Origin of the sequence: Streptomyces reniochalinae (assembly GCF_003323735.1) — a bacterium.
Taxonomy (GTDB): Bacteria; Actinomycetota; Actinomycetes; order Streptomycetales; family Streptomycetaceae; genus Streptomyces; species Streptomyces reniochalinae.
This window is the reverse complement of sequence record NZ_QOIM01000022.1, coordinates 55,319-170,661: the sequence shown is the minus strand read 5'-3', so window position 1 is coordinate 170,661 and position 115,343 is coordinate 55,319. Positions and strand designations below refer to the sequence as shown.

Below are 115,343 nucleotides of genomic sequence, written 5' to 3'. Positions count from 1 at the left end.
CAAGCCCGCCCCTTTCGTCTCGTCCTTCGCAGTACGCAGGTCCGGCACCTGGGCAAAAGGTCGCTGGGGATCAAAGAGATCGAAGGCGTACTCATCGAGATAGACATCGAGGCGCTCACGCTGTTCGTCAGACCACCGGCCGGCCTCGAACCAGCGCACCCACTCCCGCTCGTCGGCAGGGCGCCCCAGCGCATCAACAACCACCGGCAGCAGCGAGTGGCGTAAAACCGCTGGCCGTTGTGTGGGCGAGCTGACCACTAGCTCGCCTAGCGTGTGAGCCTCCAACAGCACGTGGCGCAGACTGTGCTCGACCGCCGGGCCACCGGATGCTGGGGGTAACGACAGCCATGGGGAGTCGGCTAACGGAAAGGCAGGAGACATCGCTTCCCTCCAAGAGGAAGTCTTTACGTCTAACTTCTTCAGGCTAGCCACAACAGTGGACGCGGCGCGGGGGTTTCTGGAAACTGGTACTCGTCTCTTTGTTGGCCTCGCGTTGCGGGCAAGCTTCGTTCCAGCCTGCGGGGATGACCCCTCTTTGCGTCTGGTCAACGCGTCGGCCCCGCGCATCGCGGGGATGGGAATCGGCGATCAGCTGCCCGCCTGCTCCTCGCACAGGCCCAACAGATCGTCGTAGCGGAGTGCCGCCGTGCCCAGCCGGGCACGGCGCGCACCGTCGAGCACCAGCGCCCGGCTGCGGCCCAACCAGGGGTGACCGTGCCAGGCCGGAAGCGGGGTGAGCGCCAAGGCATCGCCGGTGAACTTCGACGGAAGGCGTACCGTTGAGCCGAGGACCTCGTCCAACAGCTCCGGCGCCACATCCCCGTTGATGCTCAGTGAGCGGCCCCTGAGCGTACGGAAAGTCTCTCCCTCGGCGTTCCGCGCAACAAGAATGACTTCGACGGACTCCTCACCATCGCGCACCGCCGCCTGCAGCCTCTCCTCACTGCTTCCGGCCGAGGCCCCGCCATAGTGCAGACCGGCCAGAGTCGGCTTCTCGTGCTCGCCATGCCGCGTGAGGAGGAACTCGCGCGCGGACTCCGCACGCCGCTGATCCGCGTCGGCCTGCTCCTCGGCCGCATGTGCCCCGGCTGAACGCCAGCTTCCTGGCAACAGCTCGGCATGCGTCCCGTACACCTTCTCCACCAGAGTCGGCACACCTCCCGGCACTGACCACCATCTGCCACTGGCAGGCAGCACGCCCGCGGTACGCAACAGGAGGTCACGGCCGTAGATTTTCTCGCTCGCGTAGACGAACGCCGGCTCGCGGTCCTCTCGCACTTGGAAACCTGTGACGTAGAGGCGCGGCTCGCGCAGCCGCTCGGGCCGGAGAGTGTCTGCATGGCGGTGGACACGTCCCATGCGCTGAAGCAGCAGGTCCACGGGGGCCAGGTCGGTGACCAGCAGGTCGGCATCTACATCAAACGACTGCTCCGCGAGCTGCGTGGCGACCAGAACGAGCCGCCCCTTCCCAGAGCGGCTCGGACGTTTGGGACCGAGCAGTTCCAGACACTCTTCTGACAGCTCAGCACGGCGCGCGACGGTGAAACGCGCGTGCAGCAGCCGCACTTCCTCGTCGCCGAACCGGCCTCGGAGTTCTTGGTACGCACTCTGCGCGCGGGCAACGGAGTTGCGGATGACCAGCGCCGTTCCGCCGTCTGCCAGTTCCTTCTCCAGCAGATCCCCCACCGCGACGTCGGCAGCCGCCTGCGACGCATTACGCTCCCCGCTCGTTGCGCGGGGTCCCGGTACTTCCTCAGGCAGCGGCACCACAGCAACCGGAAGATCGTCACGCCAGCTCCGGGAAGCGTCCACGTAAAAGCGCGGCATGGAGCCCTCGCCAAGCCAGCCAGCGGTCACACGTGGATATCCCTCCGTCTCGGGAACCTCGACCGGGAACTCCTCCCGCGACGCGGCCCCGGCCAGATACGAGGTGACCAGCGCCCGGCGCTGCGCAGGCGGAAGCGTCGCCGACAGCAGCACCACCGGCACCCGAGCCTGCCCCAGCCAGCGCAGGGCCTCCAAGAGGAACTGGCTCATGTACACGTCGCAAGCGTGGACCTCATCCAGGACCACGACCTTGCCTGCCAAGCCCGCCATGCGGAGCATGACGTGACAAGTGCGCGTGGCCGCATACAGCAACTGGTCCACCGTCCCCACGACAAACGGCGCCAGCAGACCACGCTTGCCGCCCAGGAACCACTCAGCGGGCGCCTGCCGCTCGGCGGCGCACTCTGCGACGGTGGCTGTCGCCCCGTAGGGATCGTCGCCGAGGCCGTACTCATCGACGCCGCCGAAGAATCCGCCCGGATCTTCTCCACCATCTTCCAGGAGGCGCTTCCACTCGCTGTTGAACGCACGCTTGCCATGCAGCAGCGCAACCTGGGAAGCAAGGCGCGGATCGAGAGCGTCCAGCCAGTTGCGCGTACGAGTGAACATCGGATCGCTCGTCGCCTGGGTCGGCATGCCGACGAACACGCCGTCCGCGCCGAACCGTGCGGCCAGAACCTCAGTCGCCGCCAGAGCCGCTTCGGTCTTGCCCTCGCCCATCGGAGCCTCGACCACCAGCATCCCCGGCGCCCCCATACGCCGGGCTGCCTCGACCACCATCACCTGCGACGCACGCGGCGAACACCCGAACCGATCCTCGAATGCCTCCGGGCCGGGAACAGCCATGGCCCCCCAGCCACCCCGCAGCCCCAGAACCTCCCACGCTGCCTGCGCCCGCTTACGAGCGCCGTTCAAGGAGAGCGACCCGAGGTCATCGATGCCGGTGAAGTGACGCTCATCGCTTGCAATCCAGTCCGCCATCACCACCAACCCGCTCAACTGCATCTGCAGCGCGCGTGAGGGGACGACCTGCGGCTGCACTTCGCACAGTTCAGCGAATCCCAGCTCGCGGGTAAGGACGTCCAGCACCGCTTGCTGAACCTCCGGCCACCGTCCCGTGCCTTTCAACTGGCTCTTCGACCTAGGGGGCTCTCGAAGGTCACGCAGTGTGGGAAAGGCGCCGTGGTGGCCGGCAACCAACGGCCACACCCAGTCGACCTGCCCCGGCTCCCACCGGGCCGCACTCAGCATCTCGCGGACCAGCAGACCTCCGGCCCAATCATGACGCCACCGGCTTCGCTTGGCCCCTGCCGCCGCCAGCGGCTCCCGCCAGGCCAACCCTGCCGCCCGCACGAGATCTGCGCCCTCAGACCACAGCCGCTGATGGGCCGGAGTGGCCTTCCCACAATCGTGCACACCGCACAACCAGGCCAGCAGCGGGCGCCCCCGGCCTGCACCTCCCGCCACAATGTCCAAGGCTTCGCGCGTCGAAGGGGCAAGAAAGCGGTCCCACATCAACTCGGCCACCGCGCTCGTATCGAGAAGATGCGACATCAACAGGTTCATCCGCCCGCCGGCCCGCTCCTTCGATTTGCCCCACAACACTCCCAGCTCCGCAGGGCACTCCCATCGCTCCACAGCCACCCACTCCTCATCAACTCGTCGGAAGGGAGCGTAAATGGCAGCGCTGACAATAGGACCGGCCTCCGGCCAAAACCGCGAAAACCACCCGCCACAATCACCAGCAGGCTCCGCTTGCACCCCGGGGAATGAGCAACCCCGCGCTGTCGGCTTCACACCCGGAGCGCGGGCCCGAAGGCGCGGGATCGGACCGGCCGTCCGGCGCCTCGGGTCGACCCCAGCGCAGATCCAGTCCTCCCGTGCGAGGTCGACAACAGCGATGACGCCAAGGACAACGCCACAGGACCATCCACAGGCGTGGCGCATACACCTGCACCCCGAGTCCATTCATTTGCCGACCATCCCCCGGGGCGCGTGAGCGACTCATCACCTCGGCAGACCTCACGACCGGTGTGGAACACCTCGCGCCCGCGGGGTCGACTGGGAGCGCATGACGATGGGCGGGCTGCTGGCCGGAGCATCCCCCGCGGACGCGAGGTCGACTTCTTCGCTGGCCTCGCCCTGGCCGCACTTCTCGGAGCATCCCCGCAGGCGCGGGGTCGACGTCTCGCTCACCACCCGCCCCGAGCGGGGGTACGGAGCATCCCCGCAGGCGCGGGGTCGACTGGGCGAGGTCGGGCAGGAGGCCGCGGGCGTCGGGAGCATCCCCGCAGGCGCGGGGTCGACTCCTGCCACGCGGCCGTGATCGTGGCCTCGACCGGAGCATCCCCGCAGGCGCGGGGTCGACACGGCCGCTGAGTTCGTCGAGGCCGCGATCGGGGGAGCATCCCCGCAGGCGCGGGGTCGACGCCAGATCCGGGCCGCCCGCCCCATCGTGGCGAGGAGCATCCCCGCAGGCGCGGGGTCGACGTCACCTCCACCAGCTGGCTCTCCCCGGTCAAAGGAGCATCCCCGCAGGCGCGGGGTCGACGGCCGCCGGCATGATGGCGACCCGCTCCATCAGGGAGCATCCCCGCAGGCGCGGGGTCGACGCGGCCTGCACGGCGGTGCGGAACCATCCGAACGGAGCATCCCCGCAGGCGCGGGGTCGACCCCTTGCTGACCATAGCTTTGTGTCGGCGGGTAAGCATTTTCCTTCAGTTCGTTTACGAGCCAGGCCCTCCTGCTCCGGTTCACGAACCGGTTAACCCGGAAAGTGACTCGTACGTCGCCCTTATGCTCACGCTGAGCCAGCTTGAGCTGGCCGCCGTAGACCGAGCACGCTGCAACAAGCCGAAGCCGACCGCATACGCGGCGGTAAGAACGACGCAGTTGATGGTCACCTTGGTCACCCGGGAATAAGCGCGTGGCCGCTTCGATTCCTGCCTGGCAGTGATGGTGCTGGAGCGGGAGGAGCACATGGGCGACCTGAAGGTCTTCCGGGTCAGAGGTGGCCGGGCGACGAAGATTCCGGGTGCGTCGGTGGCGGTTGAGCGGGAGTTGCAGTCGCTGATCGAGGCCAATATGGAGGCGATGCTCGGGATCCGGTTCCTGGCCTCGGAGTACCGGACCGGTCGGCGGCACCGGGGCCGGGTCGATTCCCTCGGGCTGGATGAGAGCGGCACTCCGGTGGTCATCGAGTACAAGCGCTCGCGGGATCAGAACGTGATCAACCAGGCGCTGTCGTATCTGGTGTGGCTGCGGGACCATCACCATGAGTTCGAGCGGCTGGTCGCCGACCGGCTCGGTGCGGAGGCGGCCGGGGCGGTGGACTGGAGCAACCCGCGGGTGGTGTGCGTGGCCGGGGAGTTCACGTACCACGACACGGTGGCCGTGGAGGAAATCGGCCGTCGGATCGACCTGATCTCCTACCAGGTCTTCGACGACGTGCTCACGCTGCGGCTGATCGCCTCGGTCGCCGGAGCTGGAGGGCCTTCCTCTCGCGCCAAGGCACCGAGCTCTTCGAGCGGAACGGGGCCGGAGCCGGTGGCGGTGGTGAGCGTGCCGCAGCATCGGCTGGAGGGGGCTCCGGCGAAGGTGAAGGAGTTGTTCGGCGCGGTCGACGAGCGGCTGCTGCTGCCCGAGGGAGCGTGGATGGAGCCGCAGCAGCACTACCTGACCTACCGGCGGTTGAAGAAGTTCGCCTCTGTGCGGGTGCTGCCGCGCAAGGAGGTCGTGGCGGTGAACCTGAAGCTCGATCCGGCGACGGTGGAGCTGGAGGAGGGCTTCACCCGTGACGTGACCAAGATCGGGTGCCTCGGGATCTCGGGCGTCGAGGTGAGCTTGCGCTCGCGCGCCGACCTGGAGCGCGCCGAGGAGCTGATTCTGCGGAGCATCGCGGCTTCCTGACCAAGCCGTGCGAAGGGGCGGTCGCACACCGGTATCGGGTGTGCGACCGCCCCTTCGCGCGTTCTGCCTTCCTCCTCGGTCTCTCGCCCGGGGTCACTCTTCGGGTCCGGCGAGGTCGAAGTCGTCCTGGGTCAGTTCGTCGGCCATGCGCTGTTCGGCGATGTCGGCGTAGTGGTCGGTCAGCTCGATACCGATGAACTGACGGCCTTCGCGCAGGGCGGCGACTCCGGTGGAGCCGGATCCGGTGAAGGGGTCGAGGACGGTGCCGGCTTCGGGGCAGATCTTCACCAGTTCCTGCATGACCTCGACCGGCTTCTGCGTGATGTGGACCCGTCCCTTGCGGGGCTGGCTGGCCGTGTAGAGGCCGGGGAGGTAGACGGGGTTGCGGTTGGCGTCGACGGGTCCCTTGGTGCCCCAGACGATGTATTCGCAGGACTGCTTGAGCCGTCCCTTCTGCGGGCGGGAGACTGGCTTGTGCCAGGAGGCGATGCCCCGCCATGTCCACCCGGCGGCCTGCAACGCATCGGTGGTTGTGGGCAGCTGGCGCCAGTCGGTGAAAACGAGCGCGGTGCCTGATTCGACGGTAGTGCGGTATGCCTCGGTCAGCAGCAGCGACAACCAGTAGCCGTAGGAGCGTTGGTCGCGGTTCTCACCGGGGAAGTTGGCGAGCTGGTGCTCGGCGTCCGCGGCGGTGTACTTCGCCTACGCGGTGCGTCCGGTGCGTTCGGAGCTGGTGCGGCCGCCGGAGTTGTAGGGCGGGTCGGTGATCAGGGCATCGACGCTGGCGTCCGGGAGTTCGGACAGCACGCTCAGCGCGTCGCCTCGGTGCAAGGTATAAGGCATAACCGGGTTCTCTCTCAGGAAGCGGTGCACGCACGCCCGGCCCCGCAGGGGGGCGTGGGTGGCAGAGGAATGTTCGGCGAATTGCCCCTGGCGTTTCGGGGGCTGGGGCCGGTGCGCGCTGAAGAGTAGTGCGGGATTCCGGCCGCACCAAGCCGGAAGCGGGCCGCCACCGGCATCTGGTTCGGCTCGTTTGGCGCGGCCGGAATTCGTCCCTACAGTCTCGGCATGCTCACCGGGAAGGGCCCGGTTCCGCCCCTGTTGAGCTGTGCTGATGCGTGTTGCGCCATCCAATGGGCGGGTCGTTTCAGCACGTTGCTGTCGAACGTCTCCAGACCGGAGAAAGGGCGTCTGTGGAATGTGGCGCGTGAGATTACCAGCGCGGTTTGCTGCCGCTCTTCGCTAAAGCGGCGCGGTGGCCGGGGTGAGCAGATCCCGGCCACCGAGCTGCCACCCCGACAAGGGGATTTCGGATGCCTGAACGGCGCGGTGTCGGTGACCTTTTCGACGAGAGCGCCCGCACCGCGCCGCCTACACGCAAGGAGTTGCCGATGCGGCACCCCCTGAAATGCCCGGCGCCACGGTCGGACGGTCGGCTCGCTCCCGGTCTAGTGCCCGGTCCTCGCTCGTGAACAAGACCCTTCTGACGGCTGGTGCGGTGGTGACCGCGCCGATGCTGTTGATCGCTCCGCTGGCGATGGCGATGGCCGGTGCGCACGGCGCTGAAGCGTCCTGTAAAAGACGACGCGGGTGGCGACGTTGACGCTGCGGCGGTCTCCAAGCAGGTGCGCACGATCCTCGACGACGGCAAGGCCGGTTCGGTCCACGTGTCCGGGCTCGATGCCCCCAAGGAGCAGATCCCGAACGCGAAGAAGGTCCAGGCCACCGGCGTCGCGCTGAAGATTCCGCCCCAGGGGCAGGTGGTCGCGTTGGCCACCGCGTTGCAGGAGTCGGGTCTGCGGAACCTGTCCTACGGCGACCGGGACAGCCTCGGGCTGTTCCAGCAACGGTCGAGCCAGGGCTGGGGCACCGCACAGCAGGTCCGCGATCCCGTGCACGCGGCGACCTCGTTCTACACGCGCCTGAAGAAGGTCTCGGGTTGGCAGTCGATGACCGTCGCCCAGGCCGCCCAGGCGGTCCAGGCGAGCGGGTTCCCCGACGCGTACGCGAAGTGGGAGCCGCTGGCCACGGCGCTCCAGAAGGCCCTCGCCAAGTCCCTCAACGGTGCCGGCGGTTCCGGCAAAGACACCGACAAGAGCAACGGCGACAAGGCTGATGCCCCTGCCGGGGGTGAGTGCGGCAACGAGGACGGGTCGTCGTTCGGCCCGATCCCGAAGGGGTCCGTCCCGAAGGGCTACACGATCCCGGCGTCGGCGCCCAAGCCGGTCCGTAAGGCGATCCGGTGGGGCCTGGGGCAACTCGGGACGCCGTACCAGTGGGGCGGCTCGTGCGCGGATGCGCACGGCAAGGACCCCATGGGCCGGTGCGACTGCTCCAGTCTGATGCAGGCGTCCTACAAGGCCGGCGGCATCAAGCTCTCCCGGACCACCTACACACAGGTCAAAGAGGGCAAGGCGGTCAGCCCGAAGCGGCTGAAGCCGGGAGATCTGCTCTTCACCCGCGGCACGGCCGCCCGCCCGGAGCACGTCGGCATGTACATCGGGCACGGCCTGCTCCTCCAGGCCCCGCGCACCGGCGACGTCACCAAGATCACCCGGCTCGCCGACTGGCAGCCCTCGATCCTCGCTGCGCGTCGCGTCGCCTGACGCGCTCTCCCCTCCCCCTCCTCATTTCTCTCTCGCACAACCTCCGGGGCTTCCGCATGCCCGGATCCGAAACAGGAGTTCCCTTGAAACTCGCCCAGCATCTCCAGCACCTGGCCTACGACCCAGGCGTCTCGCCCAAGGGGGGTGGCCTGCCTGGTCTCGACGTGCTGAAGAAGGTGATCGGCTCCATCAACCTCTTCGGGATCATCGCCACCGTCGGGGCCTTGGCCCTTTCGGCGGTGATCTGGGCCTGGGGCCACCACAGCGGCGGCCACCAGGCCGAGCAGAACGGCAAGAAGGGCACCACCATCGCCGCAGGCGTCGCCCTGCTCCTCGGGGCGGCGAACGGGATCGTCGCCTTCTTCTCCGCGATGGGGACGCAGGTCCACTGATGCCGACATTGAAGAAACGCCTCAGCTCCTCGCAGGACGACTCCGTCGCGCCCTCCTCAGTACTCCGTCGCTCGGCGATGATCGGCATCATCCTGGCGGTGCTGCTGGTCATCGCCGGCCTCCTCGCCTACCTGACCCGGTCCGAGACTCCGCAACCGCGAGCGGACGCTCACCCGAAGCCCAGCGCTTCGCCGCACTCCCCCGCGCTACGTCCGGAAACGGACGAGGCCGTCGCCGCGCCGCCGCACACGGACGATCCAGTGACGTTCGCGAAGGCGGCGACCAAGGCGCTGTGGACGTATGACACACAGCGCCTCTCCCGGGCTGAGCACATGGCTGGGCTCAAGCGGTGGATGACCAGCGAGAAGAAGTACGCCGACTGGGCGTCCGTGAGCGGTGAGGTGCCCGGCAAGGCGCTGTGGTCGCGGATGCACGACAACCACCAGCACGCCACCGCCAAGGTGAGCGAGGGCCACTTCCCCGAGGCGTTCAAGACCGCCATGTCCCAGGACCCCGGCGGCATCACCGAGGCGTACGTCTACGCGGTCACCGTGACCGGCAAGCAGTCCATCGCCTGGAAGGGCTCGGGCGCCGGGGCCGAGCCCCGCTCGACCACCCTCGCCGTCCAGTGCCGGCCTCACCACGACTGCGCGCTGTCGGGCGTGCTGCCGGAGGTCGCCCCATGACCGGCGAAACCGCGATACGGAAGGAGGTGTCCCGTGGGGGCCTGTGACCTTCCCCTGATGAATCACGTGTGCGGGGCTATCGGCGGCGTGGCCGGGAAGACCGGCGAGGTCATCACGGACGGCATCGGGGCCTGGATCGCCAAGAGCATGGGCGAGGTCGCCCAGTCCGCGGCCGACCTGGCCACCCGAGCGGTGGACAAGACCACCGCCGTCGATCTGAACGCCGAGTGGTTTCGGCACAACTACGAGCTGATCCTGCCCATCGGGCTCGTGCTCACCGTGGGGACGTTCTGTCTCCAGCTGACCCGCGCCGCCTGGCGCCGGGACGAGCGCGCGCTGGCCCAGGCAGCGTTCGGGACGATGATCGGCGTCTTCTTCGCCTTCGCCGCCATCGCCTGCACCACCGTCGCGCTCACCGTCGTGGACGCGCTGAGCGCGGGGCTGTTCAAGGCGGCGAACTCCTCGGTCGACGATGCGATCCGCCGCGTGATCAAGGTGAACGAGCTGGGGGCGATGTACGGCCTGGGCTGGGGCGTGCCCGCGATCGTCGCGCTCGGATGCGCGGTCGGCGCGTTCTTGTACTGGGCCGTGATGGTCGCCCGCAAGGTCGGCATCCTCGTCCTGGTGACCTTGGCCGTCTTCGCCGGCGCGGGCGGCGGCTGGGAGGTCGCCAAGCGCTGGCGCAGGGGCTGGATCGAGGCCACCGCCACCCTCATCGTCAGCAAGCTGCTTATGACGATCGTCTTCCCCCTCGGCGTCTCCGCGATGGGCAAGTCCGACTCCGACGGCGGGATGGCGGCGCTCTCGGACGCTATATCGGGCATGGTCGTCATGGTCCTCGTCCTGCTCTGCCCGTACGCGACCTACAAGTTCGTGCACTGGGCGGCCGACGGCGGCGGGCACGATGACCTGCACCGCACCGGCGTCGCCGGAGTCGGTACGGCGGCCGGGGCGGCGAAGACCGCAGGACAGCTCGCGATGCAGGCCAAGACCGGCGGCATGGCTCCACAGGGTCCGTCGAAGATCCCGGGCCAGGGCGCCGGCGGCGTCGCCTCGGGCATCGACCCGAGCGGCGGTTCCGGCAGCGGCCAGGTCAAGCCGAAGCAGACCAATTTCCGCTTCGGCGAAGACCCAGCCGCTGCGGGCGACAAGGGCCGCGCGCTCATCCGTCGGCCTCCGACCGACGGTGACCAGGGCCAGCCGCTCATCCGCCGCACCGGTCAGGAATCCGGTGCACGCTCCAGCAGTGGTGGCCAGGGCTCCTCTGACAGGTCGGCAGGGTCGATGCGTAGGGCGCCTTCAGCGGGCGGACCACCCGCGTCGAGCGGGCCACCACCGCAGGGCGGTGCCACGCCCCAGCGGTGGGTCCACCCCGGCCCACCCGGTGATTCCGGCTCCTAGAGCCCTCACCGGACGGGGCGGGCTCAGGCCCGCCCGGCCGCCCGCCCCGTCCCCTTCTTCTCTCTTCTCCTCTGCTTTCAAGGACGGCTCTGCCATGCTCTCCGAGACCTCTTCATCCGACGGCCCGGCCACCGTGAAGTTCCCTCACCGCACCCGCCGGGGTGTGCTGATGGGGCTCTCCGTACCGCAGTTGCTGGGCGTCGCGCTCGCTGGTCTGCTGCTGCTCGCGGTTCTGCTCACCTCCGGCGTCCTGGCGCGCTGAAGCTCATACCGCTGTGGGCGCTGCTGCTGGCGGTCGTCTTCGTGCGGCACCGGGGCCGGTCACTGGCCGACTGGGCACCCATCGCACTCCGCTACGCGCTGCGTCGTGCGAAGGGCCAGTTGGTATGGCTGGCCCGGCCCGCCACCCGTCCTCGCCGGGACGGGCTGCTGCACCTTCCCGGTACCGCCGCCTCGCTCCGAGTGGTCACCGCGCCGAACGGGCACTTCGGCGCGGTCCACGATCCGCACGCGGGCACCCTGACCGCCGTGGTCCGCGTCTCGGCCCGCGCCTTCGCGCTGCTCGACCCCGCCACCCAAGCTGGCAACGTCACCGGCTGGGGCCGCACGCTGGCCGCGCTCGCCCGCACCGGACACGTCGCCCGCATCCAGGTCCTGGAGCGCACCGTCCCCGAAAGCGGGGACGCGCTCAACCGGTACTGGACCGAGCACGGCGACGCTGATACCCCGCTGGCCGGGGCCGTCTACCGGGACCTCCTGGAGGCTGCCGGACCGGCAGCCGCACCGCACGAGGCGTACGTCGCACTCGCCCTCGACATGAAGGCCGCCCGCCGGTTGATCAACCAGGGCGGGGGCGGGCTCACCGGTGCCTTCGCCGTGCTGGCCCAGCTCACCTCCACCTTCGACCAGTCCGCCCGCAACTCCGGCCTCGCCCCCAGCGGCTGGCTGTCCGCCGACGAGATCGCAGCGGTGATCCGGACCGCCTACGACCCCGCCTCCTCCGCCGCGCTCGACCAGTGGTCCCAGACCGGACGCCCGCAGGCCAACCCCGCCGCTGCAGGCCCCGTGGTCCTGGTGGAGAAGGGTGAACACGTCCAGACCGACACCGCCCACCACGCGACGTACTGGATCGAGAACTGGCCCCGCACCGAAACCAGCCCCGGCTTCCTGCACCAGCTCCTGTTCACCTCGGGAGTACGGCGCACCCTCTCGATCACCTACACCCCCAAGGGGCTGGACTCCGCACTCAAGGACGTGCAGCGCAAGAAGGCCAGCGTGATCGCGGACGCCGCCGAACGCCAGCGCAAGGGCCAGGTCGACTCCGAGGAAGACGCCGTCGAGTACGCCGACGTCAAGGAACGCGAGCGCCAGCTCATCACCGGGCACGCGGACGTCGCCGTCACCGGGCTGCTCACTGTCAGCGCAGAGAGCGCGGACGACCTCAACTCCGCCTGCGCGGCGATCGAGACCGCCGCCGTGTCGGCCATGACCGATGTGCGGCGGCTGACCTGGCAGCAGGCCGAAGCCTTCACCCGCGCCGCCCTCCCCTTGGCCCTCGCGGCATAACCGGCCCTTCGCCGACTCCCCTCCTTCCGCGCTCGACCGAAGGCCCCTCTCATGCCGACCGCTCCCCTGCCCGACCCGGCTTCGGACTTCGTTCCGTTCGCCACCGCCGCGCTCGACCTCCACCGGGCGATCAACCTGCCCGACGCCCCCATCGCCGCCTCCCGCACCGAACTGGACACGCTGCACGCGCACCTGGTCGCGCTCTACGGGCTCCTGGACGCGCACACCACCAGCACCGCCCCCGTGGCCGGCGTCGAAGGCGACCACCTGCGCGCGTGCCGCATCCGCCTGTGGCAGGCCGCCGACCACCTCCACGCGGCCTTCCACGCCGCCCCGCACCCGGACACCGGACGGTTGCCTGCCCGGGAGGCGTGCCGGGCCCGGCTTCCCGAGGGCGCGCCCGCACTCACCGTGTGCCAGCGCCACCTGGCCACCTCAGCGCGGGTGCGCCGAGACCACACCCCTGCCGATCTACGCGCCCCCTTCACCGGCCTCACCCGCCACTGACCACCATCAGGAGCACCACCGAGCATGTCCCCCTCCACACGCGCCCGCGCCACCGCCAGCCCGCTGTTCGTCCCCGCCAAGAGCGACCGCCGAGCTGCGCGCACCGCGCGGGCCCACCTCGCCACCGCCCGCGACCAAGCCCGCCACGCTAACCGCCCCGAGAGCCGCGCTACTTCTCCCGGACTCCACCCCGAGTTTCAGGCCACCTACCCGGCAGCCGGACGTCCCGGCCCGGCCTCCGCCCGCGGCGGCAGCCTGAAACTCGCCGCCCACCGGATGACGACCGCGACGGCCTCTGGCGCCTACCCCTTCCTTGCCGAAGGCGGCCTGGGCGCCCAAGGCATCTATATCGGCCGTGACGTCCACGCGGAGGCCGCGTTCTGTTTCGATCCTTTCGCTCTGTATGGGCGCCTCGACGGGTTCACCAACCCGAACATCCTGCTCGCCGGGGTCATCGGCATGGGCAAGTCCGCCGTGGCCAAGTCCCTCGCAGTCCGCGCCGTCGCCTTCGGATACAAGATCTACGTCCCCTGCGACCCCAAGGGCGAGTGGACCGTCGTGGCCCGCGAGCTGGGCGGCCAGACCATCGCGCTCGGCCCCGGCCTGCCCGGCAGGCTCAACCCCCTGGACGCCCCCGCACGGCCGAGCGGGGTCAGCGAGGAGGACTGGCGCGGCGAGGTCCGCAAGCGGCGCCTGCTCCTCCTCGGCTCGCTGGCGAAGACGGTGCTGCGGCGCGAGCTGCACCCGATGGAACACACCGCGCTCGACGTCGCCCTCGACGAGGTCGTTGGGCACGCCGGGGCCGGCGGGAGCACGCCGCTGCTGGGGCAGATCGCGCACGTCCTCGGCTCACCGGAACAGCTCGACGCCGCGCTCGGCGGACCCTCCGGCCGCCTCGGAACCGCCGCCGAAGACCTCGCCCACGCCCTCCGTCGCATGGTGCACGGAGACCTGGCCGGGATGTTCGACGCGGAGTCCACCGTCGCCTTCAACCCCAGCGCCCCGATGCTGTCCATCGACCTCTCCCGCCTGGGCGGCGCGGGCGACGACACCGCATCGTGCTGGCCATGACGTGCGCGTCCGCGTGGATGGAGTCCGCACTCGCCGACCCCGACGCCGGGCGGCGCTGGGTGATCTACGACGAAGCCTGGCGCGTCATGCGGCACGTCGCCCTGCTGGAGCGCATGCAGTCCCAATGGAAGCTCTCGCGGGGACTCGGGATCGCGAACCTCATGGTCATCCACCGGTTGAGCGACTTGCTCACCGCAGGTGACGCGGGCTCCCGTGGCCGCGCCCTGGCCGAGGGCCTGCTCACCGACTGCTCCACGCGCATCATCTACCGCCAGGAAGCAGACCAACTCGCCGCCGCGTCGACCCTGCTCGGACTCACCGGCGTCGAGGCCCAGGCCGTCTCCGCCCTCACCAAGGGACGCGGCCTGTGGAAAGTCGCAGGCCGCTCCTTCATCACTCAACATCTGCTCCACCCACGAGAGCGCGAACTGTTCGACACCGACGCCCGGATGAGCGGCTGACCAGCCAGAACACCAAGGGCGGGCAGTGCCGATCACCGGACTCGACGCCGCCCGCCCCGACCTCGCGAAGGAGCACATGATGCCTCTCGACCCGACCACCCGCGAATCCCTCCTCGCCGCGATCCCCGAGGCAGCCGAACGCGGGCGCAAGGCCCTGGAGGACTGGGACGCCGTCTCCGACAGCCTCTGCGACGACAACCACGAACCGCTGGACGAGCGGTACGACACCCGCCAGCACCAGCGGGACGCCGAAGCCTGGACCGCCTTCGAGCCCTTCCTTGACCATGGGCCCGAGCTGCTCGCCCAGGCCGAGGAGGACTTCCGCGCCCTCCACCAAGACTACGAAAATCCCGACTTCGAGATCATCCGCCGCCGCAGGTCCCAACTCACCGCCCTACACCACGCCGTCGAAGGAGGACGACGGGAACGCGACACCTGGAAGTACGCGGACGAGATGATCCTCCGCGACCACCCCCGGGGCTCGGAGTTCCGGCGCAGGGCCGAGATCCTGCGTAACGCCGAGGGCTGGCACTACGCGCTCACCTTTGCCGATAACGCCGACGTCCTGGTCGAGATCGACCAGGCAACCCGCGTGCAGGCAGGCGCCGGTCGCGGCCGGACAGCTCAGGCCGAGGCCGCCCGCGCCCGCTCCACCACCGCAGCCGCGCCCACCGTCTCACCGACCGCGCCCAGTCCTACGACGTTCGAGCCGTCCGGCGCTGAGAGGACGCACCGGCCGCGCTAGCGGAAATCTCCGGCACCGCCAAATCCCGCTCTCTCGCGGATCCTCGCCACCCGTACGTACCCGACCCACCGAGGTGCAGCTCGTGGCGGAAGCTCCACACATCACCATCGGCCACCACCCCGATGCCGGCGTCGTGGCCGCCCCCTCCCACGATCATCACGTCACCGACCACCTGCTGCGCAGGGTCGGCTTCGAACCCCTCCCCGACAGCCGCCTCTACGCGCTGACCGAGCCCGGCCGCGATCCGGTACGCCGCACCCAACTCGCGGTCCAGTCACTGCGGGCCGCGCGCCAGAACGTCCATACCGATGCCGCCTACGACCTCCATCCAGGTGAGTATCCGCCGCCGCCCGGCGGGCCGCGAAAGGAGGCGCCCCTCGCGGCGGCCTGCGCCCAGCAGCGACGGGCCAAGGCCGCGACCGCCGTCTCGCCCGCCCGCACGGGCACCACCGCCGCGCAGGTCGGCCCGCTGGTCGAGAGCACGCACCGTACCGCCCCGGCTGTGGCCCGGCAGTCCGCGCATCACCGCTAGGAGAAGCGTTCCTGTGCCTCTGGAACTTGAGCCCGATGTGGCCTTCGGCGCCACCCCCGAATTCGGTATCGCGGCTGCCGTCGCCGATGACCGGCCCTTCGTCAACGAGGTGCTGCGCAAGCACCACTTCGATTACAACACGCGGCTGGATGTGTATCTGCTGCCGGACGGCACCCCGCACCACACGGCAGTGCAGAACGTGGCCGCCGCCACGCACGAGTTCCAGGACGCGGGCCTGTCGGTCGCCGCTGACCCCCGTGCCGTGGTGCCACAGGACGGGAAGCCCTCTTCCCGTCCTGGCCAGTCGCCGGTCGTGCTGGAGGACGAGGCCCGCGAGCTGCGCGAGGCCGCTGGGATCTCGGAAGTCATCCGGGGCGCGATGGACGAAAGCATCGGCGCGGTCGAAGAGCTGGACGACCTCGTCGACACCGCCACGAAATGGTGCGACCACCTCAACTTCGACCAGGGCCGGGACATGGCCCTGCACCTGCGCAGCATGAAGCACCTGGTCACTTCCCTCAACGACCACGTCATGAGCGCCGTGATGGAGCTGGAGGACATGAGCCGGGGCATTTTCAGGAGCGCCCCCGCCCCCTCCGACATACCGCCTCGCGAAGGGCACAAGGAGCTGCCGGAGCACCACGCGGCCCGCTCCCGTGCAGCCACAGCCTCCTCGCCTCAGCGCCCCGGGCTCACCCCGCAGTCGGCACTCCCACAGCCAGCTCCTCCGGCCCAGCCGCCACCTGACAACCGCCACACCCGCTGAACACACTCCGTACGATCCGTAAGAAGCCTGCTCCATGCCCGTGAAGACCGTCTGGCCCATCGACCACGTCTGCGGCCACACCTGCGACGTCGACCTTTCCAAGCGTCCCGCCGACCGGCGTGCCGGCTACGCCCGCTGGCTCGCCTCCCGGGACTGCTCCGAGTGCTGGCGAGCCTCCAAAGACCAGGACTCCGAGTCGAAGGCCGAGTGGCTGGCGAACAAGCGCGCCGAGGAAGCGGCCGAGGCCGAGACCTGGGCCGAGCAGTACCGAATGCCACCCCTGGACGGCAGCGAGCGCGCGGTCGGCTGGGCCGCCCGCTGCCGCCACCAGCTCGTGACCGCCGCCTACACCGCACTGGTCGCCGAAGGCGAGACGGACGAGGCCGAGTGGCAGGCCATCGAGGAGGCCGTACGGCCGCTGACCCGGGCCGGGTGGTGGATCGACAATCGCGACGCCGACCCGTCGGACTTGCCCGAGCTGCTGGAGGCCGCCGGTGAGGCCGACCGCCCCAGCGAGAACCCCCATTTCTGACCCCGGGAGCTCCCGTGCCGCTCAACCCCCAGACGCGTACGCCCACCGATCCGGAGGGCAAGCGCACCTACGGCCACCAGATCCTCCATCTCACCGACCGGCTCACCGGCGCCGAAACCTACGAGCAGGCCGCCGAGGCAACCGAGCACGTCCTGGACGAAGCCGACGGCGTGCTCCCACGGCTCAGCGAGTTCTTCGAGGCCGCAGCCGAAGAAGCTCGGTCCTCCGGCGTCGAGGAGGGCTTCGAGCTGGCCTGCCGGTTCGAGGACGCCGCCGCCACGCTCACCGATCTCAGCGACGAGTTGCACGGCGCCAGCGACCAGATGCGGGCGCTCGGCCCGCCCCCGGAGCCGCGCTGGCAGGCCCAGGTCGCCCGCTACTACGCCGCGGTCCCGCAACGTCCCGGTCCCGCGCGCCGGACCTCCGCCGTACGGGTGCCGCCCGCCGCGCAGGTACGCCCCGAGCACGCCCCGCAACCCCGCCACCACCGCTAGGAACCCGCCCCCGTGACCGCCTCCAGAGCCTTCCTCCCCCTCCGCGCCTCCCTAGCCGCTCCCGCACGTTCCTGGATCTCGTTTTGTCTGATGCGCGTACCAGGACGCCCTCGACCACCACCGGTACGGACGTCCTGCTCTATCTTCTACTCGGCGTCGCCGCCCTCGGTATCGGCGGCGGCAGCCTGGCCTGGCTGTTCGGCAACCTCACCAACTCCGCCGTCGGTTCCGGCCCCTGGGCCCCGCTCAAACCCGTCCAGGCCCTCTTCCACCCCGAGACCCTGTGGCCGCACCTCGACCGGCCCGCCCCGCTCACCGGGTGCTACGCCATCCCCGCCGTATTCCTGCTCACGGCCTCTGTTGTCGGCGCGAAGCTGTGGCTGCGCTTCCGCACCAACAAGCAGGGCCTCGCCGACCACCGCGCTCTGGGTGACCTGCTGCCGAAGAAGGCCGCCACCAAGGCCACCGGCCTGCGCCCCAGCCTCGCCGGCACCAAGCCGACGGACGTCGCTCCCGACGACCGTGGGGTGCTGCTCGGCTCGCTGAAGCCCGGCTCGGCGGAGGTCCGCTCCTCCTGGGAGGACGTCCTCCTGGCCATCATGGCGCCCCGCTCCGGCAAGACCTCCGGCCTCGCGATACCCGCGATCCTCCGCGCTCCGGGCGCGGTGCTGCTGACCTCCAACAAAGCGGCCAACGACGCGTTCACCGCGACGCTCGATGAACGCGCCCGGGTGGGCACTGTGTGGACGCTGGACCCTCAGCAGATCGCGCACGCCGAGCAGACGATGTGGTGGGACATCCTCTCCGACGCCCACGACCTCACCGGCGCACGGCGGCTCGCGCAGCACTTCGTCACCGCCTCCATCGATGAGTCCAGCTCCGGGGACTTCTGGTCCACTGCCGCCGCCAACACTCTCACCGCACTCTTCCTCGCGGCGGCGCGGGGCAGGCGGCCGGTCACCGAGGTGACCGCCTGGCTCGCCTCGCCCGCCGACCGCACCCCGATCGACCTGCTCACCGATGCCGGCCTGGACGCCGTCGCCGCCCAGCTCCAGGGCACCGTCGCCGGAGCCGTCGAAACACGCGACGGCATCTTCGAGAACGCCCGGCAGTACGCGAGCTGCCTCCTCGACCCGCGCATCGCCGCCTGGGTCACCCCGCCCCAAGGCACCTCGAAGCTGCGGGAGTTCAAGCCGGAGGAGTTCGCCTCCAGCCACGGCACGCTCTACCTGCTCTCCAAGGACGGCGGCGGCAGCGCGTCGGCGATCATCGCCGCCGCCGCTGACGCGGTGATGCGGGCGGCCGTCATCCAGGCCGAACGCGATGGCGGACGCCTCGACCCGCCCCTGCTGGCGATCCTGGATGAGGCGGCGAACGTGTGCAAAATCCAAGACCTTCCCGACCTCTACTCCCACCTGGGGAGCCGTGGGGTTATCCCGATCACGATCCTGCAGTCCTATCGGCAGGGTCAGCGGGTGTGGGGCGAGACCGGCATGGACGCCCTGTGGTCGGCGGCGACGATCAAGCTCATCGGCTCCGGCATCGACGACGCGGACTTCGCCGACAAGCTCTCCCGCCTGGCCGGTGACCACGACGTGCAGACCCTCTCGGTCTCCCACAGCGACTCCGGCCACTCCTCCTCGGTGTCCATGCGACAGGAGCGCGTGCTCCCGCCGGACAAGATCCGGGCGCTGCCCAAGGGCAGTGCCCTGCTGCTGGCCACCGGGGTCCGCCCGGCGCTGCTGGATCTCAAGCCCTGGTACCGCGAGCCCAACGCCGACCGCCTTGGCGCCGCCTCGAAGCAGGCCACCGCCGCCATCACCGAGCGCGCCCTGGCCAAGGACCGCCCCGGCCGCGACCAGTACGGACCAGCCGCATGACCGCCGTACCCGCAGCAGCACCCCGACGAGACGAACGGGCTTCACCACCACACCCTTACGCCCGCTCTCTCCTCCCGTCGAGGTGCCCGATGATCCAACCCTCCTGGGACACCATCCACCCTTCCGAGCAACTGGCCGGCACCCCCGCCGTACGCCGGGACGGGCACTGGTGGCTGGTCGCCCCCAACGGCGGCGCCGTCCCCACCAACGAGCCCGCGCTCACCCGGGAACTCGACTCCCTGGCAGTCGCTTTGGACGCCGCGAACCGGGCCGTCGCCCATCTCGGGACCGACGAGTCCGAAGTGGGGCGGGCGTGACGCCGCTGCTGCAAGCGGAGCAGGCAGTCCTGGGCGCGGTGCTGCTGGAGCCGCGCCAGCTCGGTCGGCTGGCCGGTTGGCTGCGTCCCGAGCACTTCTACCGGCCCGCGCACTCCGCGCTCTGCGCCGCGATGCTCACACTCCGCACCGGCGGCCACTCGGCGACGAAGCTCGCACCCGACGCACAGGTCCCCCTTGCCTGGCTCAATGAGATCCGCGAGGAGGCGAGTACCCGTTCGCGTGGCGTCACCAGCGCCTACGTCCACTCGCTGGCCTCCGCCTGTCCGCGCCCCGTGCACGCGCCGGTCTACGGACGGATGGTGCTGGAGGGCGCCATTCACCGCAGCGTCACCCAGCATGCCCACCGCCTGCACCAGGCCGCCCGCACCGACGCCGCCCGCGGCAACGGCGTGGACGAGACCCTGCACCGCGCACAAATTCTGCACGATGTACTTGACGACCTCGGCCGACGCTGGGGCTTCGAACCCCGGCCCGTGGAACCCCACACCGCCGTCCCCGGACCGACAGCCACGGCTGCGGCGGGGCAGGCGTCCGAGCGGGTGCTGGCCGACGAGGAGTTCCTCCTCGGCGCGCTCACCGCCCACCCCGAGCAGCTCTCGCAGATGGCCGACTGGCTACATTCCGGCGACTTCGCCGACGCCGGCCACCGGCAGATCTACCGGGCCCTCGGAGCGCTGCGGCACCGGGGCGAGCCGGTGGACGAGCTGACGGTGCTGTGGGAGTGCCAGCGCCGAGGCGCCCTCACCGAGGGCTCACTCGATGCCGAGCGCGTGCGCCGGATATGCCACGTTCCCGTCGCGGGATCGGCCGACTACTTCGGCGAGCAGGTCCTCGACTCCTCGCTTCTGCGTACCGCCGCCACCTCCGCACGGCAGGTCCGTGCCCTGGCCGATGACACCTCCCTCGCTCCCGGCCAGCTCATCAGCCATGCCCTGCACGCCCTCGTTCCCCTCGACGAGATCCGCCGTCGCCGAGCTGCCAGCGAGGCCGGCCCCGAGCCCGACGCAGCGACGGGGCAACCGTCGGGTCTGCCGCCTCCGGCTCGTGCCGCCGCCGCACGGGCGCGCAGCACCGCGCCCCGCGCCGAAAACAAGGCGCCTCCCAGCGCGGCGGCGCCCTCTCCCACCCCTTCTGCCCGGCATTCCCGAAGGAGTTCCCCGTGACAGACCCGGCCGAGCGCACCCAGTCCGAGCAGGCCCAGCTCGTGATCGTGGCCGAAAGGATGGAACGGCTCCGCGCGAGCATCACCGTGCCCTCCTCTCCCACAGATCAGCCGGACCTGATCGGATCCTCCAAGCACCTGGCTTCCCTTACCGGCCTCGTGCGGGACCTGTCCGACGAAGTCCTCTTCCGCTCCGTCGAGGCGGTGCCCCGCGCAGACCGCGGTCAGGTCGTGAGCGCTTACACGGACGTCGCCGGGCAGGCGGGCGAGGCGGTGGCCCACTACACCGCCGCCTACGCCGAACTGGGCTTCCACCACCGCTTCCAAGGCCACGTCGGTCCGGACCTGAACGACGCACGTGAGCATTCGTTCGCCTCCTTGCAGCACAGCCTCAAGTGGGCCCGCGACCGCCTCAGCGATGGCGCCAAGCGCCTGCGGGCTGTCGCCAAGGACCTCGACACCACTCCTCCCCTGGCCAGGGCCGCCCGCACTCGAACGACGCAGCGCGTCATTGCCCACACCCATGCACCGGCATCCGCACACCACCCGAGAACCGCCAACTCCCCGGCCCCTTCCTCAACGCACCCGCAGGAGTTGCTCCATGAACGACCACGACCACCAGACGGAGACCGAGCGGCAGCGCATGCTGCGCCGAGCCGAGGAACTGAGCCGCAAACGCGGCCAGCTCCACCTTCCCCACTCCCCGGGCGATCTCCCCGACCTGACCCGCTCCTCTACTCATCTGGCCGACCTCGCCTCCCTCGTGCAGGACCTCTCGCAGGAAGTGCGCGTCCGCTCCGCAGGCAGCCAGCCCGACCCCGGCCTCGCCGCCGTCGTCGGCGCCTGGGCCAGGGCGGCCGGACACCTCAGCGAAGCCGTGGGCCATTACGGAGCCGCCTACCGCCAGTTCGGCTTCCTACACGCCCACTCCCGCACCACCCCCGAGCACGCGGCACTGCTCAACGGGCGCCATACGGCGTTCGCTCTCGCCCAGCGGCACATCGCCGACACCCGCGACGGCCTCTCCTCCGCGCACGCGTCCATGATGAACGGCGCCGCCCTCCTGGAAGACGCGGAAGCATCGTCCGTCTCCCATGCCGCCCGCGCCCGCTCAGCGCAAGCCGACCACGCGCGCGACCAGGCGTCGGCCGAGGCCGAAACACCTGCCGAGGCTCCTGCCCAGCAGCCCTCGCATGCAGCCGGGCCCGTACGTGGGCGATGACCCGACGGCGGTTGGTGGCTCGGGCCTGCTGATCGGGAGTCTGTGCTCCGGCTACGGCGGCCTGGACCTGGGCGTCCAGGCCGCCCTGGGCGGCACCCTCGCCTGGCACGCCGAGACCGACCCCGGCGCCAGCCGCATCCTGGCCCGGCACTGGCCCCGCGTGCCCAACCTCGGCGACATCACCACCGTCAACTGGTCGGAAGCGCCGGAGGTGTGCGTCCTGACGGCGGGTTTCCCCTGTCAAAGACGTCTCGATCGCCGGACGCCGTGCCGGCCTGCTGGAAGGAAACCGCTCCGGGCTGTGGCACCACGTGGTGCGTGCCATCGACGCCCTCGACCCCTGCCTGGTGGTGATCGAAAACGTACGAGGACTCCTCACCTCACCCGCCGCTACCGCTGGCAACCTGGAACCGTGCCCGTGGTGTCTGGGAGACACCGCAAGTCGGCCTGCTGTGCGGGCACTCGGTGCCGTACTCGGCTCCCTGGCCGACCTCGGGCGTGATGCGCGCTGGTGCGTGCTACGCGCCTCCGACGTCGGCGCCCCGCACCGAAGGGAACGTCTCTTCCTGGTCGCCTGGCGACGGGGCGCCGTTGCTCAAGACGCCGACCAGCAACATCGCTTCCAACGGCGGCAGCCAGCACCCGGAGAAACGGAAGCAGGGCGGTCACGGGCCGAACCTCGCGGACGAGGTCGAGTGGCTGCTGCCGACCCCGAAGGCATTCGACGGCATCAAGGGCTCACCTCGCCAGCGCCACGGCAACGGCGACCTCACGCTCCCCTCGGCGGCAGCCCAACTGAGCGACCGAGCGACCGCGGGCCGGATTCCGGCGAACCCGCGCCCCGCCCTCTTCGATACCTCGGCGCTGACGAAGAAGTCCCCCGGGAATGGGGACGCTACGGCGACGCCATCGCCCGGTGGGAGAGCCTCACCCGACCGGCACCGCCGCCAACCGACGACGCGGGGCGCCTCTCCCCACGCTTCGTGGAATGGATGCAGGGCCTTGAAGACGGCTGGGTGACCGCCACCCCCGGACTGGGGCGCCCCGCCCAACTCACCGCCCTGGGCAACGGCGTCATACCGCGCCAAGCCGCCCAAGCGCTGCAGTTCCTCACCGCTCCTACAGCCACCTGCTCCCATCGACCCTCATGGGGCCGCCAACCTACTCGTCGTAGCCGAGGGCTGTCTTGAAACGACTGCTGCGACCGCTCCAGCCCTACCGGTCGGTCACACCGCGCCGCCACCGATCTCCTGCGGGTTCCCCGCTCGGACATTCAGCCCGGCGTCATCTCTACGACAGATCGATACCGTACTTGCGCTTCAATCCCCTCGTCCGGACGAGTGCGTAAACCCACACGCATACATGTACGGAACTCCACAAGATCTGCCCCACGCCACTTTTCGCGACGATCAATCCCGCAACTATGAATATGGAGAATGCCAACATCGGCCAGAATACCCAAGGCCCCCATTTCATGAGAGTCATCAATCCTGGCGACGGCGATTCAGGGTTCTTTTCGGATGCTGACATGCTGATCCTCCTCATAGTAGGCATCTTGGCAAATTATCTCGCATCAGCGGACTCGACTGATTCACCGAGCCCTACGCCCGCGGACGTATGCCGAGCACATGAGACCTACACCAGAAATACCCACGATTCCGATGAGCGTACTTCCCCAGTCCATGGGATCGCTCAACCAGATTCCCTTGATGAGCGCGAAGACGGAAATTATGGCAGCGATGCCTGTAAATGCGAGTACGTGTTTTTTATTCATCTACTTCACCTCTTGCGTACTGGATGAGTTTGCGTTCATTCCAATGTGCTGGAAACCCTCGTTGGGGAGAACCATAGAACGGTTCTCCCCAACTAGGGGCAAAGATTCCTCAGGGGGCCTATCCGTAGGTGATTATGGATCCCCCACTGTCGGCCACGAACGCTCCCACAGCGCAGCCTGCCACACCTGTTGCGAGCCCTCCCTGGGGGCCTACTGTGCTACCCGCTGCGATCAAACCACTCTCACCTGCTGCAGCCACTCCAGAAGCGCAGCCGGAGGCCATGCCGCCAATCCGGCTGAGGTTGTCCTTGACCTTCCCCGCCGCCTTCTTGGCCCAGTCCGGAATTCCGAACAACCCAGAAGGGTCGATCATGTTGACGGGATCGCCGGATGCGTAGAGGTAGGGGTTGGTTTCTTGGCCGCTGGGGTCGGGTTGGGTGAAGCGGCCGATGCGGGGGTCGTAGTAACGGGCTCCCATGTGGTACGTCGCTGTGGGGTCTTGGTAGGTGCCGGCGAAGCGGTAGGGCTGTTCGGCGCCCTTGGTTTCGGTGGGTACGGTGACGCCTCTCGGGCTGTAGTAGTACGAGGCGGTCTTCTTGCCCGTCTCGTCGACCATGGCGACGGTGGAGCCGAGTGCGTCGGTCAGGTAGTAGTAGCTCTTCCCGCCTCGTGTCATGGAGTTGAGGGTTCCCTCGGCCTCGCGGACGAATCCCGTGTCCACACCGCTGGTGCTGGTGGCCGCGAGGCCGATGGGGCCCTGGTGGAAGAAGGTGGCGCCGACCTTGACGCGTTCGCTGTTGTCCGTGGAGGCGTATTCAGCGTCGTACTTCGTGCCGCCCACTGTGGTGGAGGTGAGCTGGGAGAAGTCCGACCAGGTGCTGTTGGTGCGCGTTGTTTCGGGGGTCGGGGCTCCGGCCGTTTCGTTGCCCGCTTTGTCGTAGGTCCAGCCCTTGGTGTCGTCGTTTTTCTGGATCAGCTCGGAGGCGTCGTTGTACTTGTATGTCGTGCCGCGCGGGCAGCCCTCCACGATGCCCTGGGAGGTCAGGTTCCCGGCCGCGTCGTAGCAGTACTGCCAGGAGTTGTTCGTCGCGCTGCCCTTGGTCTCCTTGGCGAAGGAGAAACGGCCCGCACTGTCGTAGGTGTGGGTGCGCTTCAGACCCTCGACCGTGTCGGTGACGGTCCGGATCTTCATCCCGTCGGTGGCCTTGCCGCCCGCCGTGTAGGAGTAGGTGTAGGCCAGATCCATCAGGATGGTGGACCCGTGGGTGGCCTTGATCTTGGTGGGGCGGTCGGACTTGTCCACCGTGATGGCCTGTTTGGTGCCGCCGGGGTAGGTGGTGGAGGTGCGGGTGTCGTTGTTGTTGTACCCGTAGGTGGTCTTCTTGCCGTCCGGCGCGGTCAGTTCGGTCAGGCGGTTGGCGTCGTCGTACGCGTACGCCGTTTTGCCGCCCGGGTCCTGATACGACTCGACGTTCCCGTCGGCCGTGTAGGTCAGGATCGTCTGGGAGCCGTCCTGGAGCGTGCGGACCGTCTCGCGGTTGAGGGGGTCGAAGGCGTACTTCACCACCCCGGAGCTGTCGGAGCGCTGGGTGAGGTTGCCGTCCCCGTCGTAGGCGTAGGTCACCGTCTTCGTCGGGGACTCGACCTTCGTGACCCGGTCGCGCTCGTCGTAGGTGTACGTGGTCTTGGTGCCGCGGCCGTCGGTCACCGTGGCGGGGCGGCCCTTGTCGTCATACGTGTACGCGGTCGCCCCCATCGGGCTGGGCGGGGTGGCCTTCGTGAGGTTGCCCTTCGCGTCGTAGGAGAACTTCGTCTCCTTGCCCCGCTCGTCCTTCACCGAACACGCCTGGCCCTCGAAACCGCCGCACTTCGGGTCGGCCTTGTTGTAGTCCGTCGTGCGGGTGCCGCCGCCCGCGCCGGAGACGGCGACGGAGGTGGTGTTGCCCTTCGCGTCGTAGGCGTACTTCGATTCCTCGCCGTCGGGCATCTTCATCGTCCCGGGCAGGTCGGCCCCGGCGATGGTCTGGTAGCCGGTCAGCGCACTCGTCGCCCCCGTCGGCAACGTCGCGGACGTGGGGTTGCTGCGGGAGTCCCAGCCGTAGGCGGTCACATTCCCGTCGCTGCCGCCGGTGCCCATGGCGTCGGTCGCGGTGGCCACGTTGCGGTTCGCGTCGTACGTCTTCGAACGGGAATGCTCCAGCGGGTCGGTGACCTTGGAGACCTGGCCGTCCGCGTCGTGCTTGTACTTGGTGGCGTCGCCCAACGGGTCGGTGACGGTGGTCGTGCCTGCCTTACCGGGTGCGTCGGTGTCGTAGGAGTAGCGGTAGGTGGGGCCGGTCTCGCCGTCGCCGTTGAAGCCGGTGGCCCGCAGCATGGAGGTGACGCGGTTGGCGGCGTCGTACGTGAAGACCGTCACCCGTCCTTCCGGGGTGGTGATCTTCGTCAGGCGGCGGGAGGAGTCGTAGCCAAAGCTGGTGGCCTTGCCCTCCGTGTCCGTCGACCGGGCCAGGTCCCCGGCGCCGTTGAGGTCGAAGACCGCGGTGCGGCCGGTGTGGTCCTTGGCCTGCCACTGGCTCGCGTCGGTCTTGAGCAGGTCGACCCAGCGGCCCGAGCGGGTCTCGGTCAGCTTGAAGCCCTTGTGCTCCGCGCCCTCGTCGTGCTGGGTGACGGTGATCGCGCCGTCGTTCCTGTCGGTCACCTTCGTCAGCGTGCCGTGTTCGCTGTAGGTGTCCTTCACCCCCGACTTGCGGTCGGTCAGGGTGTAGGTGCCATCCGCGTTCTTCTTCAGATCCTTCGCGTAGCCCTTCGGGGTGGTGAAGGCGTCCCCGTCCCGCTTGAAGCGGAGGCTGTCGCCGGTCTTGTCGTAGAGAACGGCCTCGTGATCCGACAGCTGGAGGTAGCGCTCGTACTCCTGCCACCAGCGCTGCGAGACCTTCCCCCACGGGGCGTCCAACGAGTTGTACGTACGCGCCAGTTGAAGGTTTTGACCCACACCCGCCACGTCGAAGTCCGTGCCCGCCAGCATCAGGTTCCCCGACGAGTGATTGACCCGCGCGACCAGGGAATCGGTGATACGGAAGTCCGATATCTCATGCCAGGGCACATCGCCCTGCCCCTCCGGTACCACCGTCTCCGCTGCCGCTCGGGCCGCCTTGCTGGGCGCCGCCTTCGCCGGGCTCGTCGCGCGTTCCTTCTGCGCCGCCCGCCAGGCCGCCACCTCCGGCGAGGGGGCGGCCTCCTTCTCGTTCGCGGCCCGCTTGGTCGAGCCCACCTTCACGGCGGGGACCTTCGCATCCGGGCTCCCCTTGCCCCAGTCGGAGTCCGCCCCCGCCCTCGCCACCGGTGCGGCATTGGCCGACGCGGGCAGCAGCGCCGCGCCCGTCGCGGTCACCGCCAACACCGCCAGCGACGCGGTGACCGTACGTCTGGACTGTGTGCGGGCACGCCAAAACGGCGTGCCCGTGGCACGTATGCGCATCTTCCCCCCAGGAAGAAATCACCCTCACCGGCCCCACTGACCGGCGGTGACCGCACGCTGACACGGCAGCAACTTCCGCCTCTAGGGATAGTCCGCACCAAGGCCGAAAGATTTGCCGCACGGCAAGCATTCAAGCCATGTTTGTGCGGTACAGCCATTTTCCGGACGCGCCGTACAACCCCTCCGCGTTCTGGCCAGTCATCGCGCGGTGCGCCTACGAGGGCGCCGCTCTCCGGGAACCCTTGAGGCAACTATGGGGGCCAAGAGCCAGTGACGGGACCTCATGTCAGCGCACGAGGTGGTCGTGCGCCCGCGCTGCACGGTCGTGCCATGAGGCCCCGGCTCCGGGCACCTGCGCTGGCCAACGAGCCGCGATCGAGGGCTGGCTCGCCACACGGCCGCTCGGCTTTGCCCTGTTCCGGCCTCCGCCGCGTCCTGGCACGGAAACGCGCCTTCTATACCTGCTTCCCCGGCCAGACCAAACCGCTCGTTCCCCGCATCCTCGACGCTCCCACACCCGAGCGACGAAGGGGATGTCGATGTCGGAGTCCGCCGAGGAGCATGAGCCGGTACGGATACCGGACCACGACCTGGATGACCTCGTCTCCACGGTCAGTGGTCTGGTCGCCGAGACCCGCAGGCAGGGTGAGACCCTCGCCCGTCTCACCGACGAGCAGCCGTCGCCGCCCGACGACGAGGCGGGAGGGCCCGGCCCGGGAGCCGGTACAACTCCAAGCAGCGGGAGTGGCCCTGCCGAGGGGTCTTCCGTGTTCATTCTGGCGATGGCTGGTCAGGCGTATGCCGAGGAGTTGGCGGCGCTGAAGGTGTGGGTGGAGGATCTGCTGCTGCCGGTCTACGGACGCGAGATCACCTCCACCCGCCCCTGGTGTGCGCAGTGGAGCGAGCACCCCGAGGCCGTCGCGCGGCTGCACGCTTTGTGGCTGGCCTGGCAGCAGTTCACCGATGCCGAGGCCGGGCTCGCCGGGCCCTCCCTGTGGCACCGCGACCACCTGGACCCCGGGCTGATGCAACTGCGGGCGCCGGATGGCCCGTTCAGCGCGTGCACCACCAGGCCGTCCCGGCCGAACCACCGTCTGCTGGCCGCCCCGGACCTGGCGGAGTACGAGGTGGCCACCTGAGCCATCGAGGGCAGCCAGCATGAAAACCATCCCTGCCCCACCCGCGCTGTCCCAGAGTCGCGAACTCCCGGGACGCGCTCAAGAAGGTAGGGCGGCGTGAGGGGCCCGGACTACCGCCTCGACGGCTTCGAGCCCGCTTCCGGCGCCGTCGAGGGCGATTTCCTGAGCGCGACGCAGTGGGACGACATGTACACGGAGCTGGCCGCGCACCACACCGCCGACGACAGCTACCTGCTGTTCTACGACCGTGCCGCGATCTGGGACGACGTCCCCGGCTCGGCCGAGTACGTCGGTATGCACATCCAGCGCGACTCCGCCGAGGGCACCTTCGCCTTCGATTCCGCCCGGCAGCCGACCGTGCCGTTCACGCAGAACTGGCTGAGCAACCGTGGCTGCCCGCCCGAGGCGATCGAGTTGGGCGCCGTGCCCGGCCCGCGCCCGGCCGATGCGCTCACCTCCCAGGTGGAGGACCGGCTGCGCGCCAACCCCGGCGGCCGGTACACGCTGCTGGAGGACTACACGCACAACCCGGGCACTTTCCGGGACGGCGTCGAGGTCAACGCGCTCGTCCACGACGCCCACCCTGACTCGGCCGAGCGGCCCTACCGGCTCTTCCTGGAAGAGACCGCGCCATCCCTGGACACGTACACGGTGCGCGAGGGGGCGTTCACCAGCGCCGAGGCGGCCGACGCATGGCTGCGGGCCCGGGACACACCGCTGCCCCTGGCCCCGGCGCCCGCACGCGATCCCGTCGACCGGCGTGCCGCCGCCGCCCTTACCCGGACCACGACCAGCGTCACGGCCAGCACGCAGCCGTCCCTCCCGGGGATCACTGCGGCGCCCGGCACGGTTCATGCCCGCTCCAGGGGGCTGGCGTGAGCGCCCGCTACGCCTTCGCCGCCCACCCCGAAGCCCTCGCCGACCTGCACGATGCGCCGGAGAAGATCCGGGACCTGGCTCTGCTCGAACTCCAGCACCTGGTGCACGGCAACGAACGCGGCGCGGCGCTGCAGCGGGAGTTGGCGGGCTGCCACAAGGTCTACGTCGACCCGCAGACCAGGTGGCGGATGGTCATCCAGTACCGCGACGCGCCCGCCTCCTCCCAGCACAAGCGGGAGATCTATCTGCTGTCCGTCGGTGAACGGCAGGATCACGCCGCCTACAACGCCGCAGCCCGGCGCCTGCAACACGAACATCAGCAGACGGATGGCGACCCGCACGTGCGCCGGGCTCACGCCGCACGTGCCCGCTCCGCTCCCGCCCCCAGCCGCCGTATCCAACCGGCCGCACCGGCCCCGAATGCATCCGCGCCGCAACAGCGTCCGCGGCGCGTGCGCTGACCGACTTCCTCGAAACGGAACGCTTTTCATGTCTGATCAGCCAGAGGACGAGCGCTGGCGCGAGTACCGAGTCACCCCGCGCTACCTCGCCGGAATGGGCTTCTCCGGTGATCCTGCTTTCACCCCGGTCAGCCACTGGCCCCGCCACGACCCCGACGACGACAATCTCTGCCAACTTCTGCACACCAGCCCTGACGGCCGGATCAGGATCGGCTGGTTCGGCGACGACTACGACCCCGTCAAAATCACCGCAGCCGAGGACGCCGTCGGCCCCGTCCGCTGGACGGCCCTCTTCAACCAGAACTTTCCACCGGAGATCACCGCCGGTTTCACCAGTGCGCTGGCGCGGGACTGGAAACCGGACGGGAGGCACTTCCTCGCGCGGCCATCGATCTACTGGGCCGACAGCGTCGAGCCGCTGCTCGACGCGGGGTGGGAGAGGCTGCGGGCCTCCGAGCCCGGCACGGTGGAACTACGGGCACCCGATGGGCAGGCCGGGGCCTGAATCGACACCCGCAGCTACGGCCGCGAGGACGAGACCGTGGTGCTGTGGGCCGGGCCGGAGGGATACCTCACCCGAGCCGAAGCGACCTTCAGCTCCGACACCCCCAGCCACCTCATCGCCGCCACCGCCACCGCGCTGAACGACCCCACGCCCGTCGTACGCGAGCGCCACATGATCCACCGGGACATCGAGCACCTCGTCCGCTTCGAACCGGTCACCGCCCGCGCCCAGCCGCGAACGGGCGCTCCCACCCCGCTGGACGCGAAGCACGCGGCCGTCTCCGCCGCCCTCCACCGCGCCGCGCACAGCGGCCCCGGTGCCAGGCGTGCCCAAGCCGCCCGTATCCGCACGACACACCCCCGGCCCCGGCCGAGCGCGACACCCGCCGCCCCGGCGGCCCGCGCCGACGCCTTCGCCACCGCGCGGACGGCTTCCCGCCCGCGGCGCTGAACTTATTTCGGAGTACGTGTGGTCCCCGCGCACGCGGGGCTGGTCCCCGGCCGACCGCGTCCATGTCCGGGTCGAGATCGTGGTCCCCGCGCACGCGGGGCTGGTCCCTTCGCCGCCTCCTCGATCCACACGATCATGTAGTGGTCCCCGCGCACGCGGAGCTGGTCCCTCACTCCCGGTAAGGACGGTTACCAGGACTGAGTGGTCCCCGCGCACGCGGGCTGGTCCCTGGGTATACGAGCAGTTCAGTCATGGAGAACTCACTTCGCTCGGGAGTGAGTCATCGTCTTCCAAGCCTACGGTTTGGAGAGGCCCGGCGATCGGTGATAACGGAACCGCCAAGCCACGATGCTATGTGGGACCCTGCCTCTGAGCGGGTGCGTGGTCGACCCGATCTGATGCCCGTACTGTTCCCGCACCAGGTGGGGTGGAGGCCCGCCGCCACGTAACGATGTGGGCCCACTCAGAGAAGCGGTCTGTGTCGACTCGTCCCGGTAACCGACTGGAAGGGTGCGTCCCGTGGCACGCGATTCCGACTTCTGTCTGGACGTTCCAGAGGACTTCGACGACGCGGACGACGAGACCGGCGTGTATCCCATAGCCAAGAAGCTGATCCTCGGTGCGACAGCCGCGGACGTCTTCAGGAAAGCCCATGAGTGGGTGAGGAACCACGACATCCGTTTGACGGACGTCTCCTGGGACCACATGTGCGACGAGGACCAGCCCTACGTGATGAGCATGTATTTCACTTTCGAGCTGGACTCCGAACCGGATCCCGAAGAGGTCTGAACGCCGGTCGATTCCGTCGGCCCGACAGCACCGCGCCCCGGCCGAGACCCCTCTGCGCCCGGGTGCGGTGCCTCTTCGCACATCGAGCCCTCAGGACAGGGCGGCGCTCTCCAGCTCGCGGCCTCCGCGCGGCTGCCGCTCCCCCGGCGGCGGGGCGGAGGCCGCGTCGTCCGGCACCTGGATGGTGTGCCCCCGAAGGGGCTTGGAGGTGCGCCAGCCGCCGACCCCGAGCTGGAAGTGGACGTCCCAGGTGCCGGGGGCGAGGGGGCGGCCGTGGTCGGCGGTGGCGGGGTCGAGAGTGAACTCCGCGGTGTAGCGCAGGGTGCGCGCGCCCGGTTCCCCGGCCCGGCCCCGCAGCCGGGCGGCGGCCTTCGCGCACAGGTTCCGCAGCCGGCTCCAGAGGCCGCGGCCCGCCGCGGCCTGTTCGGCCGGTACCTCGTCGACCTGCCAGGTGGTGGGGACGCTCAGCACGGTGCCGCCCTCGCGGTGCCGCAGCTGGCCGCGCACGTTGCTGCGCCGGACCGCCTTGGCGAAGTCGGCCACCTCGGCCGCCGCCTCCACGGCCGCGACGCGGGGCGGCAGGCGCAGCCGGAGACGGTGCTCGTCGGGCCGCAGGAAGACGAGCGGTGCGGCGGCGCGCCCCCTGCCGCGTTCCCGCACCAGCGAGGAGGTGCACCGCATCCGCAGCGCACCGTCTTGCCACCGGGCAGACTCCGCCCGCGGCCGCTGGACGACGCCGGCCTCGAACGACGCCTGTTCCTCGGCCAGTGCCAGGTCGCCGTGGCGGGCCAGGGCGGCGACGACGCGCAGCCGCGTGGGCAGCGCCGTGTCCGCCTCCTCCGGCAGCTCGGCGGCCAGGGCGCCGACCGCCTCGAACCAGGCGGCCCTGCGCTCGGCGGGCTGGTCGAGCAGGCGCCGCCCGGCGATCCTCTCCAGCGCCTTCTTGCCGTACCACTTGGCGGTCAGCCGGTTGCGGTGGCGGCCCGCGGGGACGTGGGTGTCCGGCGCGTCGAGGATCGCGAGGACCTTGCGGATGCTGTCGACGTAGGGGGCGGGGTCGATCCGCTCGTAGCTGACGTTGTGCCGGCCGTCGGCGTGCCGCACCCAGTGGTAGCAGGTGTAGTCGTGGACGGTGGCGACCCGGTCGGTGAGGAGGAAGGCCCGCAGGGTGAACATGTGGTCCTCCAGGCGCACCCTCCCCTCGGGGAAGCGCAGCCCGTGTGCCCGCAGGAAGTCCGTCCTGAAGAGTTTGTGCACCGTCATGGAGGCCAGCAGTGCGGTGTCCTCGCGCAGGTCGCAGGAGGCCATCGGCTTCTCGAACAGGGCGCGCGGCGCCTGCCGTCCGTGCCCGGCCATCCGGCCGATCACGATGTCGGCGCCGGTCTCGCGCGCTCGCGCGTAGGTGCGCTCCAGCGCTTCGGGGGCCAGCCAGTCGTCGTCGTCCACGTAGTGGACGAACTCGCCGCGCGCCGCGTCGGTACCGACGTTGCGTGGCCGCCCCGGCCAGCCCGAGTGGTCGATCCGCAGCACGCGGGCCGTCTCCTGGGCGCCCTGCCTGGCTATCTCGGCTTCGAGCAGCGCGGCGGTGTCGTCGCTCGACTCGTCGTCCACATAGATGATCTCGAACTCGGAGCGCGGCATGCTCTGCGCCAGGAAGGAGCGGAGTCCGGTCAGCACCGTCTCGCCCGTGTCGTGGGTGGGCACGACGATGCTGACCTTGACCGGCTTCCGGTCGGTGTCCGTAGCTGTGTGCGCAGTGGTGCGCGCTGTGGTGTGCACTGCCGCCTTTCGGGTCGCTGACATCGCCGCGTGGGGCAACTGCGAGGCGGGTGCCCGGCCTCACGCGGCCGAATCCCCCGCCCTCCCCGACGCGCGAGCGGAAGGGGTTGGCGGCAGCCCGGCTCCCTCACCACCGCGACGACGCGCCGCCGCTCGGCGAGTCGCCCGATGTTCCGGTCGAATCCGCCTAGCGGACTTCGAGCGGGATCTCGCACCAGACGCGCTTGCCGTTGCCGCGCGGCTCGACGCCCCAGTCGGTGGCCAGTTCCTCGATGAGGACGAGACCGCGGCCCGACGTGGACTGTTCGGTGGCGGCGCGGCGGTGCGGGGAGGCGGGTGAGGTGTCGGTGACGGCGATGCGCAGGGCGCGGCCCCCGGTGCGCACCGGTCTGGCCGTCAGGGTGGCGTCGCCCTCGGTGTGCAGCAGCGCGTTGGTGGCCATCTCGCTGGCGAGGAGTTGGGCGGTGTCGCTGAGGTCGTCCAGGGACCAGCGGTGCAGTGCGGTGCGCAGGGCCTGGCGGGCGGCCTGGAGCGAGAGCGGGTCGTTGGTGGTGATGGTGACGGCCATCTGGGGTGCGGTGTGGCGCCTGCCGGCGGCCTGCCTGAGCAGCAGCAGTGCGACGTCGTCCTCCTGGCCTGTGAAGGCGCCCATCGTGTGGAGCAGGTGGTCGGCCAGCGGGTCGGGGCGCAGGGGCCCGGTTCTGACGGCGTCGATGAGCTGGTCGCGGCCCTGGTCGATGTCCTTGGTACGGGACTCGATGAGGCCGTCGGTGCACAGCAGCAGGGTGGTTCCGGGATCCAGTACCGTCTCCGCGCTCGTGTAGGGGGGCTGGGTGGACGGCGCGGTCAGCCCGAGCGGCAGGCCGCCGGGGGTGTTGAGCCAGACGCAGCTGCCGTCCGGGCGGCGCAGTACCGGGTCCAGGTGGCCGGCGCGGACGCTGACCGCGTGGCCCGTGTGCGGGTCGAGCAGGACGACGAGGCAGGTGGCGAACCTGTCGGTGTCCAGTTCGGCGAGGAAGGCGGAGGCCCGCGCCATCACGGTCGTGGGCGGGTGCCCTTCGGCGGCGTAGGCCCGCAGGGCGATGCGCAGCTGGCCCATCACGGCGGCGGCCGTCACGTCGTGTCCCTGCACGTCGCCGACGACGGCGGCGATGCGCCCGTCGGGCAGGGTGACGGCGTCGTACCAGTCGCCGCCGATCCCGCCTCTGGCGCGCGCCGGGCGGTAGCGGGTGGCCATGGACAGGCCGGGCACGTGCGGGATGTGCCCCGGCAGCATCGCCGTCTGGAGCCCCGTGGCCAGCTCGTGCTCCTGGTCGTAGAGCAGAGCGCGCTGGAGCGACTGGGCGATGGTGCTGCTCAGCGCGGTCAGTACGGTCCGCTCGTCGTGGGTGAAGCGGGTCTTGCCGTCGTAGGTGAGGCCGAGCGCGCCGATGGGGGTGTCGTGCGCGATCAGCGGCAGGTAGACGGCGGCGGTGGACTTCGGTACGGCCCGCAGATAGGCGCCGAGCCCCGGGTAGCGCCGGGCGAACTCCTCGCGGTCGGTCACGAAGACGGGCTTGCGGGTGCGGACGGCCTCGCTCAGCGGCAGCGGCTCGGCGATCCGGGCCAGGTGGAAGTCGCGGATCAGCCCCTCGGGCACGCCATTGGCGCCCACCAGCCCCATGCGGCCGCTTTCCGCCAGCCCGAGCAGGATGCTGGAGGCGCCGAGCCGTCGCAGCAGCAGGTCGGTGCTCAGTGCCTCGGCCACGTCGTCCACCGTGACGGTCGGCGCGAGGGCCTCGTTGACGTGGCCGACGATGTCGGCCTGCCTGCGGCGGTCGCTCTTGGCCTGCCGCAGCTCCCGCGTCTGGTCGACGGCGCGCAGCTCCTGGCTGGCGTCGCGGATGATCCCGATGACGTGCGCGGGCTCCCCCTGCTCGTCGCAGACGACGGTGCCCTGGGAGTGGGTCCAGCGCAGCGACCCGTCGCGGAGGCGTACCCGGAAGTAGAGGCTGTAGCCGGTGTGCTCCTTCAGCGCGCGGTCCACCCGCGCCTGGATCTCGGGCAGTTCCTCGCCGAGCATGCGCTCGGCGAGGGTCGCGGTCCGGTTGTCGTACTCCTCGGGCCGGAAGCCCATCACGGCGAGCCCGGCGTCGTCGTAGCGCATCTCGCCGCTGGCCAGGTCCCAGGCGAAGCTCCCCATCCCGTTGAGGGCCAGAGCCACGTGCGCGGCGACCGGTGGGGCGCCGCGCAGCCCGTGCGCCCTGTTCGGTTCGCGGAAGCGGTGCATCGCTCTCTCCCGGGGTCGGCCCGCCGGGCGGGGCCGGCAGCGGCCACGGCTTCCTTGGCAAGGCCGCTTCCTCATCATGCGGCCGGCGCGCGGCAGCCGCCTGCCGGGGAGCGCCATCCGTGCGGCCGGCCGCCGTGCCCGCCCCGGGGCACCTCTGCCGCACCCGCGGATGCGGCACGAACGACGGCCGGCAGGCAGCCGCCGGCGCGCCGCCTGTCGGACGGTGCGCCGGCGGCTGCCTGCCGGCTCGGGGTACCGCCGGGCGGGCAGGGCGTACCCGACCGGGTCGGGGCGCCGCTCGCCCGCCGGGGCCGGCGCGGGTCAGGGCTTGCCGCGTGCCCCCTGGGCGGCCTTGCCCGCGGCGGCCTCCTCGGAGTCGTGCGGGCCGGTGGAGAGCTTGCCTCCGGAGCTCTCGATGTGGGCGCGTACGAACCACTGGAAGAGCTCCAGCTGGCGCAGGTGCTCGATCAGCAGGTCCTGGGTGACCAGGTCCGAGGTGTCGGTGGCCTCCACGGCCTTGCGGTGGTCCTCGATGACGCCGGTGTAGACGACGTCGAGGGCGCCGAGGTGTTCGATGGCCTCGGCCCTGCCGAGCGAGTAGTCCTCCCAGGTGCGCTCGGCGACCAGCACGCCCGGGGTGCCCCAGGGGGAGCCGCCGAGTGTGGAGATGCGCTCGGCCGTGTTGTCGATCATCTCGCGTACGGCTTCGACCTGCGGGTCGAGCATCTCGTGGACGGCGATGAAGTGCGGTCCGATCACGTTCCAGTGCACGTGCTTGAGCGTCAGCGCCAGGTCGTTGAGGGCGTGCAGGCGCATCCGCAGAAGCCGGATGACGTCGCCGCCTTCGCTCGTGGACATGCCGGGGACGGTGTAGGAGGGGTTGGACCCGTTGCGCGAAGCGTTGGCTGCCACGGTGCGCTCCAATCGTGTGACTTCGTTGAGATCCGTACGAATTCCTGAGAATCGTCGGCGTGAACCTGAGGCGGTCCGGGGGGCCGCCGGTGTGCGGCGGGCGGCGTGCCGGGCGGGCCGAAGGGCGGCTCGGGCCCCCGCCGGGGGACGGGCCCAGCGCCGGGGGCGGCGTGTGCGCGTCAGCCTCCCGGCGAGTGCCGCTCCTGGGCCGCGGCGTACGGAGGGGGGAAGTCCGGGCTCGCGGCCTCCGCCGGGGCGCTGGTGCCCGCGTAGCGGGTGAAGGGGGCCCTGAACGGACTGGCCACCGCGTCCTTGGACACCATCCTGGACAGCTTGTGCGTGGCCAGGGTGAGGAGTACCAGTTCGCGGGGGCCGAGATTCTGCGGCGCCCGGTGTCCGGCGCAGCGGGCCGCGGTGGCGGCGCCCACGACGCCGGTACCGAACGACGAGAGCACGGCCAGGTAGCCGCCGAGCGGGCGGTCGGCGTCCGGCGCGTAGCGGTGCCCGTGTTCGTGTACGACGTCGCGGCGCGTACGCGGTCTACCCGGCATACAGCGTTACCTCCCAAGACGTGCGCCACCGGGTTCCCCGGCCGCGAGCGGCCAAACCGCCCGCGGGCGGGACGCCCACAGGGCACACCCCCTCGGCGACGCGCCTCGCTGGGTGCTCAGCGGCCGAGTGCCCGCTGGAGCTCCCGCTTGTTCATGTGGGACCGGCCCTCGATGCCCTTCTGCCGGGCCTCGTTGTAGAGCTGGTCGCGGGTGGGGCCGCCCGGGCCGCTGTGCGACCGCTCGCCACCGCGCTCGGGTGCGGGCTTGTCGCGCACGGAGGTGCGGCTGGCGGTCTTGGCCTCGCCCTTTTGGGCGCGCTCCTTGTTGACCGTGCGGGAGGCGATCTCCTTGGCGCGGCCCGTGGAGGTACCGCGCTTCTCGGCACCCTCCTTGACATGCTCGTACTGGCGTTCGCGCTTGGCGTTCGATCCGGCAGGCATGGTTCCTCCCTACCCTGAACTCGCAAATCCGTTTCATGCCGTTTGCTCGTTTTATGGTCCGCCGTCGCGCGCCGGACGGCGACCGCACCGGCGCACGCGACGGCCGGGTTCCACGTGCGGAAAGCGCCACACGTGGAACCCGGCATCGGCACCGTCCCCCGGAGCACCCGGGGCAGGCCCGCTCCGCGGGGCCGCGGCCTCGCACGAGCCGGTGGATCACCTCGCACGAGCACGAAAGGAGCGGGTCCGGGTGGACACGACGGACAGCCGATGGCGCCCCGCGGTGGTCGCTCGCGTGCGCCGGGCCGCGCACCGGGCGCGGCAGCAGGCGGGACCGGAGCGCGAGACAGCGCTCCTGCTCGCCAAGAGCGGCGCCGCGGGCGTGCTGGCCTGGGCACTCGGCGCCTATGTGATCGGCTCGCCGCAGCCCACCTACGCGCCCTTCACCGCCCTGCTGGTGGTGCAGTCCACGGCGTACCGCTCCCTGTTGCAGTCGCTGCGGTACGTGGTGGCCGTCGTGCTCGGCGTCCTCGCGGCAGGGCTGGTGGGGCCGCTGATCGGCGAGAACCCTCTCGCGTTCGCGGTGATGCTGTCCGTCACCTTGCTGATCGGCCGCTGGCGCCACCTGGGCAGCCAGGGCATCCAGGTGTCGATCGCCGGCGCGTTCGCCTACAACGCGCTCTCCGGCACCCATGTCCAGATGCTGTGGGAGATCATCCAGATGGCGCTGCTGGGCGCGGGCGTCGGCACCGTGATCGCCATGCTGGTCTTCCCCCCGCTGCGCTACCGCACCGCCGAACGGGGCATCGAGGAGATCTCCCAGGCCACCCAGCTCCTGCTCAGCGACATGGCCGACGGCCTCAAGGAGGGGCTGCCCACCGAGGAGACGGCGGAGGACTGGCTGCACCGCGCACGCCAGTTGGACGGCACGCTGGGCGCGGCACGCGAGGCCGTCGAAATGGGCGCGGAGAGCGTCGTCTACAACCCGCGTACCTGGCTGCATCACCGCACGACCCCGCGGAGTTTCCAGGGCTACCGCACGCTGATGGAGTCGCTGGGCCGTGCCGGTGAGCAGATCCGCAGCATCAGCTACGGGTTCGTGCGGTTCCACGGCGAGGACGCCGTCCCGCCGGGCGACGACTTCCTGTCCGCCTACGGGGAACTGCTGGAGAGCATCTCCGAGGCAGCCGGTCTGATCGGCTCCCTGGAGGACGAGGAAGGGGACGATCCCCTGCGCCGTGCCCTGCGGAAGTGCCGCGAGCGGTACGCGCGGCTGCGCGAGAGGGCGGAGGGCGAGGCCTGGCCCAGCCACGGGGTCCTGCTCACGGACGCGGACCGGCTGCTGGTGGAGTTCCGTCACGCCCACCGGCAGGGCGCGTCCCAGCCCCCGCGCAGGGGCTGAGCCACGCGCGGCCGACGCCACACAGGTGAAGTTCGGCCGCACCGGGCGCGCGCGGTCCGCGCGTCCTGGGGTCCCGGCGCGTCAGTCCGCGGCCCGCATCTCGAACCAGGTGGTCTTCCCGCGGGGCAGCAGGTCCACGCCCCAGCGTTCGGCGAGCGTGTCCACGAGGAAGAGGCCGCGGCCGCTGACGTCCAGCTCACCGACCGGCAGCAGGCAGGGCAGCCCGCGCGAGGGGTCGCGGATCTCCACGCGGATCCAGCCGGAGCGACGCAGCATGCGGAGGCCGATGGTGTGTGCGCCGGTGTGCCGGACCGCGTTGCCGACGAGTTCGGAGACGAGCAGCACCGTGCGCTCGGTGATCTGCGCGGAGACGGCCCAGCGCTGCTGGAGCACGGCCTGGGCGAGCCGGCGCGCGCGCCGCGCGGACTCGGGGAGGTTCACCAGCGGCACCTCCCGCACGGTCGGATCGCCCGCCCGGTCGAGGACGGTGCTCAACGGCTCGGCGTCCCACATCCGCGCGAGGTCTTCCGGAACCCGTTCGGTCACGCTCGCCACATCTCCCTGACCCGCCATGGCCCCCATCATGACGGCAGGCTCAACCCGTCGTGGGCGGTTCGGCGGTTTCCGGGACGGCACCGCGGGAGCGTCCGCAAGGGCACGCGGCGGCCCCGGGCGCGCCCCGTTCCGGACAGCCGCGCTCTGACCTGGCACGACAGTCGGCGCTCAGGTGATCACAAGGTGCCACGGACGGGCGCCGCTCCCCAGCGGAGCGGCGCCCACGATTCCCCCGCACGGTGCGGTGGTTGGCGTTGCCACGCTTTACGCCACCCCCAACCACCCCCCAGCCACCCGCTGCGGGCCGCGGCTCAGCGGAAGTTCGCTTTGCCCGGGCCCTCCTCGACGAAGCTGCGCATGCCGGTCTCGCGGTCCTCGGTCGCGAACAGCCCGGAGAACCAGTTGCGTTCGAGCGCGAGCCCCGTCTCGATGTCGGCCTCGATGCCGAAGTCGACCGACTCCTTGGCCGCGCGCAGCGCCAGCGCCGGTCCGCGCGCGAGCCGGGCCGCCCAGGCGTGGGCCCGCTCGTGGACCTCCGCGTCCGGCACCACGTGGTCGACCAGGCCGATCCGGTGGGCCTCGGCCGCCTCGACCGTCCGCCCCGTGAAGATCAGGTCCTTGGCCTTGGCGGGGCCGACCAGCCGGGAGAGCCGCTGGGTGCCGCCCGCGCCCGGAATGAGCCCGAGCAGGATCTCCGGCTGACCGAGCTTGGCGCCCTCCCCTGCGAACCGCACGTCCGCGCAGAGCGCCAGCTCGCATCCGCCGCCGAGCGCGTACCCAGTGACGGCCGCCGCGACGGGCTTCGGGATCCGTGCGACGGCGGTGAACGCCTCCTGGAGCCCGCGGGAGCGCAGGACCATCGCGGCGTGGTCCATCTCCCGCATCTCCTTGATGTCCGCTCCGGCGGCGAACACCTTCTCGCCGCCGTAGAGCACGACGGCCCGCACGTCGTCGCGGCGGGCCGCCTCCTCGGCGAGCGCGCGCACCAGGTCCTGGGTGGCGATGTCGAGGGCATTCATCTTGGGCCGGTCGATCCTGAGGGTGCCGACGCCGTCGGCGACCTCGAGGCGTGCGGTCGCGCCGCTGGGTTCGTCAATCGTCATGGAGGGAAGGTTAACGGCCGTTACGCAGCCGGAGGAGGGCACCGGATGTGTGCCGCGGGGCCACCGCGTCCTACTGCGGCGCCGTCCACTTCTCCCAGGGCACGTTCCAGCCGTTGAGGCCGTTGTCCGGGTCGATGGTCTCGTCCTTGGAGTTCTTGACCTCGACGACGTCGCCGACCATCGAGTTCTCGAAGAACCAGGCGCCCGGCGACCCGTTGTCCCCGCCGCCGCGTAGGTCGAACAGGCCGACACAGCCGTGGCTGGCGTTGACCTGGCCGAACTGCGGCTTGGGCGTCCAGTAGTTCCCGTGGATGAAGGTGCCCGAGGTGCTCAGGCGCATCGCGTGCGGCACGTCCTTGATGTCGTACTCGCCGCCGAAGCCGACCGTCTCCCCGTTCATCCGGGTGACCGGGTGCTTCTCGCTGATGACCATCTTGCCGTTGTAGGTGGGGTGGGCCGGGCTGCCCGAGGTGATCGGAATGGTTTTGATCTTCTTGCCGTCCCTGGTCACCGTCATGGACTTCTTCTCCGCGTCCACGACGCTGACCTGTTGCCTGCCGACGGTGAACTCCACCGTCTTGCGCTGCGTGCCGTAGACCCCCTCGGAGCCCTCCACGCCGCTGAGGTTCAAATCGAGGGTGACCTTCGTGCCGGACTTCCAGTACTCCTCGGGGCGGAAGTCCAGGCGCTGGTCGCCGAACCAGTGGCCCTCGACCTCCACCTTCGGGTCCGCGGTGACGGATATCGCCTTCTCCACCGCTTTCCTGTCGGACACCGGGCGGTTGAACTTGACGGAGACCGGCATGCCCGCGCCGACCTTGTCGCCGTTCTCCGGAGTGAAGTAGCCGACGAAGGTGTTCTGCGGCACGAACGTGGTGAACGTAGCGTGCTTGGCCGAGGCGCGGCCCTCGGTGTCCTCGGCAACCGCGTCGACCGTGTACTTCGTCCCCGCGGCCAGGTGGGTGGCGGGCTTCCAGGCCGAGCCGTCCGCGGTGAGGGAGCCCTTGACCGGGTTGTCCTTGCCGTCTGCGACGGTCACCTTCGTCAGCTTGCCCTTGGCGGCCGTGACCTTGAGCGCGCCGGAGGAGGTCTCGACGCCGTCGGCGCCGTCCTTGGGCGTGATGGCGACCACGGCCTCGGAGGGGCCCTCGGGCGCCTTCTCGCCGTCCTTGTCCTTGGCGCGGGCTCCGGAGCCGCCGCCGCCCCCGCAGGTGGTCAGCGTCAGCAGCAGGACGACGAGCAGCACCACGAGGCCGACGGCGGAACCGCCGATGACCTGTGCGCGGCCGTCCCCGCGTATCGACTCCCATGACAGCTTGCCCTTGGCCAGGTCCTTCAGGTCCAAGACGGCCCCATCCCTCATGTCCTCACACGGCTGCGCGCACCCGTGTGCGCCCCCGAACACGTCAGCGCGGCCGTCGGGCCGTGACGGCTCCTGAACGACGGCGTGCGCGCGTCTTGTTAGATAACCACACCGGAGCGACACGGCACGTGCCCGGGCGGGTCACCGTTCGGTCGCGGTTTTGGGGAGGTGAGACGGAGGGCCGAGGAGGGCCGGGGCGGTTACTTCAGCGCGGAGCCGGCCACCCACGTGTTCCAGGGCATGTTCCAGCCGCCGAGCCCATTGTCCGGCTTGACGGTGCTGTCGTGGGAGTTGCGCACGGTCACCAGGTCGCCGACGAGTGACTGGTCGAAGAACCGTCCGGCGGGCGACTTGTCGTCACCGCCGCGCTTGTCCGCCAGCCCGATGCACCCGTGGCTGGTGTTCTTCTGGCCGAACGTGCGCATGGGAGCCCAGTAGTTGCCGTGCAGGAAGGTGCCGCTGCGGGTCAGCCGCATGGCGTGCGGCACGTCCTTGATGTCGTACTCGTCGCCGAAGCCGACGGTGTCGCCGTTCATGCGCGTCTCGTCGAACTTCTCGCTGACGACCATCTTGCCGTTGTAGGTGGGGTTCTTCTTCGTCCCCGCCGTGATCTTCAGCTTCTCGACGGTGCGGCCCGCGCGCTCCACCGTCAGCGTGCGGCGCTCCACGTCCACGACGCTGCGCTGGTCGCGGCCGACGGTGAAGCGCACCTTCTTGCGCTGCGTGCCGTAGACGCCGGGCGCCGCCCGCACGTCCCGCAGCCGCAGGTCGAGGGTGACCTCCGTGCCCGGTTGCCAGTAGGTGCGCGGCCGGAAGTCGAGACGGTTGTCGCCGAACCAGTGGGCGGCGACGGGCACCTGGGGCTGCGAGGTGACGCTGATCGCGCGCTCGACGGCCGCCTTGTCGGCGATGGGGCGGTTGAAGTCGAGTGAGACGATCATCGCGGTGCCGACGGTCTGGTTGTGCTCGGGACGGAAGTAGCCGATGAAGCGGTGCGGCGGCACCCGGGTGGAGAAGGTGGCGTGCCGGATCACCCGGTCCCCCTCCGCGTCGACGGCCACCACGTCCACCACGTAGGTGCTCGCCAGTTCCAGCACCGTCCCCGGGCGCTGTCCTTCCGCGTGTTCGGCGGTGTCCGCTTCGGTGGCGGGCAGGGGGTGCCAGTTGCGCCGGTCGGGTGAGAACCGCCCGGCGACGGGCCGTCCCGCGTCCTTGCCCTTGCGCTCCATGCGCACGCTGTGCAGCCTCCCCTCGGGCACGGACACCTCGACGCGAGTGTCGGTCGGTACGTCGTCCGCCCCGTCGGCGGGCTTCACCTGGATGGCGTCCTCGGGCGGCTTCGCGTCGTCCATGGGGCCGCACCCGGCGAGTGCCGCACACAGCAGCGCGAGCCCCGCCACGAGGGCGCGCGCCATCCGGGTCACGCGTGCGCTCCGCGCCGCGCGCCCCGCCGTGGCGTGCGGCGCCCCGCCGTCTGCTGCCGTCGTACCGCGTACGCCCCGTGACATGGCTCGTCCCCGTTCCTGTGTGACTGTTCCGGCGCGTTGACTGCTGTCCGTCCCCCACGGACGTCCGGACCAACGAAGAGCGCGCGAAGGGGACACCACAACCACGCGAGTGAACGAGTTTCCTCTTGGGGGAGGCCCCGGCCCGGAAGCGAAAATCGCTCGCCGTGCGCGATGGTCCGGACCAGACTGGGGGCCCGTGACCTCTCCCGGTGCCCAGACGGCTTCCCTGCGCTCCCGTAACTTCGCCCTCTTCTTCACCGGTCGGGCCGTCGCCAAGCTCGGCGACGCGATGCTGCCCCTGGCGCTGTCGGCCGGTCTGATCCAGCAGGGCCACGGGCCCGGAGCGATCGGTGCGGCGCTGGCCTCGCTGACGGTCTTCCTGGCGGGGTTCGTCATCTTCGGCGGTGTCTTCTGCGACCGGTTCAACACCCGCGCCCTGATGGTCGGCTCCGACCTGGTGCGGGTGTGCACCCAGGGGCTGATGGCCGCGCTGTTCCTGACCGGGCACGTGGTGCTGTGGCAGGTGTGTGCGATCGGCGCGGTGAACGGCATCTGCGCGGGTCTCTTCCAGCCCGGTGTCGCCAGCACCATCCCCCGTGTCGCCTCGGACGTGCAGGGCGCCAACGGGCTGATCCGCACGGCCGAGTCGCTGGCGATGCTGCTGGGGCCCGCGGCGGCCGGTGCCCTGGTGGGCTCCTTCTCCCCCGGCGGGGTGTTCGTCGCGCACGCCGCCACGTACGCGCTCAGCGCGGTCTGCCTCGCGCTGCTGCGGCTGCCCGCACAGGCGCCGCGGGCCGAGCGCCCCACCTACCGCGCGGACCTGGCCGAGGGCTGGCGGGAGTTCAGGGCGCGCACCTGGATGTGGAGCGTCATCGTCATCTGGATGGTCTACACGGTCACGGTCTCGGGGCCGCTGGTGCCGCTGACCGCGGCCGAGATCATCCCCGCCGACGGCCCCGGCGTGTACGGACTGGTCAATTCGGCGCTCGGCGGGGGCACCGCGCTCGGCGGGCTGCTGGCCCTGCGCTTCCGTCCCGTGCGGCAGCTGCGCGCCGGGTCCCTCGCGCTGCTCGGCTGCTGCCTCTACCCGGCCGCCGTCGGCCTGGCGCTGCCGCAGGCCGCCATGATGGCGGCTGCCGCGGTATGGGGGCTGGGCGGCGGCGTCTGGGCCGTGATGTGGGCGACCAGCGTGCAGACGCAGGTGCCGGGAGAGATCCTCAACCGTATCCACGCCTACGAGGTGGCGGGCTCGCTGGCGATGATGCCGGTCGGCCAGGCGCTCGCCGGGCCCGCCGCACAGTTGTTCGGCGGCCGTACGGTGCTCCTCGCGGGCGGCTTCGTCATGATCGGGGTCAGCGCGGCCCTGCTCGCGGTCCCCGCGATCCGCAACCTGCGCTCGGTGACACCGGGCACGGCGCTCGCCTCGTCCGCCGGCGGCGCCCGCACCGCCCCCGACCACGTGCCGGACCGCGGCGCCTGACCTGGGCCTCCTCCCCCCTTCCCGGCTGCTCCCGCCCCCTCCGGCGGCCGCGCCCCCGTCCGCGGCCGCCGGAACCGCGCGCCGGGCGGCCCGGCGCGCGGTGCTCTCAGGGCAGCACCCGGAGCAGGGCGTCGCGGGCGCGGTGGTGCCGGGTGGTCATGAAGCGGTGCAGGTGGCGGGAGGCCCAGGCGGTGCGCTGGGCGCGGCGGCGACGCTCCGCGTCGTAGGCCCGCAGCGCTGCGGGCAGCCCGGCCCCCCGCGCGTGGGCGGCGACGGCGCGGGCGAGGGCTTCCGCGTCGAGAAGCGCCGTACACGCGCCCTGTCCGAGGTTGGGTGTCATGGCGTGTGCCGCGTCGCCGACGAGCGCGGTGCCGCCTCCGTGCACGAAGGAGCGCAGCGCCGGACGCAGGTGCCGCATCTCGTATCTGATCCAGTGGGCCGGGTTTGTCTCGGCGAGGATGCGCGGGATCGGGTCGTGCCAGCCGGCGAAGAGGGCGGGCAACTCGTCGGCGGTGGTGGCCTGTGGCGCCGTGGCGTACCAGTTGGTGCGGCCGGGCTCCACGGGTGTCATCCCGAAGAAGCGGCCGCGCCCCCAGGTCTCGCCGTGCCGGTCGGTCTCGAATCCCGCGGTGCCGATCCAGGCGGCGGTGGCGAGGCTCGCGGGCCGGCTGCGCGGCCCGAACGTGCCGGAGCGGACGGCGCTGTTGAGGCCGTCGGCGCCCACGACCAGGTCGTACGCGCACCGGAGCGCGGCGACGTCGAGGGCGGGCTCGCCCAGCCGTATGGGCACGTCGCCGTGTGCGTGCAGCGCGCCGGCCAGCGCGTCGATCAGGTAGGGGCGCGAGATGAGCAGTTCGGGGCGGTCGAACTTCGCCTCGATGCGCTCCAGCGGGAGGCGGGCGAGTTGCCTGCCGTCCGGCGTACGGACGGTCGCGTGCCGGTAGGGCACGGCACGGCGGCGCACGGCCTCGCCGACGGACGGGTCGAGCCGGTCGAGCGCCGCCTGCGCCGTGGGGTGGATGCCGAACGCGGTGCCGTAGCGCTCCAGTTCGGCGCGGCGTTCCATGACGGTGACCCGCCACCCGGCCCGCCGCAGGCCGAGCGCGGTCGCCAGCCCGGCGACGCCCGCCCCCACGACCACGGCCACGCCGGCCTCACCTCTCCCCACGGAGCTACTTCCCATGACGCCTCCCCAACGCACCCGATCCGCACTTCACCAGAACCACCACAGCTGTGGTACCACGCCTGAGGTAATCTTGCCAACCTGACACCCGCGCACCAAGGAGGGAGAGAGCGCGTGAATCCGGACCGCCGGGACCGGCTGCGGGACGCGGCCCTCCAGGTGCTGGCCGAAGCAGGCGGGCGCGGCCTGACGCACCGCGCGGTGGACGCGGCGGCCGAGGTGCCCACAGGAACGGCCAAGAACTACTTCCCCAGCCGCGACGCGCTCCTCCGCGCCGTCGCCGAGCGCTGCGTCGAGCAGTACCGCGCCACCATGGAGCACCTGGCCGCCGCGGGGCCCCCGCCGTCGGAACGGGCCGGCCTGGTGGCGCTGTTGGCGGGGCTGCTGGAGAACGTGGCGGGGCCCGGACGCCCCCGGATGCTGGCCTACCTCGAATTGCAGACCGAGGCCGCGCGCAGACCGTGGCTGGCGCAGGTGCTCGATCCGATCGGCACCTCGGACTTTCCGCTGTTCGAGGCCGCACAACGCGCCGCGGGGCTCCCGGTGACGCCGGAGCGGGCCGCCGCGGTCACCCTCGTTCTGCACGCGGCGATCCCGCACCTGCTCGCCCAGGGCGCGGGGACACTGGCCGCCGCGGGGCTCGACGACCCGGCGCGGTTCGTCCGCGGGGTACTGGATGCGGTCTACCCCGCGCCGACGGCCGCCGGACGCCACGGGAACTGACGGCTGCTCACCGGTCACCGGCCCGAGGGGCCCGAGCGGGGCGCGTCCGTGCGGCCGCACCGGAAGCCCCCTGGCGCGGGTCAACGACCGGACACAGGGGGCGCGTCCGCTATGCGGGCGCGGTTTTCGTAGCAACGAACAGAATCCGGCCAACCTCTGGTCAACGCGTGACGCACCGGTGACATGAACATGCAATTGGTGGCAGGCTGCCGACCGCACGGTGCGGGATGCGTACGCCAGAACGGCCCTCGGCCTAACTTCCGCACGGTGCCTCGCACGTGAAGTTCTGCCCGGACGGCTGACCACCCATGCCGCCCGGTCCCCACGGCAGAAGGAGCCACTGACGTGAGACCCCTCACCTCGAAGCAGCGGATATCCGCCCTCGCCGCCACCGCGGCCCTCGTAGCGGCGGGTGTCACCGCGGGAACCGCCGGCGCGGCCCCCAGCGGGGAGACCTCGGCCAACGGCGCGCTTCCCGCGCAGCTGAGCGCGACCCAGCACACCAAGCTGGTCAAGTCCGCGAACACAGAGGCGGCCAAGTCGGCCGACGCCCGCGCGCTGGGCCTCGGCGCCAAGGAGAAGCTCCACGTCAAGGACGTCGTCAAGAACAAGGACGGGTCCACACACGTCCGCTACGAGCGGACCTACGACGGGCTGCCCGTGCTCGGTGGCGACCTGGTCGTCCACAAGTCCGCGAGCGGCAAGCGCACCGGCACCACCAAGGCCACCACCGCGAAGATCGCCGTGCAGACCGAGGCGTCGTCCGCGCACAAGCCCACGCTCGCCAAGGCGAAGGGCAGCAAGGCCCCCCGCAAGGTCGTGTGGGCCGTCGAGGGCAAGCCCGTACTGGCGTGGGAGACCGTCGTCGGCGGTGTCCAGAAGTCGGGAGCGCCCAACCAGCTCCACGTCATCACGGACGCGAAGACCGGCAAGAAGCTCTTCGAGTTCCAGGGTGTCAAGGAAGGTACCGGCAACAGCCAGTACAGCGGCAAGGTCGAGATCGGCACCTCGGGTTCGTCCGGCAAGTTCACGATGACGGACGAGAAGCGGGGCGGGAACAAGACCACGAACCTCAAGAACGGCTCCAGCGGCGACGGCGAGCTGTTCACGGACGAGGACGACACCTGGGGCGACGGGACGGTCAAGGACCAGGCGACCGCGGGCGTCGACGCCCACTACGGCGCGGGCCAGACCTGGGACTACTACAAGGACGTGCACGGCCGCGAGGGCATCGCGGGCGACGGCAAGGGCGCGGTCAGCCGGGTCCACTACGGCGACAACTACGTCAACGCGTTCTGGGACGACTCCTGCTTCTGCATGACCTACGGGGACGGGCAGAACAACGAGCACCCGCTGACGGCGCTGGACGTCGCCGCGCACGAGATGTCGCACGGCGTCACCTCGACCACGGCCAACCTCAACTACGCGGGCGAGTCGGGCGGCCTGAACGAGGCGACCTCCGACATCTTCGCCGCGGCCGTGGAGTTCCACGCCGACAGCCCGGAGGACACTCCGGACTACATGGTCGGCGAGAAGATCGACATCAACGGCGACGGCACCCCGCTGCGCTACATGGACGAGCCCAGCAAGGACGGCCAGTCGCTGGACTACTGGGACTCCAACGCCGGTGACGTGGACGTCCACTACTCCTCCGGCATCGCCAACCACTTCTTCTTCCTGCTGTCGGTGGGCAGCGGGGAGCGCGAGGTGAACGGCGTGCAGTACAACTCGCCCACCAAGGACGGCTCGAAGGTCGACGGCATCGGCATCGAGAAGGCCGAACAGATCTGGTTCAAGGCGCTCACCGAGCAGATGACGTCGACGACGGACTACGCGGACGCGCGCAAGGCCACCCTCGCGTCGGCCACCGACCTGTACGGCGCCGACAGCGCCGAGGTCAAGACGGTCGAGGCCGCCTGGAAGGCGGTGAACGTCACCGGCAGCTGACAGCCGCCGGCCGGCCTCCGACAGCCGGCGACTGATCGCGGGCGTTGCCGGGCCCCGCCCCCTCCCGGGGCGGGGCCCTTGCGTCGTGTGACGTGCCCGGGGCGTGTGGCGCGCGCACGAGGGCGCCGTGGCCGTGCGCGCGTCGGCCTCGACGCGCACCACACCCACGGGGCCACGGTGTCGTTGGACAGGAAGCGGCTCGCCGCATCCGGGCCGCGTCCCGCTCAGGTGAGCGGAGCCGAGTCCCTCGCGGTGCTACGGCGAGCGCGCCGAGGAGTCCGACCACCGGGGCGGGGACGACCAGCCGCCCTCACCGACCGGAGCGCCAGCACCCGATGACCGTCGACGAGACCGTTCCCGACACGTTCGGGGACACACCCGCCCAGAGCCGCGACCCCGACTGGTTCAAGCGTGCGGTCTTCTACGAGGTGCTCGTCCGCTCCTTCCAGGACAGCGACGGTGACGGCATCGGCGACCTGCGGGGGCTCACCGCGCGACTGGACTACCTCCAGTGGCTGGGCGTCGACTGCCTGTGGCTCCCGCCGGTCTTCCCCTCCCCGCTCAGGGACGGCGGCTACGACGTCGCCGACTACACCTCCGTGCTCCCCGAGTTCGGCGACCTCGCCGACTTCGTCGAGTGCGTCGACGCGGCGCACCGGCGCGGCATGCGGGTCGTCATCGACTTCGTCATGAACCACACCAGCGACCAGCACCCGTGGTTCCTCGCCTCACGGCGCGACCCCGAAGGCGCCTACGGCGACTACTACGTCTGGTCCGACGACGACCAGCGGTACCGGGAAGCCCGCGTCATCTTCGTCGACACCGAGACCTCCAACTGGACCTTCGACCCCGTTCGCCGGCAGTACTACTGGCACCGCTTCTTCTCACACCAACCGGACCTCAACTACGACAACCCCCGCGTGCAGGACGAGATGATCTCCGCATTGCGCTTCTGGCTGGACCTGGGCATCGACGGATTCCGGCTGGACGCCGTGCCCTACCTCTACGCCGAAGAGGGCACCACCTGCGAGAACCTGCCGCGCTCGCACGCCTTCTTGAAGCGCGTGCGGACCGTCGTCGACGCCAACTACCCGGACACGGTGCTGCTGGCCGAGGCCAACCAGTGGCCGGAGGACGTCGTCGACTACTTCGGCGACTACGCGGCCGGGGGCGACGAGTGCCACATGGCCTTCCACTTCCCCGTCATGCCGCGGATCTTCATGGCGGTACGGCGGGAGTCCCGCTACCCGGTCTCGGAGATCCTGGCGAAGACGCCGCACATCCCGTCCGGATGCCAGTGGGGGATCTTCCTGCGCAACCACGACGAGCTGACGCTGGAGATGGTCACCGACGAGGAACGCGACTACATGTACGCGGAGTACGCCAAGGACCCGCGCATGCGGGCCAACATCGGCATCAGGCGGCGCCTCGCGCCGCTCCTGGACAACGACCGCAAACAGATCGAACTGTTCACCGCCCTGCTGCTGTCGCTGCCCGGTTCGCCGATCCTCTACTACGGCGACGAGATCGGCATGGGGGACAACATCTGGCTCGGCGACCGCGACGCCGTGCGCACCCCCATGCAGTGGACGCCGGACCGCAACGCCGGGTTCTCCTCCTGCGACCCGGGCCGGCTCTTCCTGCCCGCCGTCATGGACCCCGTCCACGGCTACCAGGTCACCAACGTCGAGGCCGCGATGAGCTCACCCAGCTCCCTGCTGCACTGGACCCGGCGGGTGATCGAGGTCCGCAAGCAGAACCCGGCCTTCGGGCTGGGCTCCTACGAGGAACTGTCCTCCTCCAACGCGTCCGTGCTGGCCTTCCTGCGGGAGCTGAGACCCGCCGAAGGGGGCGAGGAACTGGTGCTGTGCGTGCACAACTTCTCGCGCTTCCCGCAGCCGACGGAGCTGGACCTGCGCGAGTGGGAGGGGCGCGTTCCCGCGGAGCTCATCGGCGGTGTCCGCTTCCCCGCCATCGGAAAACTGCCGTACCTGCTGACGCTCGCCGGACACGGCTTCTACTGGTTCGGCCTGCGGAAGCCCTCCTCCGCCACCGCCTGAGCCCGGTCCGCCCCCGGACCGGGGGGCGGACCGGGGGCGGACCGGGGGCGCCTCACACGGCGCGAGGGGGAGCGCTCACGCCTTGGTGGCGACCTGGGGGCGCTCCTCCTGGGGTGGCACGTGGCCCGCGCCGTCGTCTGCGCGGTCCGCGGGTGCGCTGTCCGCGGCCAGGGTGCTCTCGTCGAAGGGCACGTGCCCGGCGAGGACCTCGGCGACCCGCGACTTGTCGATCTCCTTCGTCCAGGTGCCGACCAGCACGGTGGCCACCGCGTTGCCCGCGAAGTTGGTGAGGGCGCGGGCCTCGCTCATGAAGCGGTCGATGCCGACGATCAGCCCGACGCCGTCGACGAGTTCGGGGCGGTGCGACTGGAGCCCGCCCGCGAGGGTGGCGAGGCCCGCGCCGGTGACGCCCGCGGCGCCCTTGGAGGCGATGAACATGAAGATGAGCAGGGAGATCTGCTGTCCGAGGCTGAGCGGGTCGCCCATGGCCTCGGCGACGAAGATCGAGGCCATCGTCAGGTAGATCATCGTGCCGTCGAGGTTGAAGGAGTAGCCGGTCGGCACGGTGATGCCGACGACGGGCTTGCTGACGCCCAGGTGCTCCATCTTCGCGATCAGCCGCGGCAGCGCGGACTCGGACGAGGAGGTGGACAGGATCAGCAGGAACTCGCGGGCCAGGTACTTCAGCAGCAGGAAGATGTTGACTCCGGCGACCAGCCGCAGGATCAGCCCGAGCACGACGAAGACGAACAGGAAACAGGTGACGTAGAAGCCGATCATGATGACGGCCAGCGACTTCAGCGCGTCGACGCCCGTCTCACCGACCACGGCGGCCATCGCGCCGAACGCGCCGACGGGGGCCGCCCACATCACCATCGCCAGCACCCGGAAGACCAGCTTCTGGATGTGCCCGATGCCGCGCAGCACCGGCTCACCCGCCTTGCCCATGGCCTGCAACGCGAAGCCGACGAGCAGCGCGATCAGCAGTGTCTGGAGAACCTCGCCCGAGGTGAAGGCCGAGACCATGGTCTTGGGGATCATGCCGAGCACGAAGTCGGTCATGCCCTCCCCGCCCTCGGCCTGCGAGGCGCCCGCCTCCCGGTCGGCCTCGGTCAGGTGCAGCCCGTGGCCCGGCTCCAGCACGTTGCCGACGACCAGCCCGATGGCCAGCGCGACCAGCGACATCGTCAGGAAGTAGCCGAGCGCCAGCCCGCCGACGGCGCCGACCTTGGCCGCTTTGCGGACGGAGCCGATGCCCAGCACGATGGTGCAGAAGATGATCGGCGAGATCATCATCTTGATGAGGTTGACGAACCCTTCGCCCAGCGGCTTGAGCTCGGTGGCCACTCCGGGTGCCGTGAGGCCGAGGACCACGCCCAGCACCACCGCGCCGATCACCGCGATGTAGAGGTAGTGGGTGCGGTCCCGCTTCACCCGCGGTGCGTCCGGCGCAGCGCCCGCTGCGGCCTGCTGCGGTGTCTTCTTCGACACGTCGGCGGCTCCTCGTCCATGGGTCACGTCACGTTGATCACCGCGTAACGCCCCTGGTGGGATACGTTCATCGCGGATCCATATCGTGTTGAGTCCCGGTGACTATGCACCACCGTGCGACGGGCGTCACCCTTACGTGCATTACGTGCACGAAACAAGCCACGGCAGACTGTCACCATGCGTGTCCCCCGCCCCCGTCCCACCGTGCGGTCCCGCCCGCGCAGCCTGGCGGGGCAGCTGTTCGCCATGCAGGTGGTGCTGGTCGCGGTGGTCGTCGCCGGGTGCGCGCTGTTCGCCTACGTGTCCGGCAAGGCGCAGGCCCAGGAGTCCGCTACGCACCGTGCGAGGGCGACCACACAGGCGGTGGCCGATTCCCCCTCCGTCCGGGACGCGATCCGCTCCCCCCATCCCTCACGACGGCTCCAGCCGTACGCCGAGGAGACCCGGCGCGACACCGGCGTCACCTTCATCACGATCATGGACACCGACGGCACCCGGTGGACCCACCCCGACCCGGACCGGATCGGTGAACGCTTCGTCGGGCACACCGGCCCCGCCCTCGCGGGGCGCACGTTCGACGAGACGTACACCGGCACGCTGGGGCCCTCGGTGCGCGTGGTCACCCCGGTCCGCGACGGCGGCCGCATCGTCGGGCTGGTCAGCGCGGGCATCGCCGTCGACACCATCAGCGAGCAGGTCAGCGACCAGCTGGCCGCGCTGCTCGCGGTCGCGGGCGGCGCCCTGGCGCTGGGCGGCCTCGGCACCTACGTGATCAACGCCCGGCTGCGCCGCCACACCCACGGCATGAACGCGGCCGAGCTGAGCCGTCTGTACGACTACCACCAGGCCACGCTGCACGCCGTGCGGGAGGGGCTGCTGCTGCTCGACGGACACACCAGGGTGGCTCTCGTCAACGACGGTGCCCGCGCTCTGCTGGGGATCACCGAGCGGGGCGGGATGGTCGGCTCGCCCGTCACCGCGCTGGGCCTGCCGCGGGAGCTGACCGACGCGCTCTCGGGCGCCGAGGCCCGCGTGGACGAGGTCCACCTCACCGACCAGCGGGTGATCGTCGTCAACACCTCACCCATCGAGGGACGCGGCACCGTCGTCACCCTCCGCGACCACACCGAACTGCGCGCGCTGACGGGCGAACTCGACTCGGTGCGCGGTTTCGCCGAAGCCCTCCGCTCGCAGGCCCACGAGGCGGCCAACCGGCTCCACACGGTCGTCTCGCTCATCGAACTGGGCCGCGTGCGGGACGCGGTGGACTTCGCCACCGAGGAACTGGAGCTCGCCCAGGCGCTGACGGACCGCGTGGTCAGCGCCGTGGGCGAGCCCGTACTGGCCGCCCTGCTGCTGGGCAAGGCGGCCCAGGCGAACGAGCGCGGTATCGACCTCACGCTCTCCGAGGACAGCCACGTGGAGGACACCCCGGGGCTGCCGGCCAGGGACCTGGTCACCGTGCTGGGGAACCTGATCGACAACGCGGTCGAGGCCGCCGCCTCGGGCACAGAGCCGCCGGAGGCGGAGCCGAACGCGGCACCCGGCGCGCTCGCGCAGGCGGGGCCTGGTGGCGAATCCCCCCGCGTCAGCGTCACCATCGCCGTCGAGGAGACCCCCGCGCGCCGGCTGCTGATCCGCGTCGCGGACAACGGCCCCGGCCTGCCGAGCGCCGCCGGCGACGCCGTGTTCGAGCGGGGCTGGAGCACCAAGAGCGGTGGCGGCGGCATCGGTCTGGCGCTCGTGAGGCAGACGGCGCGCCGCCACGGAGGCGAGGTCCACGCGCGGAACCTGCGGCCCACCGGCGCGGAGTTCACCGTACGGCTGCCCTGCACGGAGGGGGGAGCACGCTCGTGACACTCCGGGTCCTCGTCGTCGAGGACGACCCCGTGGCGGCGGACGCCCACGCCCTCTACGTCGGCCGCGTCCCGGGCTTCACCGTGGCGGCGACCGTCCACTCACGCGCCGAGGCCGTCCGCGCCCTGGACGAGGAGGCGCCCGTCGACCTGATCCTGCTCGACCTGTACCTGCCCGACGGCAACGGCCTCGAACTCCTGCGCCGGCTGCGCGCCGCGGGCCACACCCAGGACGTGTTCGCCGTGACCTCGGCGCGGGACCTCGCCGTGATCAGGGAGGGCGTGTCCCTCGGCGTCGTCCAGCACGTGCTGAAACCGTTCACGTTCCGCACCCTCAGCGACCGGCTGTCGCGGTACCGGGACTTCCGTACGGCCGCGGAGGCGCACGGCGAAGCGGCCAGCCAGGACGAGGTGGACCGCGCGCTGTCCGACCTGCGGGCGGCCCCGGCGTCGTCCGCGCTGCCCAAGGGGCTGAGCGCGCCGACCCTGGCCAGGGTGACCGCGCACCTGCGTGAGGCCGCCTCCCGCGGGCTGACGGCGAGCGAGGCGGCGACGGCGCTGGGCATCAACCGGATCACGGCCCGCCGCTACCTGGAGCACCTGGTCACCACCGGCGACGCGGACAGGCGGCAGCGGTACGGGCAGGTGGGACGCCCTGAGCACCACTACGCGTGGCGCGGATCGGGGCCCGGCGCGACGAGCGGGGGCTGAGCCTCACGCGTCGGTGTTCCGCGCCGATTCCTACCGCCCTATTGTCTATACCAATGCCGCGGGGCTAGCGTGCGGCGGCACGAGCACGGCATCAGCAACCGGTTCCCCCGAAGGGAGAGTTGCGTGTCCCCCCACGTCTCACGCCGCCACCGCCGCAGGGCCCACCGCAGACTTGCGGCCGGCCTCGGCGCGACGGCCGCACTCCTGGCCGTCACTCTGCCGTCCGTCACCGCACAGGCGACCGGGCACCACGCGAAGGCCACGGCGGCGCCCAGCGGCACGAACGGCCCCTACCTCTACCTGGGCTGGGGAAACCCGCCCGACCCCGTCGCCTTCATGGAGGCGACCGGCACCAAGCAGCTCACCATGGCGTTCATCCTCTCCGACGGCGGCTGCTCGCCCGCCTGGGACGGACAGCGCCCGCTGGCAGGCGGCCAGGACGAGCAGGCCATCAAGGCCATCCAGCAGGCGGGCGGCGACGTCACCCCGTCCGTCGGCGGCTGGAGCGGCAACAAGCTGGGCGAGGCGTGTTCCAGCGCCGAGGACCTGGCGGCGGCGTACCAGAAGGTCATCGACGCCTACGGCCTGAAGTCGATCGACATCGACATCGAGGCGAGCGAGGTGGAGAACGCCGAGGTCCGCCAGCGCGTCGTCGACGCCCTCAAGATCGTCAAGGAGAAGAACTCGGGCATCAAGGTCTACGTCACCTTCGGCACCACCCCGCAGGGGCCGACCGCCGACGGCAAGGACCTCATCGCCAAGGGCGCGGCGGCCGGGCTGGACGTGGACGGCTGGACGGTGATGCCGTTCGACTTCGGCGACGGCACCACGGACATGGCCGCCGCCACCAAGTCCGCCGTCGACGGCCTCAAGAACGAGGTCAAGGCCGCCTACGGGCTGTCCGACGCGGAGGCGTACGGCAAGTCGGGGCTCTCCTCGATGAACGGCACCACCGACGTGCAGGGTGAGCAGGTCTCCCCCGGCGACTTCCAGCAGATCGTCGACTACGCGAAGGACAAGGGCCTGTCGCGGGTGAGCTTCTGGGCCGTCAACCGCGACCGCTCGTGCGCGGGCGGCGGCAGCCCGGGCGACTCGTGCAGCGGCGTCGACCAGCAGGAGTGGGAGTTCTCCAAGATCCTCGCCGGGTACGGCGGCTGACCGGTCGACCCACGTCTGATCCGGCGGCGCCCGCGCGGGTGAGCGCCGCCGTCCGGCCCCGTCACGGTGCGACACCGTGACGGGGCCTTCGCGTGCCGGGGCCTTTGCGGTACCGAGCCCGTCGCGTACCGGACCCTCGCGTGCCGGGGTCTTCGCGTACCGCGCCGGTGCGGCCGAAAGACGCCCGGCGGCCTGAGGGGACAGGCCGCCGGGCGGTGTTACGGGGTCCGCCCTCAGCTGTGGGACGAACGGCGCTTGCGCGCGAAGAACACGAGACCGCCACCGGCCACGACCACGGCGGCCGCGATCCCGGCGATCATCGGGGTGTTGCTGGAGGAACCGGTCTCCGCCAGGTCCTCGCCACCGCCCTGCGGCTTGGCCGCCGGGGCGCTGGAGCTGCTCTCGGGCGCGCTCGGCTCGGGCTTCTCACTCGCGCTCTGCGAAGGGGTGGCGCTGGGCGAGGGCTCGGTGGACTCCGACTCGCTGGGGGTCGGGGTCGGCGCCGGGGTGTCGCACACCGGTGACGTCTTCGTCTGCGGGCCCCAGCTGTACTGGTCGCCGTCCGAGGCGACGACCTGGGCCGTCACCGTCAGCGGCTTGTCGTGCTCGGGCAGGTCGACCTTCTTGTTGAAGGAAGCGCCGAAGTCTTCGCTGATCAGGACCTTGTCACCGGCCTTGACCGTGACCTTGTTGCCGCTCTGGGCGTAGGCCTTCAGGTCGATGGAGACCGAGTCACAGGTGACCGACCACCCGGGGGTGTGTGCCTGGGCGGGGGCGGCCGCTATGGCGGTGCCGACGAACGCCGCGGCACCGGTCGCCGCGATGGCGATCGACCGCTGCCATCTGAGGCGCAGTGCTGTCATCGTTTTCCTTCCGGTAGGGCCACGCCGCGCACAAAATCCACACGGCGGGTGACAGCACGGTACTCGCCTCCACAACCCGGGATACACCCGCCCCGGAATATCCAACTCTTCCTCCGGAGCGAACAGTTCCGCACCATCCGGGCACGGCCGCAGGAGCCCAGGTCGTGGCCGTGGCCGCCTGCCGGTTCCGGGCAAGGTTGCAGTTTCATGACGGTCTTCACGCCGAGGCGGATCGGTCACGGGCCGACCGGGGAGCGTGTCCTCGGCGGGTCCGGCACGGTCTCCGAGGCCGTTTCCGTGACGGCCGGCACGAAGGCGCGGACCACGGCCGTGTCGCCGCCCCGGCCCCGTACCAGGGTCAGTTCGGAGAAGCCGAGCCCGGAGACCGGTACGAAGGCCAGGTCCGAACGGACATGCGTCTGAGCTGTCGGCCGGCACAGCAGCATGGCGCCACCGCCCGCAGCGGCGGTCGCCAGCCCCTCCTGAAGCGTGGTCACGGCGGGTCCGCGCGGCACCGCGAGGCCACCAGGGGTGCGCAGCGGCGCCTGACAGCCCCTCCAGTAGGCGGGAGCGGGCGGCGCGGCGCGGATCAGCGGGGCCCGCGCCAACTCCTCGGCGTCGAGCACGGTCCGCGCCGCGAACGGGTGCCGAGTGCTCACCGTCGGCGATCGGCGCCCTGCTGCTGTGGGGAGGGCCCACGGCGGGGTGTCGGTCAGCTGCCAGGCGTACGTGCCGGCGACGGCCCCGGAGACCCGGGAGGCAGCGGGCGCGCTGTTCGCCGCGGGCTCGCCCGGGCACGGTGACGACGTGAACCTTTTCGCCGTACCGGTCATCCGAGGTATGCAGAAACAGTGAAGACGGGGCGGTAGCCCGGCCCCGCAGGCCGTGTGTGACCCCGTAGGGCCTCTACGCACCGGAGGGCGACCGGGCAGTGACGGTAGTGGGAGAACAGCAGCCTGGGGCGGCGCGTGCGGGCGGACGGCCCGAACTGGCCCGGGGCGTCCGGCGACGGCTCACCACGCGGATGTGCCTCGCGACGGCCGTCGGTGCGGGACTCGCGGCGGCCCTGCTGACCGGGTGCGGTGCGCAGGACGACACTGCCGACGCCCCAAGACGGTGGCCGATGGCCGGCCGCGCTCACGAGTCCGCAGAGTGCTTCACGCCTCCGACGAAGGCGGCCCAGGCGGCGGACGAGAACGACAACGGCGCACGACCAGTGTCCTTACTGTCCCGCACCGGCACCCGGCCGCCGCCGCACACGAGCCCCGGCGCCCACTCCACGCAATTGCCGCCGCCCCCATCGCTGTGGCTGGACTTGATCCAAACGGGCCTGTCGTTCATGCGCTCCCCTAGCAGTGTCGATGAGATCTAACGAAGCATGCGCACCGAGGGAGCATGCTCGCAAGTGATCGTAGACACCGCGTGACACAGTGACCGCCCCCCTGTCGTCGTACGGCCGACCTCCCATCGGTCCTTCCACATGCACCGAGGGCCGCCGATCCTCGAAGCTCAGCAGGGTAAAGGGTGTTGCCCTCGCGGCGGCCGAGGCCGCCAGCGGCAGCACCTGGAGCGTCAGCGTCGGAAAACGCCGTACCGCCTCCCGCAGGCTGCGCAGTTGTTCCGCCATCACCTCGGGTGTCCCGACGTTCGCTCGCAGACACGCTTCGTGCAGCACGACCCATACGCGAGGCGGGTCTTCCCGCTCCAGAATTGCCTGGCGCCGTATGCGACCCGCGACCTTGGCCTCGATGTCCCGCGGGTCCGCCCCGGGGGCGGACGCCTCCAGCGCCGCGCGCGCGTACGCCGGAGTCTGGAGCAATCCGAAGATGAAGAGCGTCGAGTAGTCCTCGATGGTGTCGGCCAGCCGCTCCGTCTCAATGAACGGCGCGAACCAGGCGGGGTGTTCGCCTTCGCTGATGCGGCGATGCTGCCGGGCGAAGAGGTCGCCTGTGCCGAACGCCTTGTCGCACCCCTTCACGAATCGCTCGGACGGGAAGACCGAGCCGGATTCGACCTTGCTGACGTAGCTCTTGCTGTAGCCCGTCGCGCCGCCCAATCCACTCTGCGAGATACCCCGCGCCTCCCGAACGCGTCGTACGTCCTCGCCCAAGGCACCGCCTTGCGGCACGTTCAACCTTGTCTCGCGAAGCTGCTTCTTCGCCATGTCTGACCCGGTCCTTTGGTGTCAGGGGCTCAAGGCCCACGCCGTGGCCATGGTGAACAAATGGGTTCAACCCGAGCCACGTTAGCCCTCTCCGTGTTGTCCTCACCACAGAAAGTCACCAACTCGCAGGGGATGGGCGGGAGTAGTCATGACACAGGCCGAACCGGAATCCGAGGGACGGGAAAGCGCACAACCGGACTGCGCCGACTGCGCGTGGTACCGGACGATGATCCGTCGGGCGGCCGGCGACCCCCGGCCGAAGGCCGACCTGGAGGCGCTCTACGGCGCGCACCTGCGCCGCGCGCACAGTGAACCGCGCGGCGCCACGCCGCCCTTGCGGAGCGTGTGACATGTGGTCGGAGGGCGATCGGGTGCGGGACGCCAAGACCGGCAAGGCGGGCTGCGTCGTACAGGTGGCCGGACCCGCACCGTTCATCTACCGGGTGCTGCTGGAGCAGCGGGGCGAGGGCGAGCCGCCCGTGATGATCTACCGGTACGGCGACCAACTGCGGGCGGCGCCCGCACAGGCGCCGGGCGGGCGTTCGAAAACACGCCTTAACATGTGCCCATGCGAGGGCGCCGGCTGAACGACCGTTACGAGCTGATCGAACCCCTCGGCTCCGGCGGCATGGGGCAGGTGTGGCGGGCCCGCGACACCACGCTGGGCCGCGAGGTCGCCGTCAAGGTGTTCAGGCCGCAGGAGGGCACCGCCGAGGAGACCGGGCACGAGGAACTGCTGGGCCGCTTCCGGCGCGAGGCCCGCTCCGCCGCCGCGCTGGACAGCCCGCACATCGCCGCCGTCCACGACCACGGCACCGACACCTCGGACGGGGCCGCCACCCCGTTCCTCGTCATGGCACTCGTGCACGGCCCGTCCCTGCACGAGGTGCTGCGTGAGGCGGGACGCGTCCCGCTCGCCGACGCGCTGCGCTGGAGCGCGGACGTGTGCCGCGCGCTGGAGACCGCACACGCGGCGGGCGTCGTCCACCGCGACATCAAACCGGCCAACATCATGGTCGAGGGCGAGGAGGGGCACAGCCGCGCGAAGGTCGTCGACTTCGGCATCGCCAAGTACACCGAGGCACGGTCGAGCGACCCGCAGCTGACGACGACCGGCCAGATGCCCTTCGGCAGCGTCCTGTACATGGCCCCCGAGCAGTTCCGGCAGTCCGGCGTGGACGGGCGCACCGACCTGTACGCGCTCGGCTGCGTGCTCTACGAACTCCTCGTCGGGCGCCCGCCGTACACCGGCTCGGCGGCCGGCGTCATGTACAACCACCTCAACGACGTGCCCCTGCGCCCCAGTCGCGCACGTGCGGCCCTGCCCTGGGGCGTCGACCGGCTGATCCTGGACCTGATGGCCCGTGACCCCGAGGACCGCCCGGCGGACGCGTCCGAGGCGCTGGCGCGCATCAGGGAGGTCGCCGGATCCGGCGCTCAGGCGCGCGGCGCCGCCCCCGCCGGACCGGAGCAGGAGGGCCGCACTGGCACGGCCTCCCGTACGCCCCGGGTACCCGACCGCGGGACGCCGCCGGCGGCAGAGCACGAGCCGCGGACGGAGACGCGCGAGGCGGGCCCGGGGGCGGCACCGGGCCCTTCGCAGGAGAGCGCGTCCCCTTCCACCGCCGGTTCCGGCGAGCGGCAGCCGAGGCGCGCCGCACCCGCGGCCTTCCGCAAGCCGGAGGCACCCCGCAAGGCCGCACCGGCAGCCCCGGTGGCCCCAGCAGCCCCGGCGCAGCCCCGGACCGCGGCGGGCACGGTGGCCGGTGCGGGGCACGGCCAGGTCCCAGCCCCGGCCCCGGTCCCGGCCCGGATCGGCCCCGCCGACCCGTACGTGTGGCGGAACGGCCGTGAGCCGCGGCTTCGTCCGCCGGTCCGCAGGACGGCCCGCGAGAAGAAGGCGCTCTGGCGGCGGGCGGCCTGGGTCGCCGCCACTGCCCTCATCCTCGGCTCCTCCATCGCCCTGACCCATCAGAACGACACCCCGGCACGCAACGGCAGCTCCGCCCTCGACATCGCGGAGAGGCTGACCCCCGACACCTACGAACTGGGCGTCGGTGTCGCGCTGCCCCTCCAGGACCCGCAGGCCGCGTCCGAACAGCTCGCCCGGGTGGCCAGGGTCGCGGTCGACGAGGTGGAGCGCCGGCGAGGCGAGAAGATCCCGCTGCGCGTCGTACCGGTCGACACGAACACTTCCACCGGCTCCGACGTGCTGCGCGAGCACCCCTCCATGGTGGCGCTGGTCGGCAAGACCGCCGCTGCGTCCGGTGACGCCGACCACCCCGACGCCAGGGTTCCCACGCTGGACTCCTGCCGTGCCGACTGGCCGGTGAGTGGCGCGTCCCTCTCGGTGTCCGAGGCCGGTCTCGCCGGCGTCGAGGCCGACGAGCTGCGCCGAGAGCACGGCGTTCGCGCGCTCCTCGTCTCCAACGAGGCCGCTGTGGAGGCAGCGGACTTCAACTCCTCAGGCGTCAAGGCCGTCGCGCCCGACGAGCCGCTGGAGAGCGAGCCCGACGTGCGCCGGGCGATCCGCCGGTACGACTCGGACGGCGTGGTGCTGCCCAACGATGTGTCGGCGGACGACGGGAAAACGGCGGCGTGGGCACGGGCAGCCCGCGCGGAGGGGAAACAGATCGTGCTTCACGGCGGCAGGTACGCGGCCTGCAACCCTTCCGACGACGTCGCGGAGGACGCGCGCAGGGACCGGCAACTTCCCGACGGAACGCTGCGTTTCCGCTCCTTCCGCGACGAGACGCAGAAGCCGGACTGCGCGCACACGCCGAAGCTGTGCTCCGCGCCCGCCTCGCTGAAGAAGCTGCTGCGGCTGCGCGGCGCGGCCGAGCTGTACGACGCGACGCTGCTGGCCGCCGAGCAGCTGGGACCCGTGCTGGACGGCGAGCCGACCGTCGGCCAGGCCCGTGACCGCGTGCGCCCGAAGCTGGCCGGCGCTTCGGCGGACGGCCTGCTGGGCCACTACCGGCTGGCCGACGGCCCGGGTGCGGACCGCCCCGTCTGGGTCGACGAGCGGAAGGACGGCGCATGGCACCGGGTACGCACGCTCTCCACTGCGCCGAAGTAGCCGCCCGCCGCGATGTGCGCCTGGACCGGAGGGGCCGCGTCAGCCCGCGGGCCGTGGCGCCCGCGGGCCTCTGCTCAGAAGACCGCCTCGGTCTCGTCCATGCGGTTCTGCGGCACCCGCTTGAGCTCGGTCACCGCGTCGGCGAGCGGCGCCATGACGATCTCCGTGCCGCGCAGCGCGGTCATGTGGCCGAAGTCGCCGCGGTGCGCGGCCTCGACGGCGTGCCAGCCGAAGCGGGTGGCGAGCACCCGGTCGTAGGCGGTGGGGGTGCCGCCGCGCTGGATGTGACCGAGGATGACGGGGCGGGCCTCCTTGCCGAGGCGGTGCTCCAGTTCGACCGCGAGCCGGTTGCCGATGCCCGCGAAGCGCTCGTGCCCGTACTGGTCGATCACACCCTTCTCGTACGGCATGGAGCCCTCGGCCGGGTGGGCGCCCTCGGCGACGCAGATGATCGCGAACTTCTTGTCGCGCGCGAACCGTTCCTCGACCATCTTCACCAGGTCGTCGACCTCGAAGTTGCGCTCGGGGATGCAGATGGCGTGCGCGCCGCCCGCCATGCCCGCCTCCAGGGCGATCCATCCCGCGTGCCGGCCCATGACCTCCACGACCATGACGCGCTGGTGCGACTCGGCGGTGGTCTTGAGGCGGTCCATGGCCTCGGTGGCGACCGTGACGGCGGTGTCGAAGCCGAAGGTGCGGTCGGTGGCGGAGATGTCGTTGTCGATCGTCTTGGGCACGCCGACCACCGGCAGGCCGATCTCCGCGAGCATGCGGGCCGCGGTCAGCGTGCCCTCGCCGCCGATGGGGATGAGCGCGTCGAGGCCGAGGCGCTCGATCAGCTCCTCGGAGTCGTTGCACGCCTCCTGGAGCCGGGCGCGCTCCAGGCGGGCGGAGCCGAGGATGGTGCCGCCGCGGGCGAGGATGCCGCTGACGGAGTTTATGTCGAGGGGTCGGTAGCGGCCCTCCAGCAGGCCCTTGAAACCGTCTTCGAAGCCGATGACCTCGTCGCCGCGGTCGTGCACGGCACGGTGCACGACGGATCGGATCACGGCGTTGAGACCGGGGCAGTCTCCGCCTGCGGTGAGGACTCCGATGCGCATGGGGTTCGCTTCTCCTGCTCCGTAGATGCCCGCCTGGGAACGGGCGCCCGCCCGGGGACGGGCCGCTTGGGGCACGATCGGACCTCACTGTCCGGTGCCACTGGTCCATGTGAGCCGGTGCGATTGTTTCACGTCTTGAAGGCGCGAGCATGGGCCCCGCCCAGCATGCGGACCCGGGCCCGCGCCGCCGTCGCAGGGCAGGGGCGGGGCGGCCGCCGGCCCCACGCACGCCCCGCTCCCGGGCCGCCGTGGCGGGTCCGGGGTCCGGCACCGGCGTGCCGGGCCCCGGCTCAGCCCTGGCGAGCGATATAGCGACAAGCGCAGGTATTGTCAAGGGTATAGCCGTACCCTTGTCGGTGGTCTCCGGAAGACCGGTGGTTTCCGGAAGAACGAAGCGAAACGAAGCGGACCGCGACCCGGAGGAGACAGCGCGTGGCGCGCAGCGTGTACGTGACCGGCATCGGACGCAGCGACGGCCGCCAGGTCGTCGAGCTGGGCGTCATGGAACTGCTCACCCGGCAGGTGGACCGCGTGGGGGTGTTCAGGCCGCTCGTGCACGACGGCCCCGACCGCCTCTACGACCTGCTGCGCAGCCGCTACCGGCTCTCCCAGCCCGCCTCCTCGGTCTTCGGCATGAGCTACGAGGAAGCGGCCACGCTCCAGGCCGAGCAGGGCACGGACGAGCTGATATCGCGCCTGCTGGAGCGCTACCACCGGGTCGCCGACCCCTACGAGGCCGTCCTCGTGCTGGGCACCGACTTCGCCGACACCGGGCTGCCGGCCGAGCTGGCCCTCAACGCCCGGCTCGCCAACGAGTTCGGGGCCGCCGTCCTGCCCGTCGTCGCCGCCCACGACCAGGCCCCGGACGCCGTGGTCGCCGAGGTGCGCAACGCCCACCACGCCTACGCCTCCCTCGGCGCCGACCTGATCGCGATGGTCGCCAACCGGGTCGCGGAACCGGCGGCCGCCGAGGCCGTGCGGGGCCTGAGCGAGCGGCTGCCCGAACCGGTGTACGTGCTGCCCGAGGAGCCCGCGCTGGCCGCGCCCACCGTGACCCAGATCAAGGAGGCCACCGGCGCACAGGTGCTGCTCGGGGACCACGCGGGCCTCTCCCGCGACGTCCGCCACCTCGTCTTCGGCGGCGCCCACCTGCCCGCCTTCCTGCCGGCGCTCACCGAAGGCTGCATGGTGATCACCCCCGGCGACCGCTCCGACCTGATCATCGGCGCGCTGGCAGCGCACTCGGCCGGCTCCCCCGCCATCGCCGGGGTCCTGCTCACCCTGGACGAGCACCCCGGGGAACAGACGCTCGCACTGGCCTCCCGGCTGGCACCGGGCACGCCCGTGCTCGTCGTCACCGAGGGCTCCATGGAGACCGCGGACGCCCTGCTGTCGCTGGAGGGCAAGCTCACCGCCGCCACTCCGCGCAAGGCAGAGATCGCACTGGGCCTGTTCGAGACGCACGTGGACACCGCGCGCCTGTCCGAGCGGCTGGCCGTGGAGCGCAGCGCACGCGTCACGCCCATGATGTTCGAGCACGAGCTGGTGGAGCGCTCCAGGGCCGGGGCCGCCAGGCGGCAGCACCTCGTGCTGCCCGAGGGCGAGGAGGAGCGGGTGCTGCGCGCCGCCGAGGTGCTGCTGCGGCGCAACATCTGCGACCTGACGCTGCTCGGCGACCCGGTGACCGTCCGCAAGCGCGCCGCCGAGCTGAGCGTCGGCCTCGACCTGCCGGCCGACGGAGAGGCGCCCGCGACCGGCGGTTCGGCCACCGCACGGATCGTCGACCCGCAGACCTCGCCGCTGCGGGAGCGGTTCGCCGCCTCGTACGCGAAGCTGCGCGCGCACAAGGGCGTGACCCATGAGCTGGCCCACGACGTGGTCGCCGACGTGTCGTACTTCGGCACGATGATGGTCCAGGAAGGGCTGGCCGACGGCATGGTCTCCGGCGCCGTGCACTCCACGGCGGCGACGATCCGGCCCGCCTTCGAGATCATCCGCACCGAGCCGGGTGCCTCGACCGTCTCCTCCGTCTTCTTCATGTGCCTGGCCGACCGCGTGCTGGTCTACGGCGACTGCGCCGTGGTACCCGACCCGGACGCCGAACAGCTCGCGGACATCGCGATCCAGTCGGCCACCACCGCGGCCAGGTTCGGGGTGGAGCCCAGGATCGCGATGCTGTCGTACTCGACGGGCACCTCGGGCTCCGGCGCCGACGTGGACAAGGTGCGGCGGGCCACGGAGCTGGTCCGCGAGCGCCGCCCCGACCTGCTGACGGAGGGCCCCATCCAGTACGACGCCGCCGTGGATCCCTCGGTCGCCGCCACGAAGCTGCCGGACTCGAAGGTGGCGGGGCGGGCGACCGTGCTGGTCTTCCCCGACCTGAACACCGGCAACAACACCTACAAGGCCGTGCAGCGCTCGGCCGGGGCCGTCGCCGTGGGCCCCGTCCTCCAGGGCCTGCGCAAGCCCGTCAATGACCTGAGCCGCGGCGCGCTGGTGCAGGACATCGTCAACACCGTCGCGATCACGGCCGTCCAGGCCCAGGCCGACGCCCCGGGCCCGGGCGCCTGAACGGCACCGGTGTCCCCTGCCCCCTGCCCCTACGAAAAGGCTCTTCTGACGTGACCACCCCGCCCAGCCACACCCCCGCCCCCACCCGCGTCCTCGTCCTCAACTCGGGCTCCTCCTCGGTCAAGTACCAGCTGATCGACATGGCCGACCGCTCGCGGCTGGCCGCCGGGATCGCCGAGCGGATCGGCGAGGGGGCCTCGGCGGTGTCCCACCAGCCGCTGTCCACCGGCGGCGAGACGCGCGAGTGGCAGGGCGAGCTGGCCGACCACGACGCGGCGCTGGCCGCCATCGCCAAGGAGCTGGCCGCCGACGGGCTCGGCCTGGACTCCCCCGAGCTGGCGGCCATCGGACACCGGGTGGTGCACGGCGGGCTGAAGCTCACCGAGCCGACGGTCGTCGACGACGCCGTCCTCAAGGAGATCGAGCGGCTCGTCCCGGTGGCGCCGCTGCACAACCCGGCGAACGTCACCGGCATCCGCACCGCGCAGCGGCTGCGCCCCGACCTGCCGCAGGTCGCCGTCTTCGACACCGCCTTCCACTCCTCCATGCCGGAGCACGCGGCCCGCTACGCCATCGACGTCGAGACCGCCGACGCCCACCGGGTGCGGCGCTACGGCTTCCACGGCACCTCGCACGCCTACGTCTCCCGCAAGGCCGCCGAGCTGCTGGGCAAGGATGCAGCCGACACCAACCTGATCGTGCTGCACCTGGGCAACGGCGCCTCAGCCTCCGCGGTGCGCGCGGGCCGCTGCGAGGACACCTCGATGGGGCTGACCCCGCTGGAGGGCCTGGTGATGGGCACCCGCTCCGGCGACATCGACCCGGCGGTCGTCTTCCACCTGGGCAGGGTGGCCGGGATGAGCGCCGACGAGGTGGACGACCTGCTCAACAAGCGCAGCGGCCTGCTGGGGCTGTGCGGCGCCAACGACATGCGGGAGATCCGCCGCCGGGTGGACGCGGGCGACGCGGCGGCCCGGCTCGCGTTCGACATCTACATCCACCGGCTGAGGAAGTACATCGGCGCCTACTACGCCGTACTGGGAAGAGTGGACGCCGTGGTCTTCACCGCCGGCGTCGGAGAGAACGCCGCGCCCGTGCGGGAGGCCGCCGTGGCGGGCCTGGAACAGCTGGGCCTGGCCGTGGACGGCGACCTGAACGCGGCGGGCGGGAAGGAAGCGCGGCTGATCTCGCCCGAGGACGCGCGGGTCAAGGTGGCCGTCGTACCGACCGACGAGGAACTGGAGATCGCAGAGCAGAGCTACGCGCTGGTCACCGCCTCACCGGGCCCCGGGCCCGAGGGCGGCGCCGGCTGAGCCCGCCGCCCCGAATCGTTCAGTACGTAAACAAAACGATAGGATCGCCCCCATGCGCCGTTCCAAAATCGTCTGCACCCTCGGTCCCGCCGTCGACTCCTACGACCAGCTCAAGACGCTGATCGAGGCGGGCATGAACGTGGCCCGCTTCAACATGAGCCACGGCTCCCACGCCGAACACGAGGAGCGGTACCACCGCGTCCGCAAGGCCGCCGAGGAGACCGGCCGCGCCATCGGCGTGCTCGCCGACCTCCAGGGGCCCAAGATCCGTCTGGAGACCTTCGCCGAGGGCCCCGTCGAGCTGGTGCGCGGTGAGGAGTTCACCATCACCACCGAGGACGTGGCCGGCGACAAGACCATCTGCGGCACCACCTACAAGGGTCTGCCGGGTGACGTCTCCAAGGGCGACCCGGTGCTGATCAACGACGGGAACGTCGCGCTCCAGGTCGTCGAGGTGGAGGGCTCCCGGGTCCGCACCATCGTCATCGAGGGCGGTGTCATCTCCGACCACAAGGGCATCAACCTGCCCGGCGCCGCGGTCAACGTGCCGGCGCTGAGCGAGAAGGACATCGAGGACCTGAAGTTCGCGCTCAACATGGGCTGCGACATGGTGGCGCTCTCCTTCGTACGGAACGCCTCCGACGTGCGCGACGTGCACCGTGTGATGGACGAGGTCGGGCGGCGCGTACCGGTCATCGCCAAGGTCGAGAAGCCGCAGGCCGTCTCCAACATGGAGGAGGTCGTGATGGCCTTCGACGGCGTCATGGTGGCCCGCGGAGACCTGGCGGTCGAGTACCCGCTGGAGAAGGTCCCGATGGTGCAGAAGCGGCTGGTGGAGATGTGCCGCCGCAACGCCAAGCCGGTGATCGTGGCGACCCAGATGATGGAGTCCATGATCACCAACTCGCGGCCCACCCGCGCCGAGGCGAGCGACGTCGCCAACGCGGTGCTGGACGGCGCCGACGCGGTGATGCTCTCGGCGGAGTCGTCCGTGGGCCAGTACCCCGTCGAGACCGTCAAGACGATGTCGAAGATCGTGCAGGCCGCCGAGGAGGAGCTGCTCAGCCGCGGCCTCCAGCCGCTGGTGCCGGGCAAGAAGCCCCGCACCCAGGGCGGCTCGGTCGCCCGCGCCGCCTGCGAGATGGCCGACTTCCTCGACGGCAGGGCCCTGGTCGCCTTCACCAAGTCCGGCGACACCGCGCGCCGGCTGTCCAGGTACCGGGTCAGGCAGCCGATCCTCGCCTTCACCACGGACGTCGCCACCCGCAACCAGCTGGCCCTCAGCTGGGGCGTCGAGACGTTCGTCGTCAAGCACGTCGACCACACGGACGAGATGGTCGAGCTGGTCGACGCCGAGCTCTCCAAGCTCCAGCGGTACGAGGCGGGCGACACCATGCTCATCACGGCCGGCTCGCCCCCCGGTGTCCCCGGCACCACCAACATGGTCCGCGTCCACCACCTGGGCAACCCCTCGGCCTGAGACCCCCCGCGCCCCGCACGCGCACGCGAAAACGGGCGCTCGACCGGTTCCTTTGGCCGAGCGCCCGTTTCGCGTGCGCGCACCGGTTCCGGCGCCTTCGCACAAGCGGGCGTCACACGCCCTTCAGTACGCGGTCGAGTGCCGCGCGGCCCAGCGGGCCCCAGTGCGGCTTGCCGCCCGGGAGGCCCTGGTCGCCGTTGTCTCCCATGAGCATCAGGAAGAGACTCTTGAGGGCGGCCAGGCCGCGGGCGCGCCGGATCGCCGCCTCGTCCGCGTGGGCGTACGTCTCGAAGAACCGTGCGGCCGTACCCGCGGGGAGCAGCACCCACGCGGCGGCGAGGTCCCACGCCGGGTCGCCGGCGCACATGTCTCCGAAGTCGACGACGCCCGAGAGCGTTCCGTCCGAGACGACGACGTTCGCGGGGTGGAGGTCTCCGTGCACCCACACCGGCGGCCCCTCCCACGCGGGGGCCGCGACGGCGTCGTCCCAGACGGACCGGACGTCGTCGGCGACCTCGCCCAGGGCGACGGCCTGGAAGAACTGCTCGAAGCCGTCCGCGCAGTTCGAGGGGTGGGCGCCCCGGTCCCCAGCGGTCGGCGCCTCCGCGGGGGCCTCCGCGTGGAGCGCCCAAAGGAAGCCCGCCAGTGTGTCGGCCGCGTGGGCGCCGCGGCTGATCGAGCCGTGGTCCAGCGGCTCGCCCGCGACCCATGTCATCACGGTCCAGTGCTTGGGGAAGCGCTCGGACGGTTCGCCGCACCGCACCGGTGTCGGTACGGGCAGCGGCAGGCGCGGGGCCAGCACGGGGAGCCACCGCCGCTCCTTGAGCTGGAGCTCCGGTGTGGGGTCCATGCGCTGCACGCGCACGGCCAGCTCGTCCCCGAGGCGCCACATCTGGTTGCCCCAGCCGCCCGCCACCTCGCTCAGGGCCAGCCCCGCGAGGTCCGGATGCTGCTCCCGCAGCAGGTCGCGGACCAGGTCCGCGGTGATCTCGGTGCGGGAGTCGGTCATGAGACGTCACAGTACCGAAGCGGCAGAAGGAGCGACTCCCGCTCGGTGGCTCCGCCCGCGCGGGCGGTGGCAGGTGGCGGCGCGAACCGTACGCAGCCAACCAGTCGGCGTCAGGCCGACGACCACGGGCGGCAGCGGGAGGTCACGCCGTTGGGCGGTACTCCATCTCGTACTCGTGGCCCACCACAGCGGTGCGCGTGAACCCGGCCTTTTGGTAGAACGCCTCAGCACGGCTGTTCTTCTCGTGCACGAACAGCCTCACCCGGCTCACGCCCTGCTGAACCAGCGCCCAGCCGACCGCGGCTCGCAGCAGTTCCCGCGCGACTGTGCCGCCCCTCCGCCCCTCACGTACGAAGACCCCCACAAGGTGGGCCTGACACCGCTCGACGCGCTGTCCGGTGAAGTCCTCCGTCCCCGGCTCCTCCACCAGCACGGTCATCGTGCCTGCCCAGTCACCGGCCGGCCCCTCGGCGATGAACTGCCGGTTGGGCCCTCCGTCAGAGCCCTTGGCGGTACGCTCCCTCCAGAACTCGTCGGGCTGAGCCCGAGCCTGGTCGTACGTCTCAAGGAAGGCCAGGGGGGCCAGCGGATCTCTCAGCGCGTCCAGGCGTAGCTCCTTCGCGGAAGGCCAGTCCTCAGCACGCACTTCCCTGACCACGTAGTCGCTGCTCATGACGCCCATGGTTCGACCACCCGGACCGCACCCGCAACTGGATTGAGAGCAGCGGTACTCCCCCTGCTGTCGGGCTCCGAGGAAGTCTCTCCCTCACACCGATGCCTCCGCGTCCTCTCGGGCGACCGGGGACACAGAACTGAGCGCCGGGCGAACCGGCGTGCGGCTCGCCCGGCGCTCGGATGCTGCGAAGGCCGCAGACGTGGCGCGGGCTACTTCGTCACGTACTGGTGCAGGCCCGGGACGGTGAGCGTGCCGCCGAACTGGCCCGCCTGCTTGACCGAGACGTCGGTGAAGTAGGCGAAGGGGACGTTGATCGGCGGCGGGGTGTCCGGGCTGAACGTGATGGGGATGAGCCCGAAGAGGTTGCCCTTCAGCTCTTCCGTGTACATCGTGACCTCGCCGTCGCGAATGGTGGAGGTCGATCCCTCGGCGGCCTGGACGTGGTACGTGAGGCCGCCGGGGCCCTTCACCGTCTGGTGGAGGTCGCCGATGTCGAGGCCGCTGGAGGTGAACTTGAGGGCCTGCTTGGTCTTGCCGTCGGGCGTGGTGATGTTGACGACGCCCTTGTAGTCGAGGCCCTTGAGGGTGAGGGAGGAGGCCTCCAGGAACCAGGGGTCGTTGGCGACCTGGGCCGGGGTCTGCTCGGCGGTGCCCTCGACGTCCGCCTTCTCGGGGCAGGGGAACGGCTTGCCCGCGTCCTTGCCCGCGTCGTAATCCCGGACGGTGCCGTCCTTCTCGTCGACACCGGTCTCCTTGTCGGAGCCCTTGTCGCCCTTGGCATCCTTCTTGGACGAGGAGTCCTTGGGGGTGTCCTTCTTGGACGGGGAGTCCTTGTCGGACCCCGACTTCTCCGGGCTCCCGGACTCGGACGCCTCGGACCGGTCGCCGCCCAGGCTGTCGCCCGGCGCCGGGGACTTCCGCTGCTTGCCGGACTCGGAGTCCTCCTCCTGCGACGGCGAGGAGGGCGTCGGATCGGGGCTGGGCGAGGTCTCCGGCTCCTCGGCGGGCTCTTCCTTGTCCTTGTCCGGGTTGAAGGTGTCGTCGAGCTTCTTGCCGAGACCCAGCGGGTCGTACCAGGGGTTCTCCTTCTCCTCCTCGGCCGAGGAGGAGGAGTCGGAGGACGAGGAGGAAGAGCCGGAGGGGGCCGTGGAGGGCTTCTCGGAGCCCGAGGGGGCGTCCGACGGGGCGGAGGAGCCCTCGTCCGAGCCGGAGGGCTTCTTCGACGAACCCTCCTGTCCGGAGCCCGCCTTGTCGCCCTCGGCCTTCTCCTTGGCCTCCTTGGCCTCTTTGGCCTCCTTCTCCCGCTCGGCCTGCGCCTTGGCGAGGTCGCGCTTGAGCTTCTCGCCCCGCTCCTTGCGCTCCTGCTTCTCCTTTTCGGTCTCCTGCTGCTCGGTGATGGAGACGCAGGAGTCGCCCTTGAAGGGGTTCTTGGGCAGGGGCTTGGCGTTGGCGAGCTGGGGGGTGATGCCCATGCCCATCAGGACGGCGGAGGGCATCGCGGCGATGGCTACGGCCTTGCCCGCCGGCAGATGGAGCCGGGTCAGCAGCGGTTTTCTGGGCGCCGCGTGCCGGGGACCGGTTCTCCCCTGGGCGCCGGGCGCGGAGACCCTGCGCGCGCCCTCCCCCTCGTGGACCTCGTCACCCGGCACGGTGCCTCCCGTTCCCGTCATGCGCGTCGGCCCCGGCTGCGGGGGACGCCTCAGAGACTGCAGTGTCGTCCCGGGGGCCCTGCTGGGGGGCGGCCGGGTCCTGTGCGGGCGGTGCCTCTTCGCCGGCGGCGGTCACCGGGGCACTCGCCGTCCCGGTCGTGTCCTGTGCGCCGCGTTCGGCCCGCGCCGGCTTGGCGGGGGCCCAGGAGACGCCCAGCGCACCACCGATCAGTCCGAGCAGGAAGCCGATCAGGAAGGCGCCGAAGTTGGACACGACGAGAGAGACCAGCGCGAGCAGGATCGCGGCGATGCCCGCGAAGACCCGCGAATGGGGCTGGAACCACATGGTCAGCCCGAGGACCACCAGCAGCACGCCGATGATCAGCGAGCCGGCGCCCGCGGTCGTCGACATCCGGATGGTCAAGGACCCCAGAGTGAGGTTCTGGTAGGGGACGTACATGATCGGGATGCCCGCCAGCAGCGTCAGCATCCCGCCCCAGAACGGGCGCTGGCCGCGCCAGTTACGGAAGGCCTGCCGCTTGTGGCCGAATCCGGTCGTCGTCCTCGCTGGCGTGTCGGCACTCATGGGTACGGGCTCCTCGGAACTGGCACAAATCTTGCTGGGTGCAGCGGACCCTACGGGCCCGGAGCGCGGAGCGGAGCGGGCGCCCCTCTTGCCTCCGGACCCGCGGGGCGGCTCACGTCAGTAGCACTCGCTCTTGCCCTTCTTGACGGCCAGGTGGAGGCCGCTGAGCTTGAAGGTGCCGGCGGTGGTGGCCCACGCGCGCTGCTTGACGTCGGTGAACTGGACGCTCTCTGCCTGCTGGGAGAAGGAGCCCTTGGTGTAGTCGTCGCCGTTGTGCGGACCGGGACCCTTGGTGGTCTTGTCCACGTTGACGCCGATGTCGATGTTCTTGAACGTCGCGTTGGCGTTCAGGTCGTCGGCATCGATGTAGAGCTTCTTGGCCTCGACGCGGGGGCTGCCCTCGCCGCCGGCGCTGAGCTTCATCGATATGTCGCCGAAGACCGGGACGGGGACGACGACGGACTGGCAGAGATTGGTGATCTTCGCCGAGTCCATGCCGACGACGGCGACGGCCTGCTTACCCTTCTGGGTGGTGTCGATCGCGCCGTACTGGACGAAGCCGTCGCCGTCCAGCTTGTCCGCGGTCACCTTGAACTGCTGGCCGGAGACGCTGAACGACGCCGCCAACGCGCCCTGCGACAGGGCCACGCCGATCGCTGCCGTAGCGGCGACGCTCGGCACCATGACGACGGCGAACCGCTTCCATCTGGTCCCGCCACGAGCCAGGGACTCCATGACTTTCCTCCTTCTCGGACGTACATCTCCGGCTCGGAGAGCCGTGCCGCCTGTACTCAGCGGGCCGCTCCTGCCGTGGGGGTACCTCCCGGCCACGGGGCTGGGGAGGGAGAAGAGCTACGTCCTCGGAACGGAGAGCGCCAACGTCGCCCGCACGCGGCGTTCTTGGCACGACACGTCCGAGCTGTCGACGATCACCCCCGAGCGACAACCACGGGCCACGCTCTCGCGCAACCTTGCTTTGTGAGGACAGGCCCTGCCGTGGAGCAGGGACCCCCCTGTCCTTGCGGACCGGCGGTTGGGACGGGGTGGTACGCGTGCGGATGGTGCGGTGCCGGTCCGCTCGGTGGGGACCCATCGCCTGCGGGGCGCCGAATGGTTGCCGGGCTGCGGGCAATGGACCGAGCCTGGCCGATCGTGGTGCATCTGAGCCCGCGACACAAGGGGGTTCGTTACTTACGAGTAACGGCTGGATAACCGGAAGGCCGCCCGAAGGGTACCGGCAACGACACAGGGTCAGGACATCGGGCGGGTGCGCATGCGGAGCAACCGGGCATCACGGAAGGTTTCCGCGAGATTTCGTTACGACGAGTAACAGCGGCCGCAATTGCCAAGTTTTGGCAAAGTGCGGCCGCTGTTGTCGCTGAGTCGATGAATTACGCCGCGTGCCGACGTACGTGTGACCGCCGGTACGGGCAGGTCAGAACAGCGCGCGAGCGAGTGCCGCACGCGCGGTGACGACGCGCGGATCCTCCGGGCCGATCACCTCGAACAGCTCCAGCAGCCGCACCCGCGCCGCGTCCCGGTCCTCCCCCGCCGAGCCGCGCACCGTGTCCACCAGCCGGCTGAACGCGTCCTCGACGTGGCCGCCGGCCATGTCCAGATCCGCGACCCGCAGCTGCGCGGCCGCGTCGCCGGGCCGGTCCGCCGCGTCCTTGCGGACCTGGCGCGCGTCCAAACCCTGCACCCTCTCCAGGAGTTCGGCCATGGCGAGACCGACCTTCGCCTCGACGTTGGCCGGCTCGTCGGTCAACTTGTTGCGGTAGGCCTGGATGGCGCCCGACAGGTCCCCGGCGTCCAGCGCCTGCTGGGCCGCGGCCAGCACCGGGTCCTCCGGCACCTCGGGCTCGACGGACTCCTCCTCCTGCGCCGGCTCCTGGGGAACGCCTTGCAGACCCGTGATACCGAAGCGCTGTTCGGCCACCTGGATCAGCTGGTCCAGCGTCGCGCGGATCTGCTGCTCGGGGGCCGCCCCCTGGAACAGCGGCAGCGCCTGTCCGGCCACCACGGCGAACACCGCCGGGATGCCCTGGACGCCGAACTGCTGCATCAGCATCTGGTTCTGGTCGACGTCGATCTTCGCCAGCAGCACGCGGCCCGCGTACTCCTGGGTGACGCGTTCGAGAAGCGGCGAGAGCTGCTTGCACGGCTCGCACCACTCGGCCCAGAAGTCGATGACGACCGGGACCTCGGCGGAGCGCTGGAGCACCTCCGCCTCGAACGTCGCCTCACTGACTTCGATCACCAGGCCGGCCGGGGCCGGGGCGCCGTGGCCCTCGGCGGCGTCGGCCCGCGCCTGCTCCGCCTTCTGCTTGGCCTCTCCGGCCGCCTTCACCGCGGCGAGGTCGACCACTCCGCTCATGGACATGTTGCGTGGCTGCATGGCACCAGTCTCCCCCTTTCGCGCGGGCGCGTGTGCAGTGGTCGCCAGGTCCCCACCTGGCGGGTGGTTGTCGCGAGGGTCGCGGTGGTCGGTCCGCCACCCATTCCGCTACGCCCCGTAGCGTATCTCGAAGGGGCAACCGCTTCGCAAGGGTGGCCACGGGCGCTGCCCGGTGATCCGCCTCACGGTGCCTTCCACGCTCTCCTCGGGTCTCCGTACCGCTCGGTATGGTCGGCGCATGGCAGGTTGCCCCGCTCCCCGACGCGGACGCCCCCGCAGCGCCGCGGCGGACCGCGCGATCCTCGACGCCACGCGCACCGCGCTCGTCGAGGTCGGCTGGTCGAAGCTGACCATGGGAGAGGTCGCCCGCCGCGCCGGCGTCGCCAAGACCACGCTCTACCGGCGCTGGGCGGCCAAGAGCGAACTCGTCGTCGACGCCGTCGCCGTCCTCTTCGACGAACTCGAACTCCCCGACGGCGGCAGCCTGCGGGCCGACGTCGAAGGCGTCGTCCTCTCCTTCGCCGCCCTGCTGCGCCGCCCCGAGGCCAAGACGGCGCTGATGGCCGTCATCGCCGAGTCCACGACGGACGAGGCGCTGCGCAGGCGGATCCGGACGGCCCTCGTCGAACGCCAGAAGCGCCTGGTCCTGGACGGCCGGGCCAGGGCGCAGCAGCGGGGGGAGCTGCCAGGCGACTCCGCCGACCCAGCCGAGACCGAGCGGGTCGTCGACCTCATCTTCGACGTGATCGCCGGGGCCGTGGTGCACAGGTCGCTGGTGAGCGACTGCCCGGTGGACGGCGCCTGGGCGGCCACCTTCACCACGCTGCTGCTGGAGGGGCTAGGAGCCGCGTCGGCTCCCCGCTGACCTCGCGGTAGGGGCGCGAGCCGGCCCCCCGCCGACGCCGGTACGGGCGTGAGCGGGCTCACCGCGGGGCCCCCGGCATGCGGACTTCCATGCCGGGCAGGACCCCCGCATGTTCGAGATTCCGCACGACCTGCGCTCCCGCATCGGAGCGCCGCACATCTGGCACGTCGGCACCGTCAACCCCGACGGATCACCGCACGTGAGCCCCATGTGGGTGGGGCTCGACGGCGACCTGGTGCTGTTCAACACCTCGATGGGACGGATGAAGGAGCGCAACCTGCGCCGGGAGCCGCGGGTGTTCCTGTCCCACGCGGACATGACCAACCCGTTCGACCGGGTGCAGATCCGGGGACGGGCCGTCCGCTTCGTGGAGGGCGCCGAGGCCGACCGCACCATGGACCGGCTGGCACAGTCCTACCTGGGTACCGCGTACGAGTGGCTCATCCCCGGCGAGGAGCGGGTGACCGTGTTCATCGAGCCCACCCGTGTCCGGCACGTGGTGGGCGTCGAACCGCTGCCGACCGGCGCGCCGGGGGCGACCGCCGGATAGCGGCCACGCGGCTTCCGACAGCGGCCGGGCGGTCTTGGCCCCGGCCCCTCCCCCGGACTGCGTCCGGGCCCCGTTTCACCATTCTGCGGGGCCCCACACGCCCCCGGGTTGTCGCTTCGCTCGTCCTCAAGCGCCGGACAGGCTGATGACGCGGCCTGTCCGGCGCTTGAGGACCGCTTGAGGACCGGGGCCCGGAGGGCCGGGGTCAGAACACCGGGGGCTCCGTGTAGTCGCCCCACTCGTCGCGCAGCACGCCGCAGATCTCGCCCAACGTCGCCTCGGCCCGCACGGCCTCCAGCATCGGTTCGATCATGTTGCCGGTCCCCCGCGCGGCCTCGACCATGGCGGAGAGCGCCGCGCTCACGGCGGCGTCGTCCCGTGCCGAGCGGCGGTCGCCCAGTGCGCTGACCTGGTCGCGCTCGACCTCGTGGCTGACCCGCAGGATCTCCAGGTCGCCGGTCACCGAGCCGGTGTGGCAGTTGACGCCGACGACCTTCTTGTCGTTCTTCTCCAGCGCCCGCTGGTAGGTGAAGGCGGACTCGGCGATCTCGCCGGTGAACCAGCCGTCCTCGATGCCGCGCAGGATCCCGGAGGTGATCGGGCCGATGGGGTGCAGGCCGTCGGGGACCGCGCGGCGGCCGCGCTCGCGGATCTGCTCGAAGATCTTCTCCGCGTCGGCCTCGATGCGGTCGGTCAGCGCCTCGACGTACCAGGAACCGCCCAGCGGGTCGGCGACGTTGGTGATCCCGGTCTCCTCCATGAGCACCTGCTGGGTGCGCAGCGCGATCTCCGCCGCGCGCTCGCTGGGCAGCGCCAGGGTCTCGTCGAGCGCGTTGGTGTGCAGCGAGTTGGTGCCGCCGAGGATCGCGGAGAGGGCCTCTATGGCGGTGCGGACGACGTTGTTGTAGGGCTGCTGGGCGGTCAGCGAGACGCCGGCCGTCTGGGTGTGGAAGCGGAGCCACTGGGCCTTCTCGCTGGTCGCCCCGTAGACGTCGCGCAGCCAGCGGGCCCAGATGCGGCGGGCGGCGCGGAACTTGGCGATCTCCTCGAAGAAGTCGAGGTGGGCGTCGAAGAAGAAGGACAGCCCCGGCGCGAACGTGTTGACGTCCAGCCCTCTGGAGAGGCCGAGTTCGACGTAGCCGAAGCCGTCGGCCAGCGTGTAGGCGAGCTCTTGTGCGGCCGTCGCGCCCGCCTCGCGGATGTGGTAGCCGGAGACGGAGAGCGGCTTGTAGGCGGGGATGCCGTGCGCGCAGTGCTCCATCAGGTCGCCGATGAGCCGCAGGTGGGGCTCCGGCTGGAAGAGCCACTCCTTCTGCGCGATGTACTCCTTGAAGATGTCGGTCTGGAGCGTGCCGTTGAGGACGGCCGGGTCCACGCCCTGCCGTTCGGCGGCGACCAGGTACATGCAGAAGACGGGGACGGCGGGCCCGGAAATCGTCATCGAGGTGGTGACGTCGCCGAGGGGGATGCCGGAGAAGAGGGTTTCCATGTCGGCGGCGGAGTCGATGGCGACGCCGCAGTGGCCGACCTCGCCCAGGGAGCGCGGGTCGTCGGAGTCGCGGCCCATGAGGGTGGGCATGTCGAAGGCGACGGAGAGCCCGCCGCCGCCGGCTTCGAGGATCATCTTGTACCGCTCGTTCGTCTGCTCGGCGTTGCCGAACCCGGCGAACTGGCGGATGGTCCACGTCCTGCCCCGGTAGCCGGTCGGGTAGAGCCCGCGTGTGAAGGGGAACTCGCCCGGCCAGCCGATGCGCTCGAACCCCTCGACGGAGTCGCCGTCCCGGGGTCCGTAGACCGGCTCGACGGGGTCGCCGCTGAGCGTGGTGAAGTCGGCGTCGCGCTTGCGTGCGGAGTCGTAGCGCTCCTGCCAGCGACGGCGGCCCTGTGCGATGGCGTCAGCATCCATACCACCGAATTTACTAGGACGTCCAAGTAAAAGTCGATGGGAACAGGCCGGATGTGGCCCCCGCCACCAGGGCGGGGGACCTTCAGACGCCGACCGGCGTGGCTTCCCGCTCCTTGATCAGCGGCTCGACCTGGCGGGTGACCTTCCGCTCGACGAAGAACGCCGCGGTCGGCACGGTGCCCGCGAGCAGCACCCACAGCTGCTTGCCGAGCGGCCACTTCGCCTTCTGGCCGAGGTCGAACGCGAAGATCAGGTACAGGATGTAGAGCCAGCCGTGCGCGATGCCGACCATGCTGGTGAAGCCCGCCGCGCCGTCCATGCCCAGCAGGTACTTGCCGATCACACCGAGGGTCAGCAGCACGAGGAGCACGGCGGTGACGTACGCCATGACGCGGTAGCGGGTCAGCACGCTTCGTTTCATGGAAACGAGCGTAGCCCTCGCGCCGGGGCGATCTTCCCGCCCCCCTCTTCCCACGCCGGGCCTCGGGCCGGCGCGCCGGGGGGCGTGCCCCAGCGCAGCAGGGGGACGTGTACGCGCCCCGAAGGGGCGCGGGGAACTGCGCGACAAACCACCGCCGGCCCGCGGACCGCACGCTACGGGCAGCGGCTCCCCCTCTCCGGGGCCCGATCCGCGGGAGAGCCTAGTGCGCCGGGCCGTCGGAGAAGTCGCCCGCCGCCACCCGCAGCGGGCGCAGCAGCGTGAAGATCTCGTCCATCTCCCCGGCGTCGTAGACACCGAGGCCGAAGTCCCTCGCCATCAGCTTCTCGGTGGCCGCGTCGCACACCTCGCGCCCCCGGTCGGTGATCGCGGCGAGCGTGCCGCGGCCGTCGTTGGGGTTGGGCCGCTTCTCCACGAGGCCCGCCGCCTGGAGCCGGTCGACGGTGTTGGTCACCGAGGTCGGGTGCACCATCAGGCGCTCGCCTATCTTCGACATCGGCAGCTCACCCCGCTGCGAGAAGGTGAGCAGTACCAGCGCCTCGTACCGCGCGAAGGTCAGCCCGTACGGCTTGACCACCGCGTCGACCTCGGACAGCAGGATCTGCTGGGCGCGCATGATCGAGGTGATGGCGGCCATGGACGGCACCGATCCCCATCGCTGCTTCCAGTGCTCATCGGCACGGGCGATCGGGTCGAACGACAGACTGAGAGGCTTCGGCACGCTCCGACCCTACCGGCCGGTCAGGGACTGTCTGAAGCCGTCTCACGTTCCGGGCGACCACCACCACACATACCGTTCCCACGGCGCCCGTGAGCGCCACGGCCGCGTGAGCGGGAAGGAACTCGGCCACCCCGCCGCCGACGGCCATGCCCAGGCCCTGGGCGCTCATCAGCCCCGCTGACATCACCGTCAGCGCCCTGCCGCGCAGCTGAGGAGGCGCGGCGTCGAAGAACCAGCGGTCCAGGCCGAGGGTGTAGCCCATGCCGAGCCCGGACGCGCACAGCGCGGCCAGCGCCAGCGGCAGCGCGGGGCGCAGCAGGAAGACGAGCAGCGGCAGAAGGAGAGCCGAGGCCAGCGGCAGGACGAGGCGCTCACGGGCGGCGGGGCGCAGCAGCGTGCCGACCGCCAGCTCTCCCGCGACGCTGCCGACCGGGCCCGCCGCCAGCAGCAGCCCGACGGCGACAGGACCCGCGCCGAGGTCGTCGGCGTACGGCGCGGCCAGCCCCTCCGGGACGACGGCGAAGGTCGGCGGGAGCCAGCACAGCAGCAGCAGCGAGCGGATCTTCCGGTCGGCCAGCAGCGCGCGGGTGCCGCCGCGGGTGCGGGCGAGGGCCCCGGCGAGCGCGGGGCGCGGCCGCGTTCCCGTCCGCAGGATCAGCGCCGAGGCGAGGAACCCGGCGACGGTCAGCACCAGCGCGGTACGCGGCGTGACGAGCACCAGCAGCAGACCCGTCGCCGCGTTGCCGACGATCTGCGCACTCTGGGCGACGACGCGGATGAGGGACCGGCCCAGTACGAAGGAGTCCTGGTCCGGCAGGATCGCGCCCAGGCTCGCGGCCCGTACGCCGGTGAAGAGGGGCTGCACGAACGCGGCGGCCGCGCGGAGGGCGAGCAGCAGCACCACGTGGGCCTGCGGCAGCAGCATCACCGCGACACAGGCGGCGCTGAACAGATCGCAGGCGACCAGCACAGGCCGGGCCGCGAACCGGTCCGCCACGGGGGCCAGGAGCGCCCCGCCCGCCGCGTTGGGGAGGAAGCCCAACGCGAAGGTGAGAGCGGTCAGCAGCGGTGAGGAGGTCCGGGCGTAGATCATCACGGGCAGCGCGAGCCCCGCCACCACCGTGCCGAGGAGGGAGAGCACGTGCGCGGCGAACACGGCGCGGAACTCGCGCACGCGGAAGAGGGATCCGTAACCGGCGGTCGCCTCACCCTCGGGTGCCGGTGCCGGTGCCGGTTCTTCTGGCGCCGGTGTCGGTACGGATGCCGGCGCCGGTGCCGGTGCGGGTACGCGGGCGCCCCGCGCCTCCGCCCGGCCACCGTCGCCTCCGGTCCCGTCTGCTCCGGTCCCGTCTGCTCCGGTCCTCGGGACCGTTTCGTCCTGCTCTCGTTCCGCCATGCGCCGAGCCTGGCTCGGCCGCGGGGCGCCGCATAGTGTTTCGGCCCCGGGCGAATCTCCGAGCGGCGGGGATCCTGGGTGACGATCACGATCCGGTTCGGGCCCCCGGGCCCGCTCCACTGCTGCTTCGGCCTCTCCTCCGTGCGGGAGACGCAGGCGGCGCTACGGGCGCCCGCGTCCGCGCCACCGACCCCGCGTGCGCGCACGCGCAGCTCGCCCGTGCGTCGGTCGGAAGGCCCGGCGCCGCCCGCGCGGCGGTGGGGCGCGGGCCGGCCGACGGCGGACGAGGCAGGACGCTCGCCGCGCCCCCTGGTCACGTGGCGGGGCGGCGCGCCGCGGATCGCGCGCCGGCCCGGGCACGCCCGTGTCCTGAGCGGCGGTGTCTGGCCGGCTGGATCAGCTCGGGGTCTCCCCGGGGCTTGTCAGCCCTCGTCCAGGTAGCGGTCCACGGTGGCGACCTTGGCGGTGAGGCCGTCGATGACGCCGGGACGGATGTCGGCCTTGAGGACGAGCGAGACGCGCGGGGCCCGGGCCTCGACCGCGGCGACGGCCCGGCGTACGACGTCCATGCACTCCTCCCACTCGCCTTCCAGCGAGGTGAACATGGCGTCCGTGCGGTGCGGGAGTCCCGACTCGCGGACGACGCGCACGGCGTCGGCCACGTACTCGCCCACGTCCTCGCCGACGCCGAGCGGCGTGACGGAGAAGGCGACGATCACGAGTTGACCGCGCTTCCGCCCGCGCTCACGGTGCCCACCTGCTCCTTGCGGGCGCGGGCGGCGATGACGCCCGCCGCCTCCTCCTCGCGCAGCATCCGGTCCGCGAAGAAGCCGCCGGTCGGCAGCACGGAGAGGACGAAGTAGAGGGCGGCGCGCCCGAACGGCCACTTGATGCGGTTCCACGCGTCGGCCCAGAAGAGCACGTACAGGATGAAGAGGATGCCGTGGACGGCGCCCATGACCGGAACGGCGTTGAAGTCCGTGGTCCGCTTCAGCACCGAGCAGACCAGCAGGAGGAGGAAGGAGACTCCCTCGGGCACCGAGGTGAGTCGCAGGCGGCGCAGCGCGGAGACCGACTTGGGCGGCAGGCCGCTAGGAGTTTCCAGTATGGCCACGGCAGGTCCTCAGATCGTTTGCGACAGATCGTTTGTGAAGGGAAGCACAAGCTTGGCCATTGTGGCAGCTCTGCCGACCGTCCCCGGCCTCAGGGTAGGTTCGGGGTGTGGCTCAGTTCCGACTTCAGGGCACCAAGGTGCTGGCCGCCACGCTCGGCGGAGGCGGCGACACGGTCAAGGCGAAGAACGGCTCGATGGTCGCCTACGACGGCGAGATGGCGTTCAAGAAATTGAGCGGCGGCGGAGACGGCGTCCGCGGCATGGTCACCCGCAGACTGACGGGCGAGCAGATGACGGTCATGGAGGTGAAGGGGCAGGGCACCTGCTACTTCGCCGACCGGGCGAGCGACATCAGCCTCGTGCGGCTGGCGGGCGAGAAGCTGCACGTGGAGGCCAGCAACCTGCTGTGCACGGACGGCGGCCTGCGCACCGGCACGACCTTCACCGGGCTGCGCGGAGCCTCCCAGGGCAACGGCCTGTTCACGACCTCGGTCGAGGGCACCGGATGGGCGGCCGTCATGTCGGACGGGCCCGCGGTGCTGCTGCGCGTCACGCGGGACACCCCGCTCCAGGTCGACCCGGGCGCCTACGTCGCGCACCAGGGCGACCTGCGGCAGAGCTTCCAGTCCGGTGTGAACTTCCGCACGTTCATGGGCGAGGGCTCGGGCGAGTCGTTCCAGGTCAGGTTCGAGGGGGACGGTGTGGTGTACGTGCAGCCCAGCGAGCGCAACACCCTGGGGGGTGACGTCTGATGCCCTTCCGTGAGCTGTCGGGCAAGCTCGTCGAGGCGCAGGTGGTACCCGGGCAGCGGCTGTTCAGCCAGCGCGGTGCCATGGTCGGCTACCGGGGCGAGGTCACCTTCACCCCCAACGTCCAGGGCGGCCAGGGCGGCCTGATGTCCATGATCGGGCGGCGGGTGGCGGGCGAGGCGACCCCGCTGATGACCGTCGAGGGCAACGGCACGGTGATGTTCGGGCACGGCGGCCACCACATCGAGGTGATCAACCTGGACGGCGACACGCTGTGCGTGGAGGCCGACCGGCTGCTCGCCTTCGACGGCAGCCTCGAGCAGGGCACCCTCTTCCTCGGCCGGGACGGCGGCGTGCTGGGCATGGTGCGCGGCCAGGTGTCGGGCCAGGGCCTGTTCACCACGACGCTGACGGGCAGGGGCTCGGTGGCCGTGATGGCCCACGGCGGCATCCTCCAGCTCCCGCTGACCCCTGGCCACCGGGTCCACGTCGACCCGCAGGCCTACGTCGCCCACTTCGGCGACGTGCGCAACAAGCTGTCCTCCGCGCTGGGCTGGCGCGACATGGTGGGGCGCGGGTCCGGGGAGGCCTTCCAGCTGGAACTGAGCGGGAACGGCGCCGTGTTCGTGCAGGCGAGTGAGGAGAAACTGTGACGTCGCAGACACCGCACGGATCCGCGCCGCAGGACTACCAGGTCTTCGACGCGGCGACCCTGCCCGCGAACGACAACGTCAACCCCTACGCCTTCTCCGTCGACCTGGACGGGCAGTGGTTCCTGCAGAAGGGGAAGATGATCGCCTACTACGGGCAGATCGACTTCCACGGCATCGGCCACGGCCGGCTCGACCGGCTCGTCGCCGGCAGCTTCCACTCGCCGCTGCACGCCGCCGACTGGGTCGTCGCCGAGGGGCGCGGCAAGCTGCTGCTCGCCGACCGGGCCTTCGACATCAACTCCTTCGACCTGGAGGAGGGCAACCTGACCGTCCGCTCCGGCAACCTGCTCGCCTTCGACCCCGCCCTCTCGCTGAAGCAGTCGATCATCCCGGGCTTCCTCACCCTGATCGGCACGGGGAAGTTCGTCGCCGCCTCCAACGGCGAGGTCCACTTCGTCGAACCGCCGGTGCGGGTGGATCCCCAGGCGCTCGTCGGCTGGGCGGACTGCCCCTCCCCCTGCCACCACTACGACCACCAGTACATGAGGGGCGTCATGGGTGGCGTGCGGGCCATGACGGGGCTGGGAGGGGCCTCCGGCGAGGAGCACCAGTTCGAGTTCGTCGGGGCGGGGACCGTACTGATCCAGTCGACCGAGATGCTGCTGGAGGACCGCGCCACCGGCCAGGTGCCGCACCAGGCGGGGGTGCCCGGCGACGGAAGCGGAGGCGCGGGCGGGCCCGGTGGCCAGCTACCCGGCCAGCTGGGCGGGCTCCAGCGGCGGCTCGGCCTCTGACCGTCACCCACCGCGTACACCCCACCACGCGGCAACGCTGCGACATCTTCACGCCACACCGCGTAAGCACGTGTGTACGACGCTCGGTAGAGTCTCAGAGCATGGACACCGACGACGGCACCCGCTGGCTCACCGAGGACGAGCAGCGCGCCTGGCGCACCCACCTGGACGTCAGCAGGCTCCTCAGCTACCAGCTCGAGCGCGATCTCCAGCCGTTCGGGCTGACACTCAACGACTACGAGATCCTCGTCAACCTCTCGGAGTCGGCGGAGCACCGGATGCGGATGACCGACCTCGCCGCCGCCACCCTCCAGTCCAAGAGCCGGCTGTCCCACCAGATCACCCGGATGGAGAAAGCGGAACTCGTGCGGCGCGAGTCCTGCGAGTCCGACAAACGGGGCCTCTTCGCCGTCCTCACCGACCACGGCTGGAAGACCGTGCGGCACGTCGCACCCCACCACGTCGCCTCCGTGCGCCGGCACTTCATCGACGGGGTGGACCCGGCCGACCTCGCCCACCTGGAGCGCACCCTGCGGCCGCTGACGGAGAAGCTGCGCGCCGGCCGCGGCCGCGTGTGAGGACCCCGGCCCGGCCCCGTCGCCGGCGCCGGGCCGCCCTCCTCAGCCGTCCGCCGCGGGCAGCCGCAGCACGAACCTGGCGCCACCGCCTGGCGCGCCGTCCACCCGGAGCGTGCCCCCGTGCCGCTCGGCGACGTCCGCGGCGATGGCCAGCCCCAGCCCCGCACCGCCCTCGTCCCTTGAGCGCGCCGAGTCCAGCCGCACGAACCGCTCGAAGATCCGCTCCCGCTCTGCTTCGGGCACCCCTTCCCCGTCGTCGCTGACGGCGAGCGCGAGGGCCCCGCCCTCCCGCCGCACCTCGACGGTGACCTGCCCGGCAGCGTGCCGCTGCCCGTTGTCCAGCAGGTTGCCCAGCACGCGCCCCAACTGGGTCGCCGAGCCGCGCACTTCCCCCTCGTCGAGGGTGGCGATCCGCAGCGGGTGCGGGTCGCGGGACCGCTGCCCCACCTGCTCGCGCACCAACGCGGCCAGGGAGACGCGGCCTTCGCCGGGCCGCTCGCCCGCGTCCAGCCGGGCGAGCAGCAACAGGTCGGCCGCGAGGGCCTGGAGCCGTACGGTGTCCTCGACGGCGCCGTCGACGTCGAGGAGTTCGGGGTGCGCGGCGGCGACCTCCAGCTGGGTGCGCAGGGAGGCGATGGGGCTGCGCAGTTCGTGGGAGGCGTCGGCGACGAACCGCCGCTGGCGCTCGACCGATCCCTCCAGCGCCGCCAGCGTCTCGTTGGTGGTGCGGGCGAGCCGGGCGACCTCGTCCCGCGCGTCGGGTTCCGGCACGCGGCGCGTCAGGTCGGTGCTGGCGGTGATGGCGCTCATCTCCTGCCTGATGCCCTCCACGGGCCGCAGCGCGCGCCGGGTGACGAGCCAGGTGACGCCGCCGACGACCACGAGCAGTACGGGCAGTCCGAACAGCATGGAGCGGGTCACCGTGGAGACGGCTTCCTGCTGGGCGCCGAGGGAGGCGCCGGCGTAGACGGTCACGGGGGTGCCCGCACGGGTGCGGCCCTGGACGGCGGCGAGGCTGAACTCCTGGGACCCGGTGATGTCGTCCTTGTCGTAGGTGACCTCGCCGTCGTCGTCCACGGGGAAGGTGCGGGTCTCCTCCTCGCTGTCGGTGTCGACCTCGTCCCCGTCCGCTTCGCTGTCCCTGTCCGCGTCTTCAGAGTCGCCGTCGGGCTTGTCCGCGCGGGCGAAGTCGGCTACGGGGCCGCGGCCCTTAAGGGGGTCGCTGGCGCCGAGCACCTTCCCGTCCGCGTCGACGACCTGCACGGGGTCGTCGCCGTCGAGGCCGTCGACGTCCGGGATGCCGCCTTCGGGTACGCCCGCGAGCTGCGCCGCCGTGCCGCGCGCGGAGTTCTCCGCGTTCAGGCGGGCGGTGTCGGCGAGCCCGCCCCGCAGCGTCGAGACGACGAAGAAGCCGGCGGCGACCAGGGCGAGCGCCACCACCAGCGTGGCGCCCAGCGCGGCACGCAGACGCACGGACGCCCTACGCATCGCGTCCCCCGCCGTCCCGGCGGCCGGCCGCCGGGCCCTGGAGCCGGTAGCCGGCGCCGCGCACTGTGGCGATCCAGCCGGCGCCCAGCTTCCGCCGCAGAGCGCTCACGTACACCTCGACGATGTTGACGTCACCCTCGTAGGCGAAGTCCCAGACGTGTTCGAGGATCTCCGTCTTGGAGACGACCTCACCGGCGCGTGTGGCCAGGTATTCGAGCACGGCGAACTCCTTGGCCGTCAGCTCGGCCTCGCGCTCGCCGACGGTCACCCGCTGGGCCGCCGGGTCGACGGTCAGCTCGCCGACCCGCAGCGCGGCCCTGGCACCCCGGGTGCGGCGGCGCAGCAGCGCGCGGACCCTGGCCAGCAGCACGACGTAGGAGAACGGCTTGGTGAGGTAGTCGTCGGCGCCGGTGTCGAGACCTTCGGCCTCGTCGTACTCGCCGTCCTTGGCGGTGAGCATGAGCACGGGCGTCTCGTCGCCTGCGGCGCGCAGCGCCCCGCAGACCCGGTAGCCGTTCATGCCGGGGAGCATGATGTCGAGCACGATCAGGTCGTACTCGTGTTCGACTGCCATGTGCAGCCCTTCCGTGCCGTCGTGCACGACGTCCACGGCGAAGCCCTCGGCCGTCAGGCCCCCGGCGAGCGACCGGGCCAGTCGCCGCTCGTCCTCCACGATCAGCAGGCGCATGCGCCCAGCCTGCCAAATCGCGGCTGAAGAGGGCTTCAGGTGGCTTCAGCTCACGTTCAGCAGCGGTCGGCCACCGTGGAGTCATCGAAAGCGAGAGCAGCCGAAGAACTGAGGAGTCGAACGTCATGAAGCGCAAGGTCATCATCGCAACCGTCACCGCGGCCGCGCTGGTCGGAGGTGGTACGGCGACGGCCTTCGGGGTCGCCGGAAGCGGCGGCGCGGAAGGCAAGCCGGCCTCCTCGTCGCAGTCGCACACCCGCTCGGTCGCCCACGATGACGACCGGGGTGACGGCCACGACGAGGACCGCGGGGACCGCGACGGCGACGGCCAGGACGGCGACCGCGCCGACAAGGCCGAGGACACCGGCGCCGCGGACGTCTCCTTCGACCGCGCGGCCCGGTCCGTGCTCAAGGAGGCCCCCGGCAGCATCACCGAGCTGGAGCTGGACACCGACAACAACAAGCTCGTGTGGGAGGCCGACGTCCTCGGCAAGGACAACAAGTGGCACGAGGTGAAGATCGACGCCGCCAAGGGCGACGTCGTCACCAACCGCGTGGACACCCACAAGGACGACGACCGCTCCACCGTCCGCGCCGCCGGCCTCGACGCCGCCGAGGTGGGCAAGAAGGCCGCCGACGCGAGCAAGGGCGCCACCGTGACCTCCGTCAGCCTGGAGGACGACGCCGACGACGGCGCCGCCAAGGGCCACTGGGAGGCCGAGACCGTCGACAAGCAGGGCACCGAGCACGAGCTCGTCCTCGACGGCGCCTCCGGCAAGGTGCTCCACCACGAGAGCGACCAGGGCGACGACGACTGATCCGCCGGATCCCGGCAGGTCAGCCGGTCACACCGGCGGACGCGGGCGGGCGGGTGACACCAGGTCACCCGCCCGCCCGCCCGTATCCGTGCCCGTCCTGGCCGACGGAGGGCGTCACCCCTCGGTGACCCCCTCGACCAGTTCGTCGGCGGCCGCGTACGGGTCCAGCGAGCCGGCGGCCACCCGCGCGGCGAGCGCGTCCAGCCGCTTGCCGCCCCGCAGCTCGCCCATGCGTTCCCGCAGCGCCGTCAGCGCGATGTTCTCGATCTCCTTGGCGGCCCGCGCCGCGCGGCGCTGTGCGAGCACCCCGCGCTCCTCCATCCAGCCGCGGTGCTTGTCCAGCGCCGCGACCATCTCCTCCACGCCCTCCCCGCGCGCCGCCACCGCCTTGACCACCGGCGGTCGCCAGTCACCCGGACGGCGGGCCTCGCCCAGGCCCAGCATGTGGTTGAGCTCCCGGACGGTCGCGTCCGCGCCGTCCCGGTCGGCCTTGTTGACGACGTACGCGTCACCGATCTCCAGGATCCCGGCCTTCGCCGCCTGGATGCCGTCCCCCATGCCGGGCGCCAGCAGCACCACGCTCGTGTCGGCCTGCGCGGCGATCTCCACCTCCGACTGGCCGACGCCCACCGTCTCGACCAGGACGACGTCGCAGCCCGCCGCGTCCAGCACCCGGATCGCCTGCGGCGCCGCCCACGCCAGGCCCCCCAGATGGCCGCGGGTGGCCATGGAGCGGATGTAGACCCCCGGGTCGGAGGCGTGCTCCCCCATCCTGACCCGGTCCCCGAGCAGGGCACCGCCCGAGAACGGCGAGGACGGGTCCACGGCGAGCACGCCCACGCGCCTGCCCTGCGCGCGGTACGCGCTCACCAGTGCGGACGTCGTCGTCGACTTGCCGACCCCCGGAGAACCCGTGAGCCCGACCACGTACGCGTTGCCGCAGTGCGGGGCGAGGGCGGCCATGACCTCGCGGAGCTGCGGGGAGGCGCCCTCCACCGCAGAGATCAGCCGCGCCACCGCGCGCGGCGCCCCCTCGCGGGCAGCCGCGACCAACGCTGCGACATCCACCATTGCTCGTACAGCTCCGTTCCTGTGGCTGTGACCAGGCATTCTCCCCGGCTCCGAGGCTGGCCGGCCCGGAGGGAACCGGGCCGGCACCCCAGGTGCGGGGAGAGAACCTTCTTACGGCACGCGGACGAGCAGCGCGTCGCCCTGACCGCCGCCCCCGCACAGGGCCGCGGCCCCCAGACCGCCCCCGCGCCGCTTCAGCTCCAGCGCGAGATGCAGCACGATCCGCGCCCCGGACATCCCGATCGGGTGTCCCAGCGCGATCGCGCCGCCGTTCACGTTCACCTTTTCGGGGCCAACTCCCAGGTCCTTCATCGACTGGTGCGCCACCGCGGCGAACGCCTCGTTGATCTCGATCAGGTCGAGGTCCTCGACGGAGCCCCCCTCCTTCTTCAGCGCGTGCGCGATGGCGTTGGAGGGCTGCGACTGGAGCGAGTTGTCCGGGCCCGCCACGTTCCCGTGCGCGCCGATCTCCGCGATCCAGGAGACGCCCAGCTCCTTCGCCTTGGCCTTGCTCATCACCACGACGGCCGCGGCGCCGTCGGAGATCTGCGAGGACGAACCGGCCGTGATCGTGCCGTCCTTGGCGAAGGCGGGGCGCAGCCTGCCCAGCGACTCGGCCGTCGAGTCGCCGCGGATGCCCTCGTCCTCGGAGACGAGCACCGGGTCGCCCTTGCGCTGCGGCACCTCGACCGGGGTGATCTCCGCCGCGAACAGCCCGTCGCGCTGGGCGGCGGCGGCACGCTGGTGGGAGCGGGCGGCGATCTCGTCCTGCACGTCGCGCGGGATGCCGAGGCGGGTGTTGTGCTTCTCGGTGGAGGCGCCCATGGCGATGTTCTCGAAGGAGTCGGTGAGCCCGTCGTGGGCCATGGCGTCGAGCACTTCGAGTGAGCCGTACTTGTAGCCCTCGCGCGACTTGGGCAGCAGGTGGGGGGCGTTCGTCATGGACTCCTGGCCGCCGGCGACGACGACGTCGAACTCACCCGCACGCACCAACTGGTCGGCCAGCGCGATCGCGTCGAGTCCGGAGAGGCAGACCTTGTTCACGGTCAGTGCCGGCACGTTCATGGGGATGCCCGCCTTGACCGCGGCCTGGCGCGCCGGGATCTGCCCTGCCCCGGCCTGTAGCACCTGGCCCATGATCACGTATTCGACCTGGTCCCCACCGATTCCGGCCCGCTCCAGCGCCGCCTTGATGGCGAAGCCGCCCAAGTCGGCACCGGAGAACGACTTCAGCGAGCCGAGGAGCCGTCCCATGGGCGTACGGGCGCCCGCGACGATCACGGAGGTGGAGCTGCTGGGAGTGGCAGTCATGAGGTTCCCTTCCGGCGGGGAAGTTAACGAGGGTTACCACTCAAGATACTGAGCGGTACCTGTCCGGGTCACCGGTCGGTGAGTGTGACCGTGCGCACGTTGCGTAACCGGGTGAGGAGCGCTGCACTGTTGCCCATGCTGACGCGTATCGACCACATCGGAATCGCCTGCCGGGACCTGGAAGCCACCGTCGACTTCTACTCCCGCACCTACGGCTTCGAGGTGTTCCACACCGAGGTGAACCAGGAACAGGGCGTCCGCGAAGCCATGCTGCGGATCAACGGGACGGACGACGGGGGCTCCTCCTACCTCCAGCTGCTCGAACCCATCCGGGACGACTCGGCGGTCGCCAAGTGGCTGGCCAAGAACGGAGAGGGCGTCCACCACATCGCCTTCGGCACCGCCGACGTCGACGGTGACGCCGCGGCCATCCGCGACAAGGGCGTCCGCGTCCTCTACGACGAGCCCCGCCGCGGCTCCATGGACTCCCGCATCACCTTCCTGCATCCGAAGGACTGTCACGGGGTGCTCACCGAACTGGTGACCTCGGCCGAAGCCCAGGGCGAACCGCACTGACGAGCCCACCAGGCCCGGCTGGGGGCCCGGGGGTCATCCCCCGGAAAAACACAGCCTGCATCCGAAGGACTGTCACGGGGTGCTCACCGAACTGGTGACCTCGGCCGAAGCCCAGGGCGAACCGCACTGACGAGACCACCAGGCCCGGCTGGGGGCCCGGGGGCCGCCCCCCGGGAAAGCACAGTCCGAACTGGTGATCTCGGCCACCCCCGGCGACCAGGAGCGGTGAGGCCCGCACGGAGGTCCGTACGGCGGGAATCCCCCGCCGCACCAACGGACCACTGACGTCCGCTTCCGGGCCCGGTAGAGTGGCCTGACGGCCGGGGCGGGCCCTCCCCACCCGAAGAGGTCTCCGGGTTGGGGGCTCGGTCCACGTTCCGCCGACGATCTGACACCATTTCCGTCGGGACGTGTCATCAAGTCCGGGGAGAGGGTTCGGATCATCTCCACGACTACCAGGGGACGGATGGGACCGCGCAGTGCGGGGCTACGACCGCTACGAGGCTGACGACCACCTCTCGCAGTTCGAGGCCGAGATGGACCGGCTGAAGAAGGAGCGGGAGAGGGCCGTCGAGCATGCCGACGACCTCGGCTACCAGGTCGAAGTGCTGCGCGCCAAGCTGCACGAGGCGCGCCGCGCACTGGCCACGCGCCCTGCCGGGTACGACAACCTCTCCCAGCAGGCCGAGCAGTTGCTCCGCAACGCCCAGCTCCAGGCCGACCAGATGCGCGCCGACGCGGAGCGGGAGCTGCGCGACGCGCGGGCCCAGACCCAGCGGCTGCTCCAGGACCAGGCCGAGGCGCAGGCCCGGCTGGAGTCCGAGCTGCACACCGAGGCCGTACGCCGCCGCCAGCAGCTCGATCAGGAGCTGTCCGAGCGCCGCGCCACGGTCGAGACGCACGTCAACGACAACATCGCCTGGGCCGAGCAGCTGCGCTCCCGCACCGAGCAGCAGGCCCGGCGGCTCATGGAGGAGACCAGGACGGAGTCGGAGCAGTCGCTGGCGCGGGCCCGTGCCGAGGCCCAGCGGCTGACCGAGGAGGCGCGGCAGCGGCTCAGCTCCGAGGCGGAGAACGCCCGCAGCGAGGCCGAGTCGATCCTGCGCCGGGCCCGCGCTGACGCCGAGCGGCTGCTGAACGCCGCCTCCACGCAGGCCCAGGAGGCCACCGAGCACGCCGAGCAGCTGCGGACCACCACCGCGGGCGAGGCGGAGAGCAGCCGGCGCGAGTCGGGCGAGCTGGTGCGGCGCGCCGAGGAGCAGATGCGGCAGGCCGAGGAGGCCCTGCGCGAGGCCGGCGAGAAGGCCGCGGACAAGCTCAGGGAGGCCGAGGACGAGGCCGGCAGGCGGCTCGCGGACGCCGAGTCGGAGAACGAGCAGCGCACCCGTACCGCTAAGGCGGAGGTGGCGCGGCTGGTGGGCCAGGCCACCAAGGAGTCCGAGGCCATCAGGGCCGAGGCCGAGCAGGTGCGCGAGGACGCCAAGGCGGAGGGCGAGCGGCTGATCGCGGAGGCCCGCGAGAAGGCGCGGACCACCACGGCCGAGGAGTCGGCGAACCAGCTGGCGCAGGCGGCCCGCACCGCCGAGGACGTGCTGACCAAGGCGTCCGAGGAGGCCAAGGCCACCACGAAGACCGCGGCCGAGGAGGCCGAGCGGCTGCGCCGGGAGGCCGAGGAGGAGGCCGACCGGCTGCGGGCCGAGGCCCACGACGTGGCCGAGCAGCTCAAGGGCGCCGCGAAGGACGACACGAAGGACTACCGCGCCAAGACGGTCGAGCTCCAGGAGGAGGCGCGCAGGCTGCGCGGCGAGGCCGAGCAGCTGCGCGCCGAGGCCGTCGAGGAGGGCGAGAAGATCCGCGGCGAGGCCCGCCGCGACGCCGTCCAGCAGATCGAGGAGGCCGCCAACCGCGCCGAGGAGTTGCTGGGCAAGGCCAAGGCCGACGCGGAGGAGACCCGCGGCGACGCCGCCACGGAGAGCGAGCGGGTGCGCACCGAGGCGATCGAGCGCGCCACGTCGCTGCGCAAGCAGGCCGAGGAGGCGCTGGAGCGGGCCCGCACGGAGGCCGAGGAGCTGAACTCGCTGGCCGAGGAGGCGGCGGAGCAGACCCGCTCCGAGGCGGACGAGGCGGCGCGCAGGACCCGGGAGGAGGCCGAGGAGGCCGCCTCGCAGCGGAAGGCCGAGGCCGAGACGGAGCTGACCAGGCTCCGCGAGGAGGCCGAGGCGAAGCTGGCCGAGGCCGAGTCGGGGCTGACGGAGGCCCGCACGGAGGCGGAGCGGCTGCGCGACGAGGCCAGGGCGGAGACCGAGCGGCTGCGCACGGAGGCGGCGGAGCGCGCGCGTACCCTGCGCGAGCAGGCCGAGGAGGAGGCCGAGCGGCTGCGCACGGAGGCCGCCTCGGACGCCTCGCAGGCCCGTGCGGAGGGCGAGTCGGTCGCCGTGCAGTTGCGCGGCGAGGCGACGGCTGAGGCCGAGCGGCTGCGCGAGGAGGCGCAGGCGACGGCCGACCGGGTGCGCGCGGAGGCCGACGCGGCGGCGGAGCGGACGAACGCGGAGGCCGCCGAGGCGCTGGGCGCCGCCCAGGAGGAGGCCGCCCGGCGTCGCCGCGAGGCCGAGGAGCTGCTGGCCGAGGCCCGCGAGGAGGCGCACCAGGAGCGCACGCAGGCCCGCGAGCAGAGCGAGGAGCTGCTGGCGTCCGCGCGCAAGCGGGTCGCCGAGGCGCAGGCGGAGGCCGAGCGACTGACGGAGGAGGCCGAGCGCCGCGCGGCGGAGCTGGTGGCGTCGGCGGAGGAGACGGCTCAGCAGGTCAGGGACTCGGTCGCGGGGCTGCGCGAGGAGGCCGAGGAGGAGATCGCCGGGCTGCGGTCGGCCGCGGAGCACGCGGCACAGACGGTGCGCAGGGAGGCCCAGGAGGAGGCGGAGGCCGCCAGGTCGCTGGCGGAGCAGACCGTCTCGGAGGCGGTGGCCGAGGCCGACAGGACGCGGGCCGACGCGCAGCGCGCCGGCGAAGAGGCCCGTACGGAGGCCGACCGGCTGCTGGACGAGGCCCGCGAGGAGAGCGCCAAGAAGCGCACGGAGGCCGCCGAGCAGGCCGACCAGCTCATGGCCAAGGCTCAGGAGGAGGCCGACCGCACCCGCGAGGAGGCGGACCGCGCGGGCCAGGAGACCCGCTCCGAGGCGCAGCGCTTCGACCAGGAGACCAGGGAAGCGGCTCAGCTCTTCGACCGGGAAACCCGGTCGGCGGCACAGCAGTTCGACCAGGAAACGCGGTCCGCCGCCGAGCAGTACGCCGCGCAGACCCGTACGGAGGCCGAGCAGTACCGGGACCGGACGCGCGCGGACGCCGAGCAGTTCGGCGAGCGGGTGCGGGCCGAGGCCGAGCAGGCAGGCGAGGAGACGCGGGCCGAGGCCGAGCGGGTCAGCGGCGCGCTGCGCGCGGAGGCCGAGCAGTTCGACCGTGAGACGCGCGCCGAGGCCGAGCGGTACGACCAGGAGACCCGGGCGGCCGCCCAGCAGTTCGACCAGGACACCCGTGCCGCGGCCGAGCGGTACGCGGAGGAGATGCGCGCCGAGGCCGAACGGCTGCGCGACGAGGCGCGGGAGGACGCGGCGGCCCGGCGCACGGAGGCGGCCGAGCAGGCCGACCAGCTGCTGGCCCGGGCCCAGGAGGAGGCGCTGCGCGCCCAGGCCACCGCGGAGGAGCAGGCGGACGCCATGGTCGGCGCCGCGCGTGGCGAATCGGACCGGCTGGTCAACGAGGCCAGGGACGAGGGGCGCGAGCTGGTCGAGAAGGCACGCTCGGACGCCGACACGCTGCTGGAGGAGGCCCGGAGCGACTCCGGCGCCATCCGCGAGCGCGCCGAGGAGCTGCGTACCCGCATCGAGGCGGAGGTCGAGGAGCTGCACGAGCGGGCGCGCCGGGAGGCGGCCGAGGCGATGCAGTCGGCCGGGGAGCGCTGCGACAAGCTCGTCCAGGCGGCCGAGGAGCAGCTGGCCGAAGCGCGGGAGAAGGCCGAGGAGTTGCGTGCGGACGCCAACGCGGAGGCGGGCAAGGTGCGCATCGCCGCCGTGAAGAAGGCGGAGGGCCTGCTCAAGGAGGCCGAGCTCAAGCAGGCGGCGATGGAGCGCGAGGCCCAGCAGTTGCGCGAGGAGGCCGCCGAGGAGGCGCAGCGCACGGTCGAGGCCGGGCAGCACGAGCTGGACCTGCTGATGCGGCGTCAGGAGGACATCAACGCGGAGATCTCCCGCGTGCAGGACGTGTTGGAGGCGCTCGAGTCGTTCGAGACGCCGGGTGCCGCGTCGTCAGGCGGCAAGGACGGTGCCGACGCGGACGCGGAGTCGCCTGCCGGCGCGGATTCCGGTGCTGGTTCCGGTTCGGGTTCCGGTTCGGGTCCGGGCGGCGGTTCCGGGGCGGGTGGCGGCTCGGGGCGCGGCTCGGGATCCGGCAAGAAGGGCGGGCGCGCCGCCGGCGCGAACGGTGGTGTGACAGCGGGCGTTGGCGCTGGTACAACTCGTTCGAGTGGCAAGGGTTCGGAGGGTTAGCCACTCGAACGAGGGCACATTCTCCAGATCAAACGCGCATAAGCTCGATGACACGCCGCTTGGACCCCTAGGATTCCCTCTATCACTCCCCCCGTCTGATAACCCGTCTGACTCGACAGGAACCCCATGAGCGACACTTCCTCCCCCTACGGCTTCGAGCTCGTGCGGCGTGGCTACGACCGCGGACAGGTTGACGACCGCATCGCGAAGCTCGTCGCCGACCGTGACAGCGCCCTGGCCCGGATCACCTCTCTGGAAAAGCGCATCGAGGAGCTCCACCTCGAAACGCAGAACGCCCAGGCTCAGGTCAACGACGCGGAGCCGTCGTACGCCGGCCTCGGCGCCCGTGTCGAGAAGATCCTCCGCCTCGCCGAGGAGGAGGCCAAGGACCTGCGCGAGGAGGCCCGTCGCGCCGCCGAGCAGCACCGCGAGCTCGCCGAGGGCGCGGCGCAGCAGGTACGCAACGACGCCGAGCAGTTCGCCGCCGAGCGCAAGCAGAAGGCGGAGGACGAGGGCGCCCGCATCGTCGAGAAGGCCAAGGGCGAGGCCACCACGCTGCGCAGCGACGCGGAGAAGGACGCCCAGTCCAAGCGCGAGGAAGCCGACTCGCTGTTCGAGGACACCCGCGCGAAGGCCGCCCAGGCGGCAGCCGACTTCGAGACCAACCTCGCCAAGCGGCGCGAGCAGTCCGAGCGCGATCTGGCCTCCCGTCAGGCGAAGGCGGAGAAGCGGCTCGCGGAGATCGAGCACCGTGCCGAGCAGCTGCGCCTGGAGGCCGAGAAACTGCGTACGGACGCGGAGCGCCGCGCCCGTCAGACCGTCGAGACGGCGCAGCGGCAGGCCGAGGACATCGTCGCGGACGCCAACGCCAAGGCCGACCGGGTGCGCAGCGAGTCCGAGCGCGAGCTGGCCGCTCTCACCAACCGCCGCGACAGCATCAACGCGCAGCTGACCAACGTGCGCGAGATGCTGGCCACCCTCACCGGTGCGGCCGTGGCCGCCGGCGGGCAGGCGGGCGACGAGGCGGCGGACGAGGAGTCGGCGGGCCGCTCGGTCCCCGCCCAGCAGTCGCGCTGACGCCTCTCCGGCCCTCCGGGAACACGGCTCCAGGACAGGCAGCTCCCACACATGCGGAACGCCCCCACCGGACGGTGCGGGGCGTTCCGCGTGTGTGAATGGTGTGCGGATGGTGCGTACGAGTGGCGAGCGTGGCGGGGGCACCGTAGCGTCGAAGAATGATCGAGCTGCGGGACCTGACCAAACGGTACGGGGACAAGACAGCCGTCGACGGTCTCAGCTTCACCGTACGGCCTGGTACGGTCACCGGCTTCCTGGGCCCGAACGGCGCGGGGAAGTCCACCACCATGCGGATGGTGCTGGGACTCGACGCCCCCACCCGCGGTGACGTGCGCATCGAGGGCAAGCACTACGGCGAGCTGAAGGAGCCGCTCAACAGCATCGGCGCGCTGTTGGAGGCCAAGGGCGTGCACGGCGGCCGCAGCGCCTACAACCACCTGCTGTGCATGGCGCAGTCCAACGGGATTCCCGAGCGCCGGGTCGGTGAGGTGCTGGAGATGGTGGGCCTGCACGACGTGGCCCGCAAGCGGCCGAAGGGCTTCTCACTGGGCATGGGGCAGCGCCTCGGCATTGCGAGCGCCCTGCTGGGTGATCCGCGCATCCTGATGTTCGACGAGCCCGTCAACGGCCTCGACCCGGAGGGCATCCACTGGATCCGCACCCTGATGCAGCATCTGGCCCGCGAGGGCAGGACGGTGTTCGTCTCCAGTCACCTGATGAGCGAGATGGCGCAGACCGCCGAGCACCTGATCGTCATCGGCCAGGGCAAGCTGCTGGCGGACACCTCGATGTCGCAGTTCATCGCGGAGAATTCCCGCACACACGTTCGCGTCCGTACCCCCGAACCCCAACGGCTGCTGGACGTCCTCACCACCGAGGGGCTGCGGCCCGCGGCCGGCGCGCAGGGAGCGCTGGAGGTGGACGGCGGTGACGCCGCACGCATCGGCGAACTCGCCGCGGCCCACCGCATCGTGCTGCACGAACTCAGCCCGCAGCGGGCCTCGCTGGAGGAGGCGTTCATGCGGCTGACGGCACAGAGCGTCGAGTACCACGGACACGCCCCCGGCGGCGTCCAGGCTCCGCCGGAAGGCGCACAGGTCGCACCCGGAGCCCCCCAGCCCCCACCCGAAGGCCCCCAGGCCCCGCCAGGAGGCACACAGGCCCCGCCAGGAGCTCCGCAGGCACCGCCGCCGGGGGGTCAGCAGGCTCCGCCTCCGGGAGACCCGCAGGGCCCGCCCCCGGAGGGTCCTGGCTGGGGCGAGGACTGGCAGCGTAGGAGGCGCCGCTGATGAGTCACACCACGCGCGTCCTCAAGTCCGAGTGGACGAAGGTCCGCTCGGTCCACTCCACGATCTGGACCCTCGCCGCCGCGGTCGTCGTCTCCATCGGGCTCGGCGCACTGATCTGCGCGGTGACAGCCTCGACCTTCGACGACATGTCGACCGTCAGCCGGCGCACGTTCGACGCCACCTACACCAGCTTCGCCGGCATGAGCCTCGGACAGCTGGCGATGATCGCCTTCGGCGTACTCGTCGTCTCCGCCGAGTACAGCACCGGCATGATCCGCAACTCGCTGGCCGCCGTACCGCAACGCGGCACGTTCCTGTGGTGCAAGGTGCTGGTCGCCGGGCCACTCGTGCTGGTCGTCGGCCTGATCACCAGCTTCTGCGCGTTCTTCCTCGGACAGGCGCTCCTCGGCGAGCACGGGGTGGGCATCGGCGACCCCGGGGTGCTGCGCGCGGTGGTCGGCGGCGGTCTCTACATGGCGCTGATCGCCCTGTTCGCCGTCGGCATCACCTTCGTCCTGCGCAGCCCGCTGCTCGCGTTCGCCATCCTGATGCCGTTCTTCTTCCTCGTCTCGAACATCCTCGGCTCGGTGGAGGCCACCAAGAAGGTCGGCCAGTACCTCCCCGACCAGGCCGGCACCACCGTGATGTCGGTGGTCCCCGAGGCGCTGGACCGCCCCTACGGCCCCTGGGAAGGACTCCTGATCATGGCTGCGTGGACGGCGGCCGCGCTGATCGCCGGATTCGTCGTCCTCAAGAAGCGCGACGCCTGACCCCGCCCCCGGCCGGGCGTCCGGCCCCCGCCCACGACCGAGGGGCCGCCTCATGGAACCGAACAGGTCTCTCGTAACCTCCTAGGCCATGTCCGGGGGCACGTGAGCCCCGAACTGCGTCCAGGGGCAAAGGATGATCGAGGCATACGGCCTGACGAAGCGCTACGGCGCCAAGACGGCCGTGTACAACCTGTCCTTCCAGGTGCGGCCGGGGGCCGTCACCGGATTCCTGGGGCCGAACGGCTCAGGGAAATCGACCACCATGCGCATGATCCTGGGGCTGGACGCACCGACGTCCGGGCAGGTCACCGTGGGCGGGCACGCCTTCAGAGGGCTCCCCAACGCCCCACGCCAGGTCGGCGCCCTGCTCGATGCCAAAGCCGTGCACGGCGGCCGCAGCGCGCGCAACCACCTGCTCTCCCTCGCGCAGCTGTCCGGCATCCCGGCGCGCCGCGTCGACGAGGTGCTCGGCGTCGTCGGGCTCCAGGAGGTCGGCAAGAAGCGTTCCAAGGGCTTCTCGCTCGGCATGGGGCAGCGCCTCGGCATCGCCGCAGCGCTGCTCGGTGACCCGCAGGTACTGCTGTTCGACGAGCCGGTCAACGGCCTCGACCCCGAAGGCATCCTGTGGGTCCGCAACCTGATGAAGCGCCTCGCGAGCGAGGGCCGCACGGTCTTCGTCTCCAGCCACCTGATGAGCGAGATGGCGCAGACCGCCGAGCACCTCATCGTGATCGGCCGCGGGCAGCTGATGGCCGACATGTCCGTGACGGAGTTCATCGCGCGCAACTCCGTCGGCTTCGCCCGCGTCCGTACGCCCGACAGCGAGCCGGAACAGCGCGACAAACTGGTCGCCGCGCTGCACGAGGCGGGCGGGCAGACCCAGCCGGAAGAGGACGGCGCGCTCCGCGTCACCGGCCTGGAGCTGCCCCGCATCAGCGACCTCGCACACAGCGCCGACGTGCGGCTGTGGGAGCTCTCCCCGCACCAGGCCTCGCTGGAAGAGGCGTACATGCGGCTGACCCAGGGCTCCGTCGACTACCGCTCGACGGCCGACATGCGCACGGGTCTCCAGCAGCCCGCGGGCGCTCCCGCGATGGCAGGGGCACCGGCCATGGCAGGGGCACCCGCCGTGCCCGGCGCCGCACCGCAGCAGGCGGCCGTGCCCGGCATCGCCGCGGCACCGCAGATGCCGCCGGGGCAGCAGGCGGCGCACGCGCCGGCCCACGGCGCTGCCGCGTATCCGGGAGGCCCGCAGGACGCCCCGCAGCCGGGTGTGCCCGGCGGCGGCACGCTGCAGATGCGCGCGCCGCAGCCCGGCACCAACCCGTACGCCGCCGACGCCCCGGCAGCACCCACGGCTCCCCCGGCGGGCCCCGCGGCCCCGGGCATGCCAGGCGGCGCCACGAACGAAGGCGAGGACGCCCGATGAGCACCCAGCAGCACAACGGCCAGGCGGCCCCCGCCCAGCCGGCGGCCGCACACATGCCCGCACCCGCCGGAACGGTCCCACCCGCCGGTGCGGGCGCCGGGCAGCAGCCGGGGCAGGGGCAGCCGGGCCAGGGCCACTGGCCGGGCGGCATCGCCCCCTACAGCTCCCCCATCCCGATGGCGCGCACCAACCTCGGGCACGCGCTGGTCTCGGAATGGACGAAGATCCGCACCGTCCGCTCCACCGTGTGGACGCTCGGCGTGATGTTCGCTCTCGTCGTCGGCATCGGCCTGCTCTCCGCCGTCGGGCTGAGCGGCGACTTCACCGGGATGCCGCTGCTCTCCAGCGGCCTGTTCGGGCTGATGCTCGGGCAGATCTGCGTGATCACGCTCGGCGTGCTGGTCGTCACCTCCGAGTACGGCACCGGCATGATCCGTACGACCCTCACCGCCTGCCCGCAGCGCGGAAGGGTCCTGCTGGCCAAGGCCACGGTCTTCTTCCTGCTGGCCTTCGTGATGACGACGCTCGCCTGCGCCCTCACCGCGCTGATCAACTCCGCGCTGCTGAGCGACCAGACGCTTCCCTCGTACGAGAGGGGCAGCGAACTCGCCGACTCCTTCGAAGGAGGGAAACTCGTCGCCTCCGGCAGCGAGTGGCTGGGTGCCACGGTGGGCGCCGGACTGTACGTGGCGCTGCTGGGCCTGCTGTCGCTGGCGGTGGGCGCCCTGCTGCGGCACTCGGCGGGAGCGATCACCACCATGATGGGCGTGGTGCTGCTGCCGCTGCTGATGGCGATGTTCATGGCGGGCAAGGCGTTGCAGGACGTGCGGGACTTCCTCATCGAGTACTCCCCGCTCAACGGCCTGGCCTCCCTCTACCGCATCCCGATGACCACCGACCAGGACGCCACGGGCTGGCCGCTGCTGGGCGGGCTCGCAGTCGTCACGCTGATCGTCTTCGCGGCGGCGTACGCGCTGCTGAACAAGCGCGACGTGTAGGGGATAGGAGCCGTCCGGGACACCGACGCCCCCTTCAGTACCGGGGGGCGTTGCGGGACCGCTGGAGCCTGGCGCTCCGGCGGTCCCGTGCGTTCCAGCAGGCTCCGTGCCAGTGGCGCCGGTCGGAGACATCGCCGAGCAGCGGCCAGGCGACGACGTGCGGGACGCCGGGGGTGATCTCCTGGTCGCAGCCGGGGCACCGGTAGCGCTTGAGCGCCGCTCCTCCGCTTATCCGGCGGACCGCCCACTCCTCCCCCCGCCAGTCCTCGGTGCGCTCCAGGCCGAAGCGCTCGCGGCCCTCGCGCCCGTCCTCGTCACGACGCGCCCCGGCGCCGGTGCGGGCGGCCTTTGCTGGTTTGGCGGCACCGCTGCGGGAGCGGTTTCGACGCGGGGACACGTGGGGCACCTCGGTGGGTCGGCGACGGTGGACGGCGGACGGCTCCTCGCCGCTCCGGGGCTGCACGCTTCAGCCGCGGGCCCGGCGGTGGCCGTGTGCCATCCAGCCTACGCACGCCGTGGAGTGCCGCTGTCGGTTGTCCACAGGCGGGCCCGCGTTGCCGTTCATCACACGAATCGGATCAGGGGCCGTGCCTTTGGCACGTGTCGGGCGTTAGTGCTGGATGAGGTGTCCGGTCCTGCGGACACGCGGCCCGGACCACGCCGTCGGTCGCGGGCCCATCGAGGGCGGTGGGAAATGCGAGTTGGAGCTTTCGTCCTGGGCGCACAGTTCCCGGGTCAGGGGCAGGGCGAGGCGTTGAACCGCGCGGTCCGGGCCGGTGAGGAAGCCGAGGCGGCAGGACTCGCCGACGTCTGGCTGGCCGAGCACCACTTCGTGTCCTACGGCGTATGCCCCTCGGCCGTGACCCTCGCGGCACTGCTGCTGGGGCGCACACGGCGGATCGGCGTCGGGACGGCCGTCAGCGTGCTGCCCACCGCGCATCCGGTCGCCCTCGGTGAGCAGACGGCGCTGCTGCACCTGCTGTCGGAAGGACGCTTCACCCTCGGTGTGGGCCGGGGCGGCCCCTGGGTGGACCTCGAGGTGTTCGGGGGTGGACTGCCGGCGTACGAGGAAGGCTTTCCCGAGGCGCTCGACCTGCTGCTGCGGTGGCTGCGCGAGCCGCGGGTCGCGGCGGACGGGGAGCGGTACCGCTTCCGCGAGGTGCCGGTGGTGCCGCGCCCGGACTGCGCGATCCTCCCGCGCGACCAGGAGGGCGAGACCGCGGCACCGGGTCTGGTCGTCGCCTGCACCTCGCCGGGGACCCTGCGGCTGGCCGCCGCGCGGCTGCTGCCCATGCTGCTGGGCATGCACAGCGGCGACGAGGAGAAGGCGGAGATGACGCGCATGTGGCGCCGTGAGGCACGCGCCGCCGGCCACGCGCACGAGGAGGTCGAGGCCGCCGCGGCCCGGCACGTGTCGGCCGGCGTGGTCCAGGTCGGCGACTCGCGCGGCGAGGCGCGCGAGACGCTGCTCAAGGCCATGCCGGGGTGGCTGCGCGAGGGCCTGGGCCAGCATGTGACCGTCGACGGGCGGCCCCGCCGCATGCGCGACCCGCTCGGCTACACGGAGCTGCTGTGCGAGCTGCATCCGGTGGGCGCGCCGCGGATGTGCGCCGACCGGCTCGCGGCGAGCGCGGAGCGCACCGGCATCAGCCGCTTCGCCCTGCTGGTGGAGGGCACGGGGGACCGCGACGGCACGGTGCGGAACATCCGCAGGCTGGCGGATGAGGTGCTGCCCCTCGTCGCCTGAGGGAGAGGCCGGAGCGCACCTCGCGGAACGGCCGAAAAGTGCCGCGAGGACGCGAAAGCCGTTGCGGCGGTGTCCACCACCGCCGCAACGGCGCACGCCCCGCCGGCCGCGTCGGCCGCCGGGGGCCACGCGGTCAGCAGTCCCGCAGCTCCGGGGACTGGTTGAGCAGCTGGCCGCGTATGGAGGTGAAGCGGGTGAGGCGCTCGTCCGCCGACGGGTCGAGGGGGAAGACCGCGACCCGGTGGCAGTTCTGGAACGCGAGCCGTACCCCGAAGTGGCGTTCCAGCGCCCCGCGGATCGCATCGCTCGCGAGCGCGCGGAGCAGCTGACCGCGGTGCTGCTCGTCGGGGGGCGGCGTCTGGTTGTCGGCGAACTCACCGCCGTCCACCTTCAACTGCGCGACGAGCGAACTGACCATCTCCCACGCGTACGGGAGGGACGTGCGGACGCAGTCGACGAACGCCGCCTCATCCACCTCGCCACGCTCTGCCTGTTCCAACAGCGCAGGTGGGACGTCGAGCGACATGGGTTTCTCCTCTCGCGACCCGGCCCGTGGGCCGGATCTCTTGGGGGTGAAAGGACATCACCGTGTAGTCGCGCAACCTCGGACGGCGACGCCCAGCCTTACCGTACGGCTCCTGGGTCGAAACAGACACGAGAATGGGAATACTCGCGCCACTGTCGAACACCCCATCCGGGGGCGAATCGCGCGCGGGCCCGGCCGTCAAGTAGCGTGACCGACCATGCGTCTCGTCATCGCCCGCTGCTCTGTCGACTACGCCGGCAGGCTCACCGCGCACCTTCCGTCCGCGCCCAGACTCATCCTGATCAAGGCCGACGGATCGGTCTCCGTGCACGCCGACGACCGTGCCTACAAGCCCCTGAACTGGATGTCCCCGCCCTGCACCCTCAAGGAGGGCGACGATCAGCGCTGGACGGTGGAGAACAAGGCCGGCGAGAAACTGATCATCACGATGGAGGAGATCCTGCACGACTCCTCGCACGAGTTGGGGGTCGACCCCGGGCTGATCAAGGATGGCGTGGAAGCACACCTTCAGGAGCTCCTCGCGGACCGGATGGAGACGCTGGGCGACGGATGGACGCTGATCAGGCGCGAGTTCCCCACGGCCATCGGCCCCGTGGACATCCTGTGCCGGGACGGCGACGGGGCCACCGTCGCCATTGAGATCAAGCGCCGCGGTGAGATCGACGGCGTCGAACAGCTCACCCGCTACCTGGAGCTCCTCAACCGCGACCCCCACCTGTCGCCGGTCAAGGGCGTCTTCGCGGCGCAGGAGATCAAGCCGCAGGCCCGGGTGCTGGCCTCCGACCGCGGTATCGACTGCGTCACTCTCGACTACGACGCCCTGCGCGGCATCGAGGACGACAAACTCCGGCTCTTCTGACGCTCCCCGCGCCGCCGGGCGGCGCGGAAGAGGCTCAGTTCTCGCCGGGGCCGAGGATCCCGCGCCCGTACGCGGTGGCCACCGCTGCCGCGCGGTCGTTCACCCCGAGCTTGGCGTACAGGTGGGTGAGGTGCGTCTTGACGGTGGCCTCGCTGATGAACAGCGCACGGGCGATCTCCCGGTTGGGTGTCCCCTTGGCCACGAGGGTGAGGACCTCGCGCTCGCGGGCGCTCAGCGCGTTCCGCCCGGCCTCCGGGCGCGGGGCCCGGACGCGGTCGACCAGGCGGGAGGCGACAGCGGGTGAGAGGACGGTCCGGCCGGCGGCCACGTCCCGTACGGCCGCGAACAGTTGGCTCGGCGGCGCGTCCTTGAGCAGGTAGCCGCTCGCCCCGGCCTCGATGGCAGGCAGGGTGTCCGCGTCGGTGTCGTACGTGGTCAGGACGAGCACCTTGCACGGCAGCCCGCGTCCGACGATCCCCGCGATGGCGTCCACTCCCCCGCCGCCCGGCATCCGCAGGTCCATCAGCACCACCTCGGGGCGCAGTTCGGCCGCAAGCCGCACGGCCGCCACCCCGTCCGCCGCCTCTCCCAGCACCCGGAAGCCCGGGCCCCGCTCGAACATGGCACGCAGCCCGTCGCGGACCACCGGGTGGTCGTCGACGAGCAGCACGGAGACGGGCTCGTGCCCGGGCGGCGGTTGTTCAGTCGTCATGGCGGACCAACGGTACGCGAGCGCAGACCGCCGTCCCTCCTCCCGGCTCCGTCTCGATCTCCACGGTGCCGGCGATGCGTTCGGCCCTGGCGCGCATGCCGCCCAGCCCGAACCCCCCGTGCGTCCCCGCGCTTTTGCGGGCCGCGTGCGGGACGAAGCCCCGGCCGTCGTCGCGGATGTCGAGGGTGACTTCGTCGTCCATGTACGAGAGCGTGACCCCCGCGCGGCCGGCGCGGGCGTGCCGGTCGACGTTGGTGAGCGCCTCCTGGGCGATGCGCAGCAAGGTGGCCTCCACCTCGGCGTGCAGCGGCTCGGAGGTCCCGGTGACGGTGAAGTCGGCCCGTACTCCCGTGGAGCGTGCCCACGCGTCGGTGGCCTTCTGAAGTGCCGTGGGCAGCGCGTCGTGTTCGAGCTCCCTGGGGGCGAGATTCTGTACGGAGCGGCGGGCCTGCGCGAGGCTTTCGCGGGCCAGTTCGCCGGCCAGGCCCAGGTGGGAGCGGGCCGCCTCGGGCGAGTCGCTGTCGGAGGCGGCCCTCAGCTGGGTGATGATCCCGGTCAGCCCCTGGGCGATCGTGTCGTGGATCTCCGCCGCGAGCCTGCGCCGCTCGTCGCTGATACCGGCTTCCCGCGCCTGGAGGAGCAGTTGGGCGTGCAGTCCGGCGTTCTCCTCCAGTGCCTGTTCGAGCCGGGCGTTGGTGCGGCCGAGTTCGGCGATGGTGGCCTCCCTCGCGTGGGCCCTCTCGTCCTCCTGCTGCGCCAGCCGGGCGAAGTAGAGCACCAGCCAGGCGTTCAGCAGGAAGAGCGCGGCGAAAATCAGCCAGCCCGCCGGGCGTCCGGGCGGCAGTCCGCCGGACTGGGATCCGGCCATGGTGGCCGCGTTGGTCAAAAGCCCGGCGCGCACCCAGCGCTTCGGCAGCCGGTGGGCGGCGTCGAAGTAGCCTGCCACCGCGTAGAGCGCGCAGAACGGGTTGAGCAGCGTCAACACCCCGGCGAGCACCGTGCGGGTGACGTAGTAGACGGCACCGAGCGGTCCGGGACCCGGTGCCGTGCGCACCGCGCGGCCCCACCAGAGCTGGAGGACGAGCGCGGCCGCGCCGAGCACGGCAGCGGCCACCGCCTCGCTCTCGGTCATCAACTCGGTCCGGGTCGCCGCCGTCAGGGCCGCGCTCAGGGCGAGGAGCCCGTAGGGCCCCCATCGGAAGAAGCGGTCCCAGAGGGCCGCCTGGTGTGCGGGCTCCGCCGCCGCGCCCGTCTCCTGGTGTGCGGGCTCCGCCGCGCACGCTTCGGTCATGGCACCAGTCTCGCCCGCGCGCGCCGCGGTGGGGACGTCGGCTACTCCCAGCGGAACCGGCGCACCGCTGTCCCCGCGAAGACCGCTGTCCACAGCGCCGTCACCCCCAGATGCGTCCAGCCGGGCCAGCTGCCCGTCGCCGCCTGGTCGAGGGCCTGCGAGGCCGCGCCGAACGGGGTGAACTCGACGACGTGGCGGAGGGTGTCCGGCATCGCCTGCACCGGGAGCCACACTCCGGCGGTGAACATCATGGGGAAGAAGGCGAGGGTGCCGACCGTCTGAGCGATCTTGGTGGTCCTGGCGGCCGCGCTGAGCACGGCGCCGAGGGAGAGGGCCGCGCTCGCGGTCAGCGCGACGGCCGGCAGGTATCCGGCGAGCTGCCGGGGCACGGAGACGTCGAAGGCGAGCCGCCCGATGGCCAGGACGAGCAGCACCGAGGCGAGGCTGGCGCAGCCGTGGAGCACGATCTGCGCTGTCAGTAGGTGGTGGGGTCTGGCGGGGGTGGCGCGGAGCCTGCGGAGGATGCCGCGTTCGCGGTAGCCCGTCAGGATGCTCGGCATCGTCTGGACGCCGGAGACGATCATCGACAGCAGGACTGCCACCGGGACGTACAGGTCCACCGTCCGCCGGCCGCCGAGATCGGCGGACGCCTCGCGGAAGGAGGGGATGCAGCCGAGGATCGTCAGCAGCGCGGGCGGGAAGACGACGACCCAGAACAGCGCACCGGGCTCGCGCAGGAAGAGCCGAAACTCGGTGCGCAGGACGGCCGGCAGGGCGGAGGGGTCACGTCCCGGGCCGGCGCCGCTCGGGGACGCGGAGGGGGCGGTGGCGGGCGGGTGCGCGGTCGTCATGTCAGGTTCTCCTGGTGGGCGTGCGCCGTGCGGGGCGCTGCGGACGCGTTGCCGGTCAGGTCGAGGAAGGCGTCGTCCAGCGAGGCGTCCTTGACCCGGAGTTGGCCCGCAGTGATGCGGCGCCGCGCCAGGGTGGTCAGGAGAGCGTCGACCGTCTCGTCCGTGCCGTGCAGGGTGACGCGGGGCCCCTGGGTCCGTACCGAGCGGGCTCCGGGAAGCGCGCTCAGCTCCGCTTCCGGCAGTGGCTGCGAGGGGGTGAAGGCGATGACCGTGGGGTCGGCCTTCTGGCTGATCAGTTCGGCCGGGGTGCCCAGTGCGGCCAGCCGGCCTCCGTCGATGACGGCGACCCGGTCGCAGAGCCGCTGGGCCTCCTCCATCAGGTGGGTGACCAGCAGCACCGTCACGCCGGAGGCGCGGATGTCCTCGACCAGCTCCCACACCGTCCGGCGGGCCCTGGGGTCCAGACCTGTGGTCAGCTCGTCCAGCACCACGGCCCTGGGGCTGCCGACGAGGGCCAGGGCGATGAACAGCCGCTGCTTCTGGCCGCCCGACAGCCGGCCGAACCGCACGCCGAGACGGTCCTGGAGCCCCAGCTTCGCCGCGAGGGAGCGCCAGTCGGCGGGCTGCCGGTAGAACGCGGAGTACATCCGCAGCGCCTCACCCACCGTGATCTTGGGCTGGAGCTGACTCTCCTGGAGCTGGGCGCCGAGGAGCTGTGCGACGTCGTCGTGGCCGGCGACGGGGTCGAGGCCCGCGACGCGGACCCACCCGGCATCAGGGGTGCGCAGCCCCTCCACGCACTCGACCGTGGTGGTCTTCCCCGCGCCGTTCGGGCCCAGGACGCCGAAGATCTCGCCCTCCTCGACGGAGAAGCTCACACCGTCCACGACCGGGCGCCCTTGGTACTCCTTGCGCAGCCCGCTGACTTCGATGAGTGGCATGGCACGAGCGTGCCGCCGCGGCCGCCGTGCGCACATCGCCCAACGCTCTCGTCCTGGCATCGACCGATCGGTTGATGCCAGAACCACGGCCTGACGGCGGTGCTCCCCTGCCGGTCCCCGCTACCGGCCTGACGCGCTCGGCGTGCCCGGCTGCGTGCCGCCGCCGCTGGGGGCCCGGCCGGTCGCCGTGCCGCTGGCGGAGCCGCCGTCGCCGTTGCCGCCGTCGCCGCTCGAGGAGGGCGCGGACGGGGGGTCCTGCGTCGTCGGGTCGTCGGTGGGCGGGTCCGAAGGGTCGTCGGAGGTGGGCGGGTCGTCCGGCGACGACGGCGGGTCGTCCGGGGAGGAGGGCGGGTCCTCAGGCGAGGAGGGCGGGTCGTCCTCGGGGTCGCTGGAGGACTCCTCGGGGGAGCTGGGAGTGTTCTTGCCGTGGCTGGTCTCGTGCGTGGGCGCCTGGCTCTTCCGCTCGCCGGCGGCCGGGCCCCCGGTGTCGCGCGAGGGGGTGCCGGCGACCGGCTGACGGCGCTCAGGGGCACCGGTGTCGCCTTCGTCCCCCGGCGCCTCGTCGCCGGGTGCGTCGTCCTGGTCGTCCTGGGAGGTCGAGGCGTCGGGCCGCACGGTCTCGGGAGTGCTGTCGTCGGAGACGGTGCCCAGGGTGACGACGGTGCCGAGCACGGCGGCGAGCAGGGCTCCCGCGCCCGCTGCCGCCACGTTCCGCTTGCTGCTGGTGAGGGCGCGCCAGCCGCGCGGGGCGCCGTGCCGTCCGCTGCGGCCCGGCCCGCCGGCGGCGTCGGCGCCCGCCGCGTCCGAGGCGGGGAACGCCTGGTCGGACGGGGAGATCAGCGTGCCGCCCGGTGTCTGGTCCGCGGAGTCGGCCGAGGCGACGACCGGGGCGGTGCCGCCGGTGGGCGGCACCGCCCCCGGCTGCGGCGCCACGGGGGCGGCGTCGGCCGGGGCCGCCGACGCGTCCGCCGGTGCCTGTCCGCCTGCCGGCGCCGGCCGGGTCCACGCCCCGAAGGCCGCTCCTGCCGCGCCCGCCGCCGAGGCGGCACCCGGGGAGGCGAGCAGGTCGTTCACCAGCGCGAGCGCCCTGCGGCCCGCGACCATGCCGCGCTGCTCGGGGAGGGTGCCCCGCAGCGCGATCGCGGCCTCCAGCTCGGTACGCGCCCGCTCCGGGTTGCCGGCGGCCAGCGCGAGGACGCCCAGCTCGTGGTGGAAGTAGGCCTCTTCGGCGAGCTCGCCCGAGGCGCGCGCCGACTCCTGTCCGCAGCGCAGCATCCGCTCCCAGGCGCTCCAGCGCATCCCCGCCGCGAGGACGGGCGCGGCGGTGCGGGCCAGCAGCACGGCGGCGCTGGAGCTGCCGCCGTGGTGGGCGCCGCGGGCGGCGGCCAGCAGCGCGTCGGCCTCCTGGGTGACCCGGTCGGCGCTGACGGAGGGGTGCCCCGCCCACCAGGTGTAGTGCTGTGCGGCGGCGAGCGCGTGGGCGTCGCGGCCTTCGCCGTAGCCGGCCTCGGCGAGCTGGCCGGCGACACCCGCCGCCAGCTTGAAGTGGTCGCCCGCCGGGCTGATCAGCCCGAAGGCCAGCAGCTCTGTGACGCTGTCCTCGGCGCTCGGGTCGCCGGTGAGCGCCGGCAGGTGGGTGGGGTGCGGGACCTCGCCGTCGAGCGCGAGGGCCAGGCGCAGTGCCTCCCGGCCCGACTCGGGGAGCGCCGCGGCCAGCGGGGGCGCGAGCGCGGCGTCGCCGGCGAGTCCTGGCACGACGCCGCCGTCGGCTTGCAGCCGCAGCAGCGCGCCGGCCTGGACGAAGCGCAGCGCCATGCCCTCCGAGTCGAACCAGAGTCCGGCCGCCCAGTCGGACTCCTCGTCGGTGAGCTGCCGGTGGATGGCCCGCTCCAGCAGGTCGAGGCAGGCGGTGCGGCTCAGCCCGGCCAGGAAGACCTCCTCGACGCAGGAGTCCGCGGCCGGAGCGGTCACGCCGGGGGTGGCGGCGAAGAGGAAGGCGCACTCGGGGGTGGCGCGCAGCAGTTCGTCGAGGGCCGCGCCCCCGAACTCGAGGTCGTCGACGAGCACGATGGCACCGACCCCGGCCAGGGCGCGCACCAGTTCGGTCTTACCCGGGCGGTACAGGGGGGCGCTGTGCACGGCCGCGAACAGGTCGTACATCAGGTCGCTCGGGGTGCGGCGGTGGCCGCTGAGGCGGACGACGCCGTCCGGGGCGAGGTGGGCGACGTCGTCGGCGACGACGTCGAGGAGGACGCTGCGGCCCGACCCGGCGGGCCCGGTCAGCCGCACGGAGCGGCCCCGCGAGAGGAGCCGGACCAGCCGCTCGCGCTCCTCGTCCCGCTCGACCAGGCTGCCGGGCGGCAGCTTCGCGGCGGACGCGGGGGTCTCGGCCACCGGGCGGTCCGACGGGGCGAGCTTGGGCGGCGCCTCCTGCCGGGTGCCGGGCGGGCAGGGCTCGACCTCGCTGCCGTCGACGGGGTTGACCGTTACGAGGTACTCCTCGGCGACGAGCCGCACGGCCCTGGCCGCCTCGCCGCCGGGGCCGTCGGCGTCGGGCGCCGGGCCGCTGTGGCCGCGCGCTTCGCCGGTGGGCTCGTGCTGGTCCCCGTGCGGGGGTCGGTCGCTGGCGTGCCGATCCATCGTCATGTCTCCCAAGAACAGATGTCGCGACCGGCCACCCGAGCGGGGTCGGTCCGGCGCGCGCTCTCCATTCTCCAGGAAGCGGAGCGGTACGGAGCCGGGACCGACGGGATTGTCATGGGTTCGCCAGGATGCCGGTACTGGCGGACCCCTCGGGACCTGCGCTCTGGCCGCTCACGGGCCGGGGCTCGATGGCCAGGATCCGGTGCAGCCGGGTGGCCACCAGCACGCGCTGCATCTGCGGCGGGACCTTCCGCAGCACGAGTCTTCTGCCGCAGCGCCCGGCGCGGCGGTGCGCGCCCATGATCACGCCGAGCCCCGTGGCGTCCCACGAGTCGAGCCCGGCGAGGTCGAGCACGAGATCGCCGTCGCCCCCGTCGACAGCGGCGTGCAGGACCGTGCGGGCGTCCGCGGCACTGCGGACGTCGAGACGACCTCCGACGACCAGCTCGGCGTGGTCGCCCCTGATGTGCATATGTGCTCCCGGAGTGGTGTCCGTGGCGTGAATCCTTCAACTGTGCTGCGGCGAGCCATAAGCGCTGCCGGGCGGTCCCCGGCGGTGGCTCCCCGCTCGCCCGGGGGAGCCGGCAGGTCCGACGAGCCGGTGTGTCCGACGAACCGCTACGCCCGACGAGCCGGTGGTGCACCGTCGGACGGGCGGCCCCGAGGCTGCTTTGGGGGTCCGCTTCCGTGGCGGCCCCACTCCAGATGACGGGTTCCGGTGCGGCCGCGTTGCCCTTCGTTTCCCGACCGATACGGAGTTTCACCCTTGCGGGCGAGCGCGTCCCGGCCGCGGGGCGCTCCCGGCCGGTGAGACGGCCGGGAGCCGGCGGGCCTCAGTGCTCGTAGAAGCCCTGTCCGCTCTTGCGCCCGAGGTCCCCCGCATCGACCATCCGCCGCATCGACTCGGGCGGGGCGAACTTGCCGTCCCTGGACTCGGTGTAGATGTTCTCCGTGGCGTGCAGCAGGATGTCGACGCCGGTCAGGTCCGCGGTGGCCAGCGGGCCCATGGCGTGGCCGAAGCCGAGCCTGCACGCGGTGTCGATGTCCTCCGCCGAGGCGACGCCCGACTCGTGCAGCTTGGCGGCCTCGACCACGAGCGCCGAGATGAGCCGGGTGGTGACGAAGCCGGCGACGTCGCGGTTGACGACGACGCACGTCTTGCCGACGGACTCGGCGAACTCCCGTGCCAGGGCGAGCGTCTCGTCGCTGGTCTTGTGGCCGCGCACCAGCTCGCACAGCGCCATCATCGGCACCGGCGAGAAGAAGTGGGTGCCCACCACCCGCTCGGGGCGTTCCGTGGCTGCCGCGATCTTGGTGATGGGGATGGCGGAGGTGTTCGAGGCGAGGACGGCGTGCTCGCCGGCGAGCTTGTCGAGCGCCGCGAAGATCTCCCGCTTGACCTCGATCTTCTCGAAGACGGCCTCCACCACGACGTCCGCGTCGGCCACCGCGTCCAGGTCCGTGGTGGTGGTGATGCGGGCCAGTGCCGCCTCTGCGTCGGCCGCCGCCAGCTTGCCCTTGGAGACGAACTTGTCGTAGGAGGTCTTGATCCCGTCGGTACCGCGGGCGAGCGCCTCGTCCGTCACATCGCGGAGCATCACGTCCCAGCCCGCCTGAGCGGAGACCTGCGCGATTCCGGAGCCCATGAGGCCGGCCCCGATGACGGCGAGCTTCTTCGCCACGTTCTTCCCCTCACTTCGTCCCGCCGGGCGCCCAGCCCGCGCCGGTGCGTACGCTTCGCGCCCCGTGAATGTCCGCCTGTTGGGCGGACATTAGCGCTTCTTCGGGCGCGGTGGGCGGGATAGAGACACGCATCACGTCTCACATGGCGGACATCACACCGCGGGCCCTCCGAGCGGGGGCGGGGCTCAGCGGGCGGGCTTCGTCGCGTAGTTGAGCAGTGCGCCGGTGACCAGGGACTCGTAGGCGTCCAGCCTGGCGAGCGCGTCGCGGGCGGTCTGTTCGGGTGAGACGCCGTCGGCGACGCTGAGCGTGGCACGCCGCGTCACGAGGTCGACCAGGTTCACCAGTTCGTAGGCGACGAGTTCGGGCATGGGGTCCCCGGGGCCCGCACCGGTCTCGTCCGCCAGCGTCTGGCGCAGCCGGTCGGCGGTGCGGTGGTGCAGCATCATCAGGCGCGCGACCAGCGCGGGCGACTCCCGCACGACGCGCATGAAGTCGCCGAAGCCCTCCTTGATGCCGGCGTACAGGTTCCGTTCGCCGATGTCTTCGCGCAGCCTTCCCAGCACCGCCGCGGCGGCGGACTGGCCAGGGGCACGGTCCCGTACCAGCGCGGAGGTGCGCTCCACCATCTCCTCCTCGCGGTCGAAGAAGAGGTCTTCCTTGGCCGGGAAGTAGTTGTAGACCGTGTTGACCGAGACGTCGGCGGCCTCGGCGATCTCGGCGACGGTCACCGCGTCGAAGCCGCGCGCCATGAACAGGCCCGTGGCGATGTCGGAGATCCGCGTCCGGGTCTCCCGTTTCTTCCGCTCCCTGCGGCCTTCTTTCGGGGCCGTTACGGCGTCCGGTGGGGCGCTCGGTCCGGACGCGGCGCCGGCGTTCGGTGCAGTGCTGGCCATGGCGTCATGGTACGCCTCGATGGGGACGGTCAATTTTTGGGGGCGTTGCAAAATTTAAGCGACTCTGTTTTTCTGTCGGCATGCCAGCAGCCATCCACACCGCCGGGCTGACCCGGACCTTCCGCGCCCAGAACCGCACCGTCGAAGCCGTACGCGGCATAGACCTGACCGTCGAACAGGGCGAGATCCTCGGCTTCCTCGGCCCGAACGGCGCGGGCAAGACCACCACGCTCCGCATGCTGACCACGCTGCTCGCGCCCACCTCGGGCACCGCCACCGTCGCGGGCCACGACCTGATCGCCGACCCGCGCGGCGTGCGGAAACGCATCGGGTACGTCGCACAGACCGGCGGCGTCGACCCCGCCGTCAGCGTCCGCGAGGAGCTCACCACCCAGGCCCGCCTCTACCGCCTCACCAAGGCGCAAGCCGCCCGCCGCACCGAGGAGCTGGCCCACGACCTGGACCTGGCCGGCCTGCTCGAGCGCCCGTGCCGTGCGCTCTCCGGCGGCCAGCGGCGGCGCCTGGACATCGCCATGGCGCTCACCCACGAGCCCAGCGTGCTCTTCCTCGACGAGCCGACGACGGGCCTGGACCCCGGCAGCCGCGCCGACCTGTGGCAGCTCGTTCGGCGCCTGCGGGAGCAGCGCGGAATGACCGTCTTCCTGACCACGCACTACCTGGACGAGGCCGACGCACTCGCCGACCGGCTGGTGGTCGTGGACGAAGGGCGCGTCGCCGCGCAGGGCACCTCGGCGCAGCTCAAGAAGGAGTACGGCGGCTCGGTGCGGGCCAGCCTCCAGGACGCCTTCATCGCCCTGACCGGACGCGAGGCACGCCGCGAGACCGAGCGCGCGCCCGTGGCCGTGTGACGCCCCCTCACCCGAAGGAACGAACCGCCCTCACAGGAGGAACCGAACACCCCATGTCCCACCTGCTCGCCGACACCGGCATCATCGCAGGACGCTACGTCCGGCAGACCCTGGCCTCCCGCCTCGGCGTGCTGTTCGGACTCCTGCAACCACTGCTGTTCCTGGTCTTCTTCGGCCCCCTGCTGCGCGACATCGACCTGGGCGGCGCCGGCGACTCCTGGCAGACGCTGGTGCCGGGGCTCCTCGTCCAGCTCGGGCTGTTCTCCTCGGCGTTCGCCGGGTTCACCCTCCTGATCGAGAAGCAGCACGGCGTCGTGGAGCGGATGCGCGTCACCCCCGTCAGCAGGCTCGCCCTGCTGCTGGGACGCCTGGTGCGCGACGTGCTCCAGCTGTTCGCCCAGTCGCTCCTGCTCGTCCTGGTAGGCGTCGCCTTCGGGCTGCGCACTCCGGTGGCCGGGGTGGCGGTCGGCTTCGTCCTCGTCGGCGTCCTGGCCGCCTCGCTCGCCTCCCTGTCGTACGCGCTGGCCATGCGGGTCGGCTCACCGCAGGAGTTCGCGCCGGTCATCAACTCGCTGAACCTGCCGGCCGTACTGCTCTCGGGCATCCTGCTGCCGATGGCGCTGGCGCCCGACTGGCTGGACACGGTGTCGCACTTCGTGCCGTTCCGGTACGTCGTCGACGCCGTGCGCGGCGCCTTCATGGGCCACTACGGGGACGGAACCCTCGCCCTCGGCGCCCTGGTCGCCCTCGCCCTCGCCGCCTTCTCGCTGGGCCTGGGAACCCGGGTGTTCAAGAAGGCCGGAGCGTAGCCGCCCCGCCCCTCGCCCGCCCGCCCCCGCGCTCCCTCGCGGCGGCGGGCGACAGGCCGGAGGGCACCCTCCCACGTGCGGGTACGCGGGCTACGCTCGCAGCATGGTGAACCTGACGCGGATCTACACCCGTACCGGCGACAAGGGCACGACGGCGCTCGGCGACATGAGCCGTACGGCCAAGACCGACACCCGTATCGCGGCGTACGCGGACGCCAACGAGGCGAACGCCGCGCTCGGGACCGCGCTGGCCCTCGGCGGCCTCGACGAGGAGGTCCGCACCGTCTTGCTGCGCGTCCAGAACGACCTGTTCGACGTGGGCGCCGACCTGTCCACCCCCGTCGTGGAGAACCCCGAGTTCCCGCCGCTGCGCGTGGAACAGACCTACATCGACAAGCTGGAGGCCGACTGCGACCGGTTCCTGGAGGACCTGGAGAAGCTGCGCTCCTTCATCCTGCCCGGCGGCACGGCGGGCGCCGCGCTGCTGCACCAGGCGTGCACCGTCGTGCGCCGCGCCGAGCGCTCCACCTGGGCCGCCATGGAGGAGCACGGCGAGACGATGAACCCGCTGACCGCGACCTACCTCAACCGCCTCTCCGACCTGCTGTTCATCCTCGCCCGTACGGCCAACAAGTCCGTCGGCGACGTGCTGTGGGTACCCGGGGGCGAGCGGTGAGCCCCGCCGCGGGCGGCCGGCCCGCGCTGCTGATGGACCTGGGCGGCGTG

General features: G+C 71.5%; 100 protein-coding genes, 5 pseudogenes and 1 CRISPR repeat array (2 of these 106 running past the window's edge). Of the genes and pseudogenes, 59 read left to right on the top strand and 46 right to left on the bottom strand.

The features are described 5' to 3' along the window. Both casA and cas3 read right to left on the bottom strand, forming a co-directional pair. Positions 1–381 carry the 5' end (the start) of a type I-E CRISPR-associated protein Cse1/CasA gene (gene casA / locus DQ392_RS04440; protein ID WP_114014136.1) on the bottom strand. The gene continues 1,323 nt to the left of window position 1, outside the view, so the window shows 381 of its 1,704 coding nt (coding positions 1–381); the start codon lies at positions 379–381; its stop codon lies off the left edge, out of view. Positions 382–588: 207 nt separating this feature from the next. Further along, positions 589–3,465: a CRISPR-associated helicase Cas3' gene (gene cas3 / locus DQ392_RS04435; protein WP_245981174.1), complete on the bottom strand. Its 2,877-nt coding sequence runs from the start codon at positions 3,463–3,465 to the stop codon at positions 589–591. 519 nt (positions 3,466–3,984) lie between these two features. Then, a CRISPR array of direct repeats spans positions 3,985–4,500; the repeat unit is 28 nt; unit sequence GGAGCATCCCCGCAGGCGCGGGGTCGAC. Between the two features lie 282 nt (positions 4,501–4,782). Between cas3 and DQ392_RS04430 the strand changes: the two genes are divergently transcribed. Further along, positions 4,783–5,736, top strand: a complete 954-nt coding sequence (locus DQ392_RS04430) for a DUF5655 domain-containing protein (RefSeq protein WP_342774910.1) — start codon at positions 4,783–4,785, stop codon at positions 5,734–5,736. Positions 5,737–5,829: 93 nt separating this feature from the next. Here DQ392_RS04430 and DQ392_RS04425 read toward each other — a convergent pair. Then, positions 5,830–6,579 (bottom strand): annotated as a pseudogene (locus DQ392_RS04425) (DNA-methyltransferase). A 670-nt stretch (positions 6,580–7,249) separates the two neighbouring features. On the opposite strand from DQ392_RS04425, the pseudogene DQ392_RS04420 reads away from it, so the two are divergent. The 18 genes and pseudogenes from DQ392_RS04420 (at position 7,250) to DQ392_RS35035 (ending at position 23,287) form a co-directional block, all read left to right on the top strand. Beyond that, positions 7,250–8,342 (top strand): annotated as a pseudogene (locus DQ392_RS04420) (C40 family peptidase). An 83-nt stretch (positions 8,343–8,425) separates the two neighbouring features. After that, positions 8,426–8,734 (top strand): DUF6112 family protein, encoded by a 309-nt coding sequence (locus DQ392_RS04415; RefSeq protein WP_019359485.1) that lies wholly within the window; start codon positions 8,426–8,428, stop codon positions 8,732–8,734. Further along, positions 8,734–9,420 carry a hypothetical protein gene (locus tag DQ392_RS04410; protein WP_114014132.1) on the top strand — a complete coding sequence of 229 codons (687 nt, stop codon included), beginning with the start codon at positions 8,734–8,736 and terminating at the stop codon, positions 9,418–9,420. The genes DQ392_RS04415 and DQ392_RS04410 overlap by 1 nt, the downstream gene beginning before the upstream one ends. 33 nt (positions 9,421–9,453) lie before the next feature. Further along, on the top strand, positions 9,454–10,821 hold the full coding sequence (locus tag DQ392_RS04405; RefSeq protein WP_425470478.1) for an SCO6881 family protein: 1,368 nt from the start codon (positions 9,454–9,456) through the stop codon (positions 10,819–10,821). 94 nt (positions 10,822–10,915) lie between these two features. Further along, positions 10,916–12,387, top strand: a pseudogene (locus tag DQ392_RS04400) (SCO6880 family protein). A 51-nt stretch (positions 12,388–12,438) separates the two neighbouring features. Continuing rightward, the gene (locus DQ392_RS04395) at positions 12,439–12,894 is read left to right on the top strand and encodes a DUF6238 family protein (RefSeq protein WP_114014130.1); all 456 of its coding nucleotides are present in this window, start codon (positions 12,439–12,441) and stop codon (positions 12,892–12,894) included. Positions 12,895–12,918: 24 nt separating this feature from the next. Further along, positions 12,919–14,426, top strand: a pseudogene (locus DQ392_RS04390) (ATP-binding protein). Between the two features lie 25 nt (positions 14,427–14,451). Beyond that, the gene (locus tag DQ392_RS04385) at positions 14,452–15,171 is read left to right on the top strand and encodes a hypothetical protein (protein ID WP_245981173.1); all 720 of its coding nucleotides are present in this window, start codon (positions 14,452–14,454) and stop codon (positions 15,169–15,171) included. An 82-nt stretch (positions 15,172–15,253) separates the two neighbouring features. After that, entirely contained in the window at positions 15,254–15,703 is a 450-nt protein-coding gene (locus DQ392_RS04380; RefSeq protein ID WP_114014129.1) for a hypothetical protein, read from the top strand. Positions 15,704–15,716: 13 nt separating this feature from the next. After that, positions 15,717–16,469, top strand: a complete 753-nt coding sequence (locus DQ392_RS04375) for a hypothetical protein (RefSeq protein WP_147266490.1) — start codon at positions 15,717–15,719, stop codon at positions 16,467–16,469. Positions 16,470–16,503: 34 nt separating this feature from the next. Then, the gene (locus tag DQ392_RS04370) at positions 16,504–17,001 is read left to right on the top strand and encodes a hypothetical protein (RefSeq protein WP_114014127.1); all 498 of its coding nucleotides are present in this window, start codon (positions 16,504–16,506) and stop codon (positions 16,999–17,001) included. Between the two features lie 14 nt (positions 17,002–17,015). Next, the gene (locus DQ392_RS04365) at positions 17,016–17,495 is read left to right on the top strand and encodes a hypothetical protein (protein ID WP_114014126.1); all 480 of its coding nucleotides are present in this window, start codon (positions 17,016–17,018) and stop codon (positions 17,493–17,495) included. 83 nt (positions 17,496–17,578) lie between these two features. After that, the gene (locus tag DQ392_RS04360) at positions 17,579–19,375 is read left to right on the top strand and encodes a type IV secretory system conjugative DNA transfer family protein (protein WP_114014125.1); all 1,797 of its coding nucleotides are present in this window, start codon (positions 17,579–17,581) and stop codon (positions 19,373–19,375) included. 89 nt (positions 19,376–19,464) lie between these two features. After that, positions 19,465–19,692 (top strand): hypothetical protein, encoded by a 228-nt coding sequence (locus DQ392_RS04355; protein ID WP_114014124.1) that lies wholly within the window; start codon positions 19,465–19,467, stop codon positions 19,690–19,692. Continuing rightward, on the top strand, positions 19,689–20,876 hold the full coding sequence (locus DQ392_RS04350) for a DnaB-like helicase N-terminal domain-containing protein (RefSeq protein ID WP_114014123.1): 1,188 nt from the start codon (positions 19,689–19,691) through the stop codon (positions 20,874–20,876). Before DQ392_RS04355 ends, DQ392_RS04350 begins: the two co-directional genes overlap by 4 nt. A 600-nt stretch (positions 20,877–21,476) precedes the next feature. Continuing rightward, positions 21,477–22,097: a hypothetical protein gene (locus DQ392_RS04345; protein WP_114014122.1), complete on the top strand. Its 621-nt coding sequence runs from the start codon at positions 21,477–21,479 to the stop codon at positions 22,095–22,097. Next, positions 22,069–22,281, top strand: a pseudogene (locus DQ392_RS35040) (hypothetical protein); the annotation flags it as partial. The gene DQ392_RS04345 and the pseudogene DQ392_RS35040, both read left to right, overlap by 29 nt. Positions 22,282–22,351: 70 nt before the next feature. Next, positions 22,352–23,287, top strand: coding sequence for a DNA cytosine methyltransferase (locus DQ392_RS35035; RefSeq protein WP_342774911.1), 936 nt, complete (start codon positions 22,352–22,354; stop codon positions 23,285–23,287). 702 nt (positions 23,288–23,989) lie between these two features. Here DQ392_RS35035 and DQ392_RS04335 read toward each other — a convergent pair. Then, entirely contained in the window at positions 23,990–27,148 is a 3,159-nt protein-coding gene (locus DQ392_RS04335; protein WP_425470480.1) for an RHS repeat-associated core domain-containing protein, read from the bottom strand. A 734-nt stretch (positions 27,149–27,882) separates the two neighbouring features. On the opposite strand from DQ392_RS04335, the gene DQ392_RS04330 reads away from it, so the two are divergent. The 6 genes from DQ392_RS04330 (at position 27,883) to DQ392_RS04310 (ending at position 31,572) form a co-directional block, all read left to right on the top strand. Next, positions 27,883–28,488 carry a DUF4913 domain-containing protein gene (locus DQ392_RS04330; RefSeq protein ID WP_425470477.1) on the top strand — a complete coding sequence of 202 codons (606 nt, stop codon included), beginning with the start codon at positions 27,883–27,885 and terminating at the stop codon, positions 28,486–28,488. 96 nt (positions 28,489–28,584) lie between these two features. Next, positions 28,585–29,367 (top strand): hypothetical protein, encoded by a 783-nt coding sequence (locus DQ392_RS04325; protein WP_114014120.1) that lies wholly within the window; start codon positions 28,585–28,587, stop codon positions 29,365–29,367. Further along, positions 29,364–29,828 carry a hypothetical protein gene (locus DQ392_RS04320; RefSeq protein WP_114014119.1) on the top strand — a complete coding sequence of 155 codons (465 nt, stop codon included), beginning with the start codon at positions 29,364–29,366 and terminating at the stop codon, positions 29,826–29,828. The genes DQ392_RS04325 and DQ392_RS04320 overlap by 4 nt, the downstream gene beginning before the upstream one ends. A gap of 28 nt (positions 29,829–29,856) precedes the next feature. Beyond that, entirely contained in the window at positions 29,857–30,333 is a 477-nt protein-coding gene (locus tag DQ392_RS35030; protein ID WP_245981171.1) for an SPDY domain-containing protein, read from the top strand. 36 nt (positions 30,334–30,369) lie between these two features. Then, entirely contained in the window at positions 30,370–30,783 is a 414-nt protein-coding gene (locus tag DQ392_RS35025) for a DUF317 domain-containing protein (protein WP_245981170.1), read from the top strand. Between the two features lie 519 nt (positions 30,784–31,302). Beyond that, the gene (locus DQ392_RS04310; protein ID WP_114014118.1) at positions 31,303–31,572 is read left to right on the top strand and encodes a hypothetical protein; all 270 of its coding nucleotides are present in this window, start codon (positions 31,303–31,305) and stop codon (positions 31,570–31,572) included. Between the two features lie 90 nt (positions 31,573–31,662). Here the strand turns inward: DQ392_RS04310 and DQ392_RS04305 are convergent, their stop codons facing one another. The 5 genes from DQ392_RS04305 to DQ392_RS04285 form a co-directional block, all read right to left on the bottom strand. Then, positions 31,663–33,351, bottom strand: a complete 1,689-nt coding sequence (locus tag DQ392_RS04305; protein WP_181856269.1) for a glycosyltransferase family A protein — start codon at positions 33,349–33,351, stop codon at positions 31,663–31,665. Positions 33,352–33,538: 187 nt separating this feature from the next. Next, a complete protein-coding gene (locus DQ392_RS04300; RefSeq protein WP_114014116.1) occupies positions 33,539–35,620 on the bottom strand; it encodes a SpoIIE family protein phosphatase in 2,082 nt (693 codons plus the stop codon). A 321-nt stretch (positions 35,621–35,941) separates the two neighbouring features. Beyond that, positions 35,942–36,478 carry a Dps family protein gene (locus DQ392_RS04295; protein ID WP_114014158.1) on the bottom strand — a complete coding sequence of 179 codons (537 nt, stop codon included), beginning with the start codon at positions 36,476–36,478 and terminating at the stop codon, positions 35,942–35,944. A 233-nt stretch (positions 36,479–36,711) separates the two neighbouring features. Next, entirely contained in the window at positions 36,712–37,083 is a 372-nt protein-coding gene (locus DQ392_RS04290; protein ID WP_114014115.1) for a DUF1360 domain-containing protein, read from the bottom strand. Between the two features lie 116 nt (positions 37,084–37,199). Then, entirely contained in the window at positions 37,200–37,523 is a 324-nt protein-coding gene (locus tag DQ392_RS04285) for a plasmid stabilization protein (protein WP_114014114.1), read from the bottom strand. Positions 37,524–37,773: 250 nt separating this feature from the next. On the opposite strand from DQ392_RS04285, the gene DQ392_RS04280 reads away from it, so the two are divergent. After that, complete coding sequence (locus DQ392_RS04280) at positions 37,774–38,925, top strand: FUSC family protein (RefSeq protein ID WP_181856267.1); 1,152 nt, start codon at positions 37,774–37,776, stop codon at positions 38,923–38,925. An 81-nt stretch (positions 38,926–39,006) separates the two neighbouring features. On the opposite strand, the gene DQ392_RS04275 is transcribed toward DQ392_RS04280, so the two are convergent. The 4 genes from DQ392_RS04275 to DQ392_RS04260 all read right to left on the bottom strand — a co-directional run bounded on the left by DQ392_RS04275 (position 39,007) and on the right by DQ392_RS04260 (position 43,361). Then, positions 39,007–39,507, bottom strand: a complete 501-nt coding sequence (locus tag DQ392_RS04275) for an ATP-binding protein (RefSeq protein WP_425470479.1) — start codon at positions 39,505–39,507, stop codon at positions 39,007–39,009. 284 nt (positions 39,508–39,791) lie between these two features. After that, entirely contained in the window at positions 39,792–40,583 is a 792-nt protein-coding gene (locus DQ392_RS04270; RefSeq protein WP_114014111.1) for an enoyl-CoA hydratase/isomerase family protein, read from the bottom strand. A gap of 70 nt (positions 40,584–40,653) precedes the next feature. Continuing rightward, complete coding sequence (locus tag DQ392_RS04265) at positions 40,654–41,928, bottom strand: L,D-transpeptidase (protein WP_245981169.1); 1,275 nt, start codon at positions 41,926–41,928, stop codon at positions 40,654–40,656. Between the two features lie 218 nt (positions 41,929–42,146). Beyond that, a complete protein-coding gene (locus tag DQ392_RS04260) occupies positions 42,147–43,361 on the bottom strand; it encodes a L,D-transpeptidase (protein ID WP_114014156.1) in 1,215 nt (404 codons plus the stop codon). Positions 43,362–43,650: 289 nt separating this feature from the next. Between DQ392_RS04260 and DQ392_RS04255 the strand changes: the two genes are divergently transcribed. After that, positions 43,651–44,934: an MFS transporter gene (locus DQ392_RS04255; RefSeq protein WP_114014110.1), complete on the top strand. Its 1,284-nt coding sequence runs from the start codon at positions 43,651–43,653 to the stop codon at positions 44,932–44,934. Between the two features lie 106 nt (positions 44,935–45,040). Here DQ392_RS04255 and DQ392_RS04245 read toward each other — a convergent pair whose 3' ends face one another. Beyond that, positions 45,041–46,117 carry an FAD-dependent oxidoreductase gene (locus DQ392_RS04245; RefSeq protein WP_114014109.1) on the bottom strand — a complete coding sequence of 359 codons (1,077 nt, stop codon included), beginning with the start codon at positions 46,115–46,117 and terminating at the stop codon, positions 45,041–45,043. Between the two features lie 114 nt (positions 46,118–46,231). Here DQ392_RS04245 and DQ392_RS04240 point away from each other — a divergent pair, with 114 nt between their 5' ends. The 3 genes from DQ392_RS04240 (at position 46,232) to treS (ending at position 50,847) form a co-directional block, all read left to right on the top strand. Then, entirely contained in the window at positions 46,232–46,840 is a 609-nt protein-coding gene (locus DQ392_RS04240) for a TetR/AcrR family transcriptional regulator (protein WP_114014108.1), read from the top strand. 345 nt (positions 46,841–47,185) lie between these two features. Beyond that, positions 47,186–48,787, top strand: coding sequence for a M4 family metallopeptidase (locus DQ392_RS04235; RefSeq protein WP_114014107.1), 1,602 nt, complete (start codon positions 47,186–47,188; stop codon positions 48,785–48,787). Positions 48,788–49,122: 335 nt separating this feature from the next. Beyond that, entirely contained in the window at positions 49,123–50,847 is a 1,725-nt protein-coding gene (gene treS / locus DQ392_RS04230) for a maltose alpha-D-glucosyltransferase (protein WP_114014106.1), read from the top strand. A gap of 75 nt (positions 50,848–50,922) precedes the next feature. On the opposite strand, the gene DQ392_RS04225 is transcribed toward treS, so the two are convergent. Next, entirely contained in the window at positions 50,923–52,338 is a 1,416-nt protein-coding gene (locus DQ392_RS04225; RefSeq protein WP_181856265.1) for a cation:dicarboxylate symporter family transporter, read from the bottom strand. Positions 52,339–52,515: 177 nt separating this feature from the next. On the opposite strand from DQ392_RS04225, the gene DQ392_RS04220 reads away from it, so the two are divergent. From DQ392_RS04220 to DQ392_RS04210, 3 genes are all read left to right on the top strand, one after another. Next, positions 52,516–54,195 (top strand): sensor histidine kinase, encoded by a 1,680-nt coding sequence (locus tag DQ392_RS04220; protein WP_114014105.1) that lies wholly within the window; start codon positions 52,516–52,518, stop codon positions 54,193–54,195. Then, positions 54,192–54,905, top strand: a complete 714-nt coding sequence (locus DQ392_RS04215; protein ID WP_114014104.1) for a response regulator — start codon at positions 54,192–54,194, stop codon at positions 54,903–54,905. Before DQ392_RS04220 ends, DQ392_RS04215 begins: the two co-directional genes overlap by 4 nt. A gap of 123 nt (positions 54,906–55,028) precedes the next feature. Beyond that, positions 55,029–56,063 (top strand): chitinase, encoded by a 1,035-nt coding sequence (locus DQ392_RS04210; protein WP_114014103.1) that lies wholly within the window; start codon positions 55,029–55,031, stop codon positions 56,061–56,063. 233 nt (positions 56,064–56,296) lie between these two features. On the opposite strand, the gene DQ392_RS04205 is transcribed toward DQ392_RS04210, so the two are convergent. The 4 genes from DQ392_RS04205 to DQ392_RS04190 form a co-directional block, all read right to left on the bottom strand. Beyond that, positions 56,297–56,926 carry an LAETG motif-containing sortase-dependent surface protein gene (locus DQ392_RS04205; RefSeq protein ID WP_114014102.1) on the bottom strand — a complete coding sequence of 210 codons (630 nt, stop codon included), beginning with the start codon at positions 56,924–56,926 and terminating at the stop codon, positions 56,297–56,299. A 236-nt stretch (positions 56,927–57,162) separates the two neighbouring features. Further along, a complete protein-coding gene (locus DQ392_RS04200) occupies positions 57,163–57,585 on the bottom strand; it encodes a LysR substrate-binding domain-containing protein (protein ID WP_342774909.1) in 423 nt (140 codons plus the stop codon). Between the two features lie 478 nt (positions 57,586–58,063). Beyond that, entirely contained in the window at positions 58,064–58,207 is a 144-nt protein-coding gene (locus tag DQ392_RS35020; protein ID WP_342774908.1) for a DUF397 domain-containing protein, read from the bottom strand. After that, positions 58,149–59,090 (bottom strand): helix-turn-helix domain-containing protein, encoded by a 942-nt coding sequence (locus tag DQ392_RS04190; RefSeq protein ID WP_114014099.1) that lies wholly within the window; start codon positions 59,088–59,090, stop codon positions 58,149–58,151. The genes DQ392_RS35020 and DQ392_RS04190 overlap by 59 nt, the downstream gene beginning before the upstream one ends. 148 nt (positions 59,091–59,238) lie before the next feature. Here DQ392_RS04190 and DQ392_RS04185 point away from each other — a divergent pair, with 148 nt between their 5' ends. From DQ392_RS04185 to DQ392_RS04175, 3 genes are read left to right on the top strand one after another with little or no spacing between them, the layout of a single operon-like run. Then, entirely contained in the window at positions 59,239–59,439 is a 201-nt protein-coding gene (locus tag DQ392_RS04185) for a hypothetical protein (RefSeq protein ID WP_114014098.1), read from the top strand. Position 59,440: 1 nt separating this feature from the next. Then, positions 59,441–59,677: a hypothetical protein gene (locus DQ392_RS04180; protein ID WP_114014097.1), complete on the top strand. Its 237-nt coding sequence runs from the start codon at positions 59,441–59,443 to the stop codon at positions 59,675–59,677. Then, positions 59,659–62,169 (top strand): protein kinase domain-containing protein, encoded by a 2,511-nt coding sequence (locus tag DQ392_RS04175; protein WP_114014096.1) that lies wholly within the window; start codon positions 59,659–59,661, stop codon positions 62,167–62,169. Before DQ392_RS04180 ends, DQ392_RS04175 begins: the two co-directional genes overlap by 19 nt. A gap of 74 nt (positions 62,170–62,243) precedes the next feature. Here the strand turns inward: DQ392_RS04175 and DQ392_RS04170 are convergent, their stop codons facing one another. Next, positions 62,244–63,269, bottom strand: coding sequence for a 6-phosphofructokinase (locus tag DQ392_RS04170; RefSeq protein ID WP_114014095.1), 1,026 nt, complete (start codon positions 63,267–63,269; stop codon positions 62,244–62,246). A 432-nt stretch (positions 63,270–63,701) separates the two neighbouring features. Here DQ392_RS04170 and pta point away from each other — a divergent pair, with 432 nt between their 5' ends. The 3 genes from pta to pyk are packed head-to-tail and all read left to right on the top strand — an operon-like array spanning position 63,702 to position 68,633. Then, positions 63,702–65,840, top strand: coding sequence for a phosphate acetyltransferase (pta, locus tag DQ392_RS04165; RefSeq protein ID WP_114014094.1), 2,139 nt, complete (start codon positions 63,702–63,704; stop codon positions 65,838–65,840). A gap of 50 nt (positions 65,841–65,890) precedes the next feature. Then, a complete protein-coding gene (locus DQ392_RS04160; protein WP_114014093.1) occupies positions 65,891–67,153 on the top strand; it encodes an acetate kinase in 1,263 nt (420 codons plus the stop codon). Between the two features lie 52 nt (positions 67,154–67,205). Beyond that, complete coding sequence (gene pyk, locus DQ392_RS04155; RefSeq protein ID WP_114014092.1) at positions 67,206–68,633, top strand: pyruvate kinase; 1,428 nt, start codon at positions 67,206–67,208, stop codon at positions 68,631–68,633. Between the two features lie 112 nt (positions 68,634–68,745). Here the strand turns inward: pyk and DQ392_RS04150 are convergent, their stop codons facing one another. The 6 genes from DQ392_RS04150 to DQ392_RS04120 form a co-directional block, all read right to left on the bottom strand. Further along, complete coding sequence (locus DQ392_RS04150) at positions 68,746–69,642, bottom strand: aminoglycoside phosphotransferase family protein (protein WP_114014091.1); 897 nt, start codon at positions 69,640–69,642, stop codon at positions 68,746–68,748. Between the two features lie 142 nt (positions 69,643–69,784). Next, positions 69,785–70,315 carry a GNAT family N-acetyltransferase gene (locus DQ392_RS04145; RefSeq protein ID WP_342774907.1) on the bottom strand — a complete coding sequence of 177 codons (531 nt, stop codon included), beginning with the start codon at positions 70,313–70,315 and terminating at the stop codon, positions 69,785–69,787. A gap of 212 nt (positions 70,316–70,527) precedes the next feature. Continuing rightward, the gene (locus tag DQ392_RS04140) at positions 70,528–71,967 is read right to left on the bottom strand and encodes a hypothetical protein (RefSeq protein WP_114014089.1); all 1,440 of its coding nucleotides are present in this window, start codon (positions 71,965–71,967) and stop codon (positions 70,528–70,530) included. Then, positions 71,957–72,553, bottom strand: coding sequence for a DUF6114 domain-containing protein (locus DQ392_RS04135; RefSeq protein WP_114014088.1), 597 nt, complete (start codon positions 72,551–72,553; stop codon positions 71,957–71,959). Before DQ392_RS04135 ends, DQ392_RS04140 begins: the two co-directional genes overlap by 11 nt. Positions 72,554–72,670: 117 nt before the next feature. After that, the gene (locus DQ392_RS04130; RefSeq protein ID WP_114014087.1) at positions 72,671–73,288 is read right to left on the bottom strand and encodes a DUF6230 family protein; all 618 of its coding nucleotides are present in this window, start codon (positions 73,286–73,288) and stop codon (positions 72,671–72,673) included. 700 nt (positions 73,289–73,988) lie between these two features. Beyond that, positions 73,989–74,951 carry a tetratricopeptide repeat protein gene (locus DQ392_RS04120; RefSeq protein ID WP_114014086.1) on the bottom strand — a complete coding sequence of 321 codons (963 nt, stop codon included), beginning with the start codon at positions 74,949–74,951 and terminating at the stop codon, positions 73,989–73,991. Positions 74,952–75,189: 238 nt separating this feature from the next. Between DQ392_RS04120 and DQ392_RS04115 the strand changes: the two genes are divergently transcribed. Next, positions 75,190–75,816 carry a TetR/AcrR family transcriptional regulator gene (locus DQ392_RS04115; protein WP_114014085.1) on the top strand — a complete coding sequence of 209 codons (627 nt, stop codon included), beginning with the start codon at positions 75,190–75,192 and terminating at the stop codon, positions 75,814–75,816. A gap of 109 nt (positions 75,817–75,925) precedes the next feature. Next, a complete protein-coding gene (locus DQ392_RS04110) occupies positions 75,926–76,366 on the top strand; it encodes a PPOX class F420-dependent oxidoreductase (RefSeq protein WP_114014084.1) in 441 nt (146 codons plus the stop codon). A 205-nt stretch (positions 76,367–76,571) separates the two neighbouring features. Here the strand turns inward: DQ392_RS04110 and icmA are convergent, their stop codons facing one another. The 6 genes from icmA to DQ392_RS04075 all read right to left on the bottom strand — a co-directional run bounded on the left by icmA (position 76,572) and on the right by DQ392_RS04075 (position 81,942). Next, positions 76,572–78,272: a coenzyme B12-dependent isobutyryl-CoA mutase large subunit gene (gene icmA, locus DQ392_RS04105; protein ID WP_114014083.1), complete on the bottom strand. Its 1,701-nt coding sequence runs from the start codon at positions 78,270–78,272 to the stop codon at positions 76,572–76,574. Between the two features lie 82 nt (positions 78,273–78,354). After that, positions 78,355–78,693, bottom strand: a complete 339-nt coding sequence (locus DQ392_RS04100; RefSeq protein ID WP_114014082.1) for a DUF3817 domain-containing protein — start codon at positions 78,691–78,693, stop codon at positions 78,355–78,357. Positions 78,694–78,913: 220 nt separating this feature from the next. Then, positions 78,914–79,432, bottom strand: a complete 519-nt coding sequence (locus DQ392_RS04095; protein ID WP_114014081.1) for a MarR family winged helix-turn-helix transcriptional regulator — start codon at positions 79,430–79,432, stop codon at positions 78,914–78,916. Then, on the bottom strand, positions 79,383–80,606 hold the full coding sequence (locus tag DQ392_RS04090) for an MFS transporter (RefSeq protein WP_114014080.1): 1,224 nt from the start codon (positions 80,604–80,606) through the stop codon (positions 79,383–79,385). Before DQ392_RS04090 ends, DQ392_RS04095 begins: the two co-directional genes overlap by 50 nt. Positions 80,607–81,250: 644 nt before the next feature. Beyond that, positions 81,251–81,547 (bottom strand): MTH1187 family thiamine-binding protein, encoded by a 297-nt coding sequence (locus tag DQ392_RS04080; protein ID WP_114014078.1) that lies wholly within the window; start codon positions 81,545–81,547, stop codon positions 81,251–81,253. After that, positions 81,544–81,942, bottom strand: a complete 399-nt coding sequence (locus DQ392_RS04075; RefSeq protein WP_425470476.1) for a DUF3817 domain-containing protein — start codon at positions 81,940–81,942, stop codon at positions 81,544–81,546. Before DQ392_RS04075 ends, DQ392_RS04080 begins: the two co-directional genes overlap by 4 nt. Before the next feature lie 107 nt (positions 81,943–82,049). Between DQ392_RS04075 and DQ392_RS04070 the strand changes: the two genes are divergently transcribed. The 4 genes from DQ392_RS04070 (at position 82,050) to DQ392_RS04055 (ending at position 84,716) form a co-directional block, all read left to right on the top strand. After that, entirely contained in the window at positions 82,050–82,694 is a 645-nt protein-coding gene (locus tag DQ392_RS04070; protein WP_114014077.1) for an AIM24 family protein, read from the top strand. Beyond that, on the top strand, positions 82,694–83,344 hold the full coding sequence (locus DQ392_RS04065) for an AIM24 family protein (protein WP_114014076.1): 651 nt from the start codon (positions 82,694–82,696) through the stop codon (positions 83,342–83,344). Before DQ392_RS04070 ends, DQ392_RS04065 begins: the two co-directional genes overlap by 1 nt. Continuing rightward, positions 83,341–84,138 (top strand): AIM24 family protein, encoded by a 798-nt coding sequence (locus DQ392_RS04060; RefSeq protein ID WP_114014075.1) that lies wholly within the window; start codon positions 83,341–83,343, stop codon positions 84,136–84,138. Before DQ392_RS04065 ends, DQ392_RS04060 begins: the two co-directional genes overlap by 4 nt. A gap of 101 nt (positions 84,139–84,239) precedes the next feature. Continuing rightward, positions 84,240–84,716 (top strand): MarR family winged helix-turn-helix transcriptional regulator, encoded by a 477-nt coding sequence (locus DQ392_RS04055; RefSeq protein WP_114014074.1) that lies wholly within the window; start codon positions 84,240–84,242, stop codon positions 84,714–84,716. 42 nt (positions 84,717–84,758) lie between these two features. Here DQ392_RS04055 and DQ392_RS04050 read toward each other — a convergent pair whose 3' ends face one another. Continuing rightward, the gene (locus DQ392_RS04050; RefSeq protein WP_114014073.1) at positions 84,759–86,204 is read right to left on the bottom strand and encodes a sensor histidine kinase; all 1,446 of its coding nucleotides are present in this window, start codon (positions 86,202–86,204) and stop codon (positions 84,759–84,761) included. Then, positions 86,197–86,892 carry a response regulator transcription factor gene (locus DQ392_RS04045; RefSeq protein ID WP_114014072.1) on the bottom strand — a complete coding sequence of 232 codons (696 nt, stop codon included), beginning with the start codon at positions 86,890–86,892 and terminating at the stop codon, positions 86,197–86,199. The genes DQ392_RS04050 and DQ392_RS04045 overlap by 8 nt, the downstream gene beginning before the upstream one ends. A gap of 125 nt (positions 86,893–87,017) precedes the next feature. Here DQ392_RS04045 and DQ392_RS04040 point away from each other — a divergent pair, with 125 nt between their 5' ends. Beyond that, positions 87,018–87,710: a PepSY domain-containing protein gene (locus tag DQ392_RS04040; RefSeq protein ID WP_114014071.1), complete on the top strand. Its 693-nt coding sequence runs from the start codon at positions 87,018–87,020 to the stop codon at positions 87,708–87,710. A gap of 114 nt (positions 87,711–87,824) precedes the next feature. On the opposite strand, the gene meaB is transcribed toward DQ392_RS04040, so the two are convergent. Both meaB and DQ392_RS04030 read right to left on the bottom strand, forming a co-directional pair. Further along, positions 87,825–88,781 (bottom strand): methylmalonyl Co-A mutase-associated GTPase MeaB, encoded by a 957-nt coding sequence (gene meaB / locus DQ392_RS04035; RefSeq protein ID WP_114014070.1) that lies wholly within the window; start codon positions 88,779–88,781, stop codon positions 87,825–87,827. Between the two features lie 111 nt (positions 88,782–88,892). After that, on the bottom strand, positions 88,893–90,092 hold the full coding sequence (locus DQ392_RS04030; RefSeq protein WP_114014069.1) for an acetyl-CoA C-acetyltransferase: 1,200 nt from the start codon (positions 90,090–90,092) through the stop codon (positions 88,893–88,895). 135 nt (positions 90,093–90,227) lie between these two features. Between DQ392_RS04030 and mce the strand changes: the two genes are divergently transcribed. From mce to DQ392_RS03995, 7 genes are all read left to right on the top strand, one after another. Next, positions 90,228–90,668: a methylmalonyl-CoA epimerase gene (gene mce / locus DQ392_RS04025; RefSeq protein WP_114014068.1), complete on the top strand. Its 441-nt coding sequence runs from the start codon at positions 90,228–90,230 to the stop codon at positions 90,666–90,668. Between the two features lie 479 nt (positions 90,669–91,147). Continuing rightward, positions 91,148–95,206, top strand: coding sequence for a polarized growth protein Scy (gene scy / locus DQ392_RS04020; protein WP_114014067.1), 4,059 nt, complete (start codon positions 91,148–91,150; stop codon positions 95,204–95,206). Positions 95,207–95,332: 126 nt separating this feature from the next. Next, positions 95,333–96,283: a coiled-coil domain-containing protein gene (locus DQ392_RS04015; RefSeq protein ID WP_114014066.1), complete on the top strand. Its 951-nt coding sequence runs from the start codon at positions 95,333–95,335 to the stop codon at positions 96,281–96,283. Between the two features lie 158 nt (positions 96,284–96,441). After that, positions 96,442–97,572 carry an ABC transporter ATP-binding protein gene (locus DQ392_RS04010; protein WP_114014065.1) on the top strand — a complete coding sequence of 377 codons (1,131 nt, stop codon included), beginning with the start codon at positions 96,442–96,444 and terminating at the stop codon, positions 97,570–97,572. Next, positions 97,572–98,342 carry an ABC transporter permease gene (locus DQ392_RS04005; RefSeq protein ID WP_114014064.1) on the top strand — a complete coding sequence of 257 codons (771 nt, stop codon included), beginning with the start codon at positions 97,572–97,574 and terminating at the stop codon, positions 98,340–98,342. Before DQ392_RS04010 ends, DQ392_RS04005 begins: the two co-directional genes overlap by 1 nt. Positions 98,343–98,475: 133 nt before the next feature. After that, a complete protein-coding gene (locus DQ392_RS04000; protein ID WP_114014063.1) occupies positions 98,476–99,771 on the top strand; it encodes an ABC transporter ATP-binding protein in 1,296 nt (431 codons plus the stop codon). Further along, complete coding sequence (locus DQ392_RS03995; protein WP_114014062.1) at positions 99,768–100,769, top strand: ABC transporter permease subunit; 1,002 nt, start codon at positions 99,768–99,770, stop codon at positions 100,767–100,769. Before DQ392_RS04000 ends, DQ392_RS03995 begins: the two co-directional genes overlap by 4 nt. Positions 100,770–100,803: 34 nt before the next feature. Here the strand turns inward: DQ392_RS03995 and DQ392_RS03990 are convergent, their stop codons facing one another. Next, positions 100,804–101,166, bottom strand: a complete 363-nt coding sequence (locus tag DQ392_RS03990) for an ATP/GTP-binding protein (RefSeq protein ID WP_114014153.1) — start codon at positions 101,164–101,166, stop codon at positions 100,804–100,806. A gap of 297 nt (positions 101,167–101,463) precedes the next feature. Between DQ392_RS03990 and DQ392_RS03985 the strand changes: the two genes are divergently transcribed. Beyond that, positions 101,464–102,516: an LLM class flavin-dependent oxidoreductase gene (locus tag DQ392_RS03985; protein WP_114014061.1), complete on the top strand. Its 1,053-nt coding sequence runs from the start codon at positions 101,464–101,466 to the stop codon at positions 102,514–102,516. A 133-nt stretch (positions 102,517–102,649) separates the two neighbouring features. On the opposite strand, the gene DQ392_RS03980 is transcribed toward DQ392_RS03985, so the two are convergent. Beyond that, on the bottom strand, positions 102,650–103,042 hold the full coding sequence (locus DQ392_RS03980) for an SCO5389 family protein (RefSeq protein ID WP_114014060.1): 393 nt from the start codon (positions 103,040–103,042) through the stop codon (positions 102,650–102,652). A 217-nt stretch (positions 103,043–103,259) separates the two neighbouring features. Between DQ392_RS03980 and nucS the strand changes: the two genes are divergently transcribed. Then, positions 103,260–103,922, top strand: coding sequence for an endonuclease NucS (gene nucS, locus DQ392_RS03975; protein WP_114014059.1), 663 nt, complete (start codon positions 103,260–103,262; stop codon positions 103,920–103,922). A gap of 34 nt (positions 103,923–103,956) precedes the next feature. Here nucS and DQ392_RS03970 read toward each other — a convergent pair whose 3' ends face one another. From DQ392_RS03970 to DQ392_RS03935, 8 genes are all read right to left on the bottom strand, one after another. Continuing rightward, complete coding sequence (locus DQ392_RS03970) at positions 103,957–104,634, bottom strand: response regulator (RefSeq protein ID WP_114014058.1); 678 nt, start codon at positions 104,632–104,634, stop codon at positions 103,957–103,959. Next, a complete protein-coding gene (locus DQ392_RS03965; protein WP_114014057.1) occupies positions 104,624–105,925 on the bottom strand; it encodes a sensor histidine kinase in 1,302 nt (433 codons plus the stop codon). Before DQ392_RS03965 ends, DQ392_RS03970 begins: the two co-directional genes overlap by 11 nt. Positions 105,926–105,966: 41 nt before the next feature. Then, a complete protein-coding gene (locus tag DQ392_RS03960; protein ID WP_114014056.1) occupies positions 105,967–106,776 on the bottom strand; it encodes an ABC transporter permease in 810 nt (269 codons plus the stop codon). Next, positions 106,773–107,717 (bottom strand): ABC transporter ATP-binding protein, encoded by a 945-nt coding sequence (locus DQ392_RS03955; RefSeq protein WP_114014055.1) that lies wholly within the window; start codon positions 107,715–107,717, stop codon positions 106,773–106,775. The genes DQ392_RS03960 and DQ392_RS03955 overlap by 4 nt, the downstream gene beginning before the upstream one ends. Before the next feature lie 120 nt (positions 107,718–107,837). Continuing rightward, the gene (locus DQ392_RS03950; RefSeq protein WP_114014054.1) at positions 107,838–110,363 is read right to left on the bottom strand and encodes an ATP-binding protein; all 2,526 of its coding nucleotides are present in this window, start codon (positions 110,361–110,363) and stop codon (positions 107,838–107,840) included. Positions 110,364–110,472: 109 nt separating this feature from the next. Next, positions 110,473–110,832, bottom strand: a complete 360-nt coding sequence (locus DQ392_RS03945) for an STAS domain-containing protein (RefSeq protein ID WP_245981168.1) — start codon at positions 110,830–110,832, stop codon at positions 110,473–110,475. 361 nt (positions 110,833–111,193) lie between these two features. Continuing rightward, entirely contained in the window at positions 111,194–112,042 is an 849-nt protein-coding gene (locus tag DQ392_RS03940; protein WP_114014053.1) for a 3-hydroxyacyl-CoA dehydrogenase family protein, read from the bottom strand. Between the two features lie 186 nt (positions 112,043–112,228). Continuing rightward, positions 112,229–112,939 (bottom strand): TetR/AcrR family transcriptional regulator, encoded by a 711-nt coding sequence (locus DQ392_RS03935; protein ID WP_114014052.1) that lies wholly within the window; start codon positions 112,937–112,939, stop codon positions 112,229–112,231. An 80-nt stretch (positions 112,940–113,019) separates the two neighbouring features. Between DQ392_RS03935 and DQ392_RS03930 the strand changes: the two genes are divergently transcribed. The 4 genes from DQ392_RS03930 to DQ392_RS03915 form a co-directional block, all read left to right on the top strand. Further along, the gene (locus DQ392_RS03930) at positions 113,020–113,808 is read left to right on the top strand and encodes an ABC transporter ATP-binding protein (protein WP_114014051.1); all 789 of its coding nucleotides are present in this window, start codon (positions 113,020–113,022) and stop codon (positions 113,806–113,808) included. Between the two features lie 53 nt (positions 113,809–113,861). Then, positions 113,862–114,617: an ABC transporter permease gene (locus DQ392_RS03925; RefSeq protein ID WP_114014050.1), complete on the top strand. Its 756-nt coding sequence runs from the start codon at positions 113,862–113,864 to the stop codon at positions 114,615–114,617. 103 nt (positions 114,618–114,720) lie between these two features. Next, positions 114,721–115,293 carry a cob(I)yrinic acid a,c-diamide adenosyltransferase gene (locus DQ392_RS03920; protein ID WP_114014049.1) on the top strand — a complete coding sequence of 191 codons (573 nt, stop codon included), beginning with the start codon at positions 114,721–114,723 and terminating at the stop codon, positions 115,291–115,293. Continuing rightward, positions 115,290–115,343, top strand: partial view of an HAD-IA family hydrolase gene (locus tag DQ392_RS03915; RefSeq protein ID WP_245981167.1) — the start only. Its footprint extends 594 nt past the window's final position; 54 of the gene's 648 nt are visible here — the first part of the coding sequence; the start codon lies at positions 115,290–115,292; the stop codon falls past the right edge of the window. The genes DQ392_RS03920 and DQ392_RS03915 overlap by 4 nt, the downstream gene beginning before the upstream one ends.

Excerpts from the sequence above, each read along its gene's own strand:
- DQ392_RS04430 (WP_342774910.1), top strand. The coding sequence starts at position 4,783 with ATGGTGCTGGAGCGGGAGGAGCACATGGGCGACCTGAAGGTCTTCCGG.
- DQ392_RS04410 (WP_114014132.1), top strand. The coding sequence starts at position 8,734 with ATGCCGACATTGAAGAAACGCCTCAGCTCCTCGCAGGACGACTCCGTC.
- DQ392_RS04395 (WP_114014130.1), top strand. The coding sequence starts at position 12,439 with ATGCCGACCGCTCCCCTGCCCGACCCGGCTTCGGACTTCGTTCCGTTC.
- DQ392_RS04370 (WP_114014127.1), top strand. The coding sequence starts at position 16,504 with ATGCCCGTGAAGACCGTCTGGCCCATCGACCACGTCTGCGGCCACACC.
- DQ392_RS04355 (WP_114014124.1), top strand. The coding sequence starts at position 19,465 with ATGATCCAACCCTCCTGGGACACCATCCACCCTTCCGAGCAACTGGCC.
- DQ392_RS04345 (WP_114014122.1), top strand. The coding sequence starts at position 21,477 with ATGAACGACCACGACCACCAGACGGAGACCGAGCGGCAGCGCATGCTG.
- DQ392_RS04330 (WP_425470477.1), top strand. The coding sequence starts at position 27,883 with ATGTCGATGTCGGAGTCCGCCGAGGAGCATGAGCCGGTACGGATACCG.
- DQ392_RS35030 (WP_245981171.1), top strand. The coding sequence starts at position 29,857 with ATGTCTGATCAGCCAGAGGACGAGCGCTGGCGCGAGTACCGAGTCACC.
- DQ392_RS04300 (WP_114014116.1), bottom strand. The coding sequence starts at position 35,620 with ATGCACCGCTTCCGCGAACCGAACAGGGCGCACGGGCTGCGCGGCGCC.
- DQ392_RS04295 (WP_114014158.1), bottom strand. The coding sequence starts at position 36,478 with ATGTCCACGAGCGAAGGCGGCGACGTCATCCGGCTTCTGCGGATGCGC.
- DQ392_RS04290 (WP_114014115.1), bottom strand. The coding sequence starts at position 37,083 with ATGCCGGGTAGACCGCGTACGCGCCGCGACGTCGTACACGAACACGGG.
- DQ392_RS04285 (WP_114014114.1), bottom strand. The coding sequence starts at position 37,523 with ATGCCTGCCGGATCGAACGCCAAGCGCGAACGCCAGTACGAGCATGTC.
- DQ392_RS04275 (WP_425470479.1), bottom strand. The coding sequence starts at position 39,507 with ATGGGGGCCATGGCGGGTCAGGGAGATGTGGCGAGCGTGACCGAACGG.
- DQ392_RS04270 (WP_114014111.1), bottom strand. The coding sequence starts at position 40,583 with ATGACGATTGACGAACCCAGCGGCGCGACCGCACGCCTCGAGGTCGCC.
- DQ392_RS04260 (WP_114014156.1), bottom strand. The coding sequence starts at position 43,361 with ATGGCGCGCGCCCTCGTGGCGGGGCTCGCGCTGCTGTGTGCGGCACTC.
- DQ392_RS04245 (WP_114014109.1), bottom strand. The coding sequence starts at position 46,117 with ATGGGAAGTAGCTCCGTGGGGAGAGGTGAGGCCGGCGTGGCCGTGGTC.
- treS (WP_114014106.1), top strand. The coding sequence starts at position 49,123 with ATGACCGTCGACGAGACCGTTCCCGACACGTTCGGGGACACACCCGCC.
- DQ392_RS04220 (WP_114014105.1), top strand. The coding sequence starts at position 52,516 with ATGCGTGTCCCCCGCCCCCGTCCCACCGTGCGGTCCCGCCCGCGCAGC.
- DQ392_RS04205 (WP_114014102.1), bottom strand. The coding sequence starts at position 56,926 with ATGACAGCACTGCGCCTCAGATGGCAGCGGTCGATCGCCATCGCGGCG.
- DQ392_RS04190 (WP_114014099.1), bottom strand. The coding sequence starts at position 59,090 with ATGGCGAAGAAGCAGCTTCGCGAGACAAGGTTGAACGTGCCGCAAGGC.
- DQ392_RS04185 (WP_114014098.1), top strand. The coding sequence starts at position 59,239 with ATGACACAGGCCGAACCGGAATCCGAGGGACGGGAAAGCGCACAACCG.
- DQ392_RS04180 (WP_114014097.1), top strand. The coding sequence starts at position 59,441 with ATGTGGTCGGAGGGCGATCGGGTGCGGGACGCCAAGACCGGCAAGGCG.
- DQ392_RS04175 (WP_114014096.1), top strand. The coding sequence starts at position 59,659 with ATGCGAGGGCGCCGGCTGAACGACCGTTACGAGCTGATCGAACCCCTC.
- DQ392_RS04170 (WP_114014095.1), bottom strand. The coding sequence starts at position 63,269 with ATGCGCATCGGAGTCCTCACCGCAGGCGGAGACTGCCCCGGTCTCAAC.
- pyk (WP_114014092.1), top strand. The coding sequence starts at position 67,206 with ATGCGCCGTTCCAAAATCGTCTGCACCCTCGGTCCCGCCGTCGACTCC.
- DQ392_RS04150 (WP_114014091.1), bottom strand. The coding sequence starts at position 69,642 with ATGACCGACTCCCGCACCGAGATCACCGCGGACCTGGTCCGCGACCTG.
- DQ392_RS04145 (WP_342774907.1), bottom strand. The coding sequence starts at position 70,315 with ATGAGCAGCGACTACGTGGTCAGGGAAGTGCGTGCTGAGGACTGGCCT.
- DQ392_RS04135 (WP_114014088.1), bottom strand. The coding sequence starts at position 72,553 with ATGAGTGCCGACACGCCAGCGAGGACGACGACCGGATTCGGCCACAAG.
- DQ392_RS04130 (WP_114014087.1), bottom strand. The coding sequence starts at position 73,288 with ATGGAGTCCCTGGCTCGTGGCGGGACCAGATGGAAGCGGTTCGCCGTC.
- DQ392_RS04120 (WP_114014086.1), bottom strand. The coding sequence starts at position 74,951 with ATGCAGCCACGCAACATGTCCATGAGCGGAGTGGTCGACCTCGCCGCG.
- DQ392_RS04115 (WP_114014085.1), top strand. The coding sequence starts at position 75,190 with ATGGCAGGTTGCCCCGCTCCCCGACGCGGACGCCCCCGCAGCGCCGCG.
- DQ392_RS04110 (WP_114014084.1), top strand. The coding sequence starts at position 75,926 with ATGTTCGAGATTCCGCACGACCTGCGCTCCCGCATCGGAGCGCCGCAC.
- icmA (WP_114014083.1), bottom strand. The coding sequence starts at position 78,272 with ATGGATGCTGACGCCATCGCACAGGGCCGCCGTCGCTGGCAGGAGCGC.
- DQ392_RS04100 (WP_114014082.1), bottom strand. The coding sequence starts at position 78,693 with ATGAAACGAAGCGTGCTGACCCGCTACCGCGTCATGGCGTACGTCACC.
- DQ392_RS04065 (WP_114014076.1), top strand. The coding sequence starts at position 82,694 with ATGCCCTTCCGTGAGCTGTCGGGCAAGCTCGTCGAGGCGCAGGTGGTA.
- DQ392_RS04055 (WP_114014074.1), top strand. The coding sequence starts at position 84,240 with ATGGACACCGACGACGGCACCCGCTGGCTCACCGAGGACGAGCAGCGC.
- DQ392_RS04050 (WP_114014073.1), bottom strand. The coding sequence starts at position 86,204 with ATGCGTAGGGCGTCCGTGCGTCTGCGTGCCGCGCTGGGCGCCACGCTG.
- DQ392_RS04045 (WP_114014072.1), bottom strand. The coding sequence starts at position 86,892 with ATGCGCCTGCTGATCGTGGAGGACGAGCGGCGACTGGCCCGGTCGCTC.
- DQ392_RS04040 (WP_114014071.1), top strand. The coding sequence starts at position 87,018 with ATGAAGCGCAAGGTCATCATCGCAACCGTCACCGCGGCCGCGCTGGTC.
- meaB (WP_114014070.1), bottom strand. The coding sequence starts at position 88,781 with ATGGTGGATGTCGCAGCGTTGGTCGCGGCTGCCCGCGAGGGGGCGCCG.
- DQ392_RS04030 (WP_114014069.1), bottom strand. The coding sequence starts at position 90,092 with ATGACTGCCACTCCCAGCAGCTCCACCTCCGTGATCGTCGCGGGCGCC.
- mce (WP_114014068.1), top strand. The coding sequence starts at position 90,228 with ATGCTGACGCGTATCGACCACATCGGAATCGCCTGCCGGGACCTGGAA.
- DQ392_RS04015 (WP_114014066.1), top strand. The coding sequence starts at position 95,333 with ATGAGCGACACTTCCTCCCCCTACGGCTTCGAGCTCGTGCGGCGTGGC.
- DQ392_RS04010 (WP_114014065.1), top strand. The coding sequence starts at position 96,442 with ATGATCGAGCTGCGGGACCTGACCAAACGGTACGGGGACAAGACAGCC.
- DQ392_RS04005 (WP_114014064.1), top strand. The coding sequence starts at position 97,572 with ATGAGTCACACCACGCGCGTCCTCAAGTCCGAGTGGACGAAGGTCCGC.
- DQ392_RS04000 (WP_114014063.1), top strand. The coding sequence starts at position 98,476 with ATGATCGAGGCATACGGCCTGACGAAGCGCTACGGCGCCAAGACGGCC.
- DQ392_RS03995 (WP_114014062.1), top strand. The coding sequence starts at position 99,768 with ATGAGCACCCAGCAGCACAACGGCCAGGCGGCCCCCGCCCAGCCGGCG.
- DQ392_RS03985 (WP_114014061.1), top strand. The coding sequence starts at position 101,464 with ATGCGAGTTGGAGCTTTCGTCCTGGGCGCACAGTTCCCGGGTCAGGGG.
- DQ392_RS03980 (WP_114014060.1), bottom strand. The coding sequence starts at position 103,042 with ATGTCGCTCGACGTCCCACCTGCGCTGTTGGAACAGGCAGAGCGTGGC.
- nucS (WP_114014059.1), top strand. The coding sequence starts at position 103,260 with ATGCGTCTCGTCATCGCCCGCTGCTCTGTCGACTACGCCGGCAGGCTC.
- DQ392_RS03970 (WP_114014058.1), bottom strand. The coding sequence starts at position 104,634 with ATGACGACTGAACAACCGCCGCCCGGGCACGAGCCCGTCTCCGTGCTG.
- DQ392_RS03965 (WP_114014057.1), bottom strand. The coding sequence starts at position 105,925 with ATGACCGAAGCGTGCGCGGCGGAGCCCGCACACCAGGAGACGGGCGCG.
- DQ392_RS03960 (WP_114014056.1), bottom strand. The coding sequence starts at position 106,776 with ATGACGACCGCGCACCCGCCCGCCACCGCCCCCTCCGCGTCCCCGAGC.
- DQ392_RS03955 (WP_114014055.1), bottom strand. The coding sequence starts at position 107,717 with ATGCCACTCATCGAAGTCAGCGGGCTGCGCAAGGAGTACCAAGGGCGC.
- DQ392_RS03950 (WP_114014054.1), bottom strand. The coding sequence starts at position 110,363 with ATGACGATGGATCGGCACGCCAGCGACCGACCCCCGCACGGGGACCAG.
- DQ392_RS03945 (WP_245981168.1), bottom strand. The coding sequence starts at position 110,832 with ATGCACATCAGGGGCGACCACGCCGAGCTGGTCGTCGGAGGTCGTCTC.
- DQ392_RS03935 (WP_114014052.1), bottom strand. The coding sequence starts at position 112,939 with ATGGCCAGCACTGCACCGAACGCCGGCGCCGCGTCCGGACCGAGCGCC.
- DQ392_RS03930 (WP_114014051.1), top strand. The coding sequence starts at position 113,020 with ATGCCAGCAGCCATCCACACCGCCGGGCTGACCCGGACCTTCCGCGCC.
- DQ392_RS03925 (WP_114014050.1), top strand. The coding sequence starts at position 113,862 with ATGTCCCACCTGCTCGCCGACACCGGCATCATCGCAGGACGCTACGTC.
- DQ392_RS03920 (WP_114014049.1), top strand. The coding sequence starts at position 114,721 with ATGGTGAACCTGACGCGGATCTACACCCGTACCGGCGACAAGGGCACG.